Below are 114,065 nucleotides of genomic sequence, written 5' to 3'. Positions count from 1 at the left end.
GCCGAGGGCGGCCCGGTAGTTCCTGACGTTCCCCGCGTTCAAGCAGCAGCAACCATTGCTCGGCGGTTTCGAAACGCAGCGCTGGATTCGCCGCCACCGCTTGCAGCAGGTTGTGCTGCAGCCATTCGGGCAAGTCGGGACGATAGCGTGCTGGGTTATGTGCCTGGGTGAAGCGCGGGCGCTGGAAGGCTTCGACTTCGCCGTAGGGATAATGCCCAGTGAGCAAGTGATAGAGCGTCACACCGGCCGCGTACAAATCTTGGCGAGGCGAAGGTGGCTGACCTTCGAATGCTTCCGGGGCGATGAAGGACGGCGTACCGGACAATGGCTGCCCACCCGCTTCGGACAGGCCGGGGCAGTAGGCCAGGCCAAAGTCCAGCAAGCGCACTTGCCCATCGTCACCCAGGTGCAGGTTGTCTGGCTTGATGTCGCGGTGCAGCACGTTGCGCCGGTGTAATACGCCAACCGCTTGCAGCAGCTGGCGCGCCACCTCCAGCCACTGCCCCACAGGCAGCGGCCCGTGTGCGGCGACGTGCTCGGCAAGCGTCCTGCCGGGGTGCTCGCGCATCACGTAATACAGGTGTTGTCGTTGGCTGGCGGCATGTACTTCAGGAAAATGCCGACCTGCCACGCGGCGTAGAAACCACTCCTCCAACAGCAGCCCTTGCGCGGCGCCCGGCTCCTGCTCGCGTGCGCTTGGCAACGTTTTCATCAGCCATGGGTGGCCCTGCGCATCGTGCACGCGGTAGAGCAGTGATTGCCGGCTGTGAGCCACGCGCCGCTCGACCCGCCAACCATCGATGAGCTGGCCCTCGCGCAGGGCACCGGGCAGCGGCCATTGTTGCACCTGCACCAGCGAATCTGCGAGGTCCGACGCGCCGAGCTGGTCGATGCGCACCAGCACGGCGCTGGCGTTGTCCTGGCTGCCGCTCAAGTGAGCGCTGGCCACCAGCGTATCGGCGGCCGCCTGCAGGTCGGGCTGATCGCGCAGGATGGCCTGGATGTGCCGGTCGCCCAGGCTCGCCCAGACGCCGTCGCTGAGCAGCAGGTAGCATTCGCCGGCCTGCAGCTCGCCGTCCAGGTAGTCGACCAGCAGATGTTCGTCCAGGCCTAATGCGCGCTTGAGCACATGCTGCATACCCGGCTGGTCCCAGACATGATCGGTGCTCAGGCACTGCAGCCGTTGCGCGTGCCAACGGTAGGCGCGGCAGTCGCCGACATGGGCCAGGGTGAAGCGTCGCCCGCGCAGCACCAGCGCGCTGAGGGTGGTCAGCAAGGGCTGGCCGCCCTGGGCGCGCAGCCAGCGGTTCTGCGCCAGCAACAGACGGTCCAACGCTTGCGCCACGCCCCAGGTGGCGGGGGTGGCGTAGTAGTCCAAGGCCAGCGCCTGCAAGCTTGCGCGCGCCGCCAGGCCGCCGTCGGCGCACTGACTGACGCCGTCGGCGAGCGCGAGCAGGTAGCCTTTGCTGGCGGCCAGTTCAGGCGCCGGGGTGACCAGGCGCAGGGCGTCCTGGTTCTCAGGGCGAGGCCCGGTGGCACTGGCCTGGGCGAAAGTCAGTTGCAGGGGCATGGCGCTAGCTCAGACACGCGCCGCGGTGATCGCAGCCGAGCCCCAGGTAGTGCGCCAGCGCAGCTTGACGCCATGCAGGCCAAACCAGGCCAGCAGTCCAAGGCTGGCGAACAGCCACAGGCCTAGCTGGTAGTCACCGCTGTGCTGCTTGATGGCGCCGAGCCCCGCCGCCAGCAGAAAGCCACCGATGCCGCCGGCCATGCCGATCAGCCCGGTCATCACGCCGATCTCCTGGCGAAAACGCTGCGGCACCAGTTGGAACACGGCGCCATTGCCAGCGCCAAGGCCGAGCATGGCGCTGACGAACAAGGCCAGGGCCGCCGCGGCGCTCGGCAGGTTGAATCCCACCGCCGCGATGCACACGGCTGCCACGGCGTACATCCCGAGCAAGGTGCGGATCCCGCCAAAGCGATCGGCCAACGCACCGCCCAACGGGCGCATCAAGCTGCCAGCGAAGACACAGGCAGCGGTGTAGTAACCCGCGGTTACCGGGCTCAGCGCGTACTGGTCGCTGAAATAGCCGGGCAGCGCGCTGGCCAGGCCGATGAAGCCGCCGAAGGTCACGCTGTAGAAAAACATGAACCACCAGCTGTCGCGGTCGCCCAGGGCTTTTAGGTAGTCGGCTGCCGCCTTCGGCTTGGGCCGTTGCGGCGCATTACGTGCAAGCAGGGCGAAAACAGCCAGGGCCACCAGTAAAGGAATCACCGCCAGGCCGAACACGTTGTTCCAGCCATACGCTGCGGCCAGCAGCGGCGCCAGCAAGGCGGCGAACACGGTGCCGGAATTGCCGGCGCCCGCGATGCCCATCGCCTTGCCCTGATGCTGGGGTGGGTACCATTGCGAGGCAAGCGGCAGCGACACCGCGAACGAGGCGCCGGCCACGCCCAGGCATACGCCCAGCAGCAGGGCGTGTTGGTACGTCTGTATGCCCAGGTACCATGCGCCAGTCAGCGCCACGATGACGATCACCTGGCCGATCAGGCCGGCGGTTTTCGGTGACAGCCGATCGACCAGCACGCCCATGACCAGACGCAGGACGGCACCGGCGAGAATAGGCGTCGCCACCATCAGTCCGCGTTGCTGGGCGCTGAGTTCCAGGTCAACGGCGATCTGTACCGCCAGCGGCCCCAGCAGGTACCAGACCATGAAGCTCAGGTCGAAATATAAGAACGCTGCGAACAGTGTCGGCACATGTCCGGATTTCCAGAAACTGTCACTCATTGAACACCTCACTGGTTACTGCAACGGAAACGAAAAGACGCCGCTACCCGGGCCACTGGCGTGGAGGGTGAGCGACGTCTTTGTCGGGGGGGCTTGGCGGCAACCGCCGTTGGCTACCAGTGGTATATGTTCAGCAAGAGCCGGGCCAACTCGCCTGCCTGGGCAGTGTCCGGCCGATCAGCCGAGCATTTCATGCATGGCAATGATCTGCTCGGCCACTTGGATCAGCTTCTGTTGGCGGCTCATGGCCTGACGCCGCATCAAGGTGTAGGCTTGCTCCTCATTGCACTCTTTCATTCTCATCAGCAAGCCCTTGGCCTGCTCGATGCGCTTGCGTTCGGCCAGTTGCTGATCACGGGCCAGCAACTGGGCCTTGAGCGCCTGGTCGCTCTCGAAACGGGCCATGGCGACATCGAGGATCGGCTGCAGGCGCGCCGCCTGGATGCCCTCGACGATATAGGCACTGACCCCGGCCTGGATGGCCTGGCGCATCATCGCCGGGTCGTGCTCGTCGGTGAACAGCACGATCGGTCGCGGTTGGTCGCGGCTCACCAGCACCACGTGTTCCATGACATCGCGGTCTGGGGAGTCGGTATCGATCAGCACCACATCCGGATGCACTGTTTCGACGCAGGCGGGCAGGTCGATGGTCAGCTCGGGGGCTTCGATGACCTCGAAGCCAGCCTGGCACAATGCCGCCTTGAGGCGACCGAGTTTGCTCCGGGTATCGTCGATCAGCAGGATTCGCAGCATCGCCAGGCTCCTCATAGGCTGATCTGCCCAGCGCCCGTGTCGCTCATGGCGTGAAGGCGGAAGCTGCGGGCATAGGCGAACGGATCGCTGCCATCCCAGTGGCTGCCATCGATCAGCACACTGCTGCGCATGGCCTGGGCAGGGCAGGGCACCGCCACGGCGCTGGCGGCCTCGCGATAGAGCTGCAGTTGCTGCACCTGACCGGCCACGGCCAGATAGTCCGGGTCTTCGCGCAGTAGGCCCCAGCGGCGAAACTGGGTCATGAACCACATGCCATCGGACAGGTACGGCAGGTTGGCGCGGCCATCATCGTGCAGGCGCAAGGGATGGGCGTCATGCCAGCGGTTGCCCAGGCCATCTTGATAATCGCCGTGCAGGCGCGGCTCGACCGTGTCTAACGGCATGTCGAGGTAAGCATCGCCGCTCAACAAGCGGGCGGTGCTTTGGCGATTCTGCGGGGTTTGTTCGATGAACCGGCTGGCCGCCAGGATTGCCTTGATCAGCGCCCGTGCGCTGTTGGGGTATTGCTCGATGAAGGCGCGTGCGCAGCCCAGTACCTTTTCCGGGTGATCTGGCCAGACCGATTGACTGGTCGCCAGGGTGAAGCCCTGGCCGCGACTCACGGCGGCGCCCGCCCACGGCTCTCCAACGCAAAAGCCATCGATGCGCCCGGCTTCGAGGTGAGCAGCCATCTGCGCAGGCGGCACCACTACGCTGTGCACGTCGTGCAACGGGTGGATGCCGTGGCTGGCCAGCCAATAGTAGAGCCACATGGCGTGGGTGCCGGTGGGGAAGGTTTGGGCAAAGGTCAGGCGTGCGCCGCTCTGGTGCACGCGTCTAGCCAATGCGCCAGGGCTGGTCACGCCCAGGCGCTGCAGTGCGGGCGACAAGTTGATGGCCTGGGCATTCTGGTTCAGCCCCATCAGCACCGCCATCTCGCGTGCTGGTACGCCGCCAATACCCAGGTGTACGGCATAGACCAATCCGTACAGACAATGGGCGGCATCCAGCTCACCGCTGGCCAGCTTGTCGCGCAGACTGGCCCATGACCCCTGGCGCCTGAGGTTCAGCGTCAGCCCGTACTGTTGGGCAAAACCTTGGGTGGCCGCAACCACCACCGAGGCGCAGTCGCTCAACGCCATGAAGCCGATCTCCAGGCTGGGTTTCTCTGGCGCGTCGCTGCCGTTGACCCAGGCAAGTGGTGCAGTGTTCACGTAAGTCTGGCCTCGCAATCCATCGGCTTTTGCCAGGGAAGTAGCAACCGATGTGCCAAGCCCCTGTCATGGTGCACGCGTGCTGGCTATAATCGCTGCCTCACTTGCCCCGAGCCTTGCCCGCCCATGTATACCCTGGCCCGCCAGCTGCTGTTCAAGCTTTCCCCGGAAACCTCCCATGACCTGTCGCTGGACCTGATCGGTGCCGGTGGCCGCCTGGGTCTCAACGGCAAGCTTTGCAAGCAGCCGGCTGCGCTGCCGGTGACGGTCATGGGTTTGAATTTCGCCAACCCAGTAGGGCTGGCGGCAGGTCTGGACAAGAACGGCACGGCGATCGATGGCTTCGCTCAGCTGGGCTTCGGCTTCGTCGAAATCGGCACCGTGACCCCTCGTGCGCAGCCGGGTAACCCCAAGCCGCGGCTGTTCCGCCTGCCCGAGGCTACGGCGATCATCAACCGCATGGGTTTCAACAACCTCGGTGTCGATCACCTGCTCGAGCGCGTGCGCGCCGCGCGTTACGCCGGGGTGCTGGGGATCAATATCGGCAAGAATTTCGACACGCCTGTCGAGCGCGCCGTCGACGACTACCTGATCTGCCTGGACAAGGTCTACGGTGACGCCAGTTATGTCACCGTCAATGTCAGCTCGCCGAATACGCCTGGGCTGCGCAGCCTGCAGTTCGGTGACTCACTCAAGCAGCTGCTCGACGCCTTGGCCGAGCGCCGCGAGCAACTGGCTGTCAGCCATGGCAAGCGGGTGCCGCTGGCGATCAAGATCGCGCCGGACATGAGCGATGAGGAAACCGCCCTCGTCGCCAGCGCGTTGCTGGCCTCGGGAATGGATGCGGTTATCGCCACCAACACCACGCTGGGCCGTGAAGGCGTCGAAGCGCTGGAACAGGGCGGGGAGGCCGGTGGGCTGTCGGGGGCGCCGGTATTGCAGAAGAGCACCCATATCGTCAGGGTGCTGGCTGCAGAGCTGGCGGGCAAGCTGCCGATCATCGCCGCTGGCGGCATCACCGAGGGTCGCCACGCTGCTGAGAAAATCGCCGCAGGGGCCAGCCTGGTGCAGATCTATTCAGGTTTCATCTACAAGGGGCCGGCGCTGATTCGTGAGGCGGTGGATGCCATCGCGGCAATGCCAAGGGCCTGAGCGCGGCAATAAAAAGGGCCCCTGAAAAGGGGCCCTTGGGCCGCAGCCCGCCGCCCGGATAGGGCGCGCATGGTGACTCGAATTCAGTGTCCTCGTTCAGCCAACGGCGTGATTTTCGTTGAGTCTATGGATGCCCGCGGTGCCTGTCATGCCATCCCAGTTATCACCGCGACCCTCTCGCCAGCCGTTGATCCAGGCTTGGCGAACAGAAGGAAGATTGAAAGGGCACAGTTCTCGGGATTTGCCGGTTACCCCGTATTGGTAGCCACGTGAATATGCTCTTTCCAACGGATCACGCTTAAGTCTTCTCATAGGGTGTTGCCCTCACTTGTTGACTGTAATGTCCCGTCGACCTCTCCGAGGCCGGGCAGAGTCTTTCTGCCGGTTGTAGCGCCCGCTGCCGGCGTGGCGGGCTGAAAGTGCCGTTTCGTTGCGAAGCGGCCTGAGCCCAGTTCTAACCAAAGCAAGTGACCCTGTGAATGATCGTTTTGTCATAAGCACGTAACCTTTCCAAGGGTGAGGGGATAAGTAAATAAATGCGACTCAACCTTATTAACCGATAGTCCCGCTGTCACAGGGGTTTGCCGATCCTTGGCGTCATTTTGCCAGCGTCGGTGCTACCTAGCAGAAATATCAGGTAATGCGACGAAGGGTCACGCTGTCACCGTCGCTGCGAGAAATTATTGGTACTGCCTGATGATCTAAGCTGTTTTTGCCCCCTGGCAAACGGCGGATGGATCAGGTGGCCCGGCTCTGCTGCTGCTCAACGCACAGGCAGAGCCACTCGAATGCTTGTTGAAAGGGCATTCGGGCAAACATCGGTCAGGCGATGCGTCGCCTGGTCACCTCTTTAAGCCAAAGGCGCTGGAATACTCATGTCGGACCGTTTCGAACTCTACCTTACCTGCCCCAAAGGCCTGGAAGGCCTGCTCGCTGATGAAGCCCGGGGCCTGGGCCTCGACGATGTACGCGAGCACACCTCGGCCATTCGCGGCGTCGCCGATATGGAAACCGCCTACCGCCTGTGCTTGTGGTCGCGTCTGGCCAACCGCGTGTTGCTGGTGCTCAAGCGCTTTGCCATGAAAAACGCCGACGATCTGTACGATGGCGTACACGCCCTCGATTGGGCGGATCACCTCGCCGCCGACGGTACCCTGGCCGTGGAGTTCAGTGGTCATGGCTCGGGCATCGACAACACCCACTTCGGTGCGCTCAAGGTCAAGGACGCCATCGTCGACAAGTTGCGCAACCGCGAAGGCCTGCGTCCTTCGGTAGAAAAGATCGACCCGGATGTGCGCGTGCACCTGCGCCTGGATCGCGGTGAGGCGATCCTCTCCCTCGACCTGTCCGGCCACAGCCTGCACCAGCGCGGTTACCGCCTGCAGCAAGGTGCCGCGCCGCTCAAGGAAAACCTGGCGGCGGCGGTGCTGATCCGCGCCGGCTGGCCACGCATGGCCGCGCAGGGCGGGGCGCTGGCGGACCCGATGTGCGGCGTGGGTACGTTCCTGGTGGAGGCGGCGATGATCGCCGCCGACATCGCGCCCAACCTCAAGCGTGAGCGGTGGGGCTTCACTGCCTGGTTGGGCCACGTGCCAGCCACCTGGCGCAAGGTTTTCGAGGAGGCCCAAGCCCGCGCCCAAGCGGGCCTGGCCAAGCCGCCGCTGTGGATCCGTGGCTACGAAGCCGACCCGCGGCTGATCCAGCCAGGGCGCAACAACGTCGAACGTGCCGGCCTTGCCGACTGGATCAAGATCTACCAGGGTGAGGTGGCCAGCTTCGAGCCGCGTCCGGACCAGAACCAGAAGGGCCTGGTGATCAGCAACCCGCCCTACGGCGAGCGTCTGGGTGATGAAGCCAGCCTGCTGTACCTCTACCAGAACCTCGGCGAGCGCCTGCGCCAGGCGTGCATGGGTTGGGAGGCTGCGGTGTTCACCGGTGCCCCGGAGCTGGGCAAGCGGATGGGCATTCGCAGCCACAAGCAATATGCCTTCTGGAACGGCGCCTTGCCGTGCAAGCTGTTGCTGTTCAAGGTGCAGCCCGACCAGTTCGTGACCGGCGAGCGCCGCGAAAACCAGGGCGACCACGCACAGCAGCGTCCACAGGGCGCGCCGGCCAGCGAGCCGGCACGTCTTTCCGAAGGCGCACAGATGTTCGCCAACCGCCTGCAGAAGAACCTTAAGCAATTGGGCAAATGGGCGCGCCGCGAGCAGGTCAGCTGCTACCGTCTGTACGATGCCGACATGCCAGAATATGCCCTGGCGGTCGACCTGTACCAGGACTGGGTCCACGTACAGGAATATGCTGCGCCGCGATCCATCGACCCGGACAAGGCCCAGGCACGCCTGCTCGATGCCCTGGCGGCCATTCCCCAGGCCTTGAACATCGACCCGCAGCGCGTGGTGCTCAAGCGCCGCGAGCGTCAGAGCGGTACCCGCCAGTATGAGCGCCAGGCCACTGAAGGGCGCTTCCAGGAAGTCAGCGAAGGCGGCGTCAAGCTGTTGGTCAACCTCACCGACTACCTCGATACTGGCCTGTTCCTCGACCACCGCCCGATGCGTATGCGTATCCAGCGCGAAGCTGCCGGCAAGCGTTTCCTCAACCTGTTCTGCTACACCGCCACGGCCACCGTGCATGCGGCCAAGGGCGGAGCGCGCAGCACCACCAGCGTCGACTTGTCGAAAACCTACCTGGACTGGGCGCGGCGCAACTTGGCGCTGAACGGGTTCTCCGAGCGCAATCGCTTGGAGCAGGGTGATGTGATGGCCTGGCTGGAAGCGCATCGCGACAGCTACGACATGATTTTCATCGACCCACCGACCTTCTCCAACTCCAAGCGCATGGAAGGCGTGTTCGATGTGCAGCGCGACCATGTCCAGTTGCTCGACCTGGCCATGGCGCGTCTGGCGCCGGGCGGAGTGCTGTACTTCTCCAACAATTTCCGCAAGTTCCAGCTCGATGAACACATCAGCACGCGCTATGCGGTGGAGGAAATCAGCGCGCAGACCCTGGATCCGGACTTCGCGCGCAACAACCGTATCCACCGTGCCTGGCGCCTGCAGCTGCGCTGATTGGACGAGGCGCATTGCGTGGCTAATGGCCAATAGCTATAACTGAGCTCAGGGCCCGAGAATTCGCAGGACGCTGACGTGACGAGATTGATCTATGTCGAAGTGGGGCGTGCGTGCGAAGGTGTTGGGTTTCTGCAGCGAGACGATGGCTGCCTGGGCAGTGGCGCTGGTGGCGCTGGTCGCCGGCGCCCTGTTGTCGGCGGCCTTGGCCATGGCTGCGCAGGCGTTTTACAAACAACAGCTGCGCCAGCGCTTCGAGTTGCTGGCCAGCGAACGCCACAGCCGGATCGCCGAACGCTTCGGCGACCAGGAGCAACGCCTGGACGGCTTGCGGCGCTTCTTTACTTTCTCCAGCGAAATCACCCCAGCGGAATTCGATGGCTACGCACGGCCGTTGCTGCAGCGCACCCAGGCCTATTCCTGGGCGCCGCGGGTCGAGGCGGCGCAGCGAGGCGATTTCGAGCGCCAGGCCAGTGCCTGGCTGGGCCAGCCCTACCAGATCCGAGAGCTCGACGACGCCGGGCACTGGCGACCTGCACCTGCGCGCGACCACTACTACCCGGTACTGTACGCCCAAGGTGATGCGGCGCAGCTGCAACCCTTTGGCCTGGACATGCGCAGCCAGTCGGCCCGCGAGCAGACGCTGCAGCGGGCACAACGTCCGGGTAGCATGGCCGTGTCGGTGCCGATCGATCTGCTGGATGTCGCGCCGCTGCATGTACGTGGACTGTTGATGGTCGCTCCGGTATTCCCTGCGACCCCAGTGACGCAGACGCCAGGCGGGTATGTCATGGGCCTGCTCAACATGCGCCAACTGGTCACCGAAGACCTGCCCATCCCGGCCAATGACAACCTGGTGGTGCGCATCACCGACCCGAGCGGCGCTCAAGGCGGGGAAGTCCTGTTCGATTCAGGCAACCCCATTGCGCCGCTGCCCATGCTCAGCAGTCAGTTGCTGCACCTGGCTGACCATCAGTATCAAGTCGATATTCGCCCAAGCCAGGCATTCGTGCAGGCCAACCGGTCCACGGCGGCGCTGAGCGTCGGCCTGCTTGGCGGGCTCTTGAGCCTGCTGTTGAGCGTGCTGCTGTACAGTCTGTTCAGCCAGCGCCAGCGGGCCATGACCCTGGTCGAACAACGCACCCGGCAGTTGCGCGTCAGCGAACATTCGCTGCGTGAAACCCACGGGCAGCTGCGCAGCGTGCTGGATGCCGCCACGCAGGTCGCGATCATCGCGACCAACCTCAAGGGCGTGGTCAGCACCTTCAATGCCGGTGCCGAGCGCATGTTGGGCTATACGGCCAGCGAAGCGATCGGGCAGCTGAAGCTCGAGCAGTTGCTGCTGCCCGATGAGCTCAGTCTGCGCGCCCGCGCCCTGAGCGAGCGCTTCGGCTGCACCATCGCCGCCGGCCAGGCGATGTTCGCCGAAAATATCCAGCGCAGCGGTGGCGAGCCTAGCGAGTGGACCCTGGTGCGCCGCGACGGCACGCAGTTGCTGGCCAATATGCTGGTGACTGCGGTCATCGATGAGCAAGGGCTGTGGGTCGGCTACCTGGCGATCTGCATCGATGTAACCGAGCGTCGCCGCGTCCTCGAAGCGCTCGCCCTGCGTGATCGCCTGCTGGAGAAACTCAGTGCCGAGGTGCCGGGCGGCATCTATCAGTACCAGCTCGACGCCGACGGGCATGTCTGTTTCCCCTACGCCAGCGCCGGGCTGTACGACATCTACGAGATCGACCTGCAGCGGCTGCGCGAGGATGCTGCGGTGGTCTCGGAGCGGATTCATCCCGATGACCTGGAACAGGTCCAGCGTTCGATACGCTATTCAGCCGAGCACCTCACGCCCTGGCGCGAGGAGTATCGCGTATGCCTGCCGCGTGCCGGCTTGCGTTGGGTACGCGGCGAAGCCACACCGGAGCTTGGCGAGAACGGCTGCACGCTCTGGCACGGCTACTTGACCGATATCACCGATCTGAAGGATGTCGAGGAGGAACTGCGCGCGTTGTCGGTGACCGATGCGCTGACCGGCATCCATAACCGCCGCTATTTCCAGGAGCGACTGAAGGTCGAACTCGACCGCGCCCAGCGCGATACGCAGGATCTGGCGGTGATCATGTTCGATATCGACCACTTCAAGCGCATCAACGACCAGTATGGTCATGCTGCCGGTGACCTGGTGCTGCGCCGCTTGTGTGAACGTATCACCCAGCGACTGCGCCGCACCGATGTGTTCTGCCGCTTGGGCGGCGAGGAATTCATGGTGTTGTGTCCCGGCAGCAGCGCCGAACAGGCGCGGCTGTTGGCCATGGAACTGTGGCAGAGCGTACGCGGCGTTCCGATAGAAGGTGTCGGCGAGGTCACCGCCAGTTTCGGCGTGGCCGGCTGGCGCCCAGGGGAGGGCGCCGATGCGCTGCTGCTGCGCGCCGATGCCGGCGTGTACGCCGCCAAGCAAGCCGGGCGCGACCGAGTCGAGGCGGAGCTGAACTGAGCTGAGCGGACTTGTGTGCGCGACCGCCGCGCATTCAAGGGCCGCTGTCGGCTAGCCCCGGTTCATTGCGCGGCTGCGGTGGCACCGTTGTTCAGCTTCGGCTGGCGATACAGCTCCAGCAGCACCTGATCGAGCACCTGGCCGGCGCCCCAGGGCTTGGGATCGTTGAGAATCGCCGCCACCGCCCAGGTGTTGCCGTTGCTGTCGCGGCTGAAACCTGCAATGGCGCGCACGGTGTTGAGGGTGCCGGTCTTGATGTGCCCTTCACCGGTCATGGCGGTGCGCTTGAGCCGCTTGCGCATGGTGCCGTCCATGCCCACCAGCGGCATCGAACTGATGAATTCGGCCGAGTACTTGCTGTTCCACGCCGCTTGCAGCATCGCCGCCATCTCGCGGGTGCTGACCCGTTCGGCGCGCGACAGGCCGGAGCCATTTTCCATTACCAGATGCGGTGCCGTGATGCCTTTCTTGGCCAGCCACTGGCGCACTACCCGCTGGGCCGCGCGGGCATCGTCGCCGTCGGCGTCGGTACGGAACTGCGCGCCAAGGCTCAGGAACAACTGCTGGGCCATGGTGTTGTTGCTGTATTTGTTGATGTCGCGGATCACTTCGACCAGGTCTGGGGAGAATGCCCGGGCCAGCAGGCGCGTGCCTTTTGGAACGTTCTCGATACGGTCACGGCCCTGAATGCTGCCGCCCAGCTCGTTCCAGATTGCGCGCACTGCGCCGGCGGCGTAGGTCGGGTGGTCGAGCAGCGACAAGTAGGTCTGCGAGTTGCAGCCGTCGCCGAGCTGGCCTGTGACTGTGACGGTGACGCCATCGGCTTGCGGCACCGGGTTGTAGCGCACATCGCCGCTGCATTGCTTGGACGCCACGGCTTTGACCTGGTTATCGACACGAATACTGGCGATCGGCGGTTCGACCGCCACGGTGACCTTGCCGCCGTCGTTGCGGGTGACGAAACGCAGGGCCTTGAGGTTGACCATCAGCGAGTCGGGTTTGACCAGGAACGGCTTGTTGACGTCCCCGCCGTCGTCGTTGAACTGGGGCAGGTTGGGCTGCACGAAATGGCTGCGGTCCAGCACCAGGTCGCCGGTCACGGTGCGTACGCCGTTGGCGCGCAAATCACGCATCAGCAGCCAGAGCTTTTCCATGTTCAGCTTGGGGTCGCCGCCGCCCTTGAGGTAGAGGTTGCCATTGAGGACACCGTTGCTCAGGGTGCCATCGGTGTAGAACTCGGTTTTCCACTGGAACGTCGGCCCCAGCAGTTCGAGCGCGGCGTAGGTGGTGACAAGCTTCATGGTCGAGGCAGGGTTGACCGATACATCGGCATTGAACACCGTCGCGGTACCCGGGCCGTTGAGTGGCAGCATCACCAGCGACAGGGCGTTGTCCTGCAGCTTGTTGGCCTTCAATGCCTGCTGAACCTTTGGCGGCAGGCTGGTGTTGACGGGGGCCGCGTGGCTGGCCATGGCCAGCGGTAGCAACAGGCTGGCGAGAACGAGGGGGCGGAGCTTTTTGATCATAAGAATTGGATGCCCTACGGACGAGGGAAAATGACATTGGGGCTGTAAGAGATGATCACCCCAGTACGAAATATAGAGCGCATTATGCCCCAAGCGCACCCTACATGCGCCACGTTCGACGGAAAAGCGCCTTTGTAGCGTGGAAACTGGTAAAGTGCCGCGCGTTATTACTTAAGAGGATTGTTTCATGGCTACCAACCGTTCCCGTCGTCTGCGCAAGAAACTCTGCGTCGATGAATTCCAGGAGCTGGGTTTCGAACTGAACCTGGGTTTCAAGGAAGACTTGTCCGACGAAGCCATCGATGCCTTCCTCGACGCGTTCCTGGCTGAAGCCATGGACGCCAACGGCCTGGACTACGTCGGCGGCGATGACTTTGGTCTGGTCTGCCTGGCCAACCGTGGCTCGGTCAGCGAAGAGCAACGCGCTGCCGTTGAAGCCTGGCTCAAAGGCCGTAGCGAGCTGACCAGCATTGAAGTCAGCCCGCTGCTCGATGCCTGGTATCCGGAAAAGCCGATCAACCCGGCTTCCTGATGCACATGAGCGACGCCCTGCGCGGGCGTCGCTCGTTCAAGCCTGGGCCAGTTCCTCGGCCAGCGCTTTCTCCACGCGGCGCATGTGCCGTGCCAACGCCTGTCGCAGCAGCTTTAGTCGCTGCACGGACAGTTGCTCGTTCTCGAAAGCCTCACAGACTGTCATCAGCTTCTTCGCCTCCAGCACGCGTGCCGCGCTGAGGATCTTGTGTGCCTGCTCACGGATCTGCGCTGCTTGCTGCTCAGGGTCCAGGCGCATGAGGGTGCTCAAGTCCTCACCGAGGCTGGCGTGAGCGGCGGCCAGGAAATACCTGCGGTTGTGTGGATCGTGGCCAACGATACTGGCCAAGCCTGCCAGGTTGATCGGTGCGCCAGTCGCGCGCTTGCGCTGCGGTGCGACCTTGGCAAGGTGCTGGCTGAGCGTACGCAGGCTGATGGGCTTGAGCAGGCAGTCATCCATGCCCGCAGCGAGACAGCGCTGGCGCACTTCCGGTTGCGCATTGGCCGTGTACCCTAGGATCACGCAGCGCGCCCGACCCTTTTGCCGCTCCTCGCTGCGTACGGCGGTGGCCAGCTGGTAGCCGCTCATGTGCGGCATACTGCAATCGAGGATCAGCACGTCGAAGGCTGTTTGTCGCCATTTGTGCAAGCCTTCCCGGCCATCGCTGGCACTGGCGTGGGTCAGGCCTAGGTAGCCCAGTTGCTGGGCCATCAACATGAGGTTGGCCGGATGGTCGTCGACGACCAATACCCTGAGCTCGGCAGACGGAGCCTCGATCTCCTCAATGTCTGGATCCGTCACGGTCGGCGGGGCGACGCGTTCCACGGGTAGCGTCAGCTGTACCCGTGTGCCGAATTGCGCAACGCTCTTGATGGCCAGGTTCCCACCCATCATCTCGCTGAGGCTGCGGCAGATGGCCAGCCCCAGCCCTGTACCCGCGCGTGCGCCCTGGCTGTTGGGATTGGCCTGTACGAAAGGATTGAACACGCGCTGCAGATCGTCATCATCAATGCCGATGCCGCTGTCGCGAACCTCCAGCTCCAATGTACTCGGCAGACCCGCGCCTGCTTCGCGCAGGCCCAGGCTTACCTGCACCTGGCCGTGTTCGGTGAACTTGATGGCGTTGCTGATCAGATTGGACAGAATCTGCTTGAAGCGCAGTGGGTCGAGCAGCACGTGAGTGCGTGTGTCCGGATTGATGCACAGGTTGAGGGTCAGGCCCTTCTGCCGCGCCTGGCCGTCGAACACGCGGCCAACCGACTCCACCAGAGCTGCAGGGTCGACGGCTTGCGGCGTGAGCGACAAATGCCCTGACTCGATGCGCACGATGTCCAGGATGTCGCCGATCAAGCCCAGCAGGTCGCTGGCCGACTGGTGCGCGACGTCCAGCGAAGCTATATCGACCTGACCCTCGCGGGCGCGTCTGACAGCCAGTTCGAGCATGCCGATGACGGCGTTCATGGGGGTGCGAATCTCATGGCTGATGGTGGCCAGGAAGGTGCTCTTGGCGCGGTTGGCGTCATCGGCCAGGCGCTTGGCTTCGCGCAGATCCTGCACCAGCTTGCGCCGATCGGTGATATCGATCCAGCCGCCGATGATGCCTTGCACTTCGCCCAGCGAGTCGTGGTAGGGCAGGATCCAGTGGTAAATGGTGATCTCGCCGTCTTTGAGCTGCAACGGACGGTCGATGATCAGCGGCATACCATCGGCCATGACCTGCTCGTAATCGGCCTGGATCTGGCGGTTGTTCGCCGGGCTGGCGAAGGCGTGTTGCGCCACCGGTTTGCCGATCACCTGGTCGAGACTGGCTTGCACGGCTTCCAGGTAGCTGGCGTTGCAGCTTTGCAGCAGGCCCTGGCGATCGCGCACGTACATCGGATGCGGCGTGCCATTGAGCAGCGTGCTCATGAACGCCAGCTGGTCGCTCAGTGCCCGCTCGGCACGCTGGCGCTGGCGAATCTGCCCGCGCAGGCGCGCATTCCAGAGCAAGGCCAGCAGCAACAGCAGGCCACTGCCGAGCAGCACTTGCAGGATCAGGCGGCGCAGGCCCAGCCAACTGCTGTCCTCGTGGCCATCGTAGCCGCGCCAGCGGTTGTTGATCACACCCAGTTCTTCGGGGGAAATGCTCAGCAGCGCCTTGTCGAGGATCGAGCCCAATGCCGTGTGCTGCTCGGTGGTCGCCATGGCGAAATTGGCAGGCTCGCTGCCGACGGTGCTGCGGATGATCAGATCGGGGTTGCCGGCCAGCGCGTGATTGGCGTCGATCAACGGGGTAATGACCGCGTCCACCGCGCCGCTGTTGAGCAGCGCGACCGAATAGAACGGGCTTTCGGTTTCGATCCAGCCGATACCCGGGTAACGGCTGGTCAGCAGTTCGCCAAGGTTGCTATAGCGGGAGATGGCGATGCGCCGCCCCTGCAGTAGCTCCAGGGCGCCATAGGCTTGATCTTTTACCCGTGTGACCAACACCTGCGGGCTCTCCAGGTACGGTCGACTCAGGCGCAAGCCTCTGTCGCCGAGGCCGTCGCTGGACAGCGCGGCGATCATGTTGACCCGGCCGTCTTCGAGCTGCCCGAGCATGTCGGCGATGCCGCTGGCGCGCTGGATCTCGAAGCGCAGCCCGGTGCGCAGGCGGATCAGGTCCAGCAAGTCGGCGGTGATGCCGCGAAAGTGGCCGTTGCTGTCGAAAAACGAAAGCGGCGCCGCCGTTTCGTCGATGGCTACGCGCATCACCGGGTGCTTGACCAGCCACTGCTGCTCCTGCGTGTCCAGGTGCAGCGTGCGCTCGCTCAGCAGCAGGTCGCCGCCAGCGCTCCAGCGCTTGAAGATACTGGCGCGCACGGCGCCGGACTGGCGATCGAGAGTGGCATTGACTACCTCCCTGAGCAGCACGTCATCGGCGCGCATGGCAAAACTGAAGCCGAAACTCTCATGCTGGCCAAAGCTGGCCATGCGCAAGCGGGGCAGATGGCCTCGGTTGAGTTGGTAATGGGTAGAGATGGTGTCGCCGATGAACACATCGGCCTGGCCGAATGCCACGGCATTGAGCGCTTGGGTCGAGGAGCCGAACGCCAGCAGCTCGGCCTTGGGGTAGATCCTGCGTACCTCTTCGCGCGGCAGGTAATGGTACAGCATGCCCAGGCGCAGGCCTTCAAGGCCCTGGTTGAGTGGCCGTTGTTCGTCCTCGCGGGTAACCAGGACCGGTTGATCGACTGCATAGGGATGCGACAGCGCCAGTCCTTCGCTGGCGGCTTCGTAGCCGTTGGCGCTACCTAAAAGGTCGATTTCGCCGCGTTTGAGCGCTTGCACGGCGGCTTGTCGACTGGGATAGCGCAGCACTTGCACCGGCAGGTTCAACGCCTTGCCGATGAGGCTTGCATACTCAGCGGTGAGGCCTTGATAGACCTGGCTCCCACTGGTGATGTCGAAGGGCGGGTAGTCAGGCGCCGAAGTGCCCAGCACCAGTGCCTTGCGCGTGCGCAGCCACTCGCGCTGGGGTTCGCTGAGCTTGGGGTTCGAAGGCAGCGCTGATGAGCGGGCCAGCAGCGTGTGCGGGGTGACGTCGTGAGTCGAGGCCTGGGCCAGATTGCAGGTGAGTGCCAAGGCAATTATCAATGCGGAAAACAGCTTTACCATCGTGTGCCTCAGACCAACGCGTTACGTTTTGCCATTTCAATCAGGTCGACTAAGTTGTCGACCTCGAGTTTTTGCATGAGCCGCTTTTTGTAGGTGCTCACGGTCTTGTTACTCAGGAACATGCCCTTGGCAATCTGCTGGTTAGTCCGTCCCTGGGCAAATAATTGCAATACCATTAGTTCGCGGTCATTAACCAGTCGGAACAATCGCAGGTCGGCGTCTGCTGTTTCATGGGTTGGGTGAATGGCCTGGCTAGGGAAATAGTTGTAACCGGCGAGCACCGCCTTGATGGCGCTGAGCAGTTCACTGAGGTCCTCTTCCTTGCAGACGTAGCCCGCCGCGCCGGAGTGCATGCAGCGCACCGCGAACAATGCCGGCGCCTGCGCCGTGAGGATCAGGATCTTGAGAGGTAGGTCCATGGCATGGAAGCGCGCCAATACCTCCAGGCCGTCAAGCCTGGGGATGCTGATGTCCAGGATCACCAGGTCTGGCTGGGCTTCGCGAATCAGCTGCATGGCGTCCACGCCGTTGTCCGTTTCGCCGACGACCTTGTAATTTTGATTCTCCAGCAACATGCGGACAGCCAGGCGAATGACTGGGTGGTCATCTACGATAAATACAGTGTTCATGCTCAAGTTCCCTGCGGCAAGTGGCCGATGCAGGTCGCACCTTACCGCAGTTGTGGGACGAGGAGGGGGCGTGAAGCGGGTATTGGCTCTATATGGGAAACGGCTTACAGCTCACGCGCAGTTAGAAGGGGAAGTGTAAGAAATTACATCGCTGTCAAAGGTCTTTTGGTAACTTTTTGTTTGTGTGTTTAGTTTCCGTTTATTAATACGCATAACTTTGTAGGAAGCTTCCTAGGGCTGAGGTAGCATCGCCCGATCCGGCGCTGGGCGATGCTGCTTGAGTCAGGTCGGCCCGCTATGGCCGGTCATCTCTCGCGCCATCTCACTGGCGTAGCTGTCGGTCATGCCGGCGATGAAGTCGATCATGCGCAAGAAGGCGGTGTACAGCGAATCGCTCGGTTTGGGTGCACTGTTGCCGATCAGGTCGAGCACACGCCGGCTCTTGAACGAGGGGGTACGCCCGCCGTGTTGCTCCAGCGCCGCTCCACAACAGGTGTTGAGGAGAATCTCCAGCGTGGTGTAGGCGCCGATCTCGTGTAACGTCTTGCGTTTGTCTTGAAAGATCTTGTTGCGCGCCATGTCCTTGGCTTGCAGCACGCAACGCTTGGCGGGGCCGTGCATGTGCTCGACCAGGTCGCCGCTCAGTTGGCCGCTGAGCAGCGCCGTTTGCTGCTCGACGAAAGCCTGGGCAGCCGCGTTGGTCAGGTGCTCGATCGCCTTGCCGCGCAGGATCGCCAGCTTGCGCCGGCGTGACTCGTGAGGGCCGAGTTGCCGGTAGGTCTCCGGCAAGTCGTCGCCGACCAGGTCGAGCAACAGCGCCTCGACTTCGCTGTAGTGCAGCAACTCCATCTCCAGGCCGTCTTCCAGGTCGATCAGGGCATAGCAGATGTCATCGGCCGCTTCCATCAGATACACCAGCGGGTGGCGGGCCCAGCGTTGGTCCTCGAGCAGCGGCAAGCCGAGCTTGTCAGCGATCTGCTCGAGCAGCGGCAGTTCGCTCTGATAGCAGCCGAACTTGTGTTTCTTGTAGCCCAGCGCGTCGGCATGGCGGGCGCTCCAAGGGTATTTGAGGTAGGTGCCGAGCGTGGCGTACGTCAGCCGAGTTCCGCCATCGAACTGATGGTATTCAAGCTGCGTCAACACCCGAAAACCCTGGGCGTTGCCTTCGAAGTTGAGAAAATCGGCGCGTTCATGGTCGAGCATGTCGTCCAGCCAGCCGCGCCCGGCAGCCTGCTGGAACCAATGGCGGATGGCATCTTCACCGGAATGCCCGAACGGCGGATTGCCGATGTCGTGGGCCAGGCACGCCGACTGCACGATCATCCCCAGGTCGCTGGGTTCACACCATTGCGGGAGGCTGTCGCGCAGCGTCTCGCCCACCCGCATGCCCAGGGAACGGCCGACACAGCTGACTTCCAGGGAGTGGGTCAGGCGTGTATGGATGTGATCGTTGCTGGTAACCGGATGCACCTGGGTCTTGCGGCCCAGGCGGCGAAAGGCCCCGGAAAAGATGATGCGGTCATGGTCTTTGTGAAAAGGGCTGCGGCCTAGCTCATCGGCGCTGTACAGCGCTTTGCCCAGGCGTTCGCGGGTCAGCAGGGTGTCCCAATCCAAGACGCTGTCTCCTGTCGATCGAAAGCTATAGCTTCCCGCGCGATACACGGAGGCGCAAGGGCGGGGGCGTAACCGGCCCGGTTGAAACAGGGCCGGTGCAAGCGTCAGCGATGGCGGGTGCCTTGCAGATACAGGCGTACCAAAGGCAGCAATGTCGCGCCCAGCTTGGCCATGCGACCCAGCTTGCCGCTGCGCACGCCTTTACCGGTGAAAAAACCCATCGCCAGCACGGCGCCAATGCCCCATAACGGGCCGTGCTTGATGCCCAGGCCGCCATGCAGCGAGTTGCCCATGCCGCGCAGTCTGTGCAATGGCTGCAGCAACTGGCCCGTCTCGTGGCGCACTTCCTGACGGTGCATCTCCATGCGCAAACGCAGCAATGCCTTGCGCAGCTCGCGTGGATTGCGGGTGGTGGGTAGGTCAGGCAGGTTCATGGCAACAGGCGCTCCCGGTCCTTGGCCAGCTCTTCGAGGGTCGAGCTGAACGGTGACGATTCGTCGAATACGGCCGATTTGAGGCGCATGCCGCAATAGAGCGCCGCCAGGCTGTAGAAGACACACAAGCCAGCGATCCCGGCCAGGCGGTAGCTGTCCCACAACAGCACCAGCAACAGGCCGGAGAGTGCTGTCAGCAGCAACAGTGCGAACACCAGTGCCAGACCTGCGAACAAGAGCAGACGCAAGGTCCGCCCCTTCTGCTCCTGCAACTCGATGCCAAACAGTTCGATGTGGCTGTGCAGCAGCCCCAGCAGTGCCGCGCCTAGGCGTTTGCCCGTGGCGCCGGTGCCCATGCTGTGATTGTCCATGGCAACTCCTCAGCGCCGATTGGCCAGCAGGCCAATCAGCAGGCCGACGCCGGCCGCGATACCAATGGCATGCCAGGGTTTTTCCTGGACGTACTGTTCTGCATCGCTCAACGCTGCCTGACCGCGCTCGCGCAGCGATTCCTGAGTGACCTGCAGGGTTTCCCGGGCCTGGTTCAGGCGCTCGTGCACCTGGGCGCGCAGCTCTTCGGCCTGATCACCCGCCAGGTTGGCGGTGTCGGCCAAGAGCTTTTCGGTGTCGCGAACCAGGGCCTGGAAGTCAGCCATCAAAATTTCCTGCGCATTCTTTGCCGATTTGCTGGCCATGGGCCTCTCCCTGTTTATGTGTGTAGGTAGTTCGAGTAACCCAGCGTCTGGAAGGTTCATTGGCAGCACTGGTACGCGCCTTGCTACTGCCTGATGCCACAACGCGGGGCATACCGTGCGGCGCTGCGCCGATGAGGGGCGCAGAACCGGGGCGACACCCATAAACATTAACTCAATCCTCGACAAACCCAAGAAAAAACCAGGCAGGCTGTGCCGCGCTGTTCGAAGCCGGGGTACGGTTGGCACCGAAGCGGTGCAGGGATGCTGGGTCTTGAACTGTCCTGGTGCTTTTTTGAATAGGCCTGCCACTCGATGGATACCGCTCACAGCGCAATGGACTCCCTGGTCCACAGCTCCAATACCCTGTTCATCCTGATGGGCGCCATTCTGGTGCTCGCCATGCATGCCGGCTTCGCCTTCCTGGAAGTGGGCACTGTGCGCCACAAGAACCAAGTCAATGCGTTGTCGAAAATCCTCAGCGACTTCGCCATTTCAGCGCTGGTCTACTTCTTTGTCGGCTACTGGATCGCCTACGGCGTGAACTTCTTGGCCCCCGCTGCGCAGTTGGCGAGCGATCACGGCTACGCCCTGGTCAAATGCTTCTTTCTGCTCACCTTTGCCGCCGCCATTCCGGCCATCATCAGCGGCGGCATCGCCGAGCGCGCGCGGTTCGCTCCGCAGCTGTGCGCGACAGCGCTGATCGTGGCGTTCATCTATCCCTTCTTCGAAGGCGTGGTATGGAACGGCAACCTTGGACTGCAGGGTTGGCTGCAAGCGCGCTTCGGCGCACCGTTCCACGACTTTGCAGGCTCGGTGGTGGTGCATGCCATGGGCGGCTGGCTGGCGCTGGCCGCAGTGCTGCTGCTGGGCGCGCGACGCGGGCGCTACCGTGATGGTCGGCTGGTGGCCTTTGCGCCTTCGAGCATTCCGTTCCTGGCGTTGGGCTCGTGGATTCTGATCATCGGCTGGTTCGGCTTCAACGTGATGAGCGCGCAAACCCTGCAGGGGGTGAGCGGCCTGGTCGCGATCAACTCGCTGCTGGCCATGGTCGGCGGCACCCTGGCCGCCCTGCTGGCCGGGCGCAACGACCCAGGGTTCCTGCACAACGGCCCGCTGGCCGGGCTGGTGGCGATTTGCGCCGGCTCCGACATCATGCACCCGCTCGGCGCGCTGGCCACTGGGCTGGTGGCGGGGGTGCTGTTCGTCTGGAGCTTCACCGCTGCGCAAAATCGCTGGAAGATCGACGATGTGCTGGGGGTGTGGCCGCTGCACGGGCTGTGCGGCCTGTGGGGTGGTATCGCCTGCGGGGTGTTCGGGCAGACCGCGTTCGGTGGCATGGGCGGCGTCAGTCTGATCAGTCAGCTGCTGGGTAGCCTGGCGGGTGTCGGCGTCGCCTTGGGCGGTGGTTTCGCGGTCTATGGTGTGATTCGTCGCGTGCACGGTCTGCGCCTGAGCCATGAACAGGAATTCCAGGGTGCCGACTTGTCCTTGCACCGCATTGGCGCCACTAGCCAGGATTGACCTGCATGCGTGCAGAACGGCCACTGGGGACTTAGAATGGGCTTTCCTCTGCGTACAGCGAGCCCTGCCCATGCTGCCTGAATGCCAACTGTACGGCACGCTCGGGTGCCACCTGTGTGAAGTGGCCGAAGCGGTGCTGATGCCTTTCGTCGATCGCGGCCTGCTGATCGAGCTGGTCGACATTGCCGAGGATCAGGCGCTGGTCGAGCGCTATGGCCTGATCATTCCGGTGCTGCGCCGCACGGACACCTCGGCCGAGTTGCTCTGGCCGTTCGACGCCGAGCAGGTGGTGGCGTTTCTCGCGCCGTAACTGCCGGAGGAAGCCTGGCCCTCCTGCATCGAGCAGATGCCTTGGCGATGATGGCCGGCCGATGAATGTTCATCGGCCCACGCACCGTCATCGAGAGGTTCGTCATGTTGATCACGCCGCATTTCACTCTGGAAGAACTCATCACCTCGCAAGTCGCTGCAAGGGAAGGGCTCGATAACCAACCAACGCCTGCAGCGATGGACAATCTGCGCCTGCTTTGCCAGGCCCTCGAGCAGGTTCGGGCGTTGTTCGGTCGCCCCATCATCATCAACAGCGGTTACCGCAGCGCGGCTGTCAACGCGCGCGTTGGCGGGTCAGCGAGCAGCCAGCATCTGCGCGGCCTTGCGGCAGACTTCACGGTTGTCGGAGTGAGCTGTCGCGACGTCGTCAAGGCGGTCAGCGAAAGCGACCTGGCGTTTGACCAGCTCATTCTAGAGTACGACCGCTGGGTTCATCTTTCCGTGGTGCCCACCGGGGCTCGCCGCCAGGTACTCACCCTTCGCGCGGGCACTGGCTACCTGCCGGGGTTGCAATGAGCATGCGCGCGATTGACGCCACCCGATCGCGTTCGTATGCTGTATATAAATACAGTATCGAGGTGAAACCCATGCTCAACGTCGAGCAACTCAAGTACAGCGTCAACCGCATGCCGGTCGAACGGGTGTGCGACGCGGTGCTGGAATTGCGCCTCGAAGGCCTGGTGACCGACGATCGCACGCCCTTCGGCAAGGTACATTTCAACACCTGCTTCGCCGAGATCGAAGCCTTGTTCCAGCGCGCTGGGTATCACCGGGGGCTGGACGTGGTGGGCTACCAGGGCCTGGTGTATGCCTTGTACGACCCCAACCGTTGGGAGGCCGTGCAAGTGCTGCGCTGGTTGAAGGCGCACTGCGAGCGTCTCGCCGAGGCTGGCTGACGGGCCGGGGTTGAAGGATAATCCCGGCTTTGACCGTTCGAGCCTCGCCATGACTGCGCCTTTCGACCCCGCCCATCAGCAAGCCAGCACCGTGTGCCTGCCGCCCGGTCACTGGGCCACGGTGCTCGACTGCCTGTGCGATCATTTCAAGGCCATCGAGCGGGGCCAATGGCTCGACCGTTTCGCCCGCGGCAAGGTGCTCGATGCCCACGGTCAGGCGATAGCCCCGGATCTACCGTACCGGCGTGGCATGCGCCTGCATTACTTTCGTGAGGTGCCCAACGAACGGCCGATCCCCGTGCAAGAACGCATCCTGCATGCCGATGAGCACCTGGTAGTTGCCGACAAGCCGCATTTCCTGCCGGTCACGCCAAGCGGCGAATATGTCGAGCAGACGCTGTTGCGCCGACTGATCAAGCGCCTGGATAACCCGCACCTGGTGCCGCTGCACCGTATCGATCGGCACACGGCCGGCCTGGTGCTGTTTTCCGCCAACCCGCAGACGCGCAGCGCCTATCAACAATTGTTCCCGCAGCGGCGCATCGATAAACACTATCAGGCAATCGCCCCGGCCCTGAACCAGCTGACTTTTCCGCTGGTGCACAAGAGCCGACTGGTGCATGGCGAGCCGTTTTTCCGCATGCAGGAGACAGTGGGTGCGGTCAATAGCGAAACGGTAGCGCGCGTGCTGGAGAAGAACGGCGATCTGTGGCGCTACGGGCTGTCGCCAATTACCGGCAAAACCCATCAGTTGCGCGTGCATATGGCGGCGTTGGGGGCGGCGATCTGTAACGATCCGTTTTATCCGCAATTGCTCGATACACCGCAGGACGACTACCACAACCCGCTGAAGCTGTTGGCCCACAGCTTGTCGTTCGAGGATCCGCTGAGCGGCGCGCCCCGGTTTTTTCAAAGCGAACTGTCTTTGGACTGGTAAAAGAAAACGGCCCTGTCGCGCACGCTAGAGCGACAGGGCCGTTTTGCGTTACTGCGCCGATCAGCGGTTGAAACGCTCCACCAGCGAGTACTGGGTGCCCGCAGTGCTGGTCAGCGCTTCGCTGAGCTGCGCCGAGTGCTGCGCCTGCTCGGCGGTCTGGTCGGCGAGATCGGCGATGGTACTGATGTTGCGGCTGATCTCGTCGGCCACGGCGGTCTGCTCTTCGGTCGCCGCCGCGATCTGGGTAGCCATGTCGGTGATATTGGCGACGGCGTCACTGATACCGGCCAGCGCCTGGTCCGCCTGCATCACCCGATCGACCCCTTCCTGTGCCTGACGGTGCCCCGATTCCATGGTCTGCACCGCGTTGTTGGCGGTTTGCTGCAACTTGGCGATCAGGCCGTGGATCTGCCCGGTCGATTCGGCGGTGCGTTGGGCCAGTTGGCGCACTTCGTCGGCGACCACCGCGAAGCCGCGGCCCATTTCGCCGGCGCGTGCCGCTTCGATGGCGGCGTTCAGCGCCAGCAGGTTGGTCTGGTCGGCAATGCCCTTGATCACATCGACAACGCCGCCGATTTCGTCACTGTCCTTGGCCAGTTGGGTGACGGTTTGCCCGGTTTCACCTACTGCCGTCGACAAGCGCTCGATGGCTTCGCGGGTTTCACCGGCGATCTGGCGGCCTTGACTGGTCAGGCGGTTGGCCTCCTGGGTGGCATCGGCCGTGCGCTGGACGTGGTTGGCCACTTCCTGGGTGGTGGCGGCCATCTGATTGACCGCGGCGGCAACCTGTTCGGTTTCCACACGTTGGCGCTCCAGCCCCGAAGAGCTCTGGTGCGCCAGCACATCGGACTGACGCGCCTGCTCGCTCAAGTGCTCGGCGCTGTCCTGCAGGCGGGTGAGGCAGGTTTTCATCCGTGCATCCTGGCTCAGCATGGCCATCTCTAGACGTGCCTGCACCCCGCGGCTGTCGGTATACATCTGTGCGATCAGTGGATCGGAGGTGGTTTGTTCGGCCAGGCGAAGCAGGCGTTTGAGGCCACGCTGTTGCCAACCCAGACCGAGCAGGCCCAGCGGCACCGACAGGGCGGCGGCCAAGGCAAAGCCCCATGAGTGTCCAAGCCAATTGCCGATGAGAAAGCCGATCTGGCTGATGAGGATGAACGGCAGCCAGTCCTGCAGCACCGGCAGCCAGCGATCGCGGCGCGGCACCGCGGTCTTGCCCTGGTTGAGGCGCTGGTACAGTGCTTCGGCGCGGCGGATCTGCTCGGCGCTGGGCTTGACCCGCACCGATTCGAAGCCCACTACCTGGCTGTTTTCGAAGATCGGCGTGACATAGGCGTTGACCCAGTAATGATCGCCGGACTTGCACCGGTTCTTGACGATGCCCATCCAGGGCAAGCCTTGCTTGAGGGTTTGCCACATGTGGGCGAACACGGCGGTCGGCACATCCGGGTGGCGCACCAGGTTGTGCGGCGCGCCAGTCAGCTCTTCACGGGTGAAGCCGCTGATTTCCACGAAGGCATCGTTGCAGTAGGTGATCACACCTTTGGCATTGGTGGTGGAGATCAACCGTTGGTGGGCAGGGAAAGTCCGTTCCCTCTGGGTAATCGGCTGGTTGTTACGCATGAGCTCAGTAGTCCGCAATCCGCAAGGCTTTCCACTGATATCGGCATCATGAACGCTTTGTTGAATGGATATTTGCCGGCGTTGATCTAAGGCAACTGGCCATCATCCAGTCTGGCGTAATTAGTAAAGATTTTTACGTGCACGATCGTTGCATTTTGAAACATTTAGAAGCAGATCGAGCGGCGCATGAGCGCCGCTCGATCCTTGCCAACCCGAGGCCTACTCAGCCTTGGATCATTTGCCGCAGCACGTAGTGCAGGATGCCACCTGCCTTGAAGTATTCCACTTCGTTGAGCGTGTCGATCCGGCACAGCACTTCGATCTCTTCTTGCTGGCCGCTTTCGCGGGTAATGCGCAAGGGGAGGGTCATTCCCGGTTTGATCTGCGCGCCGTCCAGCCCTAGCACATCGATACGCTCCTTACCGGTGAGGCCCAGCTGCTTGCGGTCGTTGCCGGCCTTGAACTGCAGCGGCAGCACCCCCATGCCCACCAGGTTGGAGCGGTGAATGCGCTCGAAGCTCTGTGCCAGTACCGCCTTGACGCCAAGCAGGTTGGTGCCCTTGGCCGCCCAGTCGCGACTGGAGCCTGTGCCGTACTCCTGACCGGCGATCACCACCAGCGGCGTGCCTTCGGCTTGATAGCGCATGGCGGCGTCGTAGATCGACAGCTTTTCGCCGCTCGGTACATAGAGGGTGTTGCCACCTTCCTCACCGCCCAGCATTTCATTGCGGATGCGGATGTTGGCGAAGGTGCCGCGCATCATCACTTCATGGTTGCCGCGGCGCGAGCCGTACGAGTTGAAGTCGCGAGGCTCCACGCCTTTCTCGCGCAGGTAACGTCCGGCCGGGCTGTCGGCCTTGATATTGCCTGCCGGCGAGATGTGGTCGGTGGTGACCGAATCGCCGAGCAGGGCAAGAATCCTGGCGCCGTGGATATCGGCGATGGGCGGCAGTGGGCCCGCGATGTCGTCGAAGAAGGGTGGATGCTGGATGTACGTCGAATCGTCCTGCCAGACGTAAGTGGCAGCTTGCGGAACCTCGATGGCTTGCCACTGCTCATCGCCTGCGAAGACTTCGGCATATTCCTTGTGGAACATGCGAGTTTCGACCTTGGCCACCGCCTCGGCAATCTCCGCCTGAGACGGCCAGATATCGCGCAGATACACAGGTTGGCCGTCCGTGCCGGTGCCCAGGGCATCACGGGTCAGGTCCACGCGCACACTGCCGGCCAGGGCGTAGGCGACCACCAAGGGCGGCGATGCCAGCCAGTTGGTCTTGACCAGTGGGTGCACGCGGCCTTCGAAGTTGCGGTTGCCTGAGAGCACCGAGGCCACAGTGAGATCGGCCGTGCCGATGGCGGTTTCGATCGCTTCGTCGAGCGGGCCGGAGTTACCGATGCAGGTCGTGCAGCCGTAACCGACCAGATCGAAGCCCAGTTCATCGAGGTAGGGTGTCAGGCCTGCGGCCTGGTAATACTCGGTGACCACCTTGGAGCCGGGGGCGAGCGAAGTCTTCACCCAAGGCTTGCGCTGCAGGCCCTTTTCCAGGGCTTTTTTCGCAACCAGTCCTGCTGCCATCATCACGCTGGGGTTGGAAGTGTTGGTGCATGAGGTGATCGCCGCGATCACCACAGCGCCATCGCGCAAGGTGTAGGTCTGGCCTTCGTGGTCGTAGTCGATTTCACCTGCCAGGTCGGCGTTGCCCACGGCCACGCCACCGCCGCCCTCGCTTTCCAGGCGGCCCACTTCCTTGGCCAGCGGTTTGGGCTGCAATTCGATGAAGTGATCGAAGGCCTGGCTTACCGCGCCCAGGGCGACGCGGTCCTGTGGCCGCTTGGGCCCGGCCAGGCTGGCTTCGACGTCGTTCATGTCGAGCGCCAGGGTATCGCTGAAGACCGGCTCCTGGCCGGACAGGCGCCACAGGCCCTGGGCCTTGCAGTAGTGCTCGACCAGGGCGACGGTTTGCTCAGGGCGGCCGGACAGGCGCAGGTAGTCCAAGGTTACTTCATCAACGGGGAAGAACCCGCAGGTCGCACCGTACTCGGGGGCCATGTTGGCGATCGTCGCGCGATCGGCCAAGGGCAGCTCGGCCAGGCCATCCCCGTAGAACTCGACGAACTTACCCACTACGCCTTTCTTGCGCAGCATCTGCGTGACGGTCAGCACCAGGTCAGTGGCCGTGATGCCTTCGCGCAGCTTGCCGGTGAGCTTGAATCCGATCACCTCTGGAATCAGCATCGACACCGGCTGGCCAAGCATAGCCGCCTCTGCTTCGATACCGCCCACGCCCCAACCGAGCACGCCCAGGCCGTTGATCATGGTGGTGTGCGAATCCGTGCCGACCAGGGTGTCGGGGAATGCGTAGGTGCGCCCGTCGGCTTCGCGGGTCCAGACCGTGCGCCCCAGGTATTCCAGGTTGACCTGGTGACAGATGCCGGTACCCGGCGGAACCACGCTGAAGTTGTCGAAAGCGCTCTGGCCCCAGCGCAGGAAGGCATAGCGCTCGCCATTGCGCTGCATTTCGATGTCGACGTTTTCGCTGAATGCTTGTGGCGTGGCATAGCGATCGACCATCACCGAGTGGTCGATCACCAGGTCCACTGGCGACAACGGATTGATGCGCTGCGGATCACCACCGGCCTTGGCCATGGCGGCGCGCATGGCGGCCAGGTCGACCACTGCCGGGACCCCGGTGAAGTCCTGCATCAGTACGCGTGCCGGGCGGTACTGAATCTCGCGATCGGAGCGCCGCTCCTTGAGCCAGCCGGCCAGGGCGTGCAGGTCGTCGGTGGCGACGGTCTTGCCATCCTCCCAGCGCAGCAGGTTTTCCAGCAGGACCTTGAGCGACATGGGCAGGCGCTGCAGGTCGCCCAGCTGTTGGCCAGCGGCGCTGAGGCTGTAGTAATGGTAGGTGCGGTCGGCGACCTGCAGGGTCTTGAGTGTGTTCAGGCTATCGAGCGAGGGCATTGCCAACTCCTTGTGCAGCGGGGCCTGGCTCTGCTCATGGAGGCCAGTGCCACCGCTTCGTTGCGGCCCGCACGGCACGGGCCTGGCTGAGTGGTCAGGGTAGTCGGCTTTGACCCCCCTGACTTTCTTCTGGACCGGCGGGGCGTGTCGCTGGTTCCGATCTTCCTTTATCATCGCCGCCCTGCCGGCGCCTGTGGCGCGCCAGCCGTAGTGGAGTGAGAGATGAATACCCTGTTCATGCATTGCCGGCCCGGTTTCGAGGGCGAGGTCTGCGCGGAGATCAGCGAGCACGCCGCCGTGCTCGGTGTGGCCGGCTATGCCAAGGGCAAGGCGCAGAGCGCTTGTGCCGAGTTCGTGTGCGCCGAGGCCGAGGGCGCCGAACGGCTGATGACACAATTGCGTTTCGCCCAGTTGATCTTCCCCCGACAGTGGGCGCGCGGTGGCTATATCGAGTTGCCGGAAAGCGATCGCATCAGCGTGTTGCTCGAGCACCTGGCCGCAGGCCCGGTGTTTGGCAGCTTGTGGCTGGAAGTGGTGGACAGCAACGAGGGCAAGGAGCTGTCGACCTTCTGCCGCAAGTTCGAAGTACCGCTGCGCAAGGCGCTGGAGAAGGCCGGACGGCTGGTCGACAACCCCAGCCTGCCGCGTCTGCTGCTGACGTTCATCAGCGGCAGGCGGGTGTTCGTCGGCATGGCCGAGGCGGCGAACAGTGCCTTATGGCCGATGGGTATCCCGCGGCTCAAATTCCCCCGCGAGGCGCCCAGTCGTTCGACCCTCAAGCTGGAGGAGGCCTGGCACCAGTTCATCCCGCGCGAGCAATGGGCGCAGCGCCTGGACGGCGACATGACCGGCGTCGACCTCGGCGCTTCGCCCGGCGGCTGGACCTATCAACTGGTGCGCCGCGGCATGCTGGTGACTGCCATCGACAATGGGCCGATGGCCGAGAGCCTGATGGACACCGGCCTGGTCCAGCACCTGATGGCCGATGGCTTTACCTGGCAGCCCAGGCAGACCGTCGACTGGATGGTCTGCGATATCGTCGAGAAGCCTGCGCGTACCGCGGCGTTGATCGAAACCTGGCTCGGCGAAGGCCTGTGCCGGGAAGCGGTGGTCAACCTGAAGCTGCCGATGAAACAGCGCTACGCCGAGGTGCGTCGCCTGCTCGAGCGCATGGAAGCGACGTTCAAGGCGCGCAAGGTCAAGGTCTCGATCGCCTGCAAGCAGCTCTACCACGATCGTGAGGAAGTCACCTGCCATTTGCGCAGGCTCGATCTCAAACCGCGCTGAGAACGGGCGCCCGCCCCTTGGTGCGGGCGCTGCGATGCGCCACAATAGCGATCATTTGCGGAGCCACCATGACTGACTTCACCCCCGATGCGACCCTCGACGCCACTGGCCTGAACTGCCCGGAGCCGGTGATGATGCTGCACCAGCACGTGCGCAACCTGGCCGCAGGCGGCCTGCTCAAGGTCATCGCCACCGACCCCTCGACCCGCCGCGACATTCCCAAGTTCTGCACCTTCCTCGGCCACGAACTGCTGCAGCAACAGGAAGAGGCCGGCACCTTCCTGTACTGGATTCGCAAGAAAGCCGACTGAGCCGCGCTGGAACCGCCCTGCGTCAGCGCCTACACTGCGCTGCCCAGACAGGAGAGCGCCATGCTGATAGTTGCCGACGAGAATATCCCGCTGCTCGATGCCTTTTTCGCAGGTTTCGGCGAGATCCGCCGTTACCCGGGGCGTGGGCTCGATGCTGCCAATGTCAAGGACGCCGACGTGCTGCTGGTGCGCTCGGTGACCCAGGTCGACCGGCAATTGCTCGAGGGCAGCCAGGTGCGCTTCGTGGGTACCTGTACCATCGGCACCGATCATCTCGACCTCGACTATTTCGCCCAGGCAGGCATCCAGTGGAGCAGCGCGCCAGGCTGCAACGCGCGTGGCGTGGTCGATTATGTCCTTGGTAGCCTGCTGACCCTGGCAGAGCTTGACGGTGTCGAGTTGTCGGCCCGCACCTATGGCGTGGTCGGTGCGGGCGAGGTGGGTGGCCGCCTGGTGCGGGCACTGCGCGGTCTGGGCTGGCCGGTGCTGGTCTGCGACCCGCCGCGCCAGGGCGCAGAAGGTGGCGACTTCGTCAGCCTGGCGACGATTCTCGAACAATGCGACGTGATCAGCGTGCATACCCCGCTCCAGCGCGACGGTGAGGATCCGACCTGGCATCTGCTTGGCCAGGCTCAGCTGGGGCAACTGCGCACCGGCGCTTGGTTGATCAACGCCAGCCGTGGCGCGGTGGTGGACAACACGGCGCTGCGCGAACTGCTGCTCGAGCGCGACGACGTGCATGCGGTGCTTGACGTGTGGGAAGGCGAACCCCAGGTCGACCTGCAGCTGGCCGATCTGTGCACCCTGGCCACGCCGCATATCGCTGGCTACAGCCTCGATGGCCGGCAACGCGGCACCGCGCAGATCTACCAGGCCCTGTGCCGTTTTCTGCAGACGCCTGAGCAGGTGCAGCTGGCCGATCTGCTGCCGCCTGCGCCGCTGGCACAGATCGAGTTCGATGCCAGCGCAGCGCCTGGCTGGGCCATGGCCACACTGTGCCGCGCCGTCTACGACCCACGCCGCGACGATGCCGATTTTCGCCGTAGCCTGAGTGACGACGTGGCTGAGCAGCGGGCAGCCTTCGATCGCTTGCGCAAGCATTACCCGCCGCGGCGGGAAATCGAAGGGCTGGCAGTACGCGTGCGCGGCGAAGCGCCGCAGTTGGAGCAACTGGTCAACGCCTTGGGTGGGACGCTGACCTGAGGCTGCGCACTTAGGCGCGGCGCTGGCAAGTTTGGGGGCCGCTTAGCGGCCCCGGCGCACTTGAAGTGAAGCGCATCGGTCGCCGTCCATGGATCAAGAGATCCGCGCGTTGTCCTCGCGCGCTTTCTGTGCGCGGCTGGCTTCGAGGTCGTTACAGGCGCGCTGGATCATCTGCTCGGTGATCTCGATCTCGCGGCCCTGGGCGTCGATGATCGAGCCACAGGCATTGGCCTGGGGACGATTGTGCGGTTTCACGGTGTCGCTGCCATGTTGCAAGCTCATTGCGTAGCTCCTCGTCAGTGTCAGGCTCAGGTTAACCCTGAGTCATGAAGCGGCTGTTACAGAAATTTACGGGCACCAAGGCAACGCCCAGTCGACCAGAAACCTCGGGAAACCTCCAGTCGCCTGTTAGAACGATGAGCTATAGCGATGCTCCCCTGTGATGAATGCTAGGCTGCAACTCTTACTTCAATGGGCCTGCGCAATGCCTGACCTACCCGCATCCCCCAAACGCCGCGCCTTGGTACTGGCCTGGCGGTTCATGCGCCCCTACCGACGCCAGGCGTTACTGGCACTGCTGGCGCTGGTGGTCACCGCCGCCATCACGCTGTCGATGGGTCAAGGCATCCGCCTGCTGGTGGATCAGGGATTCACCACGCGTTCGGCGCACCAGCTCAATCAGACCCTGGGCCTGTTCGTGGTGCTGGTGCTCGCCCTGGCAGCCGGTACCTACAGTCGCTTCTACCTGGTGTCGTGGATTGGCGAGCGGTGCGTCGCCGATATCCGCCGTGCAGTCTTCGATCACCTGATCGGCTTGCACCCCGGTTTTTTCGAGGACAATCGCAGCGCCGAGATCCAGTCGCGCCTGACCGCCGACACCACCTTGCTGCAGTCGGTGATCGGCTCATCGCTGTCGATGTTCCTGCGCAATGCACTGATGGTCATTGGCGGTATCGTTTTGCTGTTCATTACCAACCCCAAACTCACCAGTATCGTGGTGGTGGCGCTGCCCTTGGTGCTGGCGCCGATCCTGGTGTTTGGCCGACGCGTGCGCAGCCTGTCACGCCAGAGCCAGGACCGGGTGGCCGATGTTGGCAGTTATGTCGCCGAAACCCTGGGGCAGATCAAGACCGTGCAGGCCTACAACCATCAACCGCACGACCGTGAGTTGTTCGCGGGCACGGTCGAAGCGGCATTTGCCGTGGCCCGCCGCCGTATTGCCCAGCGGGCCTGGCTGATCACCCTGGCCATCGTGCTGGTGTTGGGCGCGGTCGGGCTAATGCTGTGGGTCGGCGGCATGGACGTGATAGAAGGGCGTATTTCAGCGGGGGAGTTGGCGGCGTTCGTGTTCTACAGCCTGATCGTCGGCAGTGCCATCGGCACTGTCAGCGAAGTGCTTGGGGAGTTGCAACGGGCAGCCGGCGCGGCTGAGCGCATTGCCGAGCTGCTTGCCGCGCGCAGCGCAATCGTGGCGCCAGCACAGCCCCTGGCGCTGGTGCAGCCGGTGCGCGGCCACCTGGCACTGCGCGGGGTTTCATTTGCCTACCCGTCGCGCCCGACGGTGGCGGCGATCAATCAACTGAGTCTGGTCATAGAACCGGGCCAGACGCTGGCGCTGGTCGGACCCTCGGGGGCAGGCAAGTCGACCCTGTTCGACCTGTTTCTGCGCTTCCATGACCCACAGCAGGGCGAAATCTTGCTCGATGGCCAGCCAATCAGGCTGCTGCAACCGCAGCAATTGCGCCAGCAATTCGCCCTGGTGGCGCAGCATCCGTCGCTGTTTCGTGGCAGCGTGGAAGCCAATATCCGCTACGGCCGCCCTGACGCCAGTTGGGCCGAGGTCGAGGCTGCAGCACGCAGCGCGCATGCCGATGAATTCATCCGGCAACTGCCACAGGGCTATCAGACCCTGCTGGGCGAGGGCGGGGTAGGGTTGTCGGGCGGGCAGAAACAGCGCCTGGCGATCGCCCGGGCGTTGCTGGTCGATGCACCGATCCTTTTGCTCGACGAAGCCACCAGTGCCCTCGATGCGCAAAGCGAGTACCTGATCCAGCAGGCGCTGCCGAGTTTGATGGCCGGGCGCACGACATTGGTCATCGCGCACCGGCTGGCCACCGTGCAGCACGCCGACCGCATTGCGGTGATCGACAATGGTGAGGTGGTCGCCATCGGCACGCACCGGCAATTGCTCGAACAAAGCCCGTTGTACGCGCGGTTGGCGCATTTGCAGTTCAGCGCAGGGTAGGGTTCCAGACAACGCAAAGCCCGCGCGAGGCGGGCTTTGCGTTATGCATGATGGTCGGAGAGACAGGATTCGAACCTGCGGCCTTCTCGTCCCGAACGAGACGCGCTACCTGGCTGCGCTACACTCCGATGAGCAAAATCCTACTGCAAGGTTTTTTGCCGTGCAAGCCGCCGCAGGGCAGCGGCTCGAGGGCACTTGCCAAGCTCGGATCAGAGCTCCTTGACGGTACGGACCTGGTCCTTGTTCAAGCGCGTACGCTTGCCGTCGAGCTGTTCGAATTCATAGAAACCGGAGTCCTCGTCAAATGAGGGGGTATCCACTGCCTGGATTTCGCGGCCGTCGTTCAGGGTGATGACGGTCGGCGAAGCGCAGCCGGCGAGGGCGCCAAGGCCCAGGGCAAGCAGGAAGGCGGGAAGGGTCCGTTGAATCATCGTGTTTCTCCAGTGCGATGGTGCTAGGTGACTGTAAGACGCAGCGCGTCCACGCAAGTTCCTCATACACTCCAGCATAGCGGCAATCGCAGCCTATTGACCCAGGTCGTGCAAATACGGCCTGCGCAGTCGGTGTGATATAACTGCGACCATTCTGTATACCTGCGACGGACACTATGAAAGCCAAGGCCGATACTCCCTTCGTGGCGCTGAACATTGCCGTGCTCACGGTCAGCGACACCCGTACGTTCGACACCGACACCTCGGGGCAAACCTTCGTCGACCGCCTGACGGCTGCCGGTCACACCCTGGCAGCCCGTGAATTGCTCAAGGACGATCTCTACAAGATCCGCGCCCAGGTCGCCGCCTGGATTGCCGACGACACGGTGCAGGTGGTGCTGATCACCGGCGGCACTGGGTTTACCGGCCGCGACAGCACGCCGGAGGCCGTCGCCTGCCTGCTGGATAAACAGGTCGAGGGTTTTGGCGAGCTGTTCCGGCAGATCTCCGTGGCCGATATCGGCACCTCCACCGTGCAATCGCGTGCGCTCGCGGGGCTGGCCAACGGCACCCTGGTGTGCTGCCTGCCAGGTTCGACCAACGCGGTGCGCACCGGTTGGGACGGCATTCTGGCCGAGCAGCTCGATGCCCGCCATCGGCCGTGCAACTTCGTGGCCCACCTCAAGCAGGTGGCGGCCTGCGACAGCCGTGGCTGAGGCGTCTATGACGCAGCCACTGCTGCCGGTCGAAGCGGCCCTGGAGCGCTTGCTGGCCTTGGCCGAGGCGGCGCCGATCGAGCAGACTGAGCAGGTCGCGCTGGGCGATGCCGAAGGCCGCGTGCTGGCCACCGACCTGATCGCCAGCCTCGACTTGCCGCCCTGGCCGAACAGCGCCATGGACGGCTACGCCGTGCGGCTGGCCGATCTGCACGCGCAACCCTTGATCGTCAGCCAGCGGATCTTCGCCGGGCATGCACCTGCGCCGTTGCAGCCTGGTACCTGCGCACGAATCTTCACCGGCGCGCCAATGCCGGCCGGTGCCGATTGCGTCGAGATGCAGGAAAACACCGAAGTGCTCGACGATGGGCGCGTGCGTTTCCTGCAGCCCTTGCGTGTCGATCAGAATGTGCGTCCGCAAGGTCAGGAAACCCGCAAGGGCGAAACGGTGATGCTGCGTGGTACGCGGCTGGGGCCAATCGAGCTGGGCCTGGCAGCGACCCTTGGGCATGCCTACCTGCCGGTGGTGCGGCGGGTGCGGGTCGCCGTGCTGTCGACCGGTGACGAGCTGGTCGAGCCGGGGTTGGCGCTGGGGCCTGGGCAAATCTACAACAGCAACCGGCGTCTGCTGGTGAGCTGGCTGCAGCGGCTGGGCTGCGAAGTGCGCGACTTGGGCATCCTCCCTGACGATCTGCCGCGCACCCGTGAATGCCTGGCTGGCCTCGGCGATGTCGACCTGATCCTGTCCACTGGCGGGGTCTCGGTGGGCGAGGCCGACTACCTGGGCGCGGCCCTGCGGGAGGCGGGCGAGCTGGCGTTGTGGAAGCTGGCGATCAAGCCTGGCAAGCCGCTGACCTTCGGCCATTACCAGGGTGTGCCGGTGATCGGCCTGCCCGGCAACCCGGCCTCTACGCTGGTGACCTTCGGCCTGCTGACGCGGCCCTACTTGCTGCGCCGCCAGGGCGTGACCGAGGTAGCGCCACTGCGCTTCGAAGTGCCTGCGGGGTTCGCCTGGAACAAGGCCGGCAGCCGCCGCGAGTACCTGCGCGCGCGGCTCGACAATGGCCAGGCGCACATCTACAAGAACCAGAGTTCGGGGGTGCTGCGCAGCGCCGCCTGGGCGCACGGCCTGGTCGAGGTGCTGGAAGGCAGCACACCGCAGATTGGCGACAAGGTCTGGTTCATTCCGTTGAGCGAACTACTCGGCTGAGCGCCCCAGCCACGCCCCTGGCCCCTGCCGCAGGTGCGCGGGGGCGGCTTGGGTCAAGCGCATGTGCACCGTCTCCAGTTGCTGGGCCGCCACGCGCCAGTCGTGCCGGCTGCGCGCCAGCGCCCGCCCGGCCTCGCTCAGTTGGCTCATGCGCCACGGTTGGTTGAGCAGTTGGGTAATGATCAACGCCAGTTGGTCACCGTCGTTGCTGCCCAGGTAATTCAAGCCATGATTGGCGGCCAGGCCCGAGACACCTTTATCGGTGCTGATGACCGGCAGGCCGGCAGCCATGGCTTCGAGAATCTTCACCTTCGAACCGCCGGCATAGCGCAGTGGCGCGAAGAACACCGCGCACCGGCGCTGCAACTCACGCAGATCGGGACGATAGCCGACCCATTCGATCCGCGGGTCATTCCAGCGCAGCTTCCAACTGCTCGGCAAGGCGTGTCCGGCGATGGCCAGACGCACCGCAGGATTGCTTAGCCATACCTGCGGCAGGATCTCCTCCAGGGCCCACTCGATGGCCTCGGCATTGGCGGCATATTCGAAATTGCCCACGAACAACAAGCGTTGGCTGTGCAGCGCTGGCTGTACATCCTGATAGAAGTCGCAGTCCACGCCATGGACCACCACGTTGACTGCCCGGCCGCTGATCTGGCTGATCAGCTCGGCATCGTGCTGACTGACCGCCACCACTTCGGTCGGTTGGCGCAGCACACGTTGCTCCCAGCGGCGATAGCGCCAACGGTCGAAGGCGTTGAGCGGGCGCAGCCACAGCGGCAGACGGTCATGACAGACTGCACCGCTGACCGACTCCAGGTTGTGCTCGCTGAGCATGTAGGGCAACTGGCGCGCCTGCAGGGCTTTCTCGAACGGCTGGAAACTGTAGCTGTGCTCGATCTGGATCACGTCCCAGGGTTCGTCCAGCAGCTGCTCGAAGCGGTGTCTCAGCCCCGGCGCCAGCCCGTTGATGATCGCACGCATGGGGTAGTCGATGATCGGCGAGGCCAACAGGTTCAACGGGCTGTGCAGCGCGCGCCGGGGCAACACGATCAGCCGCTCGAGCAGTGGCTCGAGGGCTTGGCGGGCAGCGTCGCACAAGGGGATTTTCGACTGCACCAGCAGGGTGATGCGGTGACCCTGCTGCGCCATGGCGCGCAGCAGGTGGTATTGCCGGGTCTTGCTGCCACTGGTGGTGGGCCAGGGCAGGTAGGGCAGAGTCCAAAGGATGCGCATGACCCGGAATCCTCGTCAAAGGCCGTGGACAATAAACGCGTCCGCCGGCCGCTAGCCGATGGCGGGGGCCGGGACGCGTCCATAGATATCAGTAAAGCGCACGATATCGTCTTCGCCCAGGTATTCGCCGCTCTGCACCTCGATCATCACCAGGTCGATGACGCCGGGGTTGGTCAGGCGATGGGTGCGGCCTGGCTTGATGAAGGTCGACTCGTTGGTGTCGAGCAAAAATTCTTCTTCGCCGTTGGTCACGCACGCCATGCCGCTGACGATGATCCAGTGCTCGCTGCGGTGGTGATGCATCTGCAGCGACAGCGATTCGCCCGGGCGTACCATGATGCGCTTGATCTTGAAGCGCGGGCCTTCCTCGAGCACGGTGTACATGCCCCACGGCCGGGTGACGGTGCGGTGCAGGCGGTAGGCTTCATGACCACGGTGCTTGAGCTGCTGGGCAATCACCTTGACCTCCTGGCTGCGCGCGGCATCGGCGATCAGCAGGGCGTCAGGGGTGTCGATGACGATCAGGTTGTCCAGGCCAACCGCGCCGACCAGACGCTTGGGCGAGTCGATGTAGCAGTTGGTCACATCGTGCAGCACCGCTTCGCCGTTGCAATGGTTGCCAGCGTCGTCGGTGTGGCGCAGTTCGCGTACTGCCTCCCAGCTGCCGATATCGCTCCAACCCAGCTCGCAAGGCACTACGGCGACCTTCTCCGAGCGCTCCATCAGGGCGTAGTCGATGGAGATGTCTTCAGCCAAGGCGAAGCTCTCCGGGTCCAGTTCGACTTGCAGGGCCTTGGCGCCTTCCTTGCTCGCGCTCTGTTCCAGGCAGCAGGTCACGCAGGCCAGCAGTTCCGGGGCATGGGCCTGCAGTTCGGCCAGTACGGTGCCAACCCGCAGGCAGAACATGCCGGCATTCCACAGGTGGCGGCCACCTTCAAGGTATTCACGAGCGGTCAGCGCATCGGGTTTTTCCACGAAGCTTGCGACCTGATGCGCGTGGGCGTTGATCGCTTGACCCTGTTCGATGTAGCCAAAACCCGTCTCGGCGCGGCTGGGCAGCAGACCAAAGGTCGCCAGCCAGCCGTCGTTGGCCAATTGCCGGGCGTGCTCGACAGCCGTGGAGAACGCCTCGGCATCCTGGATCAAGTGATCGGCCGGCAGCACCAGCAGCACGCTCTCCGGGCCGTAGTGCTTGGCGCAGTGCAGGGCCGCTGCGGCAATGGCTGGGGCAGTGTTGCGGCCACTGGTTTCGAGCAGGTAGTCGATGGCCAGATTGCCGGGATTGACCTGGCGGAATTCGTCCTGGGTGCGGAAGAACACTTCGCGATTGGTGACCGTCAGCACGCGCTCGACACCGTCCAGGGCCGCCGCGCGGGCGAAGGTTTTCTGCAGCAGGCTCTGGCCGTCGGGCAGGCGCATGAACGGCTTGGGCATGGCCTCTCGGGAAACTGGCCACAGGCGTGTGCCAGCACCACCAGCGATGATGCAGGGGATCAGAACGCTCATTTCACAGCCTCGACTCTAGGCGCTGGTGACAGCGCGGGGAAGGGAAACGTTGCGACCCGTCACGGTTTTGGCGGCATAAGTCAAAAAAACGACGTATTGCAGCAATTCAATCCATGATGGCCAAAATTTTGTCGATGATGCGCTCGCTGCTCAAAGCTTTCAATGATAATTCTGTGAATTCAGCGTTTTTTTCTGCTCCACCCCGAAACAAGCGTAGGAGCGAGCGCAGCTCGCGATGCGCCGCGCGAGCGGCGCTTGGTATCTCCAACGCTGATGTGCGTCTCGGGGGTGTGGGGATCCGGTTTTTGCTGCAATGGGTAGGGCGGGAGGGTGTTGTTGCCCTTGAGATTGAGCGCCGCCCGCGCGGCGCATCGCGAGCTGCGCTCGCTCCTACGTTTGTTTCGGGCCAGTAACGTCTGTGACAGGCGCGCGCGACCGCTTTGTTGGTACGACGCGATATCGCGCCATGCGCCAAGGCGTACGCGCGCAAACCCCAAACGTAGGAGCGAGCAAAGCTCGCGATGCGCCGCGCGAGCGGCGCTCGATCTCCCTATCGATGATGTGCGTCTGGAGGGGTGTCGGAATCCGGTTTTTGCTGCAATGGGTAGGGCGGGAGGGTGTTGTTGCCCTTGAGATCGAGCGCCGCCCGCGCGGCGCATCGCGAGCTGCGCTCGCTCCTACGTTTGTTTCGGGCCAATTATTCCTGTGGCATTTGCGCGCGACCGCTTTGTTGGTACGACGCGATAGGGCGCCATGCGCCAAGGCGTACGCGCGCAAATCTCCAAACGTAGGAGCGAGCAGAGCTCGCGATGCGCCGCGCGAGCGGCGCTCGATCTCCCTATCGATGATGTGCGTCTGGAGGGTGTCGGAATCCGGTTTTTGCTGCAATGGGCAGGGCGGGAGGGTGTTGTTGCCCTTGAGATCGAGCGCCGCCCGCGCGGCGCATCGCGAGCTCTGCTCGCTCCTACCGTTTGTTTCAGGCCAATAACGTCTGTGACAGGCGCCGCGATCGCCTTGTTGATACGACGCGATAGCGCGCCGTGCGCCAAGGCGTACGCGCGCAAATCCCCAAACGTAGGAGCGAGCGCAGCTCGCGATGCGCCGCGCGAGCGGCGCTCGATCTCCCCAACGCTGATGCCCGTCTAGAGGGTGTGGGGATCCGGTTTTTGCTGCAATGGGTAGGGCGGGAGGGTGTTGTTGCCCTTGAGATCGAGCGCCGCCCGCGCGGCGCATCGCGAGCTGCGCTCGCTCCTACGTTTGTTTCGGGCCAATAACGTCTGTGACAGGCGCGCGCGACCGCCTTGTTGATACGACGCGATAGCGCGCCATGCGCCGAGGCGTACGCGCGCAAAATCCCAAACGTAGGAGCGAGCAGAGCTCGCGATGCGCCGCGCGAGCGGCGCTCGATCTCCCCAACGCTGATGCCCGTCTCGAGGGTGTGGGGATCCGGTTTTTGCTGCAATGGGCAGGGCGGGAGGGTGTTGTTGCCCTTGAGATCGAGCGCCGCCCGCGCGGCGCATCGCGAGCTCTGCTCGCTCCTACGTTTGTTCCGGGCCAGTAACGTCTGTGACAGGCGCGCGCGACCGCCTTGTTGATACGACGCGATAGCGCGCCATGCGCCAAGGCGGACGCGCGCAAATCCCACAGGAATAATTGGGGCCAGCGCGATGGCGCCACGATCGGCTGTTTTGCGCGCCGTGTGCAGCATTCCGGCGTTCTGCGTGGTCGAGATCAGGACTGAATGATCGTGAGGGAGAAATTGTCATGTCAGAGCGCAAGGCAATGTTGATTCTGCATGGCAAGCAGGCCATGAACGAGGCGGTGCGCGAGGCCGTGATGGCCATGCGCGGGCGCGGCTGTCAACTGGATGTGCGTGTCACCTGGGAAGGGGGCGATGCTCAGCGTCTGGTGAGCGAGGCCCTGGCAGACGGTTACCGGCAGGTCATCGCCGGTGGCGGGGACGGGACCCTGCGCGAGGTCGCCGAAGCCATGGGCAAGGCGCGTACCGAAGCCAGCCTTGCGCTGTTACCTCTGGGTACGGCCAATGATTTCGCCAAGGCCGCTGGCGTTTCGCTGGAGCCAGCCGAAGCCTTGGCACTGCTTGAGCTGCCCGCGCGGCCGGTCGACCTCGGCCAGGTGGGCGATCAGTTGTTCCTCAACATGGCCACCGGCGGGTTCGGCAGCCAGGTCACCGCCAGCACCTCGGAAGATCTGAAAAAAATGCTCGGCGCTGCCGCCTACCTGTTCACTGGACTTTCACGCTTCAGTGAATTGCAGGCCGCCTCGGTGCAAGTGTCCGGACCGGGTTTCGATTGGCAGGGTGACCTATTGGCGCTCGGCATCGGTAACGGTCGCCAAGCCGGCGGCGGTCAGGCCCTGTGCCCGGAGGCGCGGGTCGATGATGGCTTGCTCGATGTCGCCATCTTGCCTGCACCCGTGGAGATGGTCGGTGCACTGCGTGACCTGCTCGGCGGTGAAGGCTTGTTCGTGCGCACCCGCTTGCCGTGGGTGGAAATCAAATGCTCCCAGGGCCTGGACATCAACCTCGATGGCGAGCCGTTGAAAGCTGACAGCCTGCGCTTCGAGGCACGGCCATCAGCGCTGCGTCTGCACCTGCCAAGTGACTCACCGCTGCTCAGTCATCCAGGCTGATGATCTTTTCGCGCACGGCGAACAACACCAGGCCCGCCACGTCGTAGATCTGCAGGCGCTTCATGACCTGCGAGCGATGGGTTTCCACGGTCTTGATCGACAGGCCCAAGCCTGCGGCGATCTCGCGCGTGGATTTGCCGCGCACGATCAGCCGCAGGATTTCGATCTGGCGGGCCGTCAGATTATGTCGGTCGACCGTCGCTTGCTTGCCGCCATGGCTGCGCATCAGCGCCTGGTTGATCACGGTGTGGGCGATGGCCGGGCTGAGGTAGCGCTCGCCATTTCGCAAGGCGGTCAACGCCTGCTCGAGCTCGGTGGCCGTGGCATCCTTGAGCAGGTAGCCATGGGCGCCGCTTTCCAAGGCGCGCATGATCAGGTCCGGATCGGTGTGCATCGACAGGATCAGCACATTGCAGGTATGCCCGTTGGCGCGCAGTTGCGTCAGGGCATCCAGGCCGCTGGTCGAGCGCATCGAGATGTCCAGCAGGACGATGTCCGGTGCCAGTTGCCCGACCCTCTCCAACAATTGGTCGCCATCGTCGGCCTCGCCGATCACCGTGTAGCCGGGAATGTCGCCGACCAATGCTCGAACGCCGGCCCGAATCAGCGAATGATCGTCCACCAGCAGCAATCTACAGGTCATGATCGAGCGGGCGTCCTGGCGCGTTCATGCGTGCGTGGCGGCCAGGGAAACACGACCTCGATGCGCGTGCCGCTGCCCGGCTGACTGTCAATGACCAGGGCGCCATTGTGCGCGGTGGCCCGCTCGCGCATTCCGGCCATGCCGCGCTGGCCAACCGCTGCCGGATTGGCGGCAGGCGTGAAGCCTAGGCCGTCGTCCTGAATCGACAGCCCCAGCCCGTCCGCACGACGTTCGAGGCGGATGACGAGGTTGCTCGCCTGGGCATGGCGCAGCACATTGGTGACGGCCTCTTGCGTGATACGAAACGCTGCCATGGCGACCTCCTCGTTGATGCCACCCAGGCGCTGTTGGCATTCAAGGCTCCAGTGCAGCTCGGTGCTTTGCAGGGTACGTACCAGGTGAGCCCGCAGGCAGGCTTCCAGGCCCAAGCTGGCCAGCTGCCTGGGATTGAGCAGCGCAGTGACATTGCGTACTTTGCCCAGGGTGTCTTCAAGGGTGTGGCAGACACCCCCACAGTGCGCCTGCAGGTCGTCTGGGACCCGCCGTTGCAACCACTGCAGCTGCAGCTTGGCGGCGGTCAGCAACTGGCCGATGTCGTCGTGCAATTCGCGGCTCAGGTGCTGGCGCTCCTGTTCCTGCACCTTGAGCATCCGCCCAGCCAACTCTGCCGGACGCAGGCTGATGGACCTGGCGCCCTGGCTCATGTACCCGCCAACACCCAGAGTGGCGAGCAGCTGCAGCGCCAGCAGCCAGGCAGGCAGGGTATGCTCAAGCACCACCACGGTCAGATTGGCCAGCAACGAGGCCACACACAGCAGCGCCGTCGCCCAGCGCAGCAAGGTAACGCGCGGGCGGCGGCGCAGAGATTTCTTCAAGCGTGGGAACATAAAATGAAAAGCCACTGAAGTCTTGCTGATTGAGGCCATGCACAACGCTGGCAAACCAGCCCCTGCGCGTTATTTAGAGTGCTGAGCTGGCTTAGTTAGCGCGCATGTTAACACTTTGCCACGCGTTGGTCGCGGCACAGGGTAGGTGTAAACCTCAGTATTTGCGGGGCGCTGAATGGGTTTGTTGACAACGACCCAATGTAACGAAATATCGCCGGCTATATCACCAGATGTTGCTGCATGTTAATTAAACGAAGCGCGCTCAAGTGCGGCTTTACCAACTAACACCAGATTACATGTTGTACGAGCGTCGCCGGGTTAGCGATTGTTTTTACCAAGCCAGCTGGCAACGTCTGTGACCAGGTCGGGATGGGTTGCGCCCGTTGAATGAGCACACAGTCGACCTTGCTCGGTGCAAGACGCACACGTTTGCGGCAGTGGCTGATCAAGGGCTTCTGCCAGCTCTCTGAGCAATGCGCTCTGCTCGCCGTTTTCCAGAGCCAGGCGGCCAGTGCGTCTATCGACCAGCTCCAGTTGCCACGCCAGCAGGATCAAGCAGGCATTGAGGATTGGCAAGGCGCCGTTGTTCAGCCGTCGTTGCTGGCACGCTGGTGCCAGTAACTGATGCAGCACGCTGGCATAGTGGGCGATTTCCGGCAAACCCAAACTGTCGGCGCGGCGCGCCAGGGTGGCCAGTACATGGTTCAGGCACTGACAGGCATCTGCATCGTTAGCGATCAACTCCAGATGCTGCAGGCATTCCTGGGCCTGGGTCAGCAACACCTGAGCATCCAGCAGGAAACCCTGCACCGTGTCGTATGACGCCGTGCCGTCCATCATGCCGTTCCTGCGCGTTGCGCGGGAGAGATTGACGGCCACGCCTTATCGATCGCTAGCAAAAGCCTGACTCCATTCATGCAGTGAGAATGGCGTCACAATAATGGCTAAAGGATATCGCGAACATCAGGTTGCACCTGATTGCCTCTAGGGGTTTCCCTGAGAGCAGTGCAGTCCGCTCGGCGATTGCTGGCCCATCACAAATAGACCTGGCGGCAGTAAAGCATGATGTTATTGTGATATCAATTGCCCTTCGGGCGTTTTTCACCCCGGGGTCAAGATGCCCGACCAATGGCCGATACAGGGCCGTTCAGTTCTTTTTTTTCACTACCAACCCAGGGGGTTTTCCAATGGCTGGCATTCTTGACACAGTCGACCAACGCACACAGCTGGTGGGTGAGAACCGCCTGGAAATCCTGATGTTCCGACTGGCCGGCCGTCAGTTGTTCGCGATCAATGTGTTCAAGGTGCAGGAGGTACTGCAGCTGCCGCGCCTGGCGCTGATGCCGCAACGCCATGCGTTCGTCTGTGGCGTGGTCAACCTGCGGGGTCAGACCCTTCCGGTGATCGACCTGTCCCAGGCCATTGGCATGCGCGCGCTGCAACCGGGGCCGGACAGCACCATCATCGTCACCGAATACAACCGCTCGGTGCAGGCGTTTCTAGTGGGTGGCGTGGATCGCATCGTCAACATGAACTGGGAGGCGATCATGCCGCCGCCCACCAGCGCGGGTCGCCAGCACTACCTGACCGCCATCACCAAGGTCGATGAGCAGTTGGTGGAGATCATCGACGTGGAAAAGGTCCTGGCCGAGATCGTGCCGTACAACGCTCGGGTATCGGGCGAGAAACTCGCCGACCCGGTGCTGGCCCGTGCTCGCGGGCGCGAAGTGCTGCTGGTGGACGACTCCAGTGTGGCCCTGGCGCAGCTGCGCGATACCCTCTCGCAGTTGGGCGTCAAGCTGCATGTGGCCAGCGACGGCCTCAAGGCGTTGCGCATGCTCAAGGGCTGGGCCGATGCCGGTGAAGATGTCTGCGAAAAGCTGCTGATGGTGTTCACCGATGCCGAGATGCCTGAGATGGACGGCTACCGATTGACCACCGAAATCCGCAATGACCCTCGTCTGCGCGGGCTCTACGTGGTCCTGCACACATCGCTGTCGGGCAGCTTCAACGAATCGATGGTAAAAAAAGTCGGCTGCGACAACTTCCTCTCCAAGTTCCAGCCCGACCGTCTGGTCGAAGTGGTCAAGCAACGCCTGTTGCTCGACACCAGCAACGCGTGATCCAGCCAGCGGCCAGGTATAAGCTTGTGCTTTGAGTTGGCACGAGGCGCGCAGGGATGGTTCTCAGTGAGTTGTACCGGTATCCGGTGAAGTCGGGGCAGGCCGAGCGTTTGCAGGCATCCGGCGTGGGCCTGTTGGGCCTTCAGGGTGACCGGCGCTGGATGGTGGTCGAGCAGGACAATGGACGTTTCCTCACCCAACGGGCCTGGCCGCAGTTGAGTCAGTTGCAGGCCAGCAACAGCGCCGCTGGAGGGCTGCTGCTGCAGGTGCCGGGACAGGCGCCGCTGAGCGTGCCGGTGCCCGATGCCGATACTGCGCTGCGGGGTGTGACGTTGTGGCGCGACACCTTGCGCGTGCCGGACGCCGGAGACGAGGTGGCTGCCTGGCTGTCGCAGTGGCTAGGCAAGGCGGTGCGCCTGGTGCACTGTCCCGAGCAGCGTGCACGGTATCTGCCCAGCGGCTATGGCCTGAACAGTGATCGCGCGGCATTTCCGGACGGCTTTCCCTTGCTGCTGGTAGGACAGGGCTCGGTGGATGACCTCAGCCGCCGGGTTGGCCGACCGATGGAAGTACTGCGCCTGCGGCCCAACCTGGTGGTTGCGGGCGCTGCGCCATTTGCCGAGGACGGCTGGAAGCGCATTCGCATCGGCACCCTGGAATTCCGCCTGCTCAAGCCAAGCGTGCGCTGCATCTTCACCACGCTGGACCCTGCAACCGGCGCGCGCAGCGCCGACCGCGAGCCGTTGAGCACCTTGAAAACCTACCGGGAGAAGGACGGCGACATTCTGTTTGGGCAGAACCTGGCGGTCGATGGCGAAGGGTGGCTGGAAGTCGGTATGAAGGTCGAAGTCCTGGCGTGAGCCAGGACGTGGGCAGGCCTGCACGGGCAATGCCGGTGCAGGCCTGCAGCGGTTACATGTCGTCGAAGTAGCGCTCGTGCCAGTCCACCAGCGGCTGTGGCACGTTGAGCTTCTGCCCGTAGATCACCGAGTACGACAGCACGTTCTGCACGTACTGACGGGTCTCGTCGAACGGAATCGACTCCACCCACACGTCGAAGCTCAGGTGCTTGGCGCCCTTGAGCCACTGGCGAACCCGACCCGGCCCTGCGTTGTACGCTGCCGAAGCCAGAACACGGTTGCCGTTGAACTGACCGTGCACCTGGCTCAGGTAGGCCGCGCCGACCTGGATGTTCTTGTCCGGGTTGAACATCTGCTGGGGCGAGGCCAGGGGGATGCTGAACTTGCGCGCAGTTTCCTTGGCAGTGGCCGGCATCACCTGCATCAGGCCACTGGCACCGACGCTGGAGCGGGCATCTTCCATGAAGGCACTCTCCTGACGCGTAATGGCGAACACCCAGCTCGAATGCAGCCCCCGCACCTTGGCCTCACGCACCAGGGTGTCGCGGTAGGCCATCGGGAAGCGCACTTCCAGATCATCCCAGTACTGCGCCTGGCTGATGGTGCGGATGGCTGGGAAGTACCAGCGCATGTCGTAGGCCAGGCGCGCCTGCGCGACCATTTCGTCGCGGCTGAAGTGACGGCTTACGTGGTACCACTCGCGGCGCCCTTCGACGATCTGGCCACGTGCATGAAACTCCAGCGCGCGGCGGATGCCAGGGGCGTTGCGCACCTTGTTGACCAATTGCGGGCTCAGGACCAGCGGCCGGTTGTTCAGTTGGTAAGGGGTTTTCGCCCGATCGGCCGCCAGGAAGCCGTAGAAGTCGCGCTCGCGAGCGACGTTCTTGTACAGCAGCGGAATCTGCGGGTTGTTCGGCTGCGCCAGCTCCAGGCTGCGGGCCTGCCAGTACTTCCAGCGGTTGCTGCTGGCCAGGTCCTGGGGCAGGCGTTTGGTCAGCTCGTAGACGTCTTCCCAGCGGCCCAGGCGCAGCAGCAAGCGCAGGCGCCACTCACTGACGGTGTTGTCGCGCAGCTCCGGGTCATAGCGCGTCATCAGGTCGAGCGCGCGTGGGTCGTAGCGGCGTGCCAGGGTCAGGCCGATTTCGCGGGCAATGGCAACTTTCTCGTCGCGCGAGAAGTGCATGCGTTGGGCATAGTCGTCGAGCAGCGCCATGGCCCGCTCCGGGTCCTGACGGGCCAGACGCCGCAGGCCCAGGCTGACGACATCGGACATGGCCTCGTTGACCGGGGTGAAACGCGACGGCTGATTGAGCAGCTCAGGCTTCTGCGCGACGTCGATGAGCAACTTTCCCTGGGCGCCGAGTGTGGTCAGGCCCTGCACCAGGCTGTTGGCCAGCGGATAGTTGCGCGCCTGGGCGGCAAGCTTGGCGCGGTTCCAGCGTCTGGCTTCGGTCAGTTGCCCTTCGGCGGCCCACATGCCGAACAGGGTATCGCACGCGGCCGGTTGTGCCTTGCCGACGTTCCACAGTTTTTCGGCGCTGGCAAAGCCCTCGGCGCGCTGGCCGTGGCTGAGTTGGTACTGGCCGTTGAGGCAGTCGAGCTCGGTGAAGTTGAGCTTGGGATCGTAGTACTTGGCGAAGGTGTCCCATTCGCCGCGTTCGGCCAGCCAGCGCAACCAGCGCAGTTTCATCCAGTTGGCCTGAGGCAGGTCGCCGTGCTTGGCCAGAAACGCTTCGATCTCCTGGTTGCTGGCGCTTTTCAGGCGCGCGGTCAGTTCGTCGTAGGCCAGGTACGGCGTCAGCGGGTAGTCGCTCAGCGCCTGGGCATAGCGCAGGTATGGGCCCTTGTCGCCCTTGGCCAGCGCGCGCTTGGCTTCGTCGTAGTATTGGCGTTGCTGGGAAAGCTCGATGGCTTGCGCGGCACTGGCGGTGGCGGCGCTAAGCAGCAGGCATGAAGCAATTTGTAACAGGCGGCTGCGCATGATACGTCCGGGCAGTTGAACCATGGGGCAGTGGCGGCCAGGCCGACACGATGAGGATCCGATTGCCCTAGCTTAGCCGTTTGCCGGCGACCGATGATAGCGCTGTGCTTGTAACCAGCCATTTACCGCGACCGGGCGTCGCCGCGACGCTCGGCAGCCGGCAACGTGATGCCCGCAACGGCCAAGTCAGGTAGAATGCGCGCCCGCTTTCTGGAGACGAACATGACCCTGCTCAAATTCAGCGATGTGTCCCTCGCATTCGGCGCGATGCCGCTGCTGGACAAGGTATCCTGGCAGATCGCCCGTGGCGAGCGGGTGTGCATCATCGGCCGCAATGGCACTGGCAAATCGAGCATGTTGTGCCTGGTCAAGGGCGAGCAGAAGGCTGACGATGGCGAGATCTGGCGCGCGCCGGGGCTCAAGATCGGCGAATTGCCGCAAGAGCTGCCGGTGGCCGATGAGCGCACCGTGTTCGATGTGGTCGCCGCAGGTCTGGACGGCGTCGGCGAGTTGCTGGCCGAGTTCCACCAGCTGAGCCAGAACATTCAGGGCGACGACGACCTGGAAAAACTCATGCACGTTCAGCACGAACTGGAAGTGCGTGACGGCTGGCGCCTGCAGCAGGTGGTGGAAAGCACCCTGAGCCGCCTGCAGCTGCCTGCCGACAAGACCCTGGCCGAGCTCTCGGGCGGCTGGCGCCGGCGCGTGCTGCTGGCCCAGGCCCTGGTTTCCGAGCCCGATCTGCTGTTGCTCGATGAGCCGACCAACCACCTGGACATCGGCGCCATCGCCTGGCTCGAAGAAGCGCTCAACGGATTCAACGGCGCCGTACTGTTCATCACCCACGATCGCTCCTTCCTGCAGAACCTGGCCACGCGCATCCTCGAACTGGACCGCGGTGGCCTGATCGACTGGAATGGCGATTACGCCAGTTTCCTGGTGCACAAGGAAGCCGCGCTGGCTGCCGAAGAAACCGCCAATGCACTGTTCGACAAGCGCCTGGCCCAGGAAGAGGTGTGGATCCGTCAGGGCATCAAGGCCCGTCGTACCCGTAACGAAGGCCGGGTGCGTGCGCTCAAGGCCTTGCGTGTCGAGCGCGGCGAGCGTCGCGAGCGCCAGGGCAAGGCCAACATCCAGATCGAGTCCGCCGAAAAGTCCGGCAAGCAGGTCATGGTGCTGGAGAACGTCAGCTTCGCCCATCCCGGCGGTCCACTGCTGGTCAAGGACTTTTCCATGGTCCTGCAGCGCGAAGACCGCATTGGCCTGCTCGGCGCCAACGGCACCGGCAAGACCACCTTGCTGAAGATGATGCTGGGCGACCTGGAGCCCACCGCTGGCAAGGTCGAGCGCGGCACCAAGCTGGAAGTGGCGTATTTCGACCAGATGCGCCACCAGCTGGAGCTGGAAAAGACCGTCATCGACAACCTCGCCGAAGGCCGTGACTTCATCGACATCGACGGCCAGAGCCGTCATGTCCTGAGTTACCTAGGCGACTTCCTGTTCAGCCCGCAGCGTGCGCGCACGCCGGTCAAGGCCCTGTCCGGTGGCGAGCGCGCGCGCCTGCTGCTGGCCAAGCTGTTCAGCAAGCCAGCCAACCTGTTGGTGCTCGATGAGCCGACCAACGACCTGGACGTCGAAACCCTGGAGTTGCTCGAAGAGGTGCTGTGCAACTACAAGGGCACCGTGCTGATGGTCAGCCACGACCGTGCCTTCCTCGACAACGTGGTCACCAGCACCCTGGTGTTCGAAGGGCAGGGCAAGGTCCGCGAATACGTCGGGGGTTACGAAGACTGGATCCGCCAGGGCGGCTCGCCGAAGCTGCTCGGCGTGGCCGAAAGCAAGAGCGGCAAATCCGAGCTCAACAGCGCGGTCGTCGAGAAAACCGCCGAACCGGCTGCGCCTGCGGCGACGGCGCCAGCGGCGGACGCCACGAAGAAAAAGCTCAGCTACAAGCTGCAACGTGAGCTGGAAATGCTCCCTGGGCAGATCGATGCCCTTGAGCAGCGCATGGCCCAAGCGCAGGAAGAAGTCAGCGCTGCCGGTTTCTATCAGCGCCCAATTGCCGAAACCTCGGCAGTCCTGGCCAAGATCGAAAAGCTGCAGGGTGAACTGGACGCGCTGGTCGAGCGTTGGGCTGAGCTCGAAGGTTGATCAGCTGGGCCGGCCTGTTCGCGGCTGATCCGCGATCAGGCCGGCCCAGGCGGCCTCAGTCTTTCTTCAGCAGGCGCACTGCCAGCACATCGCACGGGGCGCCATGCAGCACGTCATTGGCGGTGGAGCCCAGCAGCAAGGCCAGGCCGTGGCGGCCATGGCTGCCCACCACGATCAGGTCGCAATTGTGCTCTTTTGCCAGCTGGTGGATCTCCTGGCGCGGCTGGCCATAGGTCAGGTGCGAGTCGCCACGCTGAATGTCGGGGTACTTGAGGAACAGCCGTTGCATGCGTTCCTTGGCCTGGTCGAACTGCTGTTGCTGCAACTGCGACAGATCCATCGGCACGTCGCCGCCGAACGCCATGGCCATCGGCTCGACGATATGCACCAGCGACACTTTGGCGCCCGTTGGCTCGGCGAGCTTCATGGCACGCTTGATCACCGGATCGCACTCTTCGGTGAGGTCGACGGCGACCAAAAGATGTTCATAGGACATGAGCTGTACTCCTGACGAGGGCGTTGGTAGAAGTATGGTCGCTTTCTGGCGGGCCATCGGTGAAACCTGAGTAACCCGCTCATTTGCAACGCTTTATGGGATCTACAGATATGACGGTATGGCTAGTGGTGTCAATCCTTGCGCTGATTCTCAGCCCGCTTTCCTGGCTGCGCCTGTCGCGCAAGCAGGGCCAGCAGATGGGCCTGCGCCTGCAAGCGCGGCGCATGGGCATGGCCATGCAGCTGGCGCCGCAGCAGTGGCCGCACTGGTTCGAGCAGGCGCCGCCGAGCCCTTGTCCGCAGTACCATCGCGCCCGGCGCCGCGGCCATGAAGATTGCTGGTGTTACTGGCAAGTCAGCCCTGGGGTGTGGTGGAACCAGTGGAAGGAAGCCTGTGCCGAACCGCGCCTGCTCGAGGTGTTCGCCCGCCTGCCGCGTACCGTCTACAAGGTCGAGGCCGACACACGCATGCTGGCGTTGTACTGGAGCGAGCGGGGCGATGAAACAGTTTTGCAGGATATTGCCTACGCCTTCGAAACCCTCGCTTGACCCCGCCTGTAACGACAAAGCGGCAACCCGGTAGCTACCAGGTTGCCGCTTTGTCGTTTCTGCACTGCAGAAAAGGCCAGGCAGGCCGGGAAAATTCTTGAAACTGCTCACAGTGTAGCGGGTTCGCCGTCTGCTGCAGCGATCGGCATGCAGCGCCAAGTCCATTTGAGTTGTCAATTGCCAGGATGAATGATCGGTAATCACTGGATCGGCAGAGAGGCGTCGGACCCTGGTAAATGGCCGCAACGACGGCGTTTTTGACCTCGGTGCAGCATTTGACAATGCCGGGCATTTCGGAGAATGTGTGCACACCCAAATCAAACGGGCGTATGAATTGAGCGTTTGTATGTCACATCGCTCAATCACGATCCCGACTAGCGCGCTGACGGGTGTGCCTGGGCGCGGGGCAGCGTGGTCTGCCTGAGCCCAGCGATCGGCGTGTACAGTTCAGCTTCCATATCGTGGAGATCAGTTGATGATTTACGAAGGTAAAGCCATCACGGTTAAGGCTCTTGAAAGCGGCATCGTCGAACTGAAGTTCGATCTCAAGGGTGAGTCCGTCAACAAGTTCAATCGCCTGACCCTGGACGAACTGCGCCAGGCCGTCGATGCCATCAAGGCCGACGCCTCGGTGAAGGGTGTGATCGTCAGCAGCGGCAAGGACGTGTTCATCGTCGGCGCCGACATCACCGAATTCGTCGACAACTTCAAGCTGCCCGAAGCCGAGCTGGTTGCCGGCAACCTGGAAGCCAACCGCATCTTCAACGCCTTCGAGGATCTCGAAGTGCCGACTGTCGCGGCCATCAACGGTATCGCCCTGGGTGGCGGCCTGGAAATGTGCCTGGCGGCCGACTACCGGATCATGTCCAGCAGCGCCAAGATCGGTCTGCCCGAAGTCAAGCTGGGCATCTACCCAGGCTTCGGCGGCACCGTGCGCCTGCCGCGCCTGATCGGCTCGGACAACGCCATTGAGTGGATTGCCGCCGGCAAGGAAAACCGCGCCGAAGACGCCCTCAAGGTTGGCGTGGTCGATGCGGTGGTAGCCCCTGAGCTGCTGCAGGCAGGCGCCCTGGACCTGATCAAGCGTGCCATCAGCGGCGAGCTGGACTACAAGGCCAAGCGTCAGCCGAAGCTTGAGAAACTCAAGCTCAACGCCATCGAACAGATGATGGCTTTCGAGACCGCCAAGGGCTTCGTTGCCGGCCAGGCTGGGCCGAACTACCCAGCGCCGGTCGAGGCTATCAAGACCATCCAGAAGGCGGCCAACTTCGGCCGCGACAAGGCCCTGGAAGTCGAGGCCGCAGGCTTCGCCAAGCTGGCCAAGACGTCAGTTGCCGCCAGCCTGATTGGCTTGTTCCTCAATGACCAGGAGCTCAAGCGCAAGGCCAAGGCGCACGACGAAATCGCCCACGACGTCAAGCAGGCCGCGGTGCTCGGCGCTGGCATCATGGGTGGCGGCATCGCTTACCAGTCGGCGGTCAAAGGCACCCCGATCCTGATGAAGGATATCCGCGAGGAAGCCATTCAGCTGGGCCTGAACGAGGCCTCCAAACTGCTCGGCAATCGCGTCGAAAAAGGCCGCCTGACCCCGGCGAAAATGGCCGAGGCGCTCAACGCCATTCGCCCAGTGCTGTCCTACGGCGACTTCGCCAACGTCGACATCGTCGTCGAAGCGGTAGTCGAGAACCCCAAGGTCAAGCAAGCGGTGCTGGCTGAAGTCGAAGGCCAGGTCAAAGACGACGCCATTCTGGCTTCCAACACCTCGACCATCTCGATCAACCTGCTGGCCAAGGCGCTCAAGCGTCCGGAAAACTTCGTCGGCATGCACTTCTTCAACCCAGTGCACATGATGCCGCTGGTCGAGGTGATCCGCGGCGAGAAGTCCAGTGACGTGGCCGTCGCCACCACCGTGGCCTACGCCAAGAAGATGGGCAAGAACCCGATCGTGGTCAACGACTGCCCTGGCTTCCTGGTCAACCGCGTGCTGTTCCCGTACTTCGGCGGTTTCGCCAAGCTGGTCAGCGCTGGTGTGGATTTCGTGCGCATCGACAAGGTCATGGAGAAATTCGGCTGGCCCATGGGGCCTGCGTACCTGATGGACGTGGTCGGTATCGACACTGGCCACCACGGTCGCGATGTCATGGCCGAGGGCTTCCCGGACCGCATGAAGGATGATCGGCGTTCGGCCGTCGATGCTCTGTACGAGGCCAAGCGCCTGGGTCAGAAGAACGGCAAGGGCTTCTATGCCTACGAGACGGACAAGCGCGGCAAGCCGAAAAAGGTGTTCGATGCCACCGTGATGGACGTGCTCAAGCCGGTCGTCTTCGAGCAGCGTGAGGTCAGCGATGAAGACATCGTCAATTGGATGATGATCCCGCTGTGCCTGGAAACGGTGCGCTGCCTGGAAGACGGTATCGTCGCCACTGCCGCCGAGGCAGACATGGGCCTGGTCTACGGCATCGGTTTCCCACCGTTCCGTGGCGGTGCGCTGCGCTACATCGATTCGATTGGCGTAGCCGAATTCGTTGCCCTGGCCGACCGCTACGCCGACCTGGGGCCGCTGTACCACCCGACCGCGAAGCTGCGTGAAATGGCCAAGAGCGGCCAGCGCTTCTTCAACTGAGTGGTCAACGAGCTAGAGCGAGAGATTTGATATGAGCCTGAATCCAAGAGACGTGGTGATTGTCGACTTCGGTCGCACCCCCATGGGCCGCTCCAAGGGTGGCATGCACCGCAACACCCGCGCCGAAGACATGTCGGCGCACCTGATCAGCAAGTTGCTCGAGCGCAACGACAAGGTCGACCCCAAGGAAGTCGAGGATGTGATCTGGGGCTGCGTCAACCAGACCCTGGAGCAGGGCTGGAACATCGCGCGCATGGCGTCGCTGATGACCCAGATCCCCCACACCTCGGCCGCGCAAACCGTCAGCCGTCTGTGTGGCTCGTCGATGAGCGCGCTGCACACCGCCGCTCAGGCGATCATGACCGGCAACGGCGATGTCTTCGTGGTCGGCGGTGTCGAGCACATGGGGCACGTGAGCATGATGCACGGCGTAGACCCCAACCCGCATCTGTCCCTGCACGCTGCCAAGGCCTCGGGAATGATGGGCTTGACCGCCGAGATGCTCGGCAAGATGCACGGCATCACCCGTGAGCAGCAAGATCAGTTCGGCCTGCGCTCGCACCAGCTGGCGCACAAGGCGACGGTCGAAGGCAAGTTCAAGGACGAGATCATCCCGATGCAAGGGTATGACGAGAACGGTTTCCTCAAGGTCTTCGACTACGATGAAACCATCCGTCCGGAAACCACCCTCGAAGGCCTGGCCTCGCTCAAGCCTGCCTTCAACCCCAAGGGCGGCACCGTGACTGCCGGTACGTCGTCGCAGATCACCGACGGTGCCTCGTGCATGATCGTCATGTCCGGGCAGCGCGCCATGGACCTGGGCATCCAGCCCTTGGCGGTGATCCGTTCGATGGCTGTGGCCGGTGTCGACCCTGCGATCATGGGCTACGGGCCGGTGCCATCGACCCAGAAAGCGCTCAAGCGCGCGGGGCTGAGCATGGCCGATATCGACTTCATCGAGCTCAATGAAGCCTTTGCCGCACAGGCCCTGCCGGTGCTCAAAGATCTGAAAGTGCTCGACAAGATGAATGAGAAGGTTAACCTGCACGGCGGCGCCATCGCTTTGGGCCACCCGTTCGGTTGCTCGGGTGCACGCATTTCCGGCACCCTGCTCAATGTCATGAAGCAAAATGGCGGCACCTTGGGCGTGGCGACCATGTGCGTTGGCTTGGGCCAAGGTATCACGACTGTCTTCGAACGCGTCTGATCGCGGGCGATGCCAGCAGCCGGGGCCTAGTGCCCCGGTTTTTGTTTTTCAGGTTTATGCGTTTCGAGGAAGCGACACATGCGGATACAGCCAGGGATCTATCGCCATTACAAAGGGCCTGAGTACCGTGTTTTCACCGTTGCACGGCACTCGGAAAACGAAGAGTGGATGGTTTTCTATCAATGCCTGTATGGTGATTACGGTTTCTGGGTGAGGCCGCTGTCGATGTTCCAGGAGAGCGTCGAGGTTGACGGCGAGCAGGTGCCACGCTTTGCTTTGGTCAGGGTCGAAGAAGGGCTGGCCGAGCTGTCCGGCGGGTCGCAAGCATGATCGACCACGCTTGACCTCACTCATTCGCCACTATATATAGCGGTGCCGCGTCCGGCACCTGACGCGTTTTTCATCTTCAGATTCAGGAATACTCCGATCCATGGGCAAATCGCTGGTCATTGTGGAATCCCCGGCCAAGGCCAAGACCATCAACAAGTACCTGGGCAACCAGTACGTGGTGAAGTCGAGTATCGGCCATATCCGAGACCTCCCCACCAGCGGTTCGGCCAGCGCAAGCAAAGAGCCAGCCGCCAAGCGTGGCAAGGCTGCGGGTGAGGCCCCGGCGCTGTCGCCGAAAGAGAAGGCGCGGCGCCAGCTGGTAGCGCGCATGGGCGTCGACCCCGAGCATGGCTGGAAGGCCAAGTACGAGATCCTTCCTGGCAAGGAAAAGGTCATCGACGAGCTGCGCCGCCTGGCCAAGGATGCCGACACCATCTATCTCGCAACCGACTTGGACCGCGAAGGGGAGGCCATTGCCTGGCACCTGCGCGAGGCCATCGGTGGTGATGACAGCCGCTACAAGCGCGTGGTGTTCAACGAAATCACCAAAAAAGCCATTCAGGAAGCGTTCTCGCAGCCTGGCGAGCTGGACATCGACCGTGTCAACGCGCAGCAGGCGCGGCGCTTCCTTGACCGCGTGGTTGGCTACATGGTTTCGCCGCTGCTGTGGGCCAAGATCGCCCGTGGTCTGTCGGCGGGCCGCGTGCAGTCGGTAGCGGTCAAGCTGGTAGTCGAGCGCGAGCGCGAGATCCGCGCCTTCGTGCCGCAAGAATACTGGGAAGTGCACGCCGACCTGGGCACCGCCAAAAACGCCAAGGTGCGTTTCGAAGTGGCGCGGCAGAAGGGCGAAGCCTTCAAGCCGCTCAACCAAGCGCAGGCCATGGCCGCCCTGGAACAGCTCAAGGCGTCCAGCTACAGCGTGGTCAAGCGCGAAGACCGCCCGACCAGCAGCAAGCCGTCGGCGCCCTTCATCACCTCGACCCTGCAACAGGCTGCAAGCAATCGCCTGGGCTTCGGGGTGAAGAAGACCATGATGATGGCTCAGCGCTTGTATGAGGCAGGCTACATCACTTACATGCGTACCGACTCGACCAACCTGTCGACCGACGCCCTCGACATGGCACGCAGCTATATCGAGCGCGAATTCGGCAAGCAGTACCTGCCCGAAGCGCCGATGCTCTACGGCAGCAAGGAGGGCGCTCAGGAAGCGCACGAAGCGATCCGCCCCTCGGATGTCAACACCCACCCGACCAAGCTCAGCGGCATGGAGCGGGACGCCGAACGCCTGTACGAATTGATCTGGCGCCAGTTCCTGGCGTGCCAGATGCCGCCTGCGCAGTACCTGTCGACCAGCGTTACCGTGGCAGCGGGCGACTTCGAGCTGCGTGCCAAGGGGCGTATCCTCAAGTTCGACGGTTACACCCGCGTATTGCCGCAGCAGAGCAAGCCCGGCGAAGACAACGTCCTGCCAGAAATGGCGCAGGGTGAGGTGCTCAAGCTGATCGAGCTGGACCCCAGCCAGCACTTCACCAAGCCACCGGCACGCTTCACCGAAGCCAGTCTGGTCAAGGAGATGGAAAAGCGTGGCATCGGCCGCCCATCGACGTACGCGGCGATCATCTCGACGATTCAGGACCGTGGATATGTGACGCTGCACAACCGTCGCTTCTACTCCGAGAAGATGGGCGATATCGTCACCGAGCGCCTCTCCGAGAGTTTCTCGAACCTGATGGACTACGGCTTCACCGCCGGCATGGAAGAAAACCTCGACGACGTGGCCCACGGCGAGCGTGACTGGAAAAACGTCCTCGACGAATTCTATGGCGACTTCAGCAAGAAGCTGTCGAACGCCGAATCTGCCGAAGGCGGGATGCGCGCCAACCAGCCGACCATGACCAACATTGCCTGCAAGGAATGTGGTCGGCCGATGATGATTCGTACCGCCTCCACCGGTGTCTTCCTGGGTTGCTCCGGGTACAGCCTGCCGCCCAAAGAACGCTGCAAGGCGACAGTCAACCTGGTGCCCGGCGATGAAATCGCGGCCGACGATGAGGGCGAGTCCGAATCGCGCGTCCTGTTGGGCAAGCACCGCTGCCCGATCTGCGCCACGGCGATGGACGCCTACCTGCTCGATGAGAAGCACAAGCTGCACATCTGCGGCAATAACCCGGATTGCCCGGGCTATGAGATCGAAGAGGGCAGCTACCGCATCAAGGGCTACGAAGGGCCGAGCCTTGAGTGTGACAAGTGCGGCAGCGAGATGCAGCTCAAGACCGGGCGTTTCGGCAAATTCTTCGGTTGCACCAACCCTGCGTGCAAGAACACGCGCAAGCTGCTAAAAAGCGGCGAGGCAGCGCCGCCGAAGATGGACAAGGTCGACATGCCCGAGCTCAAGTGCGAGAAGGTCGACGACACCTATGTGTTGCGTGATGGCGCCTCGGGGCTGTTCCTAGCCGCCAGCCAGTTCCCCAAGAATCGCGAAACCCGTGCGCCGCTGGTGATGGAGATCGTGCCGCACAAGCATGAAATCGACCCCAAATATCACTTCCTGTGTGAAGCACCGCAGAAAGATCCGGATGGCCGCCCAACCGTGATCCGCTATAGCCGCAAGACCAAGGAGCAGTACGTGCAGTCCGAAGTCGATGGCAAGCCGACCGGCTGGAAGGCGTTCTACGACGGTGGGGCGTGGAAGGTCGAAGACAAGCGCTAACGCGTGGGTAATGAAAATGGGCCGCTTTGCGGCCCTGTTCATTTATGATGCAGGCATTGCCTCAGCGCCCAGTGGAGTCTTGTGACATGGCCCAGGAACTGTATACCCGCACCAACCAGAAATTCTTCTTCGCCGGACTCGCGCTCGAATCGATGGCCAAGGCCGAAGCCAGCCAGGCGATGAATGCACAAGGGCTGGTCCAGGCCGAGCGTGAGGCGGCGTTGTTTCATCTGTATGGCGCGCTGCTGGGCATGTGTCATGAAATCGGCGGGTTCTATCGCCTGCCGGTTGTGGCTACTGTCGAGCACGCGTTGGCTGACGAGGCCCTCAACGGCATTGCCATTCCTGAGGTAGCCGAGCTCTTGGAGCTCGCCCGTCAGCGGGAAACCTGGTTGGCGAAAATGCTCAGCGCTTATGCCGATTTGTTCCGACCACCGGTCGCCAGGAAAGCCCCCAAAACGGATGTCACCCAGCCGCTGATCCAGGCGGTCAATCTCGACCAACCCGAGCAGCCTGCGCTGTCGCGCGAAGAATTGGAGAGCTGGCGAAATCATCTGAAAGGCTTGGTGAGACGTTTCCGCGACGCGTTGAGTGAGTGCTGACAGCGGCTTGCGCTGGTACACTAACGGCCTTTCGTGGAGAACTGCCTTATATGTCTACGTCGTTTCTGGAAATTGTCGAGTTGCCTGATGGCCGTATCGAGCTGCGTCGCGCCGAGGATGAAGGCTCCCTGGTAACCCTGGATTTCTCGGAAGACGCCAAGGTGTTCCTGCAGGGGCAACATGTCGAAGTGGCCAAGGCCATGCTCAGTGTGGGCGTGCAGATGGCGGGTCGTCTGATGGATGGCGAGCTGGAGCGAGACGAAGGGCCGCGCGTGTTGCATTGATGCAGCGACCGCAGGGCTTCATGGGCAAAGCCTGAATATCAGCCGAGGCGGATGTTCAGGCTTTGTGCGTTTCCAGTGCTGGCAGCGCGTTGCAATTGCAGGCGTGCATTGGCATTGATGCCGCCCAGCCAGCTGACCACCGTGTGGCTGCGGCCCAGGCGCAAGGCTTCACAAGCCAGTTGCAAGGCGCTCTGATTGCCGCGAGGCTGCAGCAGCAGGATGCGCTCGCGGTTCAAGCCGGCATCGCGCAACCAGGCTTGGGTGACGCTCGCAGGCGGGGCTATGAGGGTCAGCCAGCGCGCTTGGGCGTCTTCGCTGAGCTCGCGCAGCACGGGTGCCAGCAGGCTGTGGCAATGTTCGGGGGCGCCGCGCAGGGACAGTTCGCTGAACAACGCCGGGTCGCTGCTTTTGCCTGTTTGCTCGACGGCTTTCAAGCCCGGCAGCACCGGCTGGGCCAGAAACGCCTCGAAGAGCGGAAGCTGGACCTGATGTTGTACATGGGTGAATGGCTGCATGGCGCCTCCTGTTTTCAGCGGCGTATAACGCCGACACTCAAGCCCTCGATGGTCAGTTCCTGTTCTTGCAGGTCGACTTCGATAGGGGCGAACTCTGGGTTTTCAGCGATCAGCCACACCTTGCTGCCTTCACGCTTGAAGCGCTTGACGGTCACTTCGTCGCCGATACGGGCCACGACGATTTGGCCATTGCGCGCTTCGCGGCAGGTATGTACGGCCAGCAGGTCACCGTCGAAGATGCCGACGTCCTTCATGCTCATGCCGTGAACGCGCAGCAGGTAGTCGGCGCGAGGATGGAAGAAGCTCGGATTGATGTTGCACGATTGCTCGATGTGCTGCTCGGCCAGGATCGGCGCACCGGCAGCGACACGGCCAATGATTGGCAGGCCGTTTTCCTCGGCCTTGGCGTCCAGACCCGGGATGCGGATGCCGCGGGAGGCGCCTGGGGTCATTTCGATCGCGCCTTTGCGCGCCAGCGCCTTGAGGTGCTCCTCGGCCGCATTGGGAGACTTGAAGCCCAGCTTCTGTGCGATTTCCGCTCGCGTTGGCGGGAAGCCGTTGTCCTCGAGGCAGCGTTTGATGAAGGCCAGGATTTCGGCTTGGCGTGGCGTCAGTTTCAACATGGCAGGGGCTCTGTCTTTTTATACAGTGACTGGGATTATATACAGTACTGCGGGCGAGGCAAGCCTAACGCACGACGGTAAAGCGCGGGCCGAGCGTCATTTGCACCTTGCAGCCCGCGGCCAGGCGCCTTTTAATGGCGACCGGCCGGTCACAGAGCCTTGACAGGCACTGGCATGAAACGTATGTTTCAAACACCTGTTTGTCTCTGTCTGGCGGAGTAGTGATGGCCCAATCGGAAACCGTTGAACGCATACTCGATGCTGCCGAGCAGCTGTTCGCGGAAAGAGGCTTTGCCGAGACTTCATTGCGCCTGATCACCAGCAAGGCAGGCGTCAATCTTGCTGCGGTCAACTACCACTTCGGTTCCAAGAAGGCGCTTATCCAAGCGGTCTTCTCTCGCTTCCTCGGGCCCTTCTGTGCCAGCCTGGAGCGCGAACTCGAGCGGCGCCAGGCCAGGCCCGAAGCCAAGCCCAGCCTTGAAGAGCTGCTGGAGATGCTGGTGGAACAGGCGCTGGTGGTGCAGCCGCGCAGCAACAATGACCTGTCGATCTTCATGCGCCTGCTGGGCCTGGCGTTCAGCCAGAGCCAGGGCCACCTGCGGCGCTATCTCGAAGACATGTATGGCAAGGTGTTCCGCCGCTACATGTTGCTGGTCAACGAGGCCGCGCCGCGCATCCCGCCGCTGGAGCTGTTCTGGCGGGTGCACTTCATGCTCGGCGCCGCGGCGTTCAGCATGTCCGGGATCAAGGCGTTGCGCGCCATTGCCGAAACCGATTTTGGTATCAACACCTCGATCGAACAGGTCATGCGCCTGATGGTGCCATTCCTGGCTGCGGGCATGCGCGCCGACACTGGCGTGACCGACCCCGCCATGGCCAGCGCGCAGTTACGCCCGCGCAGCAAGGCCAGCAGCGTGCCTGCCAAGGCCTGAGGCCGATGCAATGACCCCTGGCATTACCGAATCTGTCATTTAAGGATTGTCTATGACCGCCAGCCTGCAAGGCTCTCTGATGGTGGATATCGCCGGTACATGGCTCACCAGCGAAGATCGCCAGCTGTTGCGCCAGCCGCAAGTGGCCGGCTTGATCATCTTCGCTCGCAACATTGAAAGCCCGCGCCAGGTGCGTGAGCTGTGCGCGTCGATTCGCGCCGTTCGCCCAGATCTGATCCTGGCCGTCGACCAGGAAGGCGGGCGTGTGCAGCGCCTGCGCCAAGGTTTCGTACGCCTGCCGGCGATGCGCGCTATCGCCGACAACGCCAATGCCGAGTACCTGGCCGAGCAGTGTGGCTGGTTGATGGCAACCGAAGTGCTGGCAGTAGGGCTTGACCTGAGCTTCGCACCGGTACTCGACCTCGATCACCAGCGCAGCGCCGTGGTCGGCAGCCGCGCCTTCGAGGGTAATCCCGAGCGCGCCACGCAGCTGGCTGGCGCGTTCATTCGCGGCATGAACGCGGCGGGCATGGCGGCCTGCGGCAAGCACTTCCCCGGCCACGGTTGGGCTGAAGCGGACTCGCACGTGGCGATTCCAACCGACGAACGCAGCCTCGAGCAATTGCGCCAGGCGGATCTGCTGCCTTTCAGTCGCTTGAGTGGGCAGTTGGCAGCGGTGATGCCCGCGCACGTGATCTATCCGCAGGTGGACAATCAGCCGGCTGGTTTCTCCCGGCGCTGGTTGCAGGACATTCTCCGGGGTGAGCTGGGCTTTGACGGCGTGATCTTCAGCGATGACCTGTCCATGGCCGGTGCACATGTGGTGGGTGATGCGGCCAGTCGCATCGAGGCGGCGCTGAGCGCCGGCTGCGACATGGGCCTGGTGTGCAACGACCGGGCAGCAGCGGAGCTTGCGCTGAGCGCAGCACAGCGCTTGAAGGTTGCCCCTTCGCCGCGCATTGCGCAGATGCGCGGGCGTGGCTTCGCCAGGACGGATTACCGCCAGCAGCCACGTTGGCTGGAGGCCCTCGGGGCCTTGCAGCAAGCGCAGCTGGTCGATTGAGCCGCTCGGCGCCTCGCAGCTTGCGCGCAAGGCCTGGCTAAACTGGCTTAGCGGCCCCGTTTGCCAGGCAGAGGCGCGAACAGCGCCTCGATCTCTTCATCCGCCAATCGCCACTGGCCGGCCTGCCCACCATCGAGCAGACTCGCCGCCAGCGCTGCCTTCTCCTGTTGCAGGGCCTGGATCTTCTCTTCAACCGTGCCACGCGTGATCAACTTGAACACGAACACCGGCTTGTCCTGGCCAATGCGGTAGGCGCGGTCGGTGGCCTGGTTTTCGCTGGCCGGATTCCACCACGGGTCGAAGTGGATCACGGTGTCGGCGGCGGTGAGGTTCAGGCCTACGCCACCTGCCTTGAGGCTGATCAAGAAGACTTCGCTTTGACCTTGCTGGAACTGCTGCACCGGCGTGCGGCGGTCGCGGGTATCGCCTGTCAACAGGCTGTAGCCGATCGCGCGCTTTTTCAGTTCGTCTTCGATCAGCGCCAGCATCGAGGTGAACTGCGAGAACAGCAGCACTCGGCGCCCTTCACTGAGCAACTCCTCGAGCATTTCCAGCAGCGCGCCGAGTTTGCCCTTGTCAGCCTGGTTGCCCTTGGCCTCGACGCCCTTGACCAGACGCAGGTCGCAGCACACCTGGCGCAGCTTGAGCAGGGCGTCGAGAATCACGATCTGACTGCGTGAGGCGCCATTGCGGGCGATCTCGTCGCGCACTTTCTTGTCCATCGCCACCCGCACTGTTTCATAGGTATCGCGCTGCGCGTCGCTCAGGTCCACCCAGTGCACCATCTCGGTCTTGGCCGGCAACTCGGTGGCCACCTGTTCCTTGGTGCGGCGCAGCAAGAACGGCCGCACCCGACTGACCAGGTGGGCCAGGCGCTCGGCATCGCCATGGCGTTCGATCGGCGAGCGATACTCCTGATTGAAGCGTTTCACATCGCCCAGCCAGCCGGGCATCAGGAAATTGAAGATCGACCACAGCTCGCCGAGGTTGTTTTCCATGGGCGTGCCGGTCAGGCACAGCCGCTGGTTGGCCTGCAGCTCGCCAGCGGCCTGGGCTGCTTTGCTGGTGCTGCTCTTGATGTTCTGCGCTTCGTCCAATATCAGCACATGCCACGGGTGTTCGCGCAGGTGCGCCAGGTCGCGGGGCAGCAGTGCATAGGTGCTGAGTATCAGGTCGTACTCGTGCAGGGTGGTGAAATGCTTGTTGCGCCCCGGACCGTGCAGGGCCAGCACGCGCAGGTCCGGGGCAAACCGCTGGGCTTCGTCAAGCCAATTGGGCACAAGGCTCGTGGGCATGACCGCCAGCGCCGGCTGGGTCAGGCGCCCGGCTTGCTTTTCCAGCAGCAGGTGGGCGAGGGCCTGCAGGGTCTTGCCCAGGCCCATGTCGTCGCCAAGGATGCCGCCAGTGCCCATCTCGCGCAGGGCTTGCAGCCAGTTCAAGCCTTGTTGCTGGTAAGGGCGCAGCGTGGCTTGCAAGGCGCTGGGGGCATCGACGTGCACGTCGCGGGCATCGCGCAGGCGCCGGCCCAGGTCGCGCACCTGGGCGCCACCTTCCCACTGCAGTGGCAGATGGTCGATCGCGTTCAAGCGCGCCGCGTCGGTACGGTCCATGCGCACTGCAGGGCCCACCGGGTCATCGTGCAGGTACAGCTCGCCCAAGGTGCCCATCAACGCCTTGATGCGGCCATAGGGCAGGGCCACGCGCAAGGCCGGGCTGTCCTGGCGGCCTCGGTTGAGGTCGATCAGCAGGTGTTCGTCGTCGCTGCGCCGCGCCAGCTCACTGGGGCGCAGCAGCTCGGGGCTGCTGCGCAGCAGTTGCAGCACGATGGGTAACAGGCTGTGGCGCTGGCCCTCGACCACGATGCCCAACTCGAGGTCGTACCACTCATGGCCGGGTGCCTCGTCGATGTTGGCGTACCAGTCGTCCACCTCTTGCAGGCTGAAGGCAAAATCGCGGTGGATGTCGATCTCCCAGCCGGCCTCGCGCAGGCGTGGCAGGCCCTCGCGTGCAAAGCGCAGCCAGGCTTCGTCGTCGGGCAGCTCGAACATCTCGCCGGCGTTCTCAGGCAGCGCTTTGCTCTGCCGCGTGGCCGCCTTGAAGCCCAGCTCACGCAATTGCTTGCGCAACGCTTGCTCGGCGGGCGCCTGGCGGCGGATGCGTTGGCTGGTGGAGCCGACCAGGCGGGTGAGGGGCTTGTCGTCAGTGCCGCTGGTGCGCAGACCGTCGTAGTCGAATGCCAGTGCGGCGCGGTGTTGCATTTGCCGCTGCATGCGCCCGGTCTTGGGCATGTACGCGGTGAATTCGAGGCTGCCGAGCGACAAGTGGGCGGTGGGCTGCAGCGTGTCGATGAATTGTTCCTGAACCGGGGTAGGGGTCGGCACCTTGTGTGTGAGCGCGCTCAACTTGTGGCTCAACGGCACCACCAGACGCTCAGGCACCTCAGGGGCCAAACTCAGTTGAACGGCCACGTGCGGGTCCAGGTCATGCTCGACCTTGCCGACCTGCTGGCTGGCGACGTCGAAATAATACAGCGGGATCAGCGGGATGACGCAGGCCAGGGGCTGTTCGCCGTGATACCACACGCCCTCATAGTTGCCGTTTGCCAGGCGCACCCAACGAAACTCGCCCTGGCGCGTTTCGCCTTCGCTGATGAGTGGAAAATCCACGTCGAAGAACATGCGCCCAGTCTCCAGCACGCGCTGGAACAGCTCGCCGCCTTCATGCCCCTTGAGGTAGTAGCCGCGGTCCTGGCTACCGCCTTGGTTCAATGCCGAAAGCAGGCGCAGGATACGGACGTCTTCTTCGGTGACGAAGCGCGGCGGTTCATAGAGAAAGTCATAGAGCGAGGTGACGCGACTGAAGCGAATGCCTTCCTCGCTGCGGGCGCCCTTGCGCACCATCAGGCTGCAACCGGCACCGGCACCGGCACCGGCACCCAGCTGCAGCTGGTAGCAGACCATGCGCCCACGCTTGTCGCTGCTTGCCTGGGGTTTGCGTGGCGCCTGCTCGAGGTTGGTCAGCCAACTCAACAGTTCGGGTGACAGGCTGTTCGGGTTGATCTGGGGGCCCTGGCCACTGTTGTGCGGATCGCTGAGGCTGAACAATACCGCGGCGCAGTGCTTGCAATTGTGCTGCACGGGGCAGCTGCAATCGCCGTCGACATAGCAGCGGCCACCGGCGACGCTCACCTGCAGCGATTGCGCGTAGAGGTTGCCGCCGCTGCCCGCGCAGGTGGCGCTGATCTGCGAATCGCTGATGCTGTCGAGTTTGACCCGGCCCTCCTCGGCGTAGCGCTCGCCGCGTTGCAGTACCGCTTTGCTGAACGACTGTGTCCAGTTCGGATAGTCGTTCAGTATCTCGAAAGCGTCTTGCGTCATCGCTTCACTGCTCCATCAGCTCCGGGTCCAGCGCTGGCATCTTGGGCATGCCAGGCGGCGTGACCTTGACCAGCAAACCCAGATGGCCGCCGTCGAGGAAGGTGAGCTGGGCGCCTTTCATGGTGCTGTTGCTTTGCTTGAACTGCTCGCTTTGCAGGACGCTGCCGTTGCCATCGAGCTGATTGACCCAGAAATTGGCAGCCACGGTGATGAAGCGGCCTTGGGTAATGCTCAGGTTGCCTTCGATCGGGAAATGCCCGAACTGCTCTTCACCGGCGCCCAGGGCAATGCGGCTTGGCTCACTGCCGACCTGCTGCTGCCAGGCTTTGTGCAGCAACACGGTGTAGTCGGCGGTGGCCCCCAGACGGGTCGCTTCGTCCTGCAGCGCCAGCGGACGCTCTGCAGCCTGGTCCAAGCGCGGAGCGCCTGCGCGCCAGTCTTCCGGCGCGAACGGGCTGGTGAAGGCAGGCACGTTGTTCTGCCGCACCAGCAGCATTTCTACCTGATAGAGGCCTTCGGCGAAGGCTGCTGGCGCGAACAGCGCAGTCAGCAGGGTCAGGCAACGAATGGCACGCATGAATCTTCCTTACGCAGGCTTTGGGGTCAGGCGCTCGAACAGCGCCTCCAGGGTGTTGAAGCGTTCTTCCGGGCGTTCCATCGGCACCATGAAGCGGAATTGGGTCGCGCCTTCGAACTTGTAGCGCTTTGGCTGGCCCTGGATCAGCTTGATCAGGGTCAGCGGGTCGACCGGGGTCTCGGCCTCGAACTCGAGCTTGCCACCATTGGGCCCGGCGTCGACTTTCTTGATGCCGAGTTTCTCTGCCTGCAACTTGAGCAAGGTCAGGCGCATCAGGTTCTTGGTCGGCTCGGGCAGCAGGCCGAAGCGGTCGATCATCTCGACCTGCAAGTCCTTGAGGCCGTCTTCGTCGGCCGCCGAGGCGATGCGCTTGTACAGAATCAGCCGCGCATGCACATCCGGCAGGTAGTCCTCGGGTATCAGCGCCGGCAAGCGCAGGTTGATTTCAGGGCCACCGCCCAGGGGCTGTTCGAGGTTGGGTTGGGCGCCCTTGCGAATGGCCTTGACCGCCCGTTCGAGCATTTCCATGTACAAGGTGAAGCCGACCGCTTGGATCTGTCCGCTCTGACCTTCGCCGAGCAGTTCGCCGGCGCCGCGGATTTCCAGGTCGTTGGTAGCCAGCACGAAACCTGCGCCGAGGTCTTGGGTATTGGCGATCGCTTCCAGGCGTTTTTCGGCGTCGGCGCTGATTTTCTGCCGCTGCGGCGTCAGCAGGTAGGCATAGGCCTGGTGATGGCTGCGACCAACCCGACCGCGCAGCTGGTGCAGTTGCGCCAGGCCGAACTTGTCGGCACGCTCGATGACGATGGTGTTGGCGCTGGGCACGTCGATGCCGGTCTCGATGATGGTCGAGGCGATCAGCACGTTGAAGCGCTTGTGGTAGAAGTCGCTCATCACCTGTTCGAGTTCGCGCTCGCGCATCTGCCCATGGCCGATGCCGATGCGCGCTTCGGGAACCAGCTCGGTGAGTTCGGCTGCGCACTTCTCGATGGTTTTCACATCGTTGTGCAAGTAATACACCTGGCCGCCGCGCAGCAGTTCACGCAGCAAGGCCTCCTTGACCGTGCTCTTGTTCTGCTCCATGACGAAGGTGCGCACCGACAGGCGCCGGGCCGGCGGGGTGGCGATGATCGACAGGTCGCGCATCCCGGCCACCGCCATGTTGAGCGTGCGGGGGATGGGCGTGGCGGTCAGGGTGAGGATATCCACCTCGCTGCGCAGCGCCTTTAGCTGTTCTTTCTGGCGCACGCCGAAACGGTGTTCTTCGTCAATGATCGCCAGGCCTAGGTCCTTGAAACGCACATCGTCCTGCAGCAGCTTGTGGGTGCCGATGAGGATGTCGATCTTGCCCTCGGCCAGGTCCGCTGCGGCCGCAGCGACTTCCTTGGCCGATTTGAAGCGGCTCATCACCTCGACCTTGACCGGCCATTCGGCGAAGCGGTCACGGAAACTGTTGTAGTGCTGCTGGGCGAGCAGGGTGGTCGGCACCAGCACCGCCACCTGGCGGCCACTGTGCACGGCGATGAACGCGGCGCGCATGGCGACTTCGGTCTTGCCGAAGCCGACGTCGCCGCACACCAGGCGGTCCATGGGCTTGGCCGCCAGCATGTCGGCCCGCACCGCCTCGATTGCCGCTTGCTGGTCGGGGGTTTCTTCGAACGGGAAACCTGCGCTGAAGGTGGCGTAATCGGCGGCCGGGTCGGCAAATGCATAGCCCTTGCGCGCAGCGCGCCGGGCATAGATGTCGAGCAGTTCGGCCGCTACGTCGCGCACCTGTTCAGCGGCCTTGCGCTTGGCTTTCTGCCAGGCTTCGGAGCCCAGGCGGTGCAGCGGTGCCAGGGCATCGTCGCTGCCGGTGTAGCGGGCGATCAGGTGCAGGTTGGCCACCGGCACATACAGCTTGGCGCCCTCGGCGTACTCCAGGGTCAGAAATTCCGCAGCCTGACCGTCGATTTCCAGCGTGGCCAGGCCCAGGTAGCGGCCGACGCCGTGGTCGATGTGCACCACCGGCGCGCCTTCGCGCAGCTCGGTGAGGTTCTTGATTACCGCGTCATTAGCCGCCTCGCCACGCTTTTCGCGGCGCCGGCGCTGCATCACGCGCTGGCCGAACAGTGGGCTCTCGGCAACCAGGGCGATGGCCGGATCATCCAGCAATAGGCCCTCGTCGAGCGGGGCGATGGTGATCGCCAGGCGCTGGCTGCCGGTGATGAAGTCAACCCAGCTGTCGACCGCCTGTGGGCGCAGCTTGAGGCGCTCGAGCAACTCCAGCAGCACTTCGCGCCGGCCCGCCGATTCGGCAGTGAACAGCACGCGGCCGCTGAACTGGTCGAGGAATCCGGCCAGGGCCGCCAACGGTTGGTTGGCCTTGGCCTCAATGGCCAGATCAGGCAGGGCGCGGGCCGGGAAACGCTCACGGCCGGCGCCTGCGTCGACATCGTCGGCGCTGACCACCACCCGCGGCCAGCGCTTGAGCTGGGCGAAACAGTCTTCGACCGGCAGGAACAGCTCGGCCGGGGGCAGTAACGGCCGCGTCAGGTCGCCGCGGCGTTCTTCATAGCGCCCGCGCACGTCATTCCAGAAGTGCTCGGCCGCCTGCTCAACGCCCGGCAGGGAAAAGACCTGGGTGTCGCTGGGCAAATAGTCGAACAGCGTGGACGTTTCTTCGAAGAACAGCGGCAGGTAGTACTCGATGCCGGCCGGGATGATGCCGCTGGCCAAATCCTGGAAGATTGCGCTGCGGCGAAAATCCACATCGAAGCGCTCGCGAAAGCGCGCCTTGAAGCGCGTGACCTGCTCCTTCTGCATGGGGAATTCCCGGGCCGGCAGCAGGCGGATCGAGTCGACCTTGTCGATGGAGCGCTGGGTCTCCGGGTCGAAGGTGCGCAGGGTTTCGATCTCGTCATCGAACAGGTCGATGCGGTAGGGCAGTTTGCTGCCCATCGGGAACAGGTCGAGCAACGCCCCGCGCACGGCGAACTCACCGTGTTCGTAGACGGTATCTACGCAGCGGTAGCCGCTGGCTTCCAGGCGCGTGCGCATCTGTTCGACGTCGATGGTCTGGCCCACGTCCAGCACCAGGCTGCTGCCGAGCAGGAAGCGCGTCGGAGCCAGGCGGTGCAGGGCGGTGGTGATCGGCACCACGAGGATACCGTGGCTCAGCTCCGGCAGCTGGTAAAGGCTGGCGATACGCTGGGAGATGATGTCCTGGTGCGGCGAGAACAGGTCGTAGGGCAGGGTTTCCCAGTCGGGAAACGGCAGCACCGGCAACTCGGGCGCGAAAAAGCGCAGCTCTTGTTCCAGGCGATCGGCCGCCCGGCTGTCGGCGGTCAGCAGCAGGGTAAAGCGCCCGGCGCTGCTGGCGGCCTCGGCGATGGCGAGGCTGAGGGCGGCACCGGGCAGGTTGCCCCAGGTTTGTTTGCCGGCCGTAGCCGACATTTGCGGTAGGCGCAGAACTGACACGGGAGATTGCACTCCAAGCGTTGCGGCAAAGAGGTCGATTGTACCGGTGACGGTGCCTGCTGTCAGGCTCGACAGGCCTTCGACAGCGGGCTTTGTCATCGACGACAGGCGCTCATTGCCGGTTAAGCGTTGGGGCGTCATAATGTAGCCCCTTTTTTCTGTCCCTACATGTGGAAGGTTCCCGTGACTCAGAAGCCCGACCAGTGTCTTGGTGAGTGGATCGATCGTGAAGCGTTGGCTGAAGCGATGATCCCGCTTATCGGTCAGCTCTACCGCAACAACAACGTGGTGAGCTCGATTTATGGCCGCAGCCTGATCAACCGTTCGGTTATCTCGATCCTCAAGGCCCACCGCTTTGCGCGTCACCGTCAGACCGACGAGACCGAGCTGTCCGTGCACGAGACATTCCCGCTGCTCAAAGCCATGAGCGAGCTGAAACTGGGCGCAGCATCGGTCGACCTGGGCAAGCTGGCCAACAAGTTCAAGCAAGAAGGCAACGGCCGCAGCGCCGAGCAGTTCGTGCGTGAAGAGCTGGCCGACGTGGTGGGCCAGCAGAACGCTGCCGCACGCAAAGGCACCGACGTGGTGCTGTACGGTTTCGGCCGTATTGGCCGCCTGCTGGCGCGCATCCTGATCGAGAAAACCGGTGGCGGTGACGGCCTGCGCCTGCGCGCCATCGTCGTGCGCAAGGGCGCCGAGAACGACCTGGTCAAGCGTGCCAGCCTGTTGCGCCGCGACTCGGTGCATGGCCCGTTCGATGGCACCATCACCATCGATGAAGCCAACAACACCCTGACCGCCAACGGCAACCTGATCCAGATCATCTATGCCAAGAGCCCGAGCGAAGTCGACTACACCCAGTACGGCATCGACAACGCGCTGATCGTCGACAACACCGGTGTATGGCGTGATGCCGACGGCCTGGGCCAGCACCTGGCCTGCCCGGGCGCTGCCCGCGTGATCCTCACCGCACCGGGCAAAGGCGCGCTGAAGAACATCGTGCACGGCATCAACCACGGCGATATCACCGCCGATGACAAGATCATCTCGGCCGCCTCGTGCACCACCAACGCCATCGTGCCGGTGCTCAAGGCCATCAACGACCAGTACGGCATCGTCAATGGTCACGTCGAGACCGTTCACTCGTTCACCAACGACCAGAACCTGATCGACAACTTCCACAAGGGCAGCCGTCGCGGCCGCGCCGCGCCGTTGAACATGGTCATCACCGAAACCGGCGCAGCCACCGCAGCCGCCAAGGCGCTGCCGGTGCTCAAGGGCAAGCTGACCGGCAACGCCATTCGCGTGCCGACGCCGAACGTTTCGATGGCCATTCTCAATCTGAACCTCGAGAAGCCGACCAGCCGCGACGAGATCAACGAGTACCTGCGCCAGACCGCCATGCACTCGGAACTGCACAAGCAGATCGACTACGTCAGCTCCCAGGAAGTGGTATCGACCGACTTCGTCGGCTCGCGCCATGCCGGTGTGGTGGATGCCGAGGCGACCATCGCCAACGACAACCGCGTCGTGCTGTACGTCTGGTACGACAACGAGTTCGGTTACAGCTGCCAGGTGGTGCGTGTGATGGAAGACATGGCCGGTGTGAACCCGCCAGCGTTTCCACGCTGATCCGCTTGTAAACGCTTGAAACAACGGGAACCTTCGGGTTCCCGTTTTTTTTGCCCGCCTGTTCGAACCGAGAAATCCTGATTGCGCACAGCCGTCCTGTTCATCCTGATGCTGCTCAGCGCCTGCAGTGAAGGCCCCAGCGTGGAACGCCTGGGCGGCCCGACCATGGGCAGCAGCTATAGCATCCAGTACGTGCGCGAGGCCGGTGGGCCTGCGCCTGCGCAAGTGCAGGCGGCTGTCGAAGCCATCTTGCATGACATCGATCAGCACTACTCCACCTACCGCGCCGACTCCACCGTCAGCCAGTTCAACCGACTGCCGGCCCACCGCTGCATGATCCTGCCAAAGGATATGCGTGAACTGGTCAGTTTCGGCCTGCACCTGGCGCAGCTCAGCGACGGCGCCTATGACCTGACCGTGGAGCCGCTGCTGAGGCTCTGGGGCTTCGGCCCGCAAGCTCGACACGAACAGATCCCCGGTGCCAGGGCATTGGCCCGCGCCCAGCAGCGGGTCGGCTACCAGCACCTGCGGCTGGAAGGTCAGGCGTTGTGCAAGGATGCCCCGGTGCAGCTCGATTTCAACAGCATCGCCGCCGGCCACGCGGTGGACCTGCTCGCCGCGCGCCTGCAGGCCATGGGCGTGACCAGTTTCGTCGCCGAGGCGACCGGTGAACTCAAGGCCGTTGGCCGCAAGCCTGACGGCAGCCCTTGGCGCATCGCCCTGCAATTGCCAGGGCCGGACCGGCAGATGGCTCGCCGACTGTACCCCGTCCAAGGGCTCAGCGTGTCGAGCTCGGGTGACTACCGGCACTATTTCGAGGACAATGGCCAGCGCTATTCGCACGCCTTCGATGCGCGCCTGGGGCGCCCGGTCGACCATGATCTGGCCGCGGTCACCGTGCTCGATGCCTCGGCCATGCAGGCCGATGGCTATTCGACGTTGCTGCTGATTCTCGGTCCGCAGCGCGCGTGGGCCTTTGCCGTGGAACATGAACTGCCGGCAATGTTCGTGACTCGGGCCGAGGGTGGCTTCGTCTCCCGAGCGACCCCGGCCTTCGAGCGTGCGCTGAAAGGCGATTGAAAGCGTTGCCAGGGATGATGCCGCCACGGACCGGTGTGTGACATGTAGTGCAGGCAAAATTGGCCTACGACGCGACCAAGGGTTAATGTGCGCGGCGTTCACGCTTGATTAGACTGCACCCGAATTTTCTCATGGCGCTCCGGCGGCATGATCGAGTCCCGTGGGTAACCGTAACCCCGGGCCAGTTCTGAAGGAGTACGCATGGCTGTCTACAACTACGACGTAGTGGTGCTGGGTTCCGGCCCGGCCGGTGAGGGTGCGGCGATGAACGCCGCCAAAGCGGGGCGCAAGGTGGCGATGGTCGACAGCCGCCGCCAGGTCGGCGGCAACTGCACCCATTTGGGCACCATCCCGTCCAAGGCACTGCGTCACTCGGTGCGGCAGATCATGCAGTTCAACACCAACCCGATGTTCCGCGCCATCGGCGAGCCGCGCTGGTTCTCGTTCCCGGACGTGCTCAAGAGCGCCGAAAAAGTCATCGCCAAGCAGGTCGCGTCGCGCACCGGCTACTACGCCCGTAACCGCGTCGATCTGTTCTTCGGCACTGGCAGCTTCGCCGACGAGCAAACCATCGAAGTGGTCTGCCCCAATGGCGTGGTGGAAAAGCTCAACGCCAAGCACATCATCATCGCCACCGGTTCGCGCCCGTACCGCCCGGCGGACATCGACTTCCATCACCCGCGCGTCTACGACAGCGACACCATCCTCAGCCTCAGCCACACCCCGCGCAAGCTGATCGTCTACGGCGCTGGGGTGATCGGCTGCGAGTACGCGTCGATCTTCAGCGGCCTTGGCGTGCTGGTGGAGCTGGTCGATAACCGCGGGCAGCTGTTGAGCTTCCTCGACTCGGAAATTTCCCAGGCCCTGAGCTATCACTTCAGCAACAACAACATCACGGTCCGCCACAATGAGGACTACGAGCGCGTCGAAGGACTGGACAACGGCGTGATCCTGCACCTGAAGTCGGGCAAGAAGATCAAGGCCGACGCCTTGCTGTGGTGCAACGGCCGCACTGGCAATACCGACAAGCTGGGCCTGGAAAACATCGGCATCAAGGTCAATAGCCGTGGCCAGATCGAGGTCGACGAGGCTTATCGCACGTCGGTGCCGAACATCTACGGTGCCGGCGACGTGATTGGCTGGCCGAGCCTGGCCAGTGCCGCCCACGACCAGGGCCGCTCGGCAGCCGGCAGCATCGTCGACAACGGCAGCTGGCGTTTCGTCAACGACGTGCCGACCGGGATCTACACCATTCCGGAAATCAGCTCGATCGGTAAGAACGAACAGGAACTGACCCAGGCCAAGGTGCCCTATGAAGTGGGCAAGGCGTTCTTCAAGAGCATGGCGCGGGCGCAGATCGCTGGCGAGCCGCAGGGCATGCTGAAGATCCTGTTCCACCGCGAAACCCTCGAGGTGCTCGGCGTGCACTGCTTCGGCTACCAGGCTTCGGAAATCGTCCATATCGGCCAGGCCGTGATGAACCAGCCGGGCGAACAGAACAACCTGAAATACTTCGTCAACACCACCTTCAACTACCCGACCATGGCCGAAGCCTATCGGGTAGCTGCCTACGACGGCCTGAACCGGCTTTTTTGAGCGGCTCCGGCCGGTGGCCTGAGCCGGTCGGGGAGACCGATTTCAGCCCTACCCGAGGGTGGTCTTGGCCAAACCGGGAAAGTCTGTAATCAGGCTATCCACGCCAAAATCAGCGAGCCTGCGCATCAGCGCCGGCTCGTTGACCGTCCACACCGATACGTGCAGCCCTTGGCCCTGGGCCTTGAGCAGGCGCTCAGGGGTGCACAGCGTCCAGTTCAGCGCCAGCATCTGGCAGCCGTAGTTCTGCGCCACCTTCAGCGGGTCGAGCCAGGCGTATTCGGCCACCAGGCCGCGTTGCACATCCGGCACCAGTTCCTGGGCGGCGCCCAGCACCTCGCGCGAGCTTGAGGTAATGGTGACTTTGTCCAGCAGGCCGAACTGCTGGGCCAGCTCGCGAATAGCCAGCACCGTGGTCGCGGCGCGGGTACGCGAAGCGCTCTTGACCTCCAGTTGCCAATGCTCGAAAGCGCATTTTTCGAACAGCTCCTCCAGCGTCGGGATCGGGCAGGGCTGCACATGGCCTGGGCCGCCTTTGCGCGCGTCGATGCGCACCAGCTCGGCAGCGGGGTGCTCGACCACCTTGCCGCGTCGGCCGGTGGTGCGCTTGAGCGTGGGGTCGTGGATCACCATCAGCTGGTTGTCGGCCGACAGGTGCAGGTCGAGTTCGCAGCGGTTAACGCCGTGCGCCAGGCACTGCTGGAAACTCTTGAGGGTATTTTCAGGGGCTTCGCCTTTGGCGCCGCGGTGGCCGTAGATCAGGGTCACGTTCGTTCCTTCAAATCAGGGGGATGAGCCTAGGCGGCGGGGCCGTCTTGTTCCAGTTGCTGGCGGCGCTGCTGCTGTTGACGTTGCAGGATATAGCGGGCCAGCAGTTGCCGTTGGGCATCGGTCATGTCGATGAATTCGGTGCCGACCTCGAAGGTGCCGTCCGGGCGCGGGTCGCAGTGGGTGATCCGGCCGCGCAGCAGCAGGCCGTGGGCGCGCGGCATCAACACCATCTTCACTTTCACCCGGCTGCCCGGGGCGACCGCCTGCGCCTGGGCGAATTCGATGCCACCCTCGGAAATGACCACCCGCTGCGGCTGGCCGATTTCCCCCAGCAGGGTCTGCGCGACCACCGCGCTCAGCAGGTCGAGGCGTTTGTTCTGCGCGCGCAGAAACGCCGCGAGGGTGCGGTCCTTGTCGCTCAACTGGCGCAGCAAATGTTGGGACTCGAAGTCCGAGAGGTGCAGTTCGCTGAGCAGGTTGAACAGTGGCGAATCATCCTGCAACAGTTCTGCCTCAAGGGCTTCGGCCGCGCTGAGGGGGCTGATTTCCAGTGCGATCCGATCTTCGATGCGGTAGTATTCGCGGCGATCTTCTTCGTCTAATGTCGTCATGGCGAACCCATGGTTGCGGCGGTGGTCCGAGTGTAAAGCCGCTGTAGGCGCCTCGCCACCAGGACGTTCCCTTTCCTCCGAACAAGCCCCGACATGTTCAGACCTCTCTTCGCATTCATCGGTACGCGTTACACCCGTGCCAAGCGCCGCAATCACTTTGTCTCGTTCATTTCCCTGACCTCGATGATCGGCCTCGCCCTGGGCGTGGTGGTGATGATCGTGGTGCTCTCGGTGATGAACGGTTTCGACCACGAGATGCGGACCCGCGTGTTGGGCATGATCCCGCATGCCACGCTGGAAAGCGGCCAGCCGATCAACGATTGGCCCGCCCTCGCTGAACAAGTAAAGCAGAATCCACAGGTGCTGGCGGTCGCGCCCTACACCCAGATGCAAGGCTTGCTGACCCATGATGGCAAGGTGCAGAAGGTGTTGCTCAATGGCATCGATCCGGCGCGCGAGCGCCAGGTGTCGATCATCGACAACTTCATTCAGCAGGGCAGCCTCGATCAGCTGGCGCCGGGCGAGTGGGGCATCATGATCGGCGACAAGGCCGCCGCCAAGCTGGGGGTCGCCGTCGGCGACAAGCTCACCTTCGTCGCCCCCGAGGTCAGCGTGACCCCGGCCGGCATGTTTCCGCGCATGAAGCGCTTCACCGTGGTCGGCACCTTCCACGTCGGTGCCGGCGAGATCGACGGCTACCTGGGCCTGACCAACCTCACCGACCTGTCGCGCCTGCACCGCTGGAAACCCGACCAGGTACAGGGCCTGCGCCTGAAGTTCGAGGACCTGTTCCAGGCACCGCGGTTGGCCTGGAACATCGCCCAGCAGCTGGGTGAAGATCAGTACTTCAGCCGCGACTGGACGCGTAGCCACGGCAACCTGTACCAGGCGATCCGCATGGAGAAGGCCATGATCGGCCTGCTGTTGCTGCTGATCGTCGCGGTAGCAGCCTTCAACATCATTTCCACCTTGGTGATGGTGGTCAACGACAAGCGTGGCGACATCGCCATCCTGCGCACCCTCGGCGCCACACCTGGGCAGATCATGCTGATCTTCATGGTCCAGGGCACGGTGATCGGGGTGATCGGCACCTTGATCGGCGCTGTGGTCGGGATCATCGCCGCGTTGAACGTGAGCGCGGTGATCGCCGGCATCGAGAAACTGATCGGGCACAAGTTCCTCAATGCCGACGTGTACTTCATCGATTACCTGCCGTCGCAGATCCAGGCCCAGGATGTGTACATGGTCTGCGGTGCGGCGTTGGTCCTGAGTTTCTTCGCCACCCTGTATCCGGCCTGGCGTGCGGCACGCACCCAGCCAGCAGAGGCGCTACGTTATGAGTGAGTCGCGCATGAGTGATAAAGCCGTTCTGAGTTGCCGTAACCTCGGCAAGTCCTATGACGAGGGCCCGGAGTCGGTACAAGTGCTGTCCGGCCTCAACCTGGAGCTGCATCCGGGTGAGCGCGTGGCCATCGTTGGCAGTTCCGGCTCGGGCAAGAGTACCTTGCTGAACCTGTTGGGCGGCCTCGACCGGCCGAGCCAGGGCAGTGTGTGGCTGGCCGGCGAAGAGCTGTCGGCCCTGGGCGAGCGGGCCCGTGGCCTGCTGCGCAACCGCGAGCTGGGCTTCGTCTATCAGTTCCATCACCTGCTGCCTGAGTTCACTGCCATGGAGAACGTGTGCATGCCGCTGCTGATCGGCCGCACCGCCATTCCCGAAGCGCGCGAGCGCGCCGAGGCCTTGCTCAAGCGGGTTGGGCTCGGCCATCGCCTGCATCACAAACCTGCCGAGCTGTCCGGTGGCGAGCGTCAGCGTGTGGCGATTGCCCGTGCCCTGGTCAACCGTCCTGGGCTGGTGATGCTCGACGAGCCGACCGGCAACCTGGACCATCACACCGCCCAGGGTATTCAGGAACTGATGCAAGAGTTGTCCAGTTCCTCGCGCACGGCGTTCCTGGTGGTGACCCATGACCTTAACCTGGCGCGTCAGATGGACCGAGTGCTGAAGCTCGACGACGGCCACCTGGTGGCTATCTAAGCGCTTGCACGGGGTGGCTGCGCCGCCCCGTTTCCCCGTTTTCATTGGGTGTTTCCTACATGTTCAGACCCTTGCCCATCTTCATCGGCGCGCGCTACACCCGGGCCAAGCGCCGCAATCACTTCATCTCATTCATCTCGATGACGTCGATGATCGGCCTGTCGCTGGGCGTGCTGGCGATGATCGTGGTGCTGTCGGTGATGAACGGCTTCCAGCGCGAGATGAGCTCGCGCATCCTGGGCCTGGTGCCGCATGCCGCCATCCTTGGCGTGCAGCCGCTGGACGACTGGCACAAGGTGGCCGATGCAGCCCTGCAAAACCCAGCGGTAATGGCGGCGGCGCCGATCACGGAAATGGAAGGCATGCTGTCGTACAAAGGCGCCATGCAGCCCATTCAGGTCAGTGGCATCGACCCGGCCGAAGAAGACAAGGTCTCGATCGTCGGCCAGCACATCGTGCAAGGTCGCCTGCAGGACTTGCAGCCGGGCGAGTACGGGGTGGTGATCGGGGAACTGACTGCCCGGCGTTTTCGCCTGAACAGCGGCGACAAACTGACCCTCATCGTGCCGGAAATCAGCAAGGAGCCAGGCGGCATCACCCCGCGCATGCAGCGCCTGACCGTGGTCGGCATCTTCAAGGTAGGCGCCGAGCTCGACGGCTCGCAAGCCTACATGCACCTGGCCGATGCTGGCGAGATGCAGCGCTGGGCCCCGGGCCAGGTGCAAGGTGTGCGCCTGAAGTTGCATGACCTGTACGCTGCGCCGCAGGTGTCCAAGGCCATCGCCGCGCACCTGGGCGATGGCTACCGCGCTGATGACTGGTCGCACACCCAAGGCAGCCTGTTCAGCGCGATGAAGATGGAAAAGACCATGATCGGCCTGTTGTTGCTGATGATCATCGCGGTGGCGGCGTTCAACATCATCGCCACCCTGGTGATGGTGGTGAACGACAAGGGGCCGGACATCGCCATCTTGCGTACGCTAGGGGCGACGCCTGCGCAGATCATGGGCACGTTCATGGTCCAGGGCAGCTTGATCGGCGTGGTCGGCACGCTGATCGGCGGCGTGCTTGGCGTAATCGCCGCGCTCAATGTCAGCCAGATCGTCGGCTGGCTGGAGCGGATCAGCGGCCAGCACATCTTCACTTCCGATGTGTACTTCATCAGCAGCCTGCCATCGGAGCTGCAGGGTGGCGACGTGCTGATGATTTGCGCCGCAGGCTTGCTGATGAGCTTCCTGGCGACCCTATACCCGGCGTACCGGGCCTCCCAAGTGCAGCCTGCCATTGGGCTGGCGGTCTGAAACGGCGGCGAGCTGGGCTGCCCCGTAGCCCATTTCATCAGAGGCTGGGAAGGTCGATCTCGAAGCGCGTCCAGCCGTCTTCGCAGCTTGCCCGGATGCTGCCGCCATGCGCCTGCACGATCGACTGGGTAATCGCCAGGCCCAGCCCTGCATGTTCCTGACTGCCCTCGCGGCGCGCAGGGTCTGCGCGGTAAAACCGGTCGAACAGGCGCGCCAATGCGGCGGGGTCGATCGCCGTGCCGGTGTTGGCCACACACAGCTGCGTGCCAGGCGACAGCGTCACGACAATTGACCCACCTGGGGGTGTAAAGCGCAGCGCGTTGTCGAGCAGATTGGACAGGGCTCGGCGCAGCATCTGCCGGTCGCCGTGCACAGCGGCGGTGCCCTCGCGTCGCAACATCACCCCGCAGTCTTCTGCTGCCGGCGCGTAGTATTCCAGCAGCGCATCGACTTCTTCGTGCATGGCCAACTGGGTTCGCCCGGGCACCAGCAGGCCGTGGTCGGCCTTGGCCAGGAACAGCATGTCATTGATCATCTGCGCCATGGCCTGCAGCTCTTCAAGGTTGCCATGCAGCGCCTCACGGTAGTGCTCCAGGGTACGCGGGCGGGTCAGCGTGACCTGGGTGTGGGTCAGCAGGTTGGACAGCGGCGTACGCAGCTCGTGGGCGATATCGGCAGAAAAAGCCGAAAGGCGCTGGAACGCATCGTCCAGCCTTTGCAGCATGGCATTCAGGCTGCCGGCCAGCGCCGCCAGCTCCTGCGGCATCTGCGCCACCGGCAGCCGAGTGGTCAGGGAGCGGGCCGACACACTGGCGGTCACCTTGCCCATCTGGCGCAACGGGCGCAGGCCACGGCGCGCCGCCCAGGCGCCGAGCAGGGCAGTGGCCAAGGCGGCAAGCCCGACCGTCAGCCAGATCAGCCGCTGCATGCCTTGCAGAAAATGCTGGTGATGGGTGATATCGAGAAACACGGTCAGCTGCGCAGCGCCTGACTCGTGCGCTTTGACGCTGAGGCTGCGGTAGTCGACGCCGTTGGCGGTCACGGTGCTCAAGCCAAGGGTCGCGGGCGGTGTCGGCAAGGCATCACGGCTGCTGAACCAAAGCGCGCCATCGGGTCCGTCGATGCGCAGGGCAAGGTCCGCCTGGTGACTGAGCTCGGTACGCAGGGCAGGCAATCGATCAGTCAGTGCCTGGCGACTGCCTACGCCGTCGATCTGGCTGCGCAGCACCGACACACGCGAGGTCAGCAGTTGCCGGTCCAGTTCGATGAAGTGCTCTGCGCTGGCATGACTGAACAGCAAGCCGGCGCTCAGCGAGACGCCGGCGGTGCAGGCGGCGAACAGCAGCGCCAGGCGCGTGGTGAGTGACAACCGGGGCATCAGTCGTGGCGCTCTTCGAGCACGTAGCCCATGCCGCGCACAGTGTGGATCAACTTCTTGGGGTGGGGGTCGTCGATCTTCAGGCGCAGGCGGCGCACGGCGACTTCGATCACATTGGTGTCGCTGTCGAAGTTCATGTCCCAGACTTGCGATGCGATCAGCGACTTGGGCAGCACCTCGCCCTGACGGCGCAGCAGCAACTCGAGCAGGGCGAACTCCTTGGCCGTGAGGTCAATGCGTGAACCGCCCCGTTCGGCACGCCGGCGCAGCAGGTCCAGGCGTAGATCGGCAAGGGCCAGCAGGGTGTCCTGGCCTGGCCCAGCACCGCGGCGCAACAAGCTGCGCACGCGGGCCAGCAACTCAGAGAAGGCGAAGGGTTTGACCAGGTAATCGTCCGCACCGAGCTCCAGGCCGTGAACGCGGTCCTCGACCGCATCGCGGGCGGTGAGAAACAGCACCGGCGTGCCTAATCCGGCCTGGCGCACGGCTTGCAGAATCTGCCAGCCATCCCGACCGGGCAGCATCACGTCGAGGATCAACAGGTCGTGATCGCCGCTCAGCGCCAGGTGCTGGCCGGTGTCGCCGTCGTGCGCCAGTTCGGTGGTAAAGCCCGCTTCACTCAGGCCCTGACTCAGGTACTGACCGGTGCGCAGTTGGTCTTCGACGATCAGCAGTTTCATGCTCGATTCACAGCCTTGCAGGTGACGTCTAGCCCGGTGGGCGCAGGTGGCCCAGCTGGCCACAGGGATTTGACGGCAATGATACGTGACTGGCCTGGCTTCAGGCCTTGGCTTACAAAGTTGTAATCTTGCCGTCAGGTCCGCGCCAGTCGCAGCAGTTTAACGTGCTGCCAATCACTCGGGTTCGTTGGAGAAATCATGAAACGCTTGTTCATTGCTGCTGCACTGGCCCTGATCAGTTTGCCGGGTGCTGCGCAGGAGGGTGACAGCTTCGCTTTCGGCGAGCCGGCTCCGGCCAGTGCCGCCACGCGTACGGTCGAGGTGCTGCTCAAGGATATCGCCTTCGAGCCCAGGCACTTGCAGGTCAAGGCAGGGGAAACCGTGCGTTTCGTGGTTATCAATCAGGGCCAGCTGCCCCATGAATTCAACCTGGGTGACAAGGCCATGCACGCCGAGCACCAGAAGCAGATGCTCGCCATGCAGGGCGAGCGCTCCACCGCGGCCACCGACCCTGCCCACAGTCATCATGGCGAGCACGGCCATGCCGGGGGCAACACGGTGCTGGTGCAGCCCGGTCAGCGTGCCGAGCTGACCTGGACGTTCCGCAAGTCGGCGCCGATCGAATTCGCCTGCAACGTTCCTGGCCATTACCAGGCGGGTATGGTCGGGTCATTGACCATCGAGTAGGCGGGCCTGCAAGGCAGGATGCAAAACCGGTAGACTAGGAGCAATTTCGAACCTTCAGGTCAGTTTCCATGCACCCCGCCGCCGAACATTCCCCGCTGGGCAAGTCCAGCGAATACATCGCTACCTACACCCCTTCATTGCTGTTCCCCATTCCACGTACCGCCAAGTGGGCCGAGCTGGGCGTCACTGCGCAGACATTGCCTTGGCAGGGTGTGGATTACTGGAACTGCTTCGAATTGTCATGGTTGTTGCCGTCGGGTAAGCCGGTGGTTGCCATTGGTGAGTTCGCCATCCCGGCCGATTCGCCCAACATCATCGAGTCCAAGTCGTTCAAGCTGTACCTGAACTCACTTAACCAGACCGTGTTCGCCTCGCTGGCCGAATTGCAGGCGTGCCTGGTCAAGGACCTGTCGGCAGCTGCGGGCAAGCCGGTTGGCGTACAAGTGCGCAGCCTGAATGACGTGCAGGCACAAGGTGTGGTGGCGTTGCCGGGTCAGTGCATTGACGGTCTGGATGTTGCCATCGACAACTACGCTCATCCGCAACCGGCGTTGCTCAGCTGTGACGCGCAGTGCGTGGTGGAGGAAACGGTGCACAGCAACCTGCTCAAGTCCAACTGCCCGGTGACCGGCCAGCCTGACTGGGGCAGTGTGGTGGTGCACTACAAGGGCCGGGCGCTGGACCATGCCAGCTTGCTGACCTACCTGATCAGCTTCCGCCAGCACGCCGATTTCCACGAGCAATGCGTCGAGCGCATCTATCTGGACTTGAAACAGCTCCTGCAGCCCGAGCACCTGACGGTATACGCGCGCTATGTGCGCCGCGGCGGGCTGGACATCAACCCCTATCGCAGTACCGCTGCGATCAGCCTGGCGAACCTGCGCCTGGTTCGCCAGTAATCGGGCGCAGCCGCCAGGCGGGTGGGCAGCTCAGATGCCCATGCTGTGCAGCGAGTTGGCGATGCTGCGCAGGGTGGCGGTGAGGTCCGGGTGCTCGGCCTCGAAGCGCTCGATTGCCAGGTTGACGCCGTCGACCATGTTGTTGTCGGCCGTGGCTTCCTCGAGCTTCAGCTGCGCTTCGATCTCCCGGGCCTCCTCATGCAGTGCGGCCACTTCTTGATCAGAAAGCGGTACGTTGCGATCCAGTTGCTCGCGCAGGCTGTTCAGGCGTTCTTGCAATTCGCGGGCAGGCATTTGGCTGTACTCCATCAATGGCTTGGCAAAGGCATGGACCTCAGCGAAGCGGCAAAGGTTCTCACCTGTGTTTTAGGGTAATCCACTGACTGGCGCTTTGCCGGTGAGCTGCCCACTGGCATGTATCAGGGTTTTTCACCTTTGCTGCAGCGCAGCGCGATGTCGGCAAGGCAGGTATCGAGCTCGGCAAGGTGGTCGATCACCGAATGCACGCCGAGGTTGAACAGGGCCAAAGTCGCTTTGCCGCGGGCGATGTCGCGCTGTTGTACGGTCATGCCTTGCCACTGCAGCGCACTGGACTCGCCCACCGGCTCGCAGGCCGCCAGGCCCACCGTCCACACGCCGGCATTGAGGCCTGCTTGCAGCAGCTTGGGCTCGCCGCTGACCAGCACGCAGCCTTCCAGCTGTTCGGCCTGCATGGCCATCAAGGCCTGCCAGCAGGGGTCGGGTGCAGGCCAGGGCATGCCTTTGTGCGCGTACCCTGGCAGCCAGGCAGGCAAGACCTCGGCCAGATGTTTACCCTCGGCGTCGGGCAGTTGGTCCAGCCAGATGCAGGGGATCTGTGCGTCACGCAGGCTGGCGAGGGTTGCCAGCGCGCCAGGCGCAGGTCGCGGCTGCTGGTCGATGACCTGGAGCAGGCAATCGCGCAGGCCGAACAGAACAGAGCGGATGACAGGTGCAGCGAGCATGGGGACTTTCCTGAAATACGCTGCAGGCTAGTGACTGTGTGTTACCAAGGCATGACGGCAATGTCTGTTCACAATGTTTTGAGCAGCAAAATGTAAAGCTGTTTATCAGCGTGCAAGTCTCTATACTGCCGGCTGAGTGCGGCGCACCTGATGCGCTTGCGGCCGAGAATTTCGATGGAGAAACATCTATGCGTAGGATCAGTGCCGGTGTGATCGAGCGATTCACCCAGGCCTGTGTCTGTGCCAGCTTGCTGCTGGCGCCTGTGGCTGCCACCCAGGCCGCCACCGAGGAAGATCCCTGGGAAGCGGTCAACCGCCCGATCTTCCGCTTCAACGATACGATCGACACCTATGCCCTCAAGCCGTTGGCCCAGGGCTATGACGCCATTACCCCGCAATTTCTCGAAGATGGCATTCATAACGTTTTCCGTAACATCGGCGATGTCACCAACCTGGCCAACAACGTGCTGCAGCTCAAGCCGCATGCGGCTGGCGTGGACACGGCGCGGCTGATCGTCAACACCGTCTTCGGTATCGGCGGCTTCTTCGACGTGGGCACCCGCATGGGCCTGCAGCGCAGCGACGAAGACTTCGGCCAGACCCTGGGTTACTGGGGCGTGCCAAGCGGCCCGTACGTGGTCATTCCGCTATTGGGGCCGAGCACCGTGCGTGATGGCCTGGCACGCTACCCTGACACCTACACCAAGCCTTATCGCTACATCGACCATGTGCCGACCCGTAACTCGATCTTTGCCCTGGATGTGGTCGACACCCGCGCCAGCTTGCTGCCAGCGGAGAAGCTGATCCAAGGCGACAAGTACATCTTCTTGCGCAATGCCTACCTGCAGAACCGCGAGTTCAAGGTCAAGGACGGTGAAGTCGAAGACGACTTCTAAGCGCTTGCGGTGCATTGACGGCGACCTTTGGGTCGCCGTTTTTGTTACAGGCTTATGCAAACGCGGTGGCGAACCAATGCGCGATGACGTGCGAAGCGCCGGGGTAGAGCCAACGACCCGCGCCATGTCCTAACCATTGGGCACTTCAAACAGTATTTTTATAACTCTCGGTGATTTGGTCGGCAAACTGCAGCGAACTCAGCCGACGTAAGCTTGAAACGCTTTGCGGATGGGAGTACCGTCTGCGCCTTACGCGGTAGATCCTTGGGTTGCCTGGGCTGGGTTATTGGCCTACAACTCAAGTTGAGCTTCACCACAGAGTATTCCAGCAGTTGGATGTCAGCCTTGCAGACGTTCCTGCACCAACCCAAATCGGCGCCGTTCGCCCACATGCAGAAAATCAGTGCAACGCTGCTGATCATCGATGATGACGACGTGGTCCGTGCGAGCCTCGCCGCCTATCTGGAAGACAGTGGCTTCAGTGTGCTCCAGGCCGGTAATGGCCAGCAGGGCCTTCAGGTCTTCGAACAACAGCAGCCCGACCTTGTCATCTGCGATCTGCGTATGCCGCAGATGGGCGGGCTCGAACTGATCCGTCAGATCAGTGAACGCGAGCCGCAATTGCCGGTGATCGTGGTGTCGGGCGCCGGGGTGATGAGCGACGCAGTCGAGGCCTTGCGCCTGGGCGCGGCAGATTACCTGATCAAGCCGCTGGAAGACCTGGCCGTGCTCGAACATTCGGTACGCCGGGCCCTCGATCGTTCGCACCTGGTGCAGGAAAACCAGCGCTACCGGGAAAAGCTCGAAACAGCCAACCGCGAGCTCGAGGCCAGCCTGCACCTGCTGCAGGAAGACCAGACCGCCGGGCGCCAGGTGCAGATGAACATGCTGCCGGAAAGCCCCTGGACGCTGGGTGAGTTCGCCTTCGAGCACCAGATCATTCCGTCGCTGTACCTGTCGGGCGATTTTGCCGACTACTTCCGTGTCGATGAGCGACGGATCGCCTTCTACCTGGCCGATGTGTCCGGGCATGGGGCATCCTCGGCGTTCGTCACCGTACTGCTGAAGTTCATGACCACGCGCTTGTTGTTCGAATTCAAGCGCAGCAAGCAGCGTGAGTTCAAACCCTCACAGGTGCTCAGTCACATCAACCGCGGGCTGATCAACTGCAAACTGGGTAAACACGTCACCATGGTCGGTGGCGTGATCGACGAGGAGACGGGCCTGTTGACCTATGCCGTCGGTGGGCACTTGCCGTTGCCGGTGCTGTACACTCCAGGCCAGGCCCGTTACCTGGAAGGCCGTGGCTTGCCGGTCGGATTGTTCGACGAGGCCACCTACCAGGACCTGGTGATCGAGCTGCCCGAGCAGTTCAGCCTGACCCTCATGTCCGACGGCATCCTGGACCTTTTGCCGGGCGACACGCTCAAAGATAAAGAAGCTGGCTTGCCGGACATCGTCAAGACAGCGGGTGGTAGCCTGGATGGGCTGCGGCAACGATTTGGATTGGCTACGCTTGGGGAGATGCCGGATGATATCGCCCTATTGGTGTTGAGCAGGAACCTTCAATGAGTACCGGTAGAATCCAGTTCGCCGAGCAGAGCGGTACCTTTGTACTGAAGTTTGTCGGTGAAGTGCGCCTGACGCTGTGTTCGGCATTGGATGCCACGATCGAGAAGATCTTCACTGCGCTGAACTTCTCGACGATCGTCATCGACCTGACCGAAACCGAGAGCATCGACAGTACCACCTTGGGCCTGCTGGCCAAGCTGTCGATCCTGTCGCGGCAGAAGGTCGGCCTGTTGCCCACCGTGGTGACCACCAACCCTGACATCTCGCGCTTGCTGCAGTCCATGGGCTTCGATCAGGTGTTCAATATCGTCGAGCACCCGGTGCCGTGCCCGGAATGCCTGAGCGATCTGCCGTCACAGGACCAGAACGAAGACGTGGTGCGCTCCAAGGTGCTCGAAGCGCACAAGATTCTCATGGGGCTCAATGATTCCAACCGCGAAGCCTTTCACGACCTGGTGAGTGCGCTGGAGCGCACCTGATAGCCGCGTTGTCGAGCTGGGACGCTGCCTGATCAGCGGCTGACCTCAACGTCACGCATCGCGCTCGAACGCTGCGGCTTCGCTGCCATCTGCACTGAGCTGATAGACCTGCACCGGCCGGCCTTGTTCATCGAAAAACACCTGGCCCAACCCAGCCCCATTCCACAGCCGTTCCCCCGCCTTGCGACGGCTTGGAACGCGCGGCACGACCTCCATCTGCCGGCGTTTGGTGAACCAGTTCAACGGCGAGCGCGGCGCATACAGCCAGCGGTTGAGCCGATCCAGTACATCCAGCAGGCGCCGCGGGAATTCATTCTTGATGCCGCTGCTGGTCACTTGCCACAGGTGCGGGCTGCGCTGGCGGTGACGGATCAGCACTTCGTAGACGAATGAGTAATGCACGTCGCCTGAAAGGATCACGTAGTGCCCTGGGGTGCGCGAGTGGCGGAAGATATTCAGGATCACCTGTGCGGCGCCCCGGTGCGCCATCCAGTTTTCGGCATCGACCAGCAACGGGTAGCCCAGCCAGCTGAATACCCGCTGTACCGTCTCGATCAATTTCACGCCAAAGATCGGCGCCGGCGACACGATGATTGCCGAGGGATGGTCCAGCAGCGCTTGCTGCAATTCGCTCAGTGCCTCCCAGTCCAGCAGCCCGGACGGCCGGGCCGGGTCGCTTTCACTGCGCCAGCGGCGGGTGCGGGTGTCGAGCACCAGCAGCGGCGGGGCGCTTGGCAGGGTGAATTGCCAGCCCTGGAACTGCAGCAAACGCTCGATCACTTCGTCTTGCCGCGTCGTCGGCAGCTGGCACTGCGCGATCAACCCGCTGCACCCCTGTGGATCGTTGCCCCAGGCCTGGCACAACAGGTAGCCGAGCAACGCGTTGCCGATGATGCGTCGCGAGAAAGGATGGCCGTAGGCTGTCTCTTCCCACTGCGCCGAGAGGTTCCAGTCATCGGTGATGTCGTGATCGTCAAAAATCATCAGGCTGGGCAGATGCGCCATCACCCTCGCGACATCACCCAGGTTGGCAGCGAACGCCTCGATGCGCGGCAGCTCCTCGCCATAGCGCGCCCGGTGTTGATCGCTCAACCCTGCCGGCATGCTCAGGTCCACCAGGCGCCAGGGCACCGGCGACCACACCAACAGGTACATGGCCATGACTTCGGCCAAGGTCACCAAATGGTTGTCGGCATTACTGGACGAAAAGATCGGCTTGCGCTTGCCGCCAAAGAAACGTTCGCGCAGCGTTTCATTGCGCTTTTGCGCTGGCAGCAGGTCGGCGCGGTGATAATAGCTGGCCGGGTGCCGGTAGAGCGCCTGGCTGTCAGCGACCACCGCACCCTCCAGTGCCTCGTCGAACAGGCCCAGCCGTTCGATCAGCGTATGGATAGCCCGTAGCATCGGCCCGGCGACGTCATCGACATAGACCTGGTCGCCCGTCATCAACAACACGGCGGGGCGCTCCTGCGGCTGCGCGCAGGCCTGCAGCAAGCGGTCGGCACAGAGCAACCCGTCGGCCGCCGGGTGATGCGGCTTGCGGCACGAGCCGTGCAGCACGTGATCGAAACGCTCACGCAGCACCAGGATTGGCCGTCGGTTGCCGGGGTAAAGCAGGTGTGGCGCCCAGTCTGCGATGCCCTTGCCGTCGATCAATACATCGAACTCGAGGAAAACATTGCACGGCAAGGGCTCGCTGAACTCAATCTGCAGCAAGTGGATGAAGGCATGCTTGCCAATCGGCACGACCTGGCAATCGACTTGGGCGGTGCCGTCGAACGCAAATTGCACGGGCAACGGTTGGCTACCGACCATCCACAGCGCCAGGCGCTGAGGTTCAAGGCGGCGCAGCACGGGGCCGGCGAGCACAAGGGGCAATGGAGAGGAGGTCATCAGGCGTTAGTTCACAACGTTTGCAGCCGGCAAAAATAAACGGGCGGAAAATGCTGAACATTTTCCGCCCGTCTGGCAAACCACAGATGTATCAGCCTTTTTCGGCCATGACTTTTTCCAGCTTCTCCTGGTCGCGCGCGAACTGGCGGATGCCTTCGGCGAGCTTCTCGGTGGCCATGGCATCTTCGTTCATTGCCCAGCGGAACTGGCTTTCATTGAGGACGTGCTTGGGCTCGCCGGCACTACCAGGTTTGAGCACCTGCGGCAGTTCACCCTGGTCATTGCTCAGCTTGTCGAGCAGATCCGGGCTGATGGTCAGGCGGTCGCAGCCGGCCAACTGCTCAATCTGGCCAACATTGCGGAAGCTGGCGCCCATGACCACGGTGTCGTAGCCATTGGCTTTGTAGTAGTTGTAAATGCGCGTTACCGACTGCACGCCTGGATCGTCGGCGCCGACGTAATCCTGACCGGTGCTTTTCTTGTACCAGTCATAGATGCGGCCCACGAACGGCGAGATGAGGAATACGCCAGCATCGGCACAGGCCTGGGCCTGGGCGAAGGAGAACAACAGGGTGAGGTTGGTCTGGATGCCTTCTTTCTCCAGCTTTTCAGCGGCGCGGATGCCTTCCCAGGTCGAGGCCAGCTTGATCAGCACGCGGTCCTTCGACACGCCACCGGCTTCGTACAGATCGATCAGCTGGCGAGCTTTGGCGAGCAGCGCGGGTTCGTCGAAGGACAGTCGCGCATCCACCTCGGTGGAGATGCGGCCGGGAATGACCTTGAGGATGCCCGACCCTACCGCCACGGAAAATTTATCGCAGGCCAGATCGACATTGCCCTTCGCCTCGCTCTTGACCTGCTTGAGCAGGTCGGCGTAACCGGCAATGTCGGCGGCTTTGAGCAGCAACGACGGGTTGGTGGTGGCATCGACCGGCTTGAGGCGGGTGATGGCATCCAGGTCCCCGGTGTCGGCGACCACGGTGGTGAACTGCTTGAGTTGTTCCAGCTTGGAGGTCATGGCGTGCTCTGTCCTGTGCATTTACTCGACATTACCCGAGGCCCGACGGCCGCTCAAGAGGGCGGTCAGGCGAGGGGTTCTGCCAATGGTGAGGATTCGAGTCAGCTGGGGTGCCGAGGTTCCATGAGCCGAGCAGACATTACCGGCGGGCACCCGCAAAGCCGGGCGCTGGGTACCGCTTGATCTAGCGTCCTTCCATCAACAGCGCCGCTTGATCGAACACCTTCAGTGGATCTGCCGCTTTGTGAATGTCGGCCGACAACAACTGACGGAACCGCCGCGCCCCAGGGAAGCCCTGGCCAAGCCCCAGGATGTGCCGGGTGATGTGATGCATCGCGCCGCCGTTTTCCATATGCGTGACGATGTAAGGCCGCAACTGCGCCAGCGCTTCGCTGCGCGAGACTACAGGCGCCAGGCTGCCGAACAGCTGCTGGTCGACCTCAGCCAGCAGGTAGGGATTGTGATACGCCTCACGCCCGAGCATCACGCCATCGAAGCTTTGCAGGTGCGTCTGGCACGCGTCCAGCGTCTTGATCCCGCCATTGAGCACGATCTCCAAATCCGGGAAGTCTGCTTTGAGCTGCGCGGCGATGTCGTAGCGCAGTGGCGGAATTTCACGGTTTTCCTTCGGCGACAGCCCCTCGAGGATCGCAATCCGTGCATGCACGGTGAAGCTGCGGCAGCCCGCGTCACGCACCTGGCCGACGAAATCGCACAGCTCGGCATAACTGTCGCGGCCGTTGATGCCGATTCGATGCTTGACCGTCACCGGCGTCGCCACCGCATCCAGCATGGCCTTCACGCAGTCCGCGACCAACCCCGGGTGGGCCATCAGGCAGGCACCGATCATGTTGTTCTGCACCCGATCGCTCGGACAGCCGACGTTGAGGTTGACTTCGTCATACCCCGCCGCCTCGGCCAGCTTGGCGCAGGCGGCCAGGTCGGCCGGTACACTTCCGCCGAGCTGCAGGGCCAGCGGGTGCTCGGCGATGTCGTGGCGCAGGAAACGCTCGGCATCGTTGTGCAGCAGCGCGCCGGTGGTGACCATCTCGGTGTAGAGCAGGGTGTGCTTGGAGAGCAGGCGCAGGAAGAACCGGCAGTGGCGGTCGGTCCAGTCCATCATGGGTGCAACGCTGAAGCGACGGGAGGGCTCAGGGCGGGTGATTGCCGCTTCGGGGCGTGATTGTGCAGTGATTTCGTTCAACGTTTTCTGTACCGATTTACGGGCGTAGGGCATTTTTACCAAGCGCTTTGGCAGCTTGTACCCATCGAACCAGACTGGGTACCAATGTTCATCACAGCGATCGGACTGAGCATGCAGGCGGCGTGCTTCATCAGCAGCGCAGCTTGGATCCGTATCAACTGCCATAAGGCGACAGTCTACCAAGAGAGCCACAGGTTCGCCCGTAAACAGGCTGCGGCGGGGAAGATCTGGATGAGTACCGGGAGGCGGGTGGGCCGAAGGCCAGAAGCGGCTAGCTGGAGTGCGCTCGACCCAATCGGTATGATGCCGGCGGGGTCTGAGACCCCTGTAAACTGCGAGGCGCGACGGGGCGAAAGCTCCTGTCACTCGCGCCTAGATGATCAGAGTACTGGATTGCTCTGAGTGATGAATGAGGATGTTATGAAGCCTATCGTACAAATTTCCGCAGCCATTATCCTGGCGTGTAGCGTGTCGGCCAATGCCGATGAGAAAGTACCTGCCCCGAACGAGAAAAATTGCTCAGGCAGCACCTACGAACAAATCCTGGCCAGTCTTTCCAAGGAATCTGATCGTAATGAGTTTGTTCATTACTGCGAGGGTTTTCATCAGGCCAGGAAGCACACAGAGTGGAAATTCGAGAAGAGCCCACCGGACGATTTCTGAGCCCTGATGTGAGGGAGGGGTTGGCTTGCGGACTTGAATGCAACGCGCTGTAGCGATACGCGTTGACCAATTTGCCGATTAGCGCCACCGAGAGCGCAAGGCTTGTCAGCTGCAAGGTGCGTGACTACACACGCATGCAGATCCTGACAACGTCCTTGCGCTGGGCTGACCAGGCAACCCTGATGCAAGTGCCGTGTGCGCTCGACTGCTCCCATACCGACAACTTTTCACAGCTCGCCAACGAAATTCAGTAAAACATTCAACATTGGCTCCGCCCCTGAAAGCCGTTAAGGTGTCGCCCCCAGCAAGGATCGCTGCGACCTCAGGGAGTTTTCATGTCGCTTTCCATCTCGGCCAGTGCGCCGTTCAATTTGCGCAGTGGCGCAATCTTCGCGCCTGCCCAGGCGCTGCCCGCTCAGCTCGATGGCTATTCCCAGCTGCAAGTTCCTGGCGCTGAAACCGTATGGGCGACCGGCGAAGTGGACCTCGGCCAATCGCTGCGTCTGCTGCGTTACTACCTCGACGATGAGGACTATTGGCTGCAAGTATTGATGCAAGGCGAGCAGCCCGGCGACACGGTGCTATTCGGCTATCACAGCGCCCTTGCCGTGCAGGATCAGGCGCATGTGCAGGCACTGATCGGTGCCGGCTCGCAGATTGGCTTGCCGATCTGCGAGCACGATGGCTATCTGTATTCCCGGCAATGGTGCCAGGGGCAGGGGCAGGCGGATTGGGTCGCGCTGCACGAGCAGGTGAAAAGCCCCGACGGGCGTTATGGCATTGCGCACCAGTCGATGTTGTATGCGCGTGACACCGGGCTGCTCGAGCGTCGCGAATTCGTGCTGTATTCCCTCGAGCAGGACGAGCAAGGGGCGATGACCTTCACCACCTCGCTTGGCGTGACGCTGTTTCCTACAGATTTCCAGGTAAGCTGACCGCAGGTCGGTTTCAGAATGCGCCTGGTCGTTCGCATGCAACCGAATACCCCCACAAATGCCATGCTTGATGGATGCCCATGAGCGCCGTGCGCGCAGACGCACGCCCATCGGCAAGGAGGTGCCCGTGCCCACGACGCCGTGACGTGGCCGGTGTGCCGCAGCAGAACACGCCGGATACCTGCCCTCAACAACAATTCAGGCAGGGTCCGTGATGCCGAGGTCCGCTGTATGCCTGATGAACTGCTTCACCTGCCCGTCGTCCAGAGTATCCTGGCTCGCGAGAAGGATACCCCCGGCGCGTTGCTGCCGATCCTTCATGCGATCCAGGACGCCATCGGCTTCATTCCAGAGGCCGCTGTCGCGGACATCGCCCACGCCCTGAACCTCAGCCTTGCCGAAGTGCATGGCGTGATCAGCTTCTACCATGATTTTCGCACCGCACCGCCTGCTCGCCACACCCTGCGCCTGTGCCGTGCCGAGTCGTGCCAGAGCCGCGGCAGCGAGGCGTTGGCCGCGCAGCTGCGCGAACACTTGGCGCTGGACGACCACGGTACCAGCGCCGACGGTGCGATCAGCCTGCGCCCGGTCTACTGCCTGGGCGCCTGCGCCTGCTCGCCGGCCCTGGAGCTGGACGGCCAGGTGCATGCGCGCCTGACCCCGGAACGCTTGCGCGCGCTGGTCTCTGGCTGCCTGGAGGGTGAAACATGCTGAAGCTGTACATTCCCTGCGACTCGGTCGCCCGGGCCGTCGGCGCCGATCAGGTGGCCGACGCGCTGCGGCTCGAAGCTGAGCGCCGGCAGTTGCCCCTGGACATCCAGCGCACCAGTTCGCGCGGGCTCTACTGGCTCGAGCCGCTGGTGGAGTGTGACGGTGCCAGCGGACGGCTGGGCTTCGGCCCGCTTACCGCTGCAGACGTGCCTTCACTGCTCGATGCCTTGACCACTGAGCCTGCCAGCCATGCGCTGGCCCTCGGGCCGGTGGAGCAGATGCCTTATCTCAAATCCCAGCAGCGCCTGCTGTTCGCCCGCGCCGGCATTACCCGGCCGTTGTCGCTGGACGATTACCGCGCCCATGGCGGCTTCGAAGGCTTGCAGCAGGCCGTGGCGCTGGCCGGTGCCGAGGTGGTCGCCGCCGTGCTCGACTCCGGCCTGCGCGGGCGCGGCGGTGCGGCGTTTCCTGCTGGCATCAAGTGGCGCACCGTGCGCGACGCCGGGGCAGGGCAGAAGTACGTGGTGTGCAACGCCGATGAAGGCGATTCCGGCACCTTCGCCGACCGCATGCTCATGGAGGGCGACCCTTTCCTGCTGATCGAAGGCATGATCATCGCCGGTCTGGCTGTGGGCGCAGACACCGGCTACATCTACGTGCGCTCGGAGTACCCGGACGCCATTCGCGTGCTCGATCAAGCGTTGGCCATCGCCCGTGAGGCCGGTTACCTGGGCAGCAACGTCGCCGGCAGCGGCCTGGCCTTCGACCTGCACGTGCGGGTCGGGGCAGGGGCCTACATCTGCGGCGAGGAAACCGCCCTGCTCGAGTCGCTCGAAGGCAAGCGCGGCATCGTCCGCGCCAAGCCGCCGCTGCCTGCGTTACAGGGCCTGTTCGGCCTGCCGACGCTGGTGCACAACGTGCTGACCCTGGCTTCGGTACCGATCATCCTGGCCAAGGGCGCGGCCTATTACCGCGATTTCGGCATGGGCCGCTCGTTAGGCACCATGCCGTTCCAGCTAGCCGGCAACATTCGCCACGGTGGCCTGGTGGAGCGGGCCTTCGGCCTGACCCTGCGGGAGCTGGTCGAAGGCTACGGCGGCGGCACCGCCAGCGGCCGGCCACTGAAGGCCGCCCAGGTCGGTGGCCCGCTGGGGGCCTGGGTGCCACCGAGCCATTTCGATACACCGCTGGACTACGAGGCCTTCGCCGCCATGGGCGCGATGCTCGGCCATGGTGGCGTGGTGGTCGCAGATGACACCCTGAACATGGCCAGCATGGCGCGCTTCGCCTTGCAGTTCTGCGCCGAGGAGTCGTGTGGCAAGTGCACGCCGTGCCGCATCGGCTCGACCCGCGGCATGGAGGTGGTCGACCGCTTGATCGCCAGCAGCGATTTCACCGAGCGGCATGACCAGGCCCTGCTGCTGCGCGACCTGTGCGACACCATGCAGTACGGCTCGTTGTGCGCCATGGGCGGCATGACGGCCTACCCCGTGGCCAGTGCGCTCAAATATTTCCCCGCCGATTTCGGGCTGACCACCACGGAGGCCGCGCAGTGATGATCAATTACTTCGATCCGCAAACCGATCTTGGCACCCCTGCCCGCGACAGCGATGTGCAGGTCAGCCTGAACATCGATGGCCGCAGCATCAGCGTACCGGCCGGCACCTCGGTGATGCGTGCCGCCGCGCTGCTTGGCACCAGCATTCCCAAGCTGTGCGCCACCGACAGCCTCGAGGCGTTCGGCTCGTGCCGCATGTGCATGGTGGAAATCGAGGGCATGCGCGGGTACCCGGCTTCCTGCACCACGCCGGTCAGCGAAGGCATGGTCGTGCGCACGCAGACCTCGCGCCTGGCCGACCTGCGCCGCAACGTCATGGAGCTGTATATCTCCGATCACCCGCTGGATTGTCTGACCTGCTCGGCCAACGGCAACTGCGAGCTGCAGACGGTGGCCGGCCAGGTGGGCCTGCGTGAAGTGCGCTACGGCTACGACGGCGCCAATCACCTGGCCGAGCACAAGGACGTTTCCAACCCGTATTTCGACTATGAACCGAGCAAGTGCATCGTCTGCAGCCGCTGCGTGCGCGCTTGCGAAGATATCCAAGGCACTTTCGCCCTGACCATCACCGGGCGCGGCTTCGAGTCGCGGGTGGCGGCGGCTGGCGGCGATGACTTCCTGAGTTCCGAATGTGTGTCGTGCGGCGCCTGCGTGCAGGCGTGCCCGACTGCCACGCTCACGGAAAAGAGCCTGGTGCAGATCGGCCAGCCCGAGCGTGCAGTGATCACCACCTGCGCCTATTGCGGGGTCGGCTGCTCGTTCCGCGCCGAGATGAAGGGCGACCAGCTGGTGCGCATGGTCCCGGACAAAAATGGCGGGGCCAACCATGGCCACGCGTGCGTTAAGGGGCGATTCGCCTGGGGCTATGCGACGCACCCGGACCGCATCACCAAGCCGATGATCCGCAAGCGCCTGGAAGACCCGTGGCAAGAGGTCAGCTGGGACGAGGCGGTGGCCTACGCCGCCAGCGAGCTGCGCCGCATCCAGCTCAAGTACGGGCGCGACGCCATCGGTGGCATCACCTCCAGCCGCTGCACCAACGAGGAAGCCTACCTGGTGCAGAAGCTGGTGCGCACGGCGTTCGGCAACAACAACGTCGATACCTGCGCGCGGGTATGCCATTCGCCGACCGGCTATGGCCTGAAGCAGACCTTGGGTGAATCCGCCGGCACCCAGAGCTTCGATTCGGTGATGCACGCGGACGTGATTCTGGTGATCGGCGCCAACCCCACCGACGCTCACCCGGTGTTCGGCTCACAGCTCAAACGCCGCCTGCGCCAAGGCGCCCGGCTGATCGTCATCGACCCACGGCGCATCGACCTGGTCGACTCGCCCCATGCCCGCGCCGAGCTGCACCTGCAATTGCGGCCCGGCACCAACGTGGCCATGCTCAACGCCCTGGCCCATGTGATCGTCACCGAAGGCTTGCTGGCCCAGTCGTTCATCGATGCGCGCTGCGAGACCGAAGCCTTCGCCCGCTGGCGCGAGTTCGTCAGCCTGGCTGACAATGCGCCCGAGGTACTGGCGCCGGTCTGCGGCGTACCTGCCGAGCAGATTCGCGCCGCTGCCAGGCTCTACGCCACGGGTGGCAACGCGGCGATCTACTATGGTTTGGGTGTTACCGAACACAGCCAGGGCAGTACCGCAGTGATGGGCATCGCCAACCTGGCGATGGCCACCGGCAACATCGGCCGCGAAGGCGTAGGGGTCAACCCGCTGCGGGGGCAAAACAACGTGCAGGGCTCCTGCGACATGGGGTCATTCCCGCACGAGCTGCCAGGCTACCGGCATATTTCCAACGAAAGCGTTCGCGCCGAGTTCGAGCAGGCCTGGGGCGTCACCCTGCAACCGGATCCGGGCCTGCGCATCCCCAACATGTTCGAAGCGGCGCTCGATGGCAGCTTCAAGGCGCTGTACTGCCAGGGCGAGGACATCGCCCAGAGCGACCCCAACACCCAGCACGTGACCGCAGCCCTGCTGGCGATGGAATGCGTGGTAGTGCAGGACATCTTCCTCAACGAAACCGCCAAGTTCGCCCACGTGTTCCTGCCGGGCAGCTCGTTCCTGGAGAAGGACGGCACCTTCACCAACGCCGAACGGCGCATCTCGCGGGTGCGCAAGGTCATGGAGCCGCTGGCAGGCAAGGCGGACTGGGAAGCCACGGTGGCGTTGGCCAATGCCTTGGGCTACCCGATGAGCTACCGGCATCCGTCCGAAATCATGGACGAGATCGCACGCCTGACGCCGAGCTTCCACCGCGTCAGCTACGCCGAGCTCGAGCGCAATGGCAGCTTGCAATGGCCGTGCAACGAAGCCTCGCCCGACGGCACCCCGACCATGCACATCGAGCAGTTCGTGCGCGGCAAGGGGCGCTTCATGCTGACCGGCTACGTCCCCACCGACGAGAAGGTCAACAGCCGCTACCCGTTGCTGTTGACCACCGGGCGCATCCTCAGCCAGTACAACGTCGGCGCGCAGACCCGGCGCACCGGCAACACCGCCTGGCATGACGCCGACCGCCTGGAAATCCACCCAAGCGACGCCGAGAGCCGCGGCGTTCAGGACGGCGATTGGGTCGGCATTGGCAGCCGCGCCGGGCAGACGGTACTGCGCGCCAAGGTCAGCGCGCGGGTAGCGCCCGGGGTGGTGTATACCACCTTCCACTTCCCCGAGTCCGGGGCCAACGTGATCACCACCGACAACTCTGACTGGGCCACCAACTGCCCGGAATACAAGGTCACTGCGGTGGAGGTGGTCAAGGTGTTCCATCCGTCCGAATGGCAGAAGCGCTACCAGGACTTCAGTGACGAACAGCGACGCTTGCTCAAGGAGCGTCGCACCGCGGAAAAAGCCGAGGTACGCCGATGAGCAGCGACAATCTGGTCAAGATGGCCAATCAGATCGCCCACTATTTCGACAGCGAGCCGGACCGGGCGCTGGCGGTGCAGGGGGTGCGCCAGCACCTGCAGAGTTTCTGGACGCCGGCGATGCGCCGCCAGCTGGGCGAGTGGATGGCCGAGCACGGCGAGCAGGCGGTGGATGGCAAAGTGGTGGAGGCGCTTGGCTGATGCGCTGGTCTGCCGGCCCTGGGCACCACGCCGGGGCCGGTAGCGCAACATGAAATGTCCGTCATGTATGCCGGGCGACGGATTGCGCAGTGCTACGCTCGCGCAATCAGTCGTCACGGATACTCGCTATGAACATGAACTGGCACCAGGCCTTGCAGCAAAGCCTGAGCTGGCTTGCCATCGCTTCGCTCATCACCCTGGTCGGTTTTCTCGCCGCCGCCACCTTGGCTGTGCGCTACACGCAGTGGGGCCGCCAGTTCTGGCAACTGGCCGGGCCGTACTTCACCTTCAGGCGCAGTTGGCGTCCGCTGTTGGTGTTCGCTCTGCTGCTGGTGCTGACGCTGGTCTCGGTGCGCATGAACGTGCTGTTCTCGTTTTGGTACAACGGTTTCTACAGTGCGCTGCAGGCGCTCGACCAAACCGCGTTCTGGTACCTGCTCGGGGTGTTCGCGGTGCTGGCCACGGTGCACGTGTTGCGCTCATTGTTCAGCTTCTATGTGACCCAGGCGTTCAGCATTCGCTGGCGGGTGTGGCTGACCGAGCGCCTGACCGGCCAGTGGCTTGCAGACGATGCCTACTACCGCGGCCGCTTTCTCGCAGAGCCGGTGGACAACCCTGACCAGCGTATCGAACTGGACGTCAACGCCTTCGTCTCCACCTCCGTGTCCCTGGCCTTGGGTGCGGTCGGGGCGCTGGTATCGCTGGTGGCCTTCACCGGCATTCTCTGGGGTTTGTCAGCGCCGCTGGCGGTGGCGGGGCATGAAATTCCGCGGGCTATGGTGTTTGCCGTTTACATCTATGTGCTGATCGCGACCTGGATCGCCTTTCGCCTGGGTCAGCCGTTGATTCGCCTGAATTTTCTCAATGAAAAACTCACCGCCAATTTCCGTTATGCGCTTATGCGCCTGCGCGAGAACGCCGAGAACATCGCCTTCTACCAGGGGGCGCCGGTGGAGCGGGCGACCCTGCTCGGGCGCTTCGCCGCGCTGATCGGCAACGTCTGGGCGCTGGTGTTTCGTAACCTCAAGTTCAGCGGCTTCAACCTGGGCGTCAGCCAGGTGGCCGTGGTGTTTCCCTTCATGCTACAGGCGCCGCGCTTTTTCAGCGGAGCGATCAAGCTCGGCGATGTGATGCAGACCTCCCAGGCCTTCGGCCAGGTGCAGGATTCGCTATCGTTCTTCCGTGAGTCCTACGACACCTTCGCCCAGTACCGCGCCACCCTCGATCGCTTGACCGGTTTCATGGACGCCAACCAGTTGGCCAGCGCCTTGCCGCGGGTCGACACCCAGGCACAAGCGCAGGGGTTGGACATCGTTGGCCTGCAGGTCAGGCGTCCAGACGGCCATGCCTTGATCACCGGCCTCGACCTGCGTTTGCACGCAGGCCAGGCGCTGCTGATCAAAGGCCCATCGGGCAGTGGCAAGACCACCCTGCTACGCGCTCTGGCCGGGCTTTGGCCGTACGCCGAGGGCACGGTACAGCGCCCTGCGGGTACCCAAGCGTTGTTTTTGGCGCAACGTCCCTACCTGCCATTGGGCGACCTGAGCGCAGCCATTGCCTACCCAGCCGACAGTCAGGCGGGGGATCAAGCGCGCATGCAGCAGGCATTGCGTGCGGTCAACCTCGCGCACCTGGCGGATCGGCTGAGCGTCGACGGTGATTGGTCGAGCATTCTGTCGGTGGGTGAGCAGCAGCGCCTGGCGTTCGCCCGGGTGCTCTACAACCGGCCGCAGGTGGTGTTTCTCGACGAGTCCACATCGGCCATGGACGAGGGGCTGGAACAGGCAATGTACGAATTGCTGCGCCATGAGCTGCCAGACACCTTGCTGGTGAGCGTCGGCCACCGCAGCACCTTGGCCCGCTTGCATACCCATAAGCTGGAGGTGAACGGGCAGGGTGGCTGGGTGCTGCGTCAGCAGGAGGTATTGGCCTAACGTCTTCGAAGGCTGTGCCGGGTTGTCCAGCGGCCCGGACTAGCCTACATGCTCAACCGCAACGCCAATGCCGCCAAGGTCACCAGCAACACCGGCACGGTCAGCAACACGCCGACCTTGAAGTAGTAGCCCCAGCCAATCGTCACCCCTTTGCGCGCCAGCACATGCAGCCACAACAAGGTGGCCAGGCTGCCGATCGGGGTGATTTTCGGGCCGAGGTCGCAGCCGATCACATTGGCGTAGATCATGGCCTCGCGCACCACCCCCTGCGCTTCGCTGGCGTGGATCGACAAGGCGCCGATCAGCACGCTGGGCAGGTTGTTCATCACGGAGGACAACAGCGCGGCGATCACTCCGGTCCCCAGCGACGCCGCCCATACGCCCTGGCCGGCGAGGGTGTTCAGCACGCCGGTCAGCGAGTCCGTCAGGCCGGCGTTGCGCAGCCCGTAGACCACCAGGTACATGCCCAGCGAAAACACCACGATGTGCCAGGGTGCCTCGCGCATCACCCGACCGGTCTTGATCACCCGGCCCCGCGCGGCGACCGCGAACAACACCAGCGCGCCGGCAGCGGACACGGCGCTGACCGGAATGCCCAGGGGCTCCAGGACGAACAGGCCAGCCAGCAAGCCCAGCAACACCAGCCAGCCGACCCGGAAAGTGGCGCGGTCGCGGATCGCCAGGGCCGGCAGCTTCAGTGCCTGCAGCGGGTAGCGGGCAGGAATGTCGCGGCGAAAGTACACCCACAGCACCAGCAACGTGGCGGCCACGGCGACCAGGTTGACCGGCACCATCACCGCTGCGTAGGCGTTGAAGCCCAAGCCGAAGTAATCCGCCGAAACGATGTTCACCAGGTTCGAAACCACCAGCGGCAGGCTCGCGGTATCGGCGATGAAGCCTGCGGCCATGACGAAGGCCAGCGTCGCAGCCGGGGTGAAACGCAGGGCCAGCAGCATCGACATGACGATCGGGGTGAGGATCAGCGCCGCCCCGTCATTGGCGAACAGCGCCGAGACTGCCGCGCCCAGCAGCACCATGAAGGCGAACAGACGCCGGCCATTGCCACCCGCCCAGCGCGCCACGTGCAACGCGGCCCACTCGAAAAAGCCTGCTTCATCGAGCAGCAGGCTGATGACGATCAGGGCGATGAAGGTGCCGGTGGCGTTCCAGATGATTGCCCAGACCGTGGGGATGTCGCTCAGCGACACCACGCCGAACAACAGCGCCAGCACCGCCCCCAGGGTGGCGCTCCAGCCGACCCCGAGGCCCTTGGGCTGCCAGATGACCAGGGTCAAGGTGAACAGGAAGATCAGGGCGGCAGGCAGCATGGGGTGGGCGACTCTCGGCAAGTGGAGGGGCAGAGGTGACTGTAGACGGCGGCGACCAGCGCGGCGTTCCCTGGCACGCCTGACGAGCGTCGCTGACCTGCGCAAAGCTTGGTTACAAACATGTAAAGTTCGTAAATAAGATTTAAACCCATTTGAGAATCTTTATATTTCCCATCCCTGGAAGCCTCAGCCTGAAGGCTTGTCGTTCGCTCATCAATCGCAGGGAGAAGTATCGATGTCGTCCAGAACAACCAACGGCCTGGCCTTGGCCGTGCTAGCGCTGGCTTCGCCGGCCATGGCCAGCAGTGCTGGCGGACCCGTCACGCCGGAAGCTGGGGCGGGCCTGGAACTGCCGTTGGCCGATAATGCCCTGGTGATCGAAGACACCTTGGTCACCGCCGAGCGCGAAGCGCGCCAGGCACTCGGCAGCTCGGTGATCACCGCCGAGGACATCAAGCGTCATCCACCGGCCAACGACCTCTCCGAGCTGATCCGCCGCGAACCTGGCGTCAACCTCACCGGCAACAGCGCCAGCGGGGCGCGCGGCAACAACCGGCAGATCGACCTGCGCGGCATGGGCCCGGAAAACACCCTGATCCTCATCGATGGCAAACCCTCCAGCGCGCGCAATGCCGTGCGCTATGGCTGGAACGGCGATCGCGATACCCGCGGCGAAACCAACTGGGTGCCAGCCGAGGCGGTCGAGCGCATCGAGATCCTGCGCGGCCCGGCGGCGGCGCGCTACGGTTCCGGGGCCATGGGCGGGGTGGTCAATATCATCACCAAGCGTCCTACCGACGCGCTCAAGGGCAGCGTCAGCCTGTTCACCCAGCTGCCACAAGACAGCGCCGAGGGCGCCAGCCGCAGGGCCAATTTCAACCTCGCTGGCGGGCTGACCGACAACCTGGGTGTTCGCCTCTACGGGGGCCTGGCCAAGAGCGATGCCGACGATCTCGACATCAACGCCGGGCATGCCACCAGCGACCTGGTCGCCGGACGCGAAGGTGTACGCAACAAGGACCTCAACGGCCTGCTGAGCTGGAGGCTGAACGACCAGCATCGTTTCGAGGCCAGTGCCGGCTACAGCCGCCAGGGCAACATCTTTGCCGGCGACACCATGAACAGCAACGGCGGTGGCGATGTCGAGTTCGTCTCCAGCCTGTATGGCCATGAAACCAACGTCATGCAGCGCAGCACCTACGACCTGACTCACCTGGGCGATTTCACCTGGGGCACCAGCAAGACCAGCCTGGCTTACGAGTACGTGCGCAACTGGCGGCTCAACGAGGGCCTGGCGGGGCGCACCGAGGGCGCGCCCAACCAGGAAGGAGCGGCCATGTCGCGCCTGCGCAACACGCGCTTGAGCAGCGAGGTGAACCTGCCATTCGCCGCTGGCGCCACCGAGCATGTGCTGACCCTGGGCGGCGAATACCTCTATGAAGCGCTCAACGACCAAGGCTCCTTGCGTGCACAAAGCTCGGATCCCTCCGCTGGTGGCCTCATTGGCTTCGACCGCAGCAGCTCGAAGATCAACGCGCGCAGTTACGCCCTGTTCATCGAAGACAACATCGTCGTCGGTGACACCACCGTCACCCCTGGCCTGCGCTTCGATCACCACGAAACCTTCGGCGACAACTTCAGCCCCAGCTTGAACCTGTCGCATGAGCTGACCGAGGCGCTGTCGGTCAAGGGCGGTATCGCCCGCGCGTACAAGACGCCCAATCTCTATCAGTCCAATCCCAACTACCTGCTCTACAGCCGGGGCAATGGCTGCAGCGTGCAACAAAGCAACAATGGCGGCTGCTATTTGCAGGGCAACGCCGACCTCAAGCCGGAGATCAGCGTCAACAAGGAAATCGGCCTGCTCTACGACCGTGGCACCTGGCGCACCAGCGCCACGTACTTCCGTAACGACTACCAGAACAAGATCATCGGTGATACCGAAGTGCTCTATACCATCGGTTCGGGCAGTCGCGTCACCCAGTGGGATAACGCCGGCAAGGCTCGGGTCGAAGGCCTGGAGGGCAATGTCTTCATCGCTCTCACGCCGACCCTCGACTGGAACACCAACCTGACCTGGATGCTCGACAACGACAGCCGCGAAACCGGCGAGCCGCTGTCGGTGATTCCGCAGTACACCGTCAACAGCACCCTGGATTGGCAGGCCACCGACAAGCTGTCGCTGCAGCTCTCGGGCACCTATTTCGGCAAGCAGAAATCGCCGACCTACAACTACCGCACCGAGCAGGACTATGACCTGCAAGCGCAGCAGGATGTAGAGGCATACGGCCTGGTCGATGTCAGCGCAGGTTACAAATTCAATGCCCACTACGATGTGCGGGTGGGCGTGAACAACCTGTTCGACAAGCAGATTCTGCGGGGCGGCAACGCCAGTAGCTCCGGTGCCAATACCTACAACCAGCCTGGGCGAGCGCTGTTCGCGGCGCTGAACATCACCTTCTGAAGCACGCGCAGGGGGCCTCTGGCAACCCCTGCCGGCTCAGCCTGCAGGGGCCTTGGCGAAAGCGGCGCGGCTGGATCACGGTGACAGGGTGCCGCAAGACTCAGCGCGCAAGCAGCACATCACAGTGAGCGAGCCAGCGCTCGAACAGCCTGAAGGTATCGACAGCCGCTTTCACCGTCACGGCCTGATCGGCCGGGAACACCGAGGCGTGGGCCAGCCGCTCGAGGAAGCTGCGCCAGTGGCTGCCGGTCAACGGTCCATACACATCGAGGAACGCGCAGCCGTTTTCAGCGTCCAGGCCCAGGCGCTCGGCCATGGCCCGCTTGAGCACCTGGCCGCCCAGGGTCGAGCCCTCCAACACGTACATCACACCAAGCGCAGCGGGTGGGCCGTCGATCACGGGCAGCGCCTGGCAGATCGGCAAAGCTTCGACGTCGGTCTGGGTCAGGCCGAGTGCCTGCAGGTCGCGGCGCAACGTGGGGATCTTGCTGCGCTCAGGGCCTTGATAGTCATGCAGCTGCTCTTGCAGAGGAGCATGAAAGCCATAGTAGGCCTCGAGCAGGCGGCGATAGGCAGCGGTATCGAACGAAGGAGCGAAAAACGGCAGGCGCGCTTCCAAGGCTTTGTGGCTGTCGCGGGTGTGTTCGCGCAAGGCGTTGAGCAAAGGATTGGCGTCGCAGGTACGGCTGGGCATGTAAAGCGCTCTGACGGCAGATTGCCTAAGTGGGCGTAGGATAATAACCCACCGCCGCGCTGTGCCATGACTTTGTTGCAGTAAAAATATCCCTGGCGTGGTAAACCAATGGGTCTTTTGCACAGAGATTTCTCCGCCGGTGAAAGCCATACGCCTGACCTTGCTGTGCCACGCCTTGACTCTCGCGCAGAAGAACGGCTGCTTGGCGCGGCCTGATGACCCTCTGCTGAGCGACGACTCACCGCTGCGGCCTGAAGCCGCTGTGCGCCTGCTCAGCGCTCCCGAACGACGCGCCACGCAAACCGCTCAATGGCTGGCGCCCGCTGTGCCAATTGTCCCCGCGTTGGCCGATTGCAATCTTGGCTGCTGGCAGGGGCTGGCGCTCAAACAGCTGCAGGCGCAACAGCCTGACGCGCTGGCGCGCTGGTTGGCCGATCCCTCCAGCGCGCCCCACGGCGGGGAGTCGTTTGAGCAAGTGTGCGCCCGTGTGCAGGGCTGGTTGCAGGCATTCGATAGCCCGGGAGACTGGTTGGCCGTCACTCACCCTTGGGTGATTCGCGCCGCCTTGGCCTCGGTGCTGGATTGCGCGCAAGAAGCTGCGCTGCGCATCGATGTGTTGCCACTGTCACGGGTGACGCTGAGCTTCACTGGGCAATGGCGCTTGCGCCTGGGCTGAGCAAGCGCCGTGTGCTGATCAGAACGCCAATTTGTAACCGATCAGCAGCAGCATGCCGGCCAGGCAAGGACGCAGCACGCGATCGGAAATCCGCCCGGTCAGGTGGCTACCCATGTAGATGCCCGGCAGCGAACCCAGCAACAAATAGCCCAGCAGCGACCAGTCCATGTTGCCCATTCCCGCGTGGCCGATGCCGGCCACCAAGGTCAACGGCACTGCGTGGGCGATCTCGGTGCCGACCAGGCGGCGGGTAGCGAGAAATGGATAGAGCAGAAACAGCGCCACGGTGCCCAGCGCACCGGCACCGATCGAGGTGAGGGTGACCATGATTCCCAGCACCACGCCGGTCAGTACGGTCAGGGTGTTGAGGCTGCGATCACTGAGGTGGTAATGATCGCCGGCGTGACGGTTGGCAAAGGCTTGCAAGCGCGATTTGAACAGGATGGCCAGGGCCGTGAGAATAAGCACCACGGCCAGGCCTTGCTTGATGATGGCATTGAGTGCGCTGGTGTCGGTATGCAGGGTACTGAGGAACCACAGGGTCAGCGCTGCGGCAGGAACGCTGCCGAGGCTAAGCAGGCCGGTGATTTTCCAGTCGATGTTCTTCTGCTTGCCATGCACCCAGACGCCGCTGGCCTTGGTGATGGCCGCGTACAGCAGGTCGGTGCCTACGGCCGTGGCCGGATTGATGCCGAACCACAGCAGAATGGGTGTCATCAGCGAACCGCCGCCAACGCCGGTCATGCCAACGATGAAGCCCACCACCAGTCCGGCAATGGTGAAACCGAAAGAACCTACATCCATACGCTACTCGACTGCCCAGCTTTGCCCGTTATCGGATGCCTGCCAGCATATAGATTGTTCATATAGCTAAATAGAATTGTTCGTTATTAGGTTATAACTGCGCCCCTTGGGAGCTGCACGTTGCAAGCTGCGAGCTCCAATTAAAAGCAAGAGCGGGGCGGTGCGGGATTCGAGATGTCGAGTCCAGCACCGCCCCGCTTTTTTCTTGCAGCTTGCAGCCTGCGGCGCCGTCAGATCCTGAAGGTGGCGACGAGCTGTTTGAGGCGGCCGGCTTGCTGGGCCAGGGCGTCGCAGTGCTGCAAGGTCTGGTTGAGGTTTTCCACGCCTTGCTGGTTCAACGCGTTGATCTGGGTGATGTCCAGGTTCAGGCTCTCGACCACGGCGGTCTGCTCCTCGGTGGCGGTGGCCACCGACTGGTTCATGCCGTCGATTTCACCGATACGCAGGGTCACGCTGGCCAGACGCTCGCCGGCCTGATTGGCGACTTGGACCGTCTGCTCGCTCGACACCTGGCTGGTGTTCATGGTGTGCACCGCTTCGCGCGAACCCACCTGCAAACTGGTGATCATGCGGTGGATCTCTTCGGCCGACACCTGGGTGCGATGGGCCAGGTTGCGCACCTCATCGGCGACCACGGCAAAGCCGCGCCCGGCTTCACCGGCGCGCGCCGCCTCGATCGCGGCGTTGAGCGCCAGCAGGTTGGTCTGCTGCGAAATACCCTTGATCACATCGAGGATCTTGCCGATTTCATCGGTGCTGGCATTGAGCGTCTCGATCTGCTCGCACGACTCGCTGATACGTTGCGACAACGCCGTCATCGCATGGATAGCCTGGTCCACCACCTCACGCCCCCCGTGGGCCTGTTCGCTGGCGCCGCTGGCGTGTTGCGAAGCATCGGCGGCATTGCGGGCGATCTCCTGGGTGGCGGCGCCCAGCTGGTTGATTGCGGCGGCCACGCTGTTGGTGCGCATGCTTTGCTCTTCAGAGCCAATGATCGAGGCATTCGAGGCGTTCACCACCTTCTCCGACAAGTCATGCACCAGGCGGGTGGCCGAGGACACTTCGCTGATCGAGGTATGAATGCGCTCGACGAAGCGGTTGAACGAGCTTGCCAGTTCACCGAATTCATCCTGGTGCTGCACTTCCAGGCGCCGGGTCAGGTCGCCTTCTCCTTCGGCGATGTCGCGCATGGCGCGACCCATGGTGGTCAGCGGGCGCATCAGCACCGGAATCAGCAAACCGAGCAGCAGGGCGATGGCCGCCACGGCGATGAGCATGGCGATGATCGCCGACGTGCGGAATTGGCTGAGCGCCGCGTAAGCCTTGTCCTTATCGATCGACAGGCCGATGTACCACTGCGCTGACGGCAAGCCGGCCACCGGGGCGAACGAAATCAGCCGCTCTTCGCCGTTGAGCGTGACATCCTGCATGCCGGTGACCACGCGCAAGCCGCTGCCGGGGTAGATGTCGTCGAGGTTTTTCATCACCTGGGCTTTGTCCGGGCTGACGATGACTTGGCCCGTGCTGTCGGCGAGGAAGGCGTGGCCGAGGCCGCCGAAGTCCACCGAGTTGATGATCTGCACCAGGGTGTCGAGGGTCAGGTCGCCGCCCACCACGCCCATCAGCTCACCACCCGCCTTGCTTTTCACGGGTACCGCGATGGTCACCATCAAATCGCCCAAGGCGCCTTGATAAGGGGGCGTGAGCGCAGTTTGACCGGCCGTGACCGCCGTGCTGTACCACGGCCGCTGGCGTGGGTCGTAGCCAGGCGGCATTTGTGAATCGGGGCGCTGGGTGAAGGTGCCGTTGGCTTGCCCCAGGTAAGTGAAGAGGAAGTTCTTGGCGTAGGTTGGCTGCTCGATGAGCCCATTGAGGGTTGCGCCTGCGCCTTGTTCGGCGATGTCCTGCGCCAGGTTTTCCATGACCAGAATGCGCCCGCTCATCCAGTTCTGCACGCTGCTGGCCGTCAGCGCGCCAGCTTGCTGCACCGAGGCTTCGATGTTCTGGCGCAAGGTGGTGCGTTGCAGATAGTCGTTGTAGAGCGTGAACAGGGCAAAGGCCAGCACCACGACACCGCAGGCGCTGAGAAGGATCTTGTGGCGGAATTTCAGGTTCATGTTTCGAGACCTTGAGCCATGGAGGGGAGGGCCGCGCGCGCTTGTGGCGGAACGCGGAACCGGTCTCCTGGGTATCGGCCTGGCTGTTAAAAGGTTGATACGGCTACGGATTTTTGCGCCGTTGCGCGACGGACGGTGGACTATTTGCTGGCCATCAACTCGATCAGCAGGCGCGCACCTTGCCGTAGCGGTTGCTGCTTGCGCCAAAAGGCGTGAACCGGCAGCTGCAACTCATTGCGCGTGTTGCCGAACCGCAGGCGTACCAGGCGCCCGCTGTCGATCAGCGGCGCAACCCTGGCCAGCGGCAGATCGCCCCACCCGAGGCCGGCCTCGACCATCTGCAAGGCCAGGTCGAAACTGTCGGTGGACCAGTGCGTTGCGCCGATCAAGGGACGTGGGTCGAGCAGCGGAAGATCTCGGCTGCGCACCAGGATCTGGCGCACGTTGACCAAGTCTTCGAGGTAGCGGATGCGGCCTTCGACCAAGGCTGGATGCGTAGGCGCCAGTGTGGCGACCAGCGACTCCAGGCCGACGTGCTGAAAGCTGCGCTGTGGGTCGACGTGCAGTCCGGCGAACGCCAGGCACAGGTCGACGCGGCCGCTGTCGAGCAGGTGCAAGGCGTCCTCCTGCGGCGCACTGAGCACTTGGATATCGAGTAATGGATAGCGCGCACCCAGATCGGCAATCGCAGCCATCAGCGGCAGATGGTCGATATCCGGCACCACAGCCAGGCTCAGGCTGCTCTCCAGCCCTTGGGAGAGTTCCAGGGCATGCACCTGCAGCAGCCCGAGCTGCTCGGCAATCAGCCTGGCATGGGGTTCAAGCGCTCGCGCCTGAGCCGTGGCCCGCACCTCGCGCGGACCGCGTTCGAACAAGGCGTAGCCCAGCTCAGCCTCGAGGTTGCCAATGGCCATGCTCACGGCGGAGGGAACACGGTGCAGTGCGCGTGCGGCAGCGGAAAACGAACCGCGGTCGAGCACCGCTAGAAACAGCTGGATGTTATCGCTGGAAAAGTTCATGGCAGCCTCCTGTCAGTCAATCTGATGGCTGCCTACTTTTCCTGTCAAGCCGATTGAAGCACGATTGCTGCCTTGCTATTCCACCACTTGAGGTAATCCGTGCAGGGCGTCAAACGTAAATTGGTCTATGTCACGTTCTATGAATTGATCGGCTTGTGCATGTCGACGTTGGGGTTGGCGTATCTGTCCGATACCCAGGCGTCGCATACCGGCCCGCTGGCGGTGCTGATCACTAGCATCGCCATGCTGTGGAACCTGATCTACAACAGCTTGTTCGAGCGCTGGGAGAGCGGCCAGACCAAGCGCGGGCGCAGCGTGGCGCGACGCGTGGCCCACGCCATCGGCTTTCAGTTGACCCTGGTGGTGTACCTGATTCCGTTGATTGCCTGGTGGCTGGACATGACCTTGGTCGAGGCGTTCGTGGTTGACTTGGCTTTCATCATTCTGGTGCCGTGTTACACCTTCGCCTACAACTGGGCGTTCGACCGGATCTTCGGCTTGCCCACCGCGGCCATGGCCCGTGCCTGAGAGCAAGGCGCCACTGAAGTCCGCGCCAGCGCGCTTCACGCTCGCCGCTCAAGGCCAGCAGCGCTCAGCCGCCAAGGTCGAGCTTTTGCTCAAGCCGATCGAGGTGATCGTGCATCAATGCCAGCGCCGCCCGTGCATCAGCAGCCTCCAGCGCATCGATGATCGCCGCGTGTTCCTCCCAGGCGCAGTGCTCGCAGCAGGGTGATTCGTAGCGGGCGATGATCAGCGAGGTCATCGGCACCAGGCCATTGAGGAATCTCGCCAACGGTGCATTGGCAGCCACCTGCGCAAGCTTGAGGTGAAACTCGCCGCCTAGACGGATGGCGGCGCAGCGCTCGCCGCGTTCATGATGCTGGCGTTCGCGTTCGACCAATTGCCGCAGTTGGCGGATCTGCGCAGGCCGTGCGCGCTGGGCGGCCAAGCTGATCAAGGTGGTCTCGGCCAGGCGCCGGGCGCTGAGCACTTGACGCGCCTGATCTGGGTCCGGTGCAGCCAGGTGTGCGGTGTGGCTTGGGCGCTGCACGATCACCTGCTGGTCGGACAGCCGCCCGAGCACTCGGCGGATCACGGTGCGGCTGACACCAAAGGCATTGCCCAGTGCCTGTTCAGGCAGCAGGCTGCCCGGTGGCAGGCGCTGCTCGAGAATGGCATCGAACAGGCGCGGGTAGATCTGCTCGGCGGAAAGGCGCGTTTCGCCAGCGGCGAGCAGGGCTGGCAGGCGGGGGGCGGCGTGGGCGCAGGCGGTCATGGTCGCTCTCCTGTGGTCATTGGCCCGGGTGATCGTCCGGGATGTTGAGTTCGATGCCCATGCGCAGCCCCTCGGCAAGGATGTGCTGGCGCATCTGGGCGCTGGCGTGGGCGCTGTTGCGATCGCGAATGGCGCGCACCACGGCTTCGTTTTCCTTGAGCCGAGCGGCCAGGTGTTCGGGCGAATTGCGCAGCATGCTGGCGCTCTGCTTCAGGGCGTTGCCGGTCTGTTGCACCACGCTCTGGAAGATCGGGTTGGTGGTCAGGGCAAACAGCGCTTCGTGAAAAGCGATATAGGCACTGACCCCGGCTTCGCTGTCATCGGCGTCCAAGGCTTCGCGCATGTCCATCAAGGTCAGGCGTAGTTGCCCGATGTCCTGACTGTTCGCCGACTGCGCCACCAGGCCGACGATGAACGGCTCGAGGGTGTAGCGCAGCTCCAACACATCGGCCAGGCTTGCCGCCGCGGTGGCTTCGCCAGCGGGGTCCTGGGTCGGTGCCTCGGCGTCGAGCACCAGCACCCCCTTGCCCGGCAGCGAACGTACCAGGCCCAGGGTTTCCAGCACGGTCACTGCTTCGCGCAGGCTCGGCCGGCTGATGCCCAACTGCTCGGCCAGCTCGCGCTGCCCAGGCAGCATGTCGCCAGAGCGCCACTGGCCGCGGGCCAGGGCCTTGCGCAGTTTTTCCACCACTGAGTTGACGACGGTCGATGAGCTGATCACGGTTCGCTCCTGCGAGGGCCGGCGACAACGCCGGCCGGGTTCGCTCAGAATTCCTGTTGATGGGGGTTGGCTGGCTTGCGCGGCGTCATGGCGAAGCCCGGTTTGCCATCGAGCACCTTCTGCGCGCGCTCAAGGTCGATGTCCTTTTCCCAGCGCGCGATCGCCACGGTGGCCACGCAATTGCCGATCAGGTTGGTCAGTGCCCGGCCGATACCCATGAACCAGTCCACTGCCAACACCAGCACCAGGCCGACGACCGGAATCGCCGGTACCGCGGTCAGGGTCGCCGCCAGGATCACCAGTGCCGAACCTGGGATGCCGTGGGCACCCTTGGAAGTCACCAGCGACACCAGGAGGATGGTCAGCAGGTCGGTCATCTCCAACGGCGTGCCGGTGGCGTTGGCGATGAACACGATGGCCAAGGTCAGGTAGATCGAGAAACCGTCCAGGTTGAACGAGTAACCGGTAGGGATCACCAGCCCGACGGTCGAGCTGCCGATACCCAGGTGTTCAAGCTTGCGCATGATCTGCGGCAGCACGGCGTCGGAGGATGCGGTGCCCAGCACGATGGTCAGCTCTTCACGCAGGTACTTGATGAACGGCAGCAGCTTCAAGCCCGACACGCGCATCACGGTGCCGAGAATGATCAGTACGAAGCCGGCGCAGGTCAGGTAGAACAGCGCCACCAGCCCACCCAGGTGCTGCAGCGATTCCAGGCCGTACTTGCTGGTGGTGAAGGCGATCGCGCCAAACACGCCGATCGGTGCCAGGCGCACGATCATGCCCATGATGCGGAAAATCACGTGGCTCAGTTCATTGATCAGCCGCGAAATACCGGCGGCCGATTCGCCCACCAGGTTCAGGGCGCTGCCGAACAGCACGGCGAACAACAGCACCTGAAGAATATTGTTATCGGCGAAGGCACCGATCACCGACGTGGGGATCAGGTCCATGAAGAAAGCGGTAGCACCATGCAGATGCTGGCCGCGCTCGGCCAGGCTGCCGGCATCGGCGGCGGAGAGCTGGTCAAGGTGAATGTTGGCGCCGCTGCCGATACCGCTGGTAAAGGCGAAGACCAGGCCGATGACCAGGGCGATGGTGGTCAGCACTTCGAAGTAGATGACCGATTTCAGGCCGATGCGTCCAACCTTCTTCAAGTCACCGGCGCCGGAGATGCCGCTGACCACGACGCAGAACACGATCAAGCCGATGAGCATCTTGATCAACTTGATGAAGCCGTCGCCGAGGGGTTTGAGTTGCAGGGAGAGGTCGGGGAAGCTGAGGCCGCAGGCAATGCCGAGAGCAAGGCCGAGCACAACTTGCAGGAAGATCGAACGCGAGCACCATTTGAGCATGGGAGAGATCTCAGATCGGTGTCCTTGCTTCGATGCCGCACGGGGCGAAAGAGCGCAGGACTTAATTATTGTGGTCTTACCGGTTTGTTCAGCGCGCAGTCATGGAACCGCGAAAAATCCCATATTGCAAGGGTTTTTGGCCTGACCGGTCTGACCAGTTATGGGGCATTGACGGCGGCCACGCTCTGGATCGGTGCGTGTATCGTTTGCGCAAGATAAGGAGGATGTGCGATGGCCGGCGCTGCGCGAGAGCTGTGCAAGCAGCTTGCCAAGGGTAGGGAGCAAGGCGGCGAAGGCGAGTAGGCGGGCAAAAAACGGCACCCGCCAGGGGTGCCGTTCTCATCGGGCGCTGTGTTACTTGTGCAGCTCTTCGGCGGCGTACAGCGTGTTCTCAAGCAGGCATGCGCGGGTCATCGGGCCGACGCCACCTGGCACTGGGGTGATCCAGCCGGCGCGGGGCAGGGCGGTCTCATAGACCACATCGCCCACCAACTTGCCGTCTTCCTGGCGATTGATGCCGACGTCGATGACGATGGCGCCTGGCTTGATCCACTCGCCTTTGACCAGGCCCGGCTTGCCAGCGGCCACCACTACCAGGTCGGCGCGACCGACATGGCCGGCCAGGTCCTGGGTGAAGCGATGGCATACGGTGACCGTGCAGCCACCGAGCAGCAGCTCCATGGCCATTGGCCGACCCACGATGTTGGAGGCGCCGACGATCACCGCGTCCATGCCGTACAGGTCCTGGCCGGTGCTTTCGAGCAAGGTCATGATGCCTTTCGGTGTGCACGGGCGCAGCAGCGGAATACGCTGGGCCAGGCGACCGATGTTGTAAGGGTGGAAACCATCGACGTCCTTGTCCGGGCGAATGCGCTCGAGCAGCAGGGAGGCGTCGAGGTGCGCCGGCAGCGGCAATTGCAGCAGGATGCCATCGACGGCCGGGTCGTCGTTGAGGCGGTCGATCAGCTCGGTGAGCGCTTGCTGCGTGGTATCGCTGGGCAGGTCGAACGCCTGGGAAATGAAACCGACCTCTTCGCAGTCCTTGCGCTTGTGCGAAACATAGACGTGGGAGGCGGGGTCGGTGCCGACCAGAATCACTGCCAGGCCCGGCGTGCGCAGGCCTTGCTGGCGGCGCTCCTCGACCCGTTGAGCGATCTGCTTGCGCAGGTTGGCGGCGATCGCCTTGCCATCGATTAGGTGTGCAGTCATAGACGCGTGATTAACCATCGAGAAAGAAACCATAAAGAGCGCGCATTCTCGCACGACATGGCTCGAGGGCAAAGGCGAGTGGTCGGGCAAATGCCCTAACCCCTTCAATAATTTAAATTTTTTGGAGAAATGTGTTGACGGCCTAGAGGCTCGCCTATAAGATTCGCCGCACTTGTCGGGCACAGCCTAGCACTGGTTGGCGAAGTCGGGCGGAATGAGTGGTTTAGCAGTTACCTGTTAAGGCCTCGTTCGGTTAGGCTTTAAGCTTAAGCGCCCGTAGCTCAGCTGGATAGAGCATCCGCCTTCTAAGCGGATGGTCGCAGGTTCGAGTCCTGCCGGGTGCGCCATTTAGGCAGCTGGGCAAGCAAGTAGTGCTGTAGTGCAATATGGTGGGCGTAGCTCAGTTGGTAGAGCGCTGGATTGTGATTCCAGTTGTCGTGGGTTCGATTCCCATCGTCCACCCCATATTCAATGAAGGCGCCTCTGATTGCAGGATTGGCGCCTTTGTTCTAAGCGTTACGCGGACGTGGTGAAATTGGTAGACACACTGGATTTAGGTTCCAGCGGCGCAAGCTGTAAGAGTTCGAGTCTCTTCGTCCGCACCATGCTTCTGTAAGTTGTACCGCAACACCGCAATATTGTTACATGGTGGGCGTAGCTCAGTTGGTAGAGCGCTGGATTGTGATTCCAGTTGTCGTGGGTTCGATTCCCATCGTCCACCCCATATTTTTTCAAAGGCGCTTTGATCGCAAGATCAGGCGCCTTTGTTGTTTCTGGGCGGTATGGCTTGAGGGTTGTGGCGCCTGTGACATCGCGCCGCCCGCGCGGCGCATCGCGAGCTGCGCTCGCTCCTACGTTTGTTTCGGGCCGATGTTTCCTGTGGGATTTGCGTGCGGACGCCTTGGTGCATGGCGCGATATCACGTCGTATCAACAAGGTAGTCGCGCGCGCCTGCCACAGGCGTTACTGGTCCGAAACAAACTGGGCTGTATGGGTTGAGGGTTTCGGCGCCTGTGGCATCGCGCTGCCCGCGCGGCGCATCGCGAGCTTTGCTCGCTCCTACGTTTGTTTCGGGTCATTGTTTCCTGGGGGATTTGCGTGCGGACGCCTTGGTGCATGGCGCGATATCACGTCGTACCAGCAAGGCAGTCGCGTGCGCCTGCCACAGGCGTTACTGGCCCGAAACAAACTGGGCTGTATGGCTTGAGGGTTTCGGCGCCTGTGAC

Annotated in this window: 95 protein-coding genes, 5 tRNA genes and 1 pseudogene (1 of these 101 running past the window's edge); 53 read left to right on the top strand and 48 right to left on the bottom strand. The window is 63.2% G+C overall.

The window, feature by feature from the left end:
* The 4 genes from ACLEJW_RS14775 to ACLEJW_RS14760 all read right to left on the bottom strand — a co-directional run.
* Positions 1-1,570: the 5' portion of a protein kinase domain-containing protein gene (locus ACLEJW_RS14775; protein ID WP_440777812.1), read on the bottom strand. 86 nt of this gene lie to the left of the window's left edge; 1,570 of the gene's 1,656 nt are visible here — the first part of the coding sequence; it begins with the start codon at positions 1,568-1,570; the stop codon falls past the left edge of the window.
* 9 nt (positions 1,571-1,579) lie between these two features.
* Positions 1,580-2,791 (bottom strand): nitrate/nitrite transporter, encoded by a 1,212-nt coding sequence (locus ACLEJW_RS14770; RefSeq protein ID WP_440777811.1) that lies wholly within the window; start codon positions 2,789-2,791, stop codon positions 1,580-1,582.
* 177 nt (positions 2,792-2,968) lie between these two features.
* Positions 2,969-3,544: an ANTAR domain-containing response regulator gene (locus ACLEJW_RS14765; protein WP_313645720.1), complete on the bottom strand. Its 576-nt coding sequence runs from the start codon at positions 3,542-3,544 to the stop codon at positions 2,969-2,971.
* An 11-nt stretch (positions 3,545-3,555) separates the two neighbouring features.
* Positions 3,556-4,758 (bottom strand): CmpA/NrtA family ABC transporter substrate-binding protein, encoded by a 1,203-nt coding sequence (locus ACLEJW_RS14760; RefSeq protein ID WP_440777810.1) that lies wholly within the window; start codon positions 4,756-4,758, stop codon positions 3,556-3,558.
* Between the two features lie 126 nt (positions 4,759-4,884).
* Here ACLEJW_RS14760 and ACLEJW_RS14755 point away from each other — a divergent pair, with 126 nt between their 5' ends.
* A complete protein-coding gene (locus tag ACLEJW_RS14755) occupies positions 4,885-5,910 on the top strand; it encodes a quinone-dependent dihydroorotate dehydrogenase (protein ID WP_145181596.1) in 1,026 nt (341 codons plus the stop codon).
* 96 nt (positions 5,911-6,006) lie between these two features.
* Here the strand turns inward: ACLEJW_RS14755 and rmf are convergent, their stop codons facing one another.
* Positions 6,007-6,222, bottom strand: a complete 216-nt coding sequence (rmf, locus tag ACLEJW_RS14750) for a ribosome modulation factor (RefSeq protein WP_003248687.1) — start codon at positions 6,220-6,222, stop codon at positions 6,007-6,009.
* 563 nt (positions 6,223-6,785) lie between these two features.
* Between rmf and rlmKL the strand changes: the two genes are divergently transcribed.
* Both rlmKL and ACLEJW_RS14740 read left to right on the top strand, forming a co-directional pair.
* Positions 6,786-8,978, top strand: a complete 2,193-nt coding sequence (rlmKL, locus tag ACLEJW_RS14745) for a bifunctional 23S rRNA (guanine(2069)-N(7))-methyltransferase RlmK/23S rRNA (guanine(2445)-N(2))-methyltransferase RlmL (RefSeq protein ID WP_145181598.1) — start codon at positions 6,786-6,788, stop codon at positions 8,976-8,978.
* 94 nt (positions 8,979-9,072) lie between these two features.
* Positions 9,073-11,466: a sensor domain-containing diguanylate cyclase gene (locus ACLEJW_RS14740; protein ID WP_440777809.1), complete on the top strand. Its 2,394-nt coding sequence runs from the start codon at positions 9,073-9,075 to the stop codon at positions 11,464-11,466.
* A gap of 62 nt (positions 11,467-11,528) precedes the next feature.
* Here ACLEJW_RS14740 and dacB read toward each other — a convergent pair whose 3' ends face one another.
* Positions 11,529-12,992, bottom strand: a complete 1,464-nt coding sequence (gene dacB, locus ACLEJW_RS14735) for a D-alanyl-D-alanine carboxypeptidase/D-alanyl-D-alanine endopeptidase (protein WP_313301596.1) — start codon at positions 12,990-12,992, stop codon at positions 11,529-11,531.
* Between the two features lie 187 nt (positions 12,993-13,179).
* Between dacB and ACLEJW_RS14730 the strand changes: the two genes are divergently transcribed.
* Complete coding sequence (locus ACLEJW_RS14730; protein WP_060508095.1) at positions 13,180-13,524, top strand: YggL family protein; 345 nt, start codon at positions 13,180-13,182, stop codon at positions 13,522-13,524.
* 36 nt (positions 13,525-13,560) lie between these two features.
* Here ACLEJW_RS14730 and ACLEJW_RS14725 read toward each other — a convergent pair whose 3' ends face one another.
* The 6 genes from ACLEJW_RS14725 to ACLEJW_RS14700 form a co-directional block, all read right to left on the bottom strand.
* Positions 13,561-17,160, bottom strand: a complete 3,600-nt coding sequence (locus ACLEJW_RS14725; protein ID WP_440777808.1) for an ATP-binding protein — start codon at positions 17,158-17,160, stop codon at positions 13,561-13,563.
* Between the two features lie 8 nt (positions 17,161-17,168).
* Positions 17,169-17,789 carry a response regulator transcription factor gene (locus ACLEJW_RS14720; RefSeq protein WP_145181606.1) on the bottom strand — a complete coding sequence of 207 codons (621 nt, stop codon included), beginning with the start codon at positions 17,787-17,789 and terminating at the stop codon, positions 17,169-17,171.
* 282 nt (positions 17,790-18,071) lie between these two features.
* Positions 18,072-19,403 (bottom strand): deoxyguanosinetriphosphate triphosphohydrolase, encoded by a 1,332-nt coding sequence (locus ACLEJW_RS14715; RefSeq protein WP_313301586.1) that lies wholly within the window; start codon positions 19,401-19,403, stop codon positions 18,072-18,074.
* Between the two features lie 104 nt (positions 19,404-19,507).
* Complete coding sequence (locus ACLEJW_RS14710; RefSeq protein WP_145181610.1) at positions 19,508-19,837, bottom strand: hypothetical protein; 330 nt, start codon at positions 19,835-19,837, stop codon at positions 19,508-19,510.
* A complete protein-coding gene (locus tag ACLEJW_RS14705) occupies positions 19,834-20,208 on the bottom strand; it encodes a phage holin family protein (protein WP_145181612.1) in 375 nt (124 codons plus the stop codon). Before ACLEJW_RS14705 ends, ACLEJW_RS14710 begins: the two co-directional genes overlap by 4 nt.
* A gap of 9 nt (positions 20,209-20,217) precedes the next feature.
* Positions 20,218-20,532 (bottom strand): DUF883 family protein, encoded by a 315-nt coding sequence (locus ACLEJW_RS14700; protein WP_145181614.1) that lies wholly within the window; start codon positions 20,530-20,532, stop codon positions 20,218-20,220.
* 312 nt (positions 20,533-20,844) lie between these two features.
* Here ACLEJW_RS14700 and ACLEJW_RS14695 point away from each other — a divergent pair, with 312 nt between their 5' ends.
* From ACLEJW_RS14695 to ACLEJW_RS14675, 5 genes are all read left to right on the top strand, one after another.
* Positions 20,845-22,053 (top strand): ammonium transporter, encoded by a 1,209-nt coding sequence (locus ACLEJW_RS14695; RefSeq protein ID WP_440777807.1) that lies wholly within the window; start codon positions 20,845-20,847, stop codon positions 22,051-22,053.
* Positions 22,054-22,123: 70 nt separating this feature from the next.
* Entirely contained in the window at positions 22,124-22,363 is a 240-nt protein-coding gene (locus ACLEJW_RS14690) for a glutaredoxin family protein (RefSeq protein ID WP_145181618.1), read from the top strand.
* A gap of 104 nt (positions 22,364-22,467) precedes the next feature.
* Positions 22,468-22,899, top strand: coding sequence for a D-Ala-D-Ala carboxypeptidase family metallohydrolase (locus ACLEJW_RS14685; protein WP_313645509.1), 432 nt, complete (start codon positions 22,468-22,470; stop codon positions 22,897-22,899).
* Positions 22,900-22,970: 71 nt separating this feature from the next.
* Entirely contained in the window at positions 22,971-23,279 is a 309-nt protein-coding gene (locus ACLEJW_RS14680; protein ID WP_145181622.1) for a transcriptional regulator, read from the top strand.
* Between the two features lie 49 nt (positions 23,280-23,328).
* The gene (locus ACLEJW_RS14675; protein WP_440777806.1) at positions 23,329-24,216 is read left to right on the top strand and encodes a pseudouridine synthase; all 888 of its coding nucleotides are present in this window, start codon (positions 23,329-23,331) and stop codon (positions 24,214-24,216) included.
* A gap of 60 nt (positions 24,217-24,276) precedes the next feature.
* On the opposite strand, the gene ACLEJW_RS14670 is transcribed toward ACLEJW_RS14675, so the two are convergent.
* Both ACLEJW_RS14670 and acnA read right to left on the bottom strand, forming a co-directional pair.
* The gene (locus ACLEJW_RS14670) at positions 24,277-25,842 is read right to left on the bottom strand and encodes a methyl-accepting chemotaxis protein (protein WP_145181625.1); all 1,566 of its coding nucleotides are present in this window, start codon (positions 25,840-25,842) and stop codon (positions 24,277-24,279) included.
* A 223-nt stretch (positions 25,843-26,065) separates the two neighbouring features.
* Positions 26,066-28,807, bottom strand: a complete 2,742-nt coding sequence (gene acnA / locus ACLEJW_RS14665; RefSeq protein ID WP_440777805.1) for an aconitate hydratase AcnA — start codon at positions 28,805-28,807, stop codon at positions 26,066-26,068.
* 222 nt (positions 28,808-29,029) lie between these two features.
* On the opposite strand from acnA, the gene rlmM reads away from it, so the two are divergent.
* The 3 genes from rlmM (at position 29,030) to pdxB (ending at position 31,608) form a co-directional block, all read left to right on the top strand.
* Positions 29,030-30,094 (top strand): 23S rRNA (cytidine(2498)-2'-O)-methyltransferase RlmM, encoded by a 1,065-nt coding sequence (rlmM, locus tag ACLEJW_RS14660; protein ID WP_440777804.1) that lies wholly within the window; start codon positions 29,030-29,032, stop codon positions 30,092-30,094.
* A 68-nt stretch (positions 30,095-30,162) separates the two neighbouring features.
* Positions 30,163-30,405: a sulfurtransferase TusA gene (gene tusA, locus ACLEJW_RS14655; protein WP_145181635.1), complete on the top strand. Its 243-nt coding sequence runs from the start codon at positions 30,163-30,165 to the stop codon at positions 30,403-30,405.
* A 60-nt stretch (positions 30,406-30,465) separates the two neighbouring features.
* Positions 30,466-31,608, top strand: a complete 1,143-nt coding sequence (gene pdxB, locus ACLEJW_RS14650; RefSeq protein WP_313301557.1) for a 4-phosphoerythronate dehydrogenase PdxB — start codon at positions 30,466-30,468, stop codon at positions 31,606-31,608.
* Between the two features lie 93 nt (positions 31,609-31,701).
* On the opposite strand, the gene ACLEJW_RS14645 is transcribed toward pdxB, so the two are convergent.
* On the bottom strand, positions 31,702-31,890 hold the full coding sequence (locus tag ACLEJW_RS14645; RefSeq protein WP_313301555.1) for a PA1571 family protein: 189 nt from the start codon (positions 31,888-31,890) through the stop codon (positions 31,702-31,704).
* A 202-nt stretch (positions 31,891-32,092) separates the two neighbouring features.
* Between ACLEJW_RS14645 and ACLEJW_RS14640 the strand changes: the two genes are divergently transcribed.
* Positions 32,093-33,853 (top strand): ABC transporter transmembrane domain-containing protein, encoded by a 1,761-nt coding sequence (locus ACLEJW_RS14640; RefSeq protein ID WP_440777803.1) that lies wholly within the window; start codon positions 32,093-32,095, stop codon positions 33,851-33,853.
* Positions 33,854-33,904: 51 nt separating this feature from the next.
* Here ACLEJW_RS14640 and ACLEJW_RS14635 read toward each other — a convergent pair.
* Positions 33,905-33,981: transfer RNA gene (locus ACLEJW_RS14635), tRNA-Pro, on the bottom strand.
* Positions 33,982-34,062: 81 nt separating this feature from the next.
* Positions 34,063-34,284, bottom strand: a complete 222-nt coding sequence (locus ACLEJW_RS14630; protein WP_145181644.1) for a YgdI/YgdR family lipoprotein — start codon at positions 34,282-34,284, stop codon at positions 34,063-34,065.
* Positions 34,285-34,460: 176 nt separating this feature from the next.
* Here ACLEJW_RS14630 and moaB point away from each other — a divergent pair, with 176 nt between their 5' ends.
* Positions 34,461-35,000, top strand: a complete 540-nt coding sequence (gene moaB / locus ACLEJW_RS14625; protein WP_145181646.1) for a molybdenum cofactor biosynthesis protein B — start codon at positions 34,461-34,463, stop codon at positions 34,998-35,000.
* A gap of 7 nt (positions 35,001-35,007) precedes the next feature.
* Positions 35,008-36,210 (top strand): molybdopterin molybdotransferase MoeA, encoded by a 1,203-nt coding sequence (locus ACLEJW_RS14620; protein ID WP_440777802.1) that lies wholly within the window; start codon positions 35,008-35,010, stop codon positions 36,208-36,210.
* On the opposite strand, the gene ACLEJW_RS14615 is transcribed toward ACLEJW_RS14620, so the two are convergent.
* Positions 36,199-37,446: a glycosyltransferase family 4 protein gene (locus ACLEJW_RS14615; protein WP_313301543.1), complete on the bottom strand. Its 1,248-nt coding sequence runs from the start codon at positions 37,444-37,446 to the stop codon at positions 36,199-36,201. The genes ACLEJW_RS14620 and ACLEJW_RS14615 overlap by 12 nt on opposite strands.
* 51 nt (positions 37,447-37,497) lie before the next feature.
* Complete coding sequence (locus ACLEJW_RS14610; protein ID WP_313301540.1) at positions 37,498-38,952, bottom strand: mannose-1-phosphate guanylyltransferase/mannose-6-phosphate isomerase; 1,455 nt, start codon at positions 38,950-38,952, stop codon at positions 37,498-37,500.
* A 1,764-nt stretch (positions 38,953-40,716) separates the two neighbouring features.
* Between ACLEJW_RS14610 and yegS the strand changes: the two genes are divergently transcribed.
* Positions 40,717-41,604: a lipid kinase YegS gene (gene yegS, locus ACLEJW_RS14605; protein WP_440777801.1), complete on the top strand. Its 888-nt coding sequence runs from the start codon at positions 40,717-40,719 to the stop codon at positions 41,602-41,604.
* On the opposite strand, the gene ACLEJW_RS14600 is transcribed toward yegS, so the two are convergent.
* The 3 genes from ACLEJW_RS14600 to ACLEJW_RS14590 form a co-directional block, all read right to left on the bottom strand.
* A complete protein-coding gene (locus tag ACLEJW_RS14600) occupies positions 41,588-42,247 on the bottom strand; it encodes a response regulator (protein WP_145181659.1) in 660 nt (219 codons plus the stop codon). The genes yegS and ACLEJW_RS14600 overlap by 17 nt on opposite strands.
* Positions 42,244-43,134 (bottom strand): sensor histidine kinase, encoded by an 891-nt coding sequence (locus tag ACLEJW_RS14595; protein ID WP_313459582.1) that lies wholly within the window; start codon positions 43,132-43,134, stop codon positions 42,244-42,246. The genes ACLEJW_RS14600 and ACLEJW_RS14595 overlap by 4 nt, the downstream gene beginning before the upstream one ends.
* 318 nt (positions 43,135-43,452) lie before the next feature.
* A complete protein-coding gene (locus ACLEJW_RS14590; RefSeq protein WP_440777849.1) occupies positions 43,453-43,971 on the bottom strand; it encodes a histidine kinase in 519 nt (172 codons plus the stop codon).
* Positions 43,972-44,321: 350 nt separating this feature from the next.
* Here ACLEJW_RS14590 and ACLEJW_RS14585 point away from each other — a divergent pair, with 350 nt between their 5' ends.
* Both ACLEJW_RS14585 and ACLEJW_RS14580 read left to right on the top strand, forming a co-directional pair.
* Complete coding sequence (locus ACLEJW_RS14585) at positions 44,322-45,257, top strand: chemotaxis protein CheV (RefSeq protein WP_440777800.1); 936 nt, start codon at positions 44,322-44,324, stop codon at positions 45,255-45,257.
* Between the two features lie 56 nt (positions 45,258-45,313).
* A complete protein-coding gene (locus ACLEJW_RS14580; RefSeq protein WP_440777799.1) occupies positions 45,314-46,117 on the top strand; it encodes an MOSC domain-containing protein in 804 nt (267 codons plus the stop codon).
* Positions 46,118-46,169: 52 nt separating this feature from the next.
* Here ACLEJW_RS14580 and ACLEJW_RS14575 read toward each other — a convergent pair whose 3' ends face one another.
* Positions 46,170-48,098: a transglycosylase SLT domain-containing protein gene (locus ACLEJW_RS14575; protein WP_145181668.1), complete on the bottom strand. Its 1,929-nt coding sequence runs from the start codon at positions 48,096-48,098 to the stop codon at positions 46,170-46,172.
* Positions 48,099-48,320: 222 nt separating this feature from the next.
* Here ACLEJW_RS14575 and ACLEJW_RS14570 point away from each other — a divergent pair, with 222 nt between their 5' ends.
* Complete coding sequence (locus tag ACLEJW_RS14570) at positions 48,321-50,249, top strand: ATP-binding cassette domain-containing protein (RefSeq protein ID WP_440777798.1); 1,929 nt, start codon at positions 48,321-48,323, stop codon at positions 50,247-50,249.
* 55 nt (positions 50,250-50,304) lie between these two features.
* Here the strand turns inward: ACLEJW_RS14570 and ACLEJW_RS14565 are convergent, their stop codons facing one another.
* Complete coding sequence (locus ACLEJW_RS14565) at positions 50,305-50,745, bottom strand: universal stress protein (protein ID WP_313299710.1); 441 nt, start codon at positions 50,743-50,745, stop codon at positions 50,305-50,307.
* Positions 50,746-50,855: 110 nt separating this feature from the next.
* Here ACLEJW_RS14565 and ACLEJW_RS14560 point away from each other — a divergent pair, with 110 nt between their 5' ends.
* The 7 genes from ACLEJW_RS14560 to ACLEJW_RS14530 all read left to right on the top strand — a co-directional run bounded on the left by ACLEJW_RS14560 (position 50,856) and on the right by ACLEJW_RS14530 (position 59,049).
* Positions 50,856-51,293 carry a hypothetical protein gene (locus ACLEJW_RS14560; RefSeq protein ID WP_313299707.1) on the top strand — a complete coding sequence of 146 codons (438 nt, stop codon included), beginning with the start codon at positions 50,856-50,858 and terminating at the stop codon, positions 51,291-51,293.
* A 475-nt stretch (positions 51,294-51,768) separates the two neighbouring features.
* Complete coding sequence (gene fadB, locus ACLEJW_RS14555) at positions 51,769-53,916, top strand: fatty acid oxidation complex subunit alpha FadB (protein WP_313299704.1); 2,148 nt, start codon at positions 51,769-51,771, stop codon at positions 53,914-53,916.
* A gap of 31 nt (positions 53,917-53,947) precedes the next feature.
* Positions 53,948-55,123 (top strand): acetyl-CoA C-acyltransferase FadA, encoded by a 1,176-nt coding sequence (gene fadA, locus ACLEJW_RS14550; RefSeq protein ID WP_313299701.1) that lies wholly within the window; start codon positions 53,948-53,950, stop codon positions 55,121-55,123.
* Between the two features lie 78 nt (positions 55,124-55,201).
* Complete coding sequence (locus ACLEJW_RS14545) at positions 55,202-55,453, top strand: DUF1653 domain-containing protein (RefSeq protein ID WP_440777797.1); 252 nt, start codon at positions 55,202-55,204, stop codon at positions 55,451-55,453.
* 100 nt (positions 55,454-55,553) lie between these two features.
* Entirely contained in the window at positions 55,554-58,163 is a 2,610-nt protein-coding gene (gene topA, locus ACLEJW_RS14540; RefSeq protein ID WP_440777796.1) for a type I DNA topoisomerase, read from the top strand.
* 86 nt (positions 58,164-58,249) lie between these two features.
* The gene (locus ACLEJW_RS14535; protein ID WP_313459554.1) at positions 58,250-58,765 is read left to right on the top strand and encodes a DUF6586 family protein; all 516 of its coding nucleotides are present in this window, start codon (positions 58,250-58,252) and stop codon (positions 58,763-58,765) included.
* 50 nt (positions 58,766-58,815) lie between these two features.
* On the top strand, positions 58,816-59,049 hold the full coding sequence (locus ACLEJW_RS14530; RefSeq protein WP_003248777.1) for a hypothetical protein: 234 nt from the start codon (positions 58,816-58,818) through the stop codon (positions 59,047-59,049).
* A gap of 38 nt (positions 59,050-59,087) precedes the next feature.
* Here ACLEJW_RS14530 and sulA read toward each other — a convergent pair whose 3' ends face one another.
* Positions 59,088-59,564, bottom strand: coding sequence for an SOS-induced cell division inhibitor SulA (gene sulA / locus ACLEJW_RS14525; protein WP_145181694.1), 477 nt, complete (start codon positions 59,562-59,564; stop codon positions 59,088-59,090).
* 14 nt (positions 59,565-59,578) lie between these two features.
* On the bottom strand, positions 59,579-60,187 hold the full coding sequence (gene lexA / locus ACLEJW_RS14520; RefSeq protein ID WP_313459547.1) for a transcriptional repressor LexA: 609 nt from the start codon (positions 60,185-60,187) through the stop codon (positions 59,579-59,581).
* A gap of 224 nt (positions 60,188-60,411) precedes the next feature.
* Here lexA and ACLEJW_RS14515 point away from each other — a divergent pair, with 224 nt between their 5' ends.
* Both ACLEJW_RS14515 and nagZ read left to right on the top strand, forming a co-directional pair.
* Positions 60,412-61,119 carry a TetR/AcrR family transcriptional regulator gene (locus ACLEJW_RS14515; protein WP_145181700.1) on the top strand — a complete coding sequence of 236 codons (708 nt, stop codon included), beginning with the start codon at positions 60,412-60,414 and terminating at the stop codon, positions 61,117-61,119.
* A 64-nt stretch (positions 61,120-61,183) separates the two neighbouring features.
* The gene (gene nagZ / locus ACLEJW_RS14510) at positions 61,184-62,182 is read left to right on the top strand and encodes a beta-N-acetylhexosaminidase (RefSeq protein WP_440777848.1); all 999 of its coding nucleotides are present in this window, start codon (positions 61,184-61,186) and stop codon (positions 62,180-62,182) included.
* A 47-nt stretch (positions 62,183-62,229) separates the two neighbouring features.
* Here nagZ and ACLEJW_RS14505 read toward each other — a convergent pair whose 3' ends face one another.
* The 3 genes from ACLEJW_RS14505 to mfd are packed head-to-tail and all read right to left on the bottom strand — an operon-like array spanning position 62,230 to position 69,595.
* Entirely contained in the window at positions 62,230-65,559 is a 3,330-nt protein-coding gene (locus ACLEJW_RS14505) for a DEAD/DEAH box helicase (protein WP_440777795.1), read from the bottom strand.
* Positions 65,560-65,563: 4 nt separating this feature from the next.
* Positions 65,564-66,136, bottom strand: coding sequence for a peptidoglycan binding protein CsiV (locus tag ACLEJW_RS14500; protein ID WP_440777794.1), 573 nt, complete (start codon positions 66,134-66,136; stop codon positions 65,564-65,566).
* 9 nt (positions 66,137-66,145) lie between these two features.
* Positions 66,146-69,595: a transcription-repair coupling factor gene (gene mfd, locus ACLEJW_RS14495; RefSeq protein ID WP_440777793.1), complete on the bottom strand. Its 3,450-nt coding sequence runs from the start codon at positions 69,593-69,595 to the stop codon at positions 66,146-66,148.
* A 168-nt stretch (positions 69,596-69,763) separates the two neighbouring features.
* On the opposite strand from mfd, the gene ACLEJW_RS14490 reads away from it, so the two are divergent.
* The 3 genes from ACLEJW_RS14490 to sthA all read left to right on the top strand — a co-directional run bounded on the left by ACLEJW_RS14490 (position 69,764) and on the right by sthA (position 73,903).
* Positions 69,764-71,227: a glyceraldehyde-3-phosphate dehydrogenase gene (locus tag ACLEJW_RS14490; protein ID WP_145181715.1), complete on the top strand. Its 1,464-nt coding sequence runs from the start codon at positions 69,764-69,766 to the stop codon at positions 71,225-71,227.
* A gap of 81 nt (positions 71,228-71,308) precedes the next feature.
* Entirely contained in the window at positions 71,309-72,307 is a 999-nt protein-coding gene (locus tag ACLEJW_RS14485; protein WP_440777792.1) for an FAD:protein FMN transferase, read from the top strand.
* 201 nt (positions 72,308-72,508) lie between these two features.
* Positions 72,509-73,903: a Si-specific NAD(P)(+) transhydrogenase gene (gene sthA / locus ACLEJW_RS14480; protein ID WP_145181721.1), complete on the top strand. Its 1,395-nt coding sequence runs from the start codon at positions 72,509-72,511 to the stop codon at positions 73,901-73,903.
* Positions 73,904-73,951: 48 nt separating this feature from the next.
* On the opposite strand, the gene ACLEJW_RS14475 is transcribed toward sthA, so the two are convergent.
* Positions 73,952-74,668: a glycerophosphodiester phosphodiesterase gene (locus ACLEJW_RS14475; protein ID WP_145181724.1), complete on the bottom strand. Its 717-nt coding sequence runs from the start codon at positions 74,666-74,668 to the stop codon at positions 73,952-73,954.
* Positions 74,669-74,697: 29 nt separating this feature from the next.
* On the bottom strand, positions 74,698-75,282 hold the full coding sequence (locus ACLEJW_RS14470; RefSeq protein ID WP_145181727.1) for a PilZ domain-containing protein: 585 nt from the start codon (positions 75,280-75,282) through the stop codon (positions 74,698-74,700).
* 93 nt (positions 75,283-75,375) lie between these two features.
* Between ACLEJW_RS14470 and ACLEJW_RS14465 the strand changes: the two genes are divergently transcribed.
* Genes ACLEJW_RS14465 through ACLEJW_RS14455 form a run of 3 tightly spaced genes read left to right on the top strand, consistent with a single transcriptional unit; the run spans position 75,376 to position 78,618 of the window.
* Entirely contained in the window at positions 75,376-76,626 is a 1,251-nt protein-coding gene (locus tag ACLEJW_RS14465) for a lipoprotein-releasing ABC transporter permease subunit (protein WP_313299658.1), read from the top strand.
* A gap of 7 nt (positions 76,627-76,633) precedes the next feature.
* Entirely contained in the window at positions 76,634-77,317 is a 684-nt protein-coding gene (gene lolD / locus ACLEJW_RS14460; protein ID WP_313299655.1) for a lipoprotein-releasing ABC transporter ATP-binding protein LolD, read from the top strand.
* 59 nt (positions 77,318-77,376) lie between these two features.
* Positions 77,377-78,618 carry a lipoprotein-releasing ABC transporter permease subunit gene (locus ACLEJW_RS14455; RefSeq protein WP_145181736.1) on the top strand — a complete coding sequence of 414 codons (1,242 nt, stop codon included), beginning with the start codon at positions 77,377-77,379 and terminating at the stop codon, positions 78,616-78,618.
* Positions 78,619-78,655: 37 nt separating this feature from the next.
* On the opposite strand, the gene ACLEJW_RS14450 is transcribed toward ACLEJW_RS14455, so the two are convergent.
* Together ACLEJW_RS14450 and ACLEJW_RS14445 are read right to left on the bottom strand one after the other, a co-directional pair.
* On the bottom strand, positions 78,656-79,996 hold the full coding sequence (locus tag ACLEJW_RS14450; protein ID WP_440777791.1) for a heavy metal sensor histidine kinase: 1,341 nt from the start codon (positions 79,994-79,996) through the stop codon (positions 78,656-78,658).
* Entirely contained in the window at positions 79,996-80,676 is a 681-nt protein-coding gene (locus tag ACLEJW_RS14445) for a heavy metal response regulator transcription factor (RefSeq protein ID WP_313299651.1), read from the bottom strand. The genes ACLEJW_RS14450 and ACLEJW_RS14445 overlap by 1 nt, the downstream gene beginning before the upstream one ends.
* A 198-nt stretch (positions 80,677-80,874) precedes the next feature.
* On the opposite strand from ACLEJW_RS14445, the gene ACLEJW_RS14440 reads away from it, so the two are divergent.
* Positions 80,875-81,363 (top strand): cupredoxin domain-containing protein, encoded by a 489-nt coding sequence (locus ACLEJW_RS14440; protein WP_440777790.1) that lies wholly within the window; start codon positions 80,875-80,877, stop codon positions 81,361-81,363.
* A 68-nt stretch (positions 81,364-81,431) separates the two neighbouring features.
* Positions 81,432-82,262 carry an NADPH-dependent 7-cyano-7-deazaguanine reductase QueF gene (queF, locus tag ACLEJW_RS14435; protein WP_440777789.1) on the top strand — a complete coding sequence of 277 codons (831 nt, stop codon included), beginning with the start codon at positions 81,432-81,434 and terminating at the stop codon, positions 82,260-82,262.
* A gap of 30 nt (positions 82,263-82,292) precedes the next feature.
* On the opposite strand, the gene ACLEJW_RS14430 is transcribed toward queF, so the two are convergent.
* Together ACLEJW_RS14430 and ACLEJW_RS14425 are read right to left on the bottom strand one after the other, a co-directional pair.
* A complete protein-coding gene (locus tag ACLEJW_RS14430; RefSeq protein WP_145181751.1) occupies positions 82,293-82,556 on the bottom strand; it encodes a DUF4404 family protein in 264 nt (87 codons plus the stop codon).
* Between the two features lie 125 nt (positions 82,557-82,681).
* Entirely contained in the window at positions 82,682-83,245 is a 564-nt protein-coding gene (locus tag ACLEJW_RS14425) for a phosphonoacetaldehyde phosphonohydrolase-related protein (protein WP_440777788.1), read from the bottom strand.
* A gap of 188 nt (positions 83,246-83,433) precedes the next feature.
* Here ACLEJW_RS14425 and ACLEJW_RS14420 point away from each other — a divergent pair, with 188 nt between their 5' ends.
* The 3 genes from ACLEJW_RS14420 (at position 83,434) to rssC (ending at position 86,192) form a co-directional block, all read left to right on the top strand.
* Positions 83,434-84,141 (top strand): MlaA family lipoprotein, encoded by a 708-nt coding sequence (locus ACLEJW_RS14420; RefSeq protein ID WP_440777787.1) that lies wholly within the window; start codon positions 83,434-83,436, stop codon positions 84,139-84,141.
* A 390-nt stretch (positions 84,142-84,531) separates the two neighbouring features.
* Positions 84,532-85,713 carry a two-component system response regulator RssB gene (gene rssB, locus ACLEJW_RS14415; RefSeq protein ID WP_145183314.1) on the top strand — a complete coding sequence of 394 codons (1,182 nt, stop codon included), beginning with the start codon at positions 84,532-84,534 and terminating at the stop codon, positions 85,711-85,713.
* On the top strand, positions 85,710-86,192 hold the full coding sequence (gene rssC / locus ACLEJW_RS14410) for an anti-sigma factor antagonist RssC (RefSeq protein ID WP_145181759.1): 483 nt from the start codon (positions 85,710-85,712) through the stop codon (positions 86,190-86,192). Before rssB ends, rssC begins: the two co-directional genes overlap by 4 nt.
* A 51-nt stretch (positions 86,193-86,243) precedes the next feature.
* On the opposite strand, the gene ACLEJW_RS14405 is transcribed toward rssC, so the two are convergent.
* From ACLEJW_RS14405 to dusA, 3 genes are all read right to left on the bottom strand, one after another.
* Entirely contained in the window at positions 86,244-88,085 is a 1,842-nt protein-coding gene (locus ACLEJW_RS14405) for an alkaline phosphatase D family protein (RefSeq protein WP_440777786.1), read from the bottom strand.
* Between the two features lie 91 nt (positions 88,086-88,176).
* Positions 88,177-89,103 carry a transaldolase gene (gene tal / locus ACLEJW_RS14400; protein WP_440777785.1) on the bottom strand — a complete coding sequence of 309 codons (927 nt, stop codon included), beginning with the start codon at positions 89,101-89,103 and terminating at the stop codon, positions 88,177-88,179.
* A gap of 184 nt (positions 89,104-89,287) precedes the next feature.
* Positions 89,288-90,340, bottom strand: coding sequence for a tRNA dihydrouridine(20/20a) synthase DusA (dusA, locus tag ACLEJW_RS14395; protein ID WP_409520684.1), 1,053 nt, complete (start codon positions 90,338-90,340; stop codon positions 89,288-89,290).
* A gap of 387 nt (positions 90,341-90,727) precedes the next feature.
* Between dusA and trbK the strand changes: the two genes are divergently transcribed.
* The 7 genes from trbK (at position 90,728) to ACLEJW_RS14360 (ending at position 99,176) form a co-directional block, all read left to right on the top strand.
* Positions 90,728-90,970 carry an entry exclusion lipoprotein TrbK gene (trbK, locus tag ACLEJW_RS14390; protein WP_145181932.1) on the top strand — a complete coding sequence of 81 codons (243 nt, stop codon included), beginning with the start codon at positions 90,728-90,730 and terminating at the stop codon, positions 90,968-90,970.
* A gap of 335 nt (positions 90,971-91,305) precedes the next feature.
* Positions 91,306-91,905: a DUF2491 family protein gene (locus tag ACLEJW_RS14385; RefSeq protein ID WP_313302079.1), complete on the top strand. Its 600-nt coding sequence runs from the start codon at positions 91,306-91,308 to the stop codon at positions 91,903-91,905.
* Positions 91,906-92,136: 231 nt separating this feature from the next.
* A complete protein-coding gene (locus ACLEJW_RS14380) occupies positions 92,137-92,619 on the top strand; it encodes a formate dehydrogenase subunit gamma (protein WP_313302076.1) in 483 nt (160 codons plus the stop codon).
* The gene (locus ACLEJW_RS14375) at positions 92,613-94,172 is read left to right on the top strand and encodes a formate dehydrogenase beta subunit (protein WP_313459512.1); all 1,560 of its coding nucleotides are present in this window, start codon (positions 92,613-92,615) and stop codon (positions 94,170-94,172) included. The genes ACLEJW_RS14380 and ACLEJW_RS14375 overlap by 7 nt, the downstream gene beginning before the upstream one ends.
* The gene (gene fdhF / locus ACLEJW_RS14370) at positions 94,172-97,042 is read left to right on the top strand and encodes a formate dehydrogenase subunit alpha (protein WP_313302071.1); all 2,871 of its coding nucleotides are present in this window, start codon (positions 94,172-94,174) and stop codon (positions 97,040-97,042) included. Before ACLEJW_RS14375 ends, fdhF begins: the two co-directional genes overlap by 1 nt.
* Positions 97,039-97,242 (top strand): formate dehydrogenase subunit delta, encoded by a 204-nt coding sequence (locus tag ACLEJW_RS14365; RefSeq protein ID WP_145181946.1) that lies wholly within the window; start codon positions 97,039-97,041, stop codon positions 97,240-97,242. Before fdhF ends, ACLEJW_RS14365 begins: the two co-directional genes overlap by 4 nt.
* Positions 97,243-97,370: 128 nt before the next feature.
* Positions 97,371-99,176: an ABC transporter ATP-binding protein/permease gene (locus ACLEJW_RS14360; RefSeq protein WP_440777784.1), complete on the top strand. Its 1,806-nt coding sequence runs from the start codon at positions 97,371-97,373 to the stop codon at positions 99,174-99,176.
* A 44-nt stretch (positions 99,177-99,220) separates the two neighbouring features.
* Here ACLEJW_RS14360 and ACLEJW_RS14355 read toward each other — a convergent pair whose 3' ends face one another.
* Positions 99,221-100,504, bottom strand: a complete 1,284-nt coding sequence (locus ACLEJW_RS14355) for an arsenic transporter (protein WP_145181952.1) — start codon at positions 100,502-100,504, stop codon at positions 99,221-99,223.
* A gap of 235 nt (positions 100,505-100,739) precedes the next feature.
* On the opposite strand from ACLEJW_RS14355, the gene ACLEJW_RS14350 reads away from it, so the two are divergent.
* Positions 100,740-102,968: a TonB-dependent siderophore receptor gene (locus ACLEJW_RS14350; RefSeq protein WP_440777783.1), complete on the top strand. Its 2,229-nt coding sequence runs from the start codon at positions 100,740-100,742 to the stop codon at positions 102,966-102,968.
* A gap of 100 nt (positions 102,969-103,068) precedes the next feature.
* On the opposite strand, the gene ACLEJW_RS14345 is transcribed toward ACLEJW_RS14350, so the two are convergent.
* On the bottom strand, positions 103,069-103,662 hold the full coding sequence (locus ACLEJW_RS14345; protein WP_313645850.1) for a biliverdin-producing heme oxygenase: 594 nt from the start codon (positions 103,660-103,662) through the stop codon (positions 103,069-103,071).
* 139 nt (positions 103,663-103,801) lie between these two features.
* Between ACLEJW_RS14345 and ACLEJW_RS14340 the strand changes: the two genes are divergently transcribed.
* Complete coding sequence (locus ACLEJW_RS14340) at positions 103,802-104,338, top strand: histidine phosphatase family protein (protein WP_145181961.1); 537 nt, start codon at positions 103,802-103,804, stop codon at positions 104,336-104,338.
* Positions 104,339-104,356: 18 nt separating this feature from the next.
* Here the strand turns inward: ACLEJW_RS14340 and ACLEJW_RS14335 are convergent, their stop codons facing one another.
* From ACLEJW_RS14335 to ACLEJW_RS14320, 4 genes and pseudogenes are all read right to left on the bottom strand, one after another.
* Positions 104,357-105,142, bottom strand: coding sequence for a sulfite exporter TauE/SafE family protein (locus tag ACLEJW_RS14335; protein WP_145181964.1), 786 nt, complete (start codon positions 105,140-105,142; stop codon positions 104,357-104,359).
* 230 nt (positions 105,143-105,372) lie between these two features.
* A complete protein-coding gene (locus ACLEJW_RS14330) occupies positions 105,373-106,113 on the bottom strand; it encodes a methyl-accepting chemotaxis protein (protein ID WP_371921218.1) in 741 nt (246 codons plus the stop codon).
* Between the two features lie 117 nt (positions 106,114-106,230).
* Positions 106,231-107,259, bottom strand: a pseudogene (locus tag ACLEJW_RS14325) (HAMP domain-containing protein); the annotation flags it as partial.
* A 140-nt stretch (positions 107,260-107,399) separates the two neighbouring features.
* Complete coding sequence (locus ACLEJW_RS14320; protein WP_440777782.1) at positions 107,400-108,278, bottom strand: LysR family transcriptional regulator; 879 nt, start codon at positions 108,276-108,278, stop codon at positions 107,400-107,402.
* Positions 108,279-108,377: 99 nt separating this feature from the next.
* Here ACLEJW_RS14320 and ACLEJW_RS14315 point away from each other — a divergent pair, with 99 nt between their 5' ends.
* Positions 108,378-108,806 (top strand): PACE efflux transporter, encoded by a 429-nt coding sequence (locus tag ACLEJW_RS14315; protein WP_313646737.1) that lies wholly within the window; start codon positions 108,378-108,380, stop codon positions 108,804-108,806.
* Positions 108,807-108,870: 64 nt separating this feature from the next.
* Here the strand turns inward: ACLEJW_RS14315 and ACLEJW_RS14310 are convergent, their stop codons facing one another.
* The 4 genes from ACLEJW_RS14310 to folD form a co-directional block, all read right to left on the bottom strand.
* On the bottom strand, positions 108,871-109,554 hold the full coding sequence (locus ACLEJW_RS14310; protein WP_313459492.1) for a GntR family transcriptional regulator: 684 nt from the start codon (positions 109,552-109,554) through the stop codon (positions 108,871-108,873).
* A gap of 16 nt (positions 109,555-109,570) precedes the next feature.
* A complete protein-coding gene (locus tag ACLEJW_RS14305) occupies positions 109,571-110,275 on the bottom strand; it encodes a FadR/GntR family transcriptional regulator (RefSeq protein WP_145181978.1) in 705 nt (234 codons plus the stop codon).
* Positions 110,276-110,319: 44 nt separating this feature from the next.
* Positions 110,320-111,630 carry a C4-dicarboxylate transporter DctA gene (locus ACLEJW_RS14300; RefSeq protein ID WP_145181981.1) on the bottom strand — a complete coding sequence of 437 codons (1,311 nt, stop codon included), beginning with the start codon at positions 111,628-111,630 and terminating at the stop codon, positions 110,320-110,322.
* Positions 111,631-111,984: 354 nt separating this feature from the next.
* Positions 111,985-112,839 (bottom strand): bifunctional methylenetetrahydrofolate dehydrogenase/methenyltetrahydrofolate cyclohydrolase FolD, encoded by an 855-nt coding sequence (gene folD / locus ACLEJW_RS14295; RefSeq protein ID WP_145181984.1) that lies wholly within the window; start codon positions 112,837-112,839, stop codon positions 111,985-111,987.
* A 270-nt stretch (positions 112,840-113,109) separates the two neighbouring features.
* On the opposite strand from folD, the gene ACLEJW_RS14290 reads away from it, so the two are divergent.
* From ACLEJW_RS14290 to ACLEJW_RS14275, 4 genes are all read left to right on the top strand, one after another.
* Positions 113,110-113,186, top strand: a tRNA-Arg gene (locus ACLEJW_RS14290).
* Between the two features lie 42 nt (positions 113,187-113,228).
* A tRNA-His gene (locus tag ACLEJW_RS14285) sits at positions 113,229-113,304 on the top strand.
* 55 nt (positions 113,305-113,359) lie between these two features.
* Positions 113,360-113,444, top strand: a tRNA-Leu gene (locus tag ACLEJW_RS14280).
* Between the two features lie 43 nt (positions 113,445-113,487).
* A tRNA-His gene (locus tag ACLEJW_RS14275) sits at positions 113,488-113,563 on the top strand.
* Positions 113,564-114,065: the final 502 nt, after the last annotated feature.

This window comes from Pseudomonas sp. SMSB3, from assembly GCF_052041965.1.
Classification (GTDB): domain Bacteria; phylum Pseudomonadota; class Gammaproteobacteria; order Pseudomonadales; family Pseudomonadaceae; genus Aquipseudomonas.
The sequence above is the reverse complement of the archived record's forward strand: the minus strand, read 5'-3'. Positions and strand labels throughout refer to the sequence as shown.

Bases quoted from the DNA above. Each gene is read 5' to 3' on its own strand.
- ACLEJW_RS14770 (WP_440777811.1), bottom strand. From the start codon at position 2,791: ATGAGTGACAGTTTCTGGAAATCCGGACATGTGCCGACACTGTTCGCA.
- ACLEJW_RS14765 (WP_313645720.1), bottom strand. From the start codon at position 3,544: ATGCTGCGAATCCTGCTGATCGACGATACCCGGAGCAAACTCGGTCGC.
- ACLEJW_RS14755 (WP_145181596.1), top strand. From the start codon at position 4,885: ATGTATACCCTGGCCCGCCAGCTGCTGTTCAAGCTTTCCCCGGAAACC.
- rmf (WP_003248687.1), bottom strand. From the start codon at position 6,222: ATGAGAAGACTTAAGCGTGATCCGTTGGAAAGAGCATATTCACGTGGC.
- rlmKL (WP_145181598.1), top strand. From the start codon at position 6,786: ATGTCGGACCGTTTCGAACTCTACCTTACCTGCCCCAAAGGCCTGGAA.
- ACLEJW_RS14740 (WP_440777809.1), top strand. From the start codon at position 9,073: ATGTCGAAGTGGGGCGTGCGTGCGAAGGTGTTGGGTTTCTGCAGCGAG.
- dacB (WP_313301596.1), bottom strand. From the start codon at position 12,992: ATGATCAAAAAGCTCCGCCCCCTCGTTCTCGCCAGCCTGTTGCTACCG.
- ACLEJW_RS14730 (WP_060508095.1), top strand. From the start codon at position 13,180: ATGGCTACCAACCGTTCCCGTCGTCTGCGCAAGAAACTCTGCGTCGAT.
- ACLEJW_RS14725 (WP_440777808.1), bottom strand. From the start codon at position 17,160: ATGGTAAAGCTGTTTTCCGCATTGATAATTGCCTTGGCACTCACCTGC.
- ACLEJW_RS14720 (WP_145181606.1), bottom strand. From the start codon at position 17,789: ATGAACACTGTATTTATCGTAGATGACCACCCAGTCATTCGCCTGGCT.
- ACLEJW_RS14710 (WP_145181610.1), bottom strand. From the start codon at position 19,837: ATGAACCTGCCTGACCTACCCACCACCCGCAATCCACGCGAGCTGCGC.
- ACLEJW_RS14705 (WP_145181612.1), bottom strand. From the start codon at position 20,208: ATGGACAATCACAGCATGGGCACCGGCGCCACGGGCAAACGCCTAGGC.
- ACLEJW_RS14700 (WP_145181614.1), bottom strand. From the start codon at position 20,532: ATGGCCAGCAAATCGGCAAAGAATGCGCAGGAAATTTTGATGGCTGAC.
- ACLEJW_RS14695 (WP_440777807.1), top strand. From the start codon at position 20,845: ATGGATACCGCTCACAGCGCAATGGACTCCCTGGTCCACAGCTCCAAT.
- ACLEJW_RS14690 (WP_145181618.1), top strand. From the start codon at position 22,124: ATGCTGCCTGAATGCCAACTGTACGGCACGCTCGGGTGCCACCTGTGT.
- ACLEJW_RS14685 (WP_313645509.1), top strand. From the start codon at position 22,468: ATGTTGATCACGCCGCATTTCACTCTGGAAGAACTCATCACCTCGCAA.
- ACLEJW_RS14680 (WP_145181622.1), top strand. From the start codon at position 22,971: ATGCTCAACGTCGAGCAACTCAAGTACAGCGTCAACCGCATGCCGGTC.
- ACLEJW_RS14675 (WP_440777806.1), top strand. From the start codon at position 23,329: ATGACTGCGCCTTTCGACCCCGCCCATCAGCAAGCCAGCACCGTGTGC.
- ACLEJW_RS14670 (WP_145181625.1), bottom strand. From the start codon at position 25,842: ATGCGTAACAACCAGCCGATTACCCAGAGGGAACGGACTTTCCCTGCC.
- acnA (WP_440777805.1), bottom strand. From the start codon at position 28,807: ATGCCCTCGCTCGATAGCCTGAACACACTCAAGACCCTGCAGGTCGCC.
- rlmM (WP_440777804.1), top strand. From the start codon at position 29,030: ATGAATACCCTGTTCATGCATTGCCGGCCCGGTTTCGAGGGCGAGGTC.
- tusA (WP_145181635.1), top strand. From the start codon at position 30,163: ATGACTGACTTCACCCCCGATGCGACCCTCGACGCCACTGGCCTGAAC.
- pdxB (WP_313301557.1), top strand. From the start codon at position 30,466: ATGCTGATAGTTGCCGACGAGAATATCCCGCTGCTCGATGCCTTTTTC.
- ACLEJW_RS14645 (WP_313301555.1), bottom strand. From the start codon at position 31,890: ATGAGCTTGCAACATGGCAGCGACACCGTGAAACCGCACAATCGTCCC.
- ACLEJW_RS14640 (WP_440777803.1), top strand. From the start codon at position 32,093: ATGCCTGACCTACCCGCATCCCCCAAACGCCGCGCCTTGGTACTGGCC.
- ACLEJW_RS14630 (WP_145181644.1), bottom strand. From the start codon at position 34,284: ATGATTCAACGGACCCTTCCCGCCTTCCTGCTTGCCCTGGGCCTTGGC.
- moaB (WP_145181646.1), top strand. From the start codon at position 34,461: ATGAAAGCCAAGGCCGATACTCCCTTCGTGGCGCTGAACATTGCCGTG.
- ACLEJW_RS14620 (WP_440777802.1), top strand. From the start codon at position 35,008: ATGACGCAGCCACTGCTGCCGGTCGAAGCGGCCCTGGAGCGCTTGCTG.
- ACLEJW_RS14615 (WP_313301543.1), bottom strand. From the start codon at position 37,446: ATGCGCATCCTTTGGACTCTGCCCTACCTGCCCTGGCCCACCACCAGT.
- ACLEJW_RS14610 (WP_313301540.1), bottom strand. From the start codon at position 38,952: ATGAGCGTTCTGATCCCCTGCATCATCGCTGGTGGTGCTGGCACACGC.
- yegS (WP_440777801.1), top strand. From the start codon at position 40,717: ATGTCAGAGCGCAAGGCAATGTTGATTCTGCATGGCAAGCAGGCCATG.
- ACLEJW_RS14600 (WP_145181659.1), bottom strand. From the start codon at position 42,247: ATGACCTGTAGATTGCTGCTGGTGGACGATCATTCGCTGATTCGGGCC.
- ACLEJW_RS14595 (WP_313459582.1), bottom strand. From the start codon at position 43,134: ATGTTCCCACGCTTGAAGAAATCTCTGCGCCGCCGCCCGCGCGTTACC.
- ACLEJW_RS14590 (WP_440777849.1), bottom strand. From the start codon at position 43,971: ATGGACGGCACGGCGTCATACGACACGGTGCAGGGTTTCCTGCTGGAT.
- ACLEJW_RS14585 (WP_440777800.1), top strand. From the start codon at position 44,322: ATGGCTGGCATTCTTGACACAGTCGACCAACGCACACAGCTGGTGGGT.
- ACLEJW_RS14580 (WP_440777799.1), top strand. From the start codon at position 45,314: ATGGTTCTCAGTGAGTTGTACCGGTATCCGGTGAAGTCGGGGCAGGCC.
- ACLEJW_RS14575 (WP_145181668.1), bottom strand. From the start codon at position 48,098: ATGCGCAGCCGCCTGTTACAAATTGCTTCATGCCTGCTGCTTAGCGCC.
- ACLEJW_RS14570 (WP_440777798.1), top strand. From the start codon at position 48,321: ATGACCCTGCTCAAATTCAGCGATGTGTCCCTCGCATTCGGCGCGATG.
- ACLEJW_RS14565 (WP_313299710.1), bottom strand. From the start codon at position 50,745: ATGTCCTATGAACATCTTTTGGTCGCCGTCGACCTCACCGAAGAGTGC.
- ACLEJW_RS14560 (WP_313299707.1), top strand. From the start codon at position 50,856: ATGACGGTATGGCTAGTGGTGTCAATCCTTGCGCTGATTCTCAGCCCG.
- fadB (WP_313299704.1), top strand. From the start codon at position 51,769: ATGATTTACGAAGGTAAAGCCATCACGGTTAAGGCTCTTGAAAGCGGC.
- fadA (WP_313299701.1), top strand. From the start codon at position 53,948: ATGAGCCTGAATCCAAGAGACGTGGTGATTGTCGACTTCGGTCGCACC.
- ACLEJW_RS14545 (WP_440777797.1), top strand. From the start codon at position 55,202: ATGCGGATACAGCCAGGGATCTATCGCCATTACAAAGGGCCTGAGTAC.
- topA (WP_440777796.1), top strand. From the start codon at position 55,554: ATGGGCAAATCGCTGGTCATTGTGGAATCCCCGGCCAAGGCCAAGACC.
- ACLEJW_RS14535 (WP_313459554.1), top strand. From the start codon at position 58,250: ATGGCCCAGGAACTGTATACCCGCACCAACCAGAAATTCTTCTTCGCC.
- ACLEJW_RS14530 (WP_003248777.1), top strand. From the start codon at position 58,816: ATGTCTACGTCGTTTCTGGAAATTGTCGAGTTGCCTGATGGCCGTATC.
- sulA (WP_145181694.1), bottom strand. From the start codon at position 59,564: ATGCAGCCATTCACCCATGTACAACATCAGGTCCAGCTTCCGCTCTTC.
- lexA (WP_313459547.1), bottom strand. From the start codon at position 60,187: ATGTTGAAACTGACGCCACGCCAAGCCGAAATCCTGGCCTTCATCAAA.
- ACLEJW_RS14515 (WP_145181700.1), top strand. From the start codon at position 60,412: ATGGCCCAATCGGAAACCGTTGAACGCATACTCGATGCTGCCGAGCAG.
- ACLEJW_RS14505 (WP_440777795.1), bottom strand. From the start codon at position 65,559: ATGACGCAAGACGCTTTCGAGATACTGAACGACTATCCGAACTGGACA.
- ACLEJW_RS14500 (WP_440777794.1), bottom strand. From the start codon at position 66,136: ATGCGTGCCATTCGTTGCCTGACCCTGCTGACTGCGCTGTTCGCGCCA.
- ACLEJW_RS14490 (WP_145181715.1), top strand. From the start codon at position 69,764: ATGTGGAAGGTTCCCGTGACTCAGAAGCCCGACCAGTGTCTTGGTGAG.
- sthA (WP_145181721.1), top strand. From the start codon at position 72,509: ATGGCTGTCTACAACTACGACGTAGTGGTGCTGGGTTCCGGCCCGGCC.
- ACLEJW_RS14470 (WP_145181727.1), bottom strand. From the start codon at position 75,282: ATGACGACATTAGACGAAGAAGATCGCCGCGAATACTACCGCATCGAA.
- ACLEJW_RS14465 (WP_313299658.1), top strand. From the start codon at position 75,376: ATGTTCAGACCTCTCTTCGCATTCATCGGTACGCGTTACACCCGTGCC.
- lolD (WP_313299655.1), top strand. From the start codon at position 76,634: ATGAGTGATAAAGCCGTTCTGAGTTGCCGTAACCTCGGCAAGTCCTAT.
- ACLEJW_RS14455 (WP_145181736.1), top strand. From the start codon at position 77,377: ATGTTCAGACCCTTGCCCATCTTCATCGGCGCGCGCTACACCCGGGCC.
- ACLEJW_RS14450 (WP_440777791.1), bottom strand. From the start codon at position 79,996: ATGCCCCGGTTGTCACTCACCACGCGCCTGGCGCTGCTGTTCGCCGCC.
- ACLEJW_RS14445 (WP_313299651.1), bottom strand. From the start codon at position 80,676: ATGAAACTGCTGATCGTCGAAGACCAACTGCGCACCGGTCAGTACCTG.
- ACLEJW_RS14440 (WP_440777790.1), top strand. From the start codon at position 80,875: ATGAAACGCTTGTTCATTGCTGCTGCACTGGCCCTGATCAGTTTGCCG.
- queF (WP_440777789.1), top strand. From the start codon at position 81,432: ATGCACCCCGCCGCCGAACATTCCCCGCTGGGCAAGTCCAGCGAATAC.
- ACLEJW_RS14430 (WP_145181751.1), bottom strand. From the start codon at position 82,556: ATGCCTGCCCGCGAATTGCAAGAACGCCTGAACAGCCTGCGCGAGCAA.
- ACLEJW_RS14425 (WP_440777788.1), bottom strand. From the start codon at position 83,245: ATGCTCGCTGCACCTGTCATCCGCTCTGTTCTGTTCGGCCTGCGCGAT.
- ACLEJW_RS14420 (WP_440777787.1), top strand. From the start codon at position 83,434: ATGCGTAGGATCAGTGCCGGTGTGATCGAGCGATTCACCCAGGCCTGT.
- rssB (WP_145183314.1), top strand. From the start codon at position 84,532: ATGCAGAAAATCAGTGCAACGCTGCTGATCATCGATGATGACGACGTG.
- rssC (WP_145181759.1), top strand. From the start codon at position 85,710: ATGAGTACCGGTAGAATCCAGTTCGCCGAGCAGAGCGGTACCTTTGTA.
- ACLEJW_RS14405 (WP_440777786.1), bottom strand. From the start codon at position 88,085: ATGACCTCCTCTCCATTGCCCCTTGTGCTCGCCGGCCCCGTGCTGCGC.
- tal (WP_440777785.1), bottom strand. From the start codon at position 89,103: ATGACCTCCAAGCTGGAACAACTCAAGCAGTTCACCACCGTGGTCGCC.
- dusA (WP_409520684.1), bottom strand. From the start codon at position 90,340: ATGCCCTACGCCCGTAAATCGGTACAGAAAACGTTGAACGAAATCACT.
- trbK (WP_145181932.1), top strand. From the start codon at position 90,728: ATGAAGCCTATCGTACAAATTTCCGCAGCCATTATCCTGGCGTGTAGC.
- ACLEJW_RS14385 (WP_313302079.1), top strand. From the start codon at position 91,306: ATGTCGCTTTCCATCTCGGCCAGTGCGCCGTTCAATTTGCGCAGTGGC.
- ACLEJW_RS14380 (WP_313302076.1), top strand. From the start codon at position 92,137: ATGCCTGATGAACTGCTTCACCTGCCCGTCGTCCAGAGTATCCTGGCT.
- ACLEJW_RS14375 (WP_313459512.1), top strand. From the start codon at position 92,613: ATGCTGAAGCTGTACATTCCCTGCGACTCGGTCGCCCGGGCCGTCGGC.
- fdhF (WP_313302071.1), top strand. From the start codon at position 94,172: ATGATCAATTACTTCGATCCGCAAACCGATCTTGGCACCCCTGCCCGC.
- ACLEJW_RS14365 (WP_145181946.1), top strand. From the start codon at position 97,039: ATGAGCAGCGACAATCTGGTCAAGATGGCCAATCAGATCGCCCACTAT.
- ACLEJW_RS14360 (WP_440777784.1), top strand. From the start codon at position 97,371: ATGAACATGAACTGGCACCAGGCCTTGCAGCAAAGCCTGAGCTGGCTT.
- ACLEJW_RS14355 (WP_145181952.1), bottom strand. From the start codon at position 100,504: ATGCTGCCTGCCGCCCTGATCTTCCTGTTCACCTTGACCCTGGTCATC.
- ACLEJW_RS14350 (WP_440777783.1), top strand. From the start codon at position 100,740: ATGTCGTCCAGAACAACCAACGGCCTGGCCTTGGCCGTGCTAGCGCTG.
- ACLEJW_RS14345 (WP_313645850.1), bottom strand. From the start codon at position 103,662: ATGCCCAGCCGTACCTGCGACGCCAATCCTTTGCTCAACGCCTTGCGC.
- ACLEJW_RS14335 (WP_145181964.1), bottom strand. From the start codon at position 105,142: ATGGATGTAGGTTCTTTCGGTTTCACCATTGCCGGACTGGTGGTGGGC.
- ACLEJW_RS14330 (WP_371921218.1), bottom strand. From the start codon at position 106,113: ATGCGCACCAACAGCGTGGCCGCCGCAATCAACCAGCTGGGCGCCGCC.
- ACLEJW_RS14320 (WP_440777782.1), bottom strand. From the start codon at position 108,278: ATGAACTTTTCCAGCGATAACATCCAGCTGTTTCTAGCGGTGCTCGAC.
- ACLEJW_RS14310 (WP_313459492.1), bottom strand. From the start codon at position 109,554: ATGACCGCCTGCGCCCACGCCGCCCCCCGCCTGCCAGCCCTGCTCGCC.
- ACLEJW_RS14300 (WP_145181981.1), bottom strand. From the start codon at position 111,630: ATGCTCAAATGGTGCTCGCGTTCGATCTTCCTGCAAGTTGTGCTCGGC.
- folD (WP_145181984.1), bottom strand. From the start codon at position 112,839: ATGACTGCACACCTAATCGATGGCAAGGCGATCGCCGCCAACCTGCGC.